Source organism: Pseudoduganella rivuli, assembly GCF_009674485.1.
In the GTDB taxonomy this organism is placed as follows: domain Bacteria; phylum Pseudomonadota; class Gammaproteobacteria; order Burkholderiales; family Burkholderiaceae_D; genus Rugamonas; species Rugamonas rivuli_B.
Window position 1 is genome coordinate 1 of sequence record NZ_WKJJ01000003.1, and the last position, 115,343, is coordinate 115,343.

Sequence of the window (115,343 nt, forward strand, 5' to 3'; positions counted from 1 at the left end):
TCAATTCAATCGACGTAAAATGAGTTTGAGCCGTTTGCATGATGATCCCCTTATTTGGATTGGTTAGCACCTCCAGTTTAGGAAATCGTTATGCCGACGGCTCTTTCTTTTACATCATAGGTTCTACGACTATGCCGCCTGGCGCAACGCCGCTGCCACCGTAGCTGCCACGTCATCGTGGTCGGTCGACATGGCCACGCCGATCCATTGCGCCAGTTCCTGCTCGACGAAGGCATTCTTTTCACGGATGCCGGCCACCGTGTCGGAGCCCAGCGGCAGGCGCACGGGCGGCTGTTTTGCGTCGGCCAGTTGCAGGATCGCCAGCGACAGCTTTTGCGGATCGCCCGGCTGCCGGTGGTTGACGCCGGCCATCAGGGTGCGCATCTCGCCCACGGTGGCCGCATAGTCGGCGATCGGTTGCGACGCGTCTTTCATCGACGACGCATCGAGGAAGTCGGTGCGGAAGAAGCCCGGTTCCACTGTGGTGGCATGGATGCCCAGCGGGGCCAGTTCCATGGCCAGCGATTCCGTCAATGCTTCCACGGCAAACTTGGTGGACGTATAAATGCCCCAGCCCGCGTACGATTTATAGCCGCCCACGGACGAGATATTGATGACGTGGCCCGCGCCGCGCGCACGCATGTGGGGCAGCACGGCGCGCGTCACGTTCAGCAGGCCGAAGACATTGGTGTCGTACTGGGCGCGGATTTCCGCATCGGTGGCTTCCTCGACGGAGGCCAGCAAGCCATAGCCGGCATTGTTGACCAGTACGTCGATGCGGCCGAAGCGTTCGACCGCGGCGCTGGCCGCCAGGACGGCGGGCGCTTCCTGCGTCACGTCCAGGCGCAGCGCCAGCAGGTTGGGATGGGCGCCCAGCGCCGCGGTGACGGTTTCCGGGTTACGGGCGGTGGCCACGACCTGGTCGCCGCGCGCCAGCGCGTCTTTGGCAATCAGCAGGCCGAAGCCACGGGATGCGCCGGTGATAAACCATACTTTGCTCATGTCAGTCTCCTTGGAGGCGGGGTGGGTGTGTCGATGGAGAGGAGTGTAGGCGGCGCCGACCTGCTACACTAGCCATCGTAAAGGCGATTGATTATCAACTTCTGGTTGTAAATTGGGTTGTAAATGGGCATGTAAATGGATAGATCCCGGGTTCTGACCCTGTTCATCGGCGTCGTGCGCGCCGGCAGCTTCAGCCAGGCGGCCATGGAGGCGGGCTTGTCGCCGCAGGCGGTCAGCAAGGCGGTGCGCCAGCTGGAAGACCACCTGGGTGTGCGCCTGTTCCACCGCACCACGCGCAGCCTGACCTTGACGGAAGAGGGCGAGCGCCTGTTCGAACTGGCCAACCCCGGCATGCGGCTGCTCGACGAAGCCATCGATACCGTGCAAAACAGCCGGCGCGACATGGATGGCGTGATCCGCATTGCCGCGCCGACGTCGTTCGGCCAGCACATCGTGGTGCCGCTGATCCGCGATTTCCAGCAGCGCTATCCAGGCGTGCGCTTTGACCTGGTGCTGGAAGACCAGTTCACCGACCTGGTGGAAGCGCGCATCGACGTCGGGTTCCGGGCCGGCAATCCGCCCGAGCGCAACCTGGTGTCGCGCCGCATCGGCGACCTGTACCTGGTGGTGTGCGCGGCGCCCCGCTATATAGAACTGTATGGCGCGCCGGATTCCATCGACGCGTTGCGCGAACACCGCTGTACGGGCTTCCGCCAGCCCAACACGGGCCGCATGGTGCCGTGGGAATTCCGCGTCGATGGCGCCACCGTGTACCGGGATATCCCGTCGGTGGCCAGTTTCAATACCGCCGAAGCGGAAGCGGCGGCCGTGCTGGCCGGGATGGCGATCGGGCAGCTGGGTTGGTACATGGCGGCCGACGATATCCGGCAGGGCCGGTTGCGGCATTTGCTGCCGGAAACCACGGCGTCGTATGGCGGTGTCTATATGTATTACCAGCAGCGCACGCAAATGCCGCAGCGGGTGCGCCAATTCATCGATTACGCGGTCGAACATGCGCCCGCCCAGTTTGCGGGAGGCCCATGGACCGGCTCCACCTGATCACCGTCTATATCGCGGTCGCGGAAGAACAGAGTTTCGCGGCCGGCGCGCGCCGGCTCGGCATGTCGCCGCCGGCCGTCACCCGCGCCGTGACCGCACTGGAAGAGCGGCTGGGCGTGCGCCTGCTGGAACGCACCACGCGCCACGTGCGCGTGACGGAAGCGGGGCGGCGCTACCTGGACGATGCGCGCCGCATCGTGGCCGAACTCGACGAAGCCGATGAAGCGGCGGCCGGCGCCGGCGCCGCCCCGCGCGGCCATTTATCGGTCACGGCGCCGATGCTGTTCGGCCGCCTGTACGTGACGCCGGGTATCGTCGATTATTTGCAGCGCTATCCGCAGATGGAAGTATCGGCGCTGTTTGTCGACCGCGTGGTGAACCTGGTGGAAGAGGGCATCGACGTGGCCGTGCGCATCGGCGACTTGCCGGATTCCACCATGCGGGCGGCGCCCGTGGGCCACGTGCGGCGCGTGCTGGTGGCGTCGCCCGCCTACCTGGCGCGGAACGGCGCGCCCTGTACGCCGCAGGACCTGGCGGCGCACACCATCGTCGGCGCCAACGGTTCCAACGTGGCGCCGGACTGGCGCTTCATGCAGGATGGCGCCGTGCGCACCATGCGCATGCGGCCACGCCTGCAAGTGAACAGCAATGACGCCGTGATCGACGCCGTCAAGCTGGGGCTCGGCATTGCGCGCCTGCTGTCGTACCAGGCCGCGGCCGCGCTGGCGGCGGGCGAGTTGCAACTGGTGCTGGACGACTATGCGACGGCGCCCGTACCGATCCACATCGTGCACCGTGACAGCCGGCAGGGCTCGGCGCGCATCCGTAGTTTCGTGGATTTGATGGTTGAACGGCTGCGGGCCGACGCTTTTCTCCAGGCCGAAAGCACTCTATTTCGTGTAACACCCGATTGAAAACAGTTGGTGCATGCGGTGCGCATGCTTCTGGTGCGTCGCACAATACCGGTGCTGTTTTTTTGTGCCGAATCCACTGTTTTTCTCATCCATGCCCCTTGTTGACGCTGGCACGCCAATTGCAAAGCAGTAGGCAGGGCAGGCAGCCGCCTGTCATTCGCTACGGGGACCCTACAGGATGGACAATATCAAACTCACCCGCCGTACCCTGCTGAAGGCCGGCGCCGCCACTGCAATCTCCGGACTGGCCACGCAAGGCGTCTGGGCAGCCGGTTCAGACAAGCCCGAAAAAGAAGAAGTTAAAGTGGGCTTCATTCCGCTGACCGATTGCGCCTCCGTCATCATGGCGTCGGTGTTGGGCTTTGACAAGAAATACGGCATCAAGATCGTGCTCAGCAAGGAAGCGTCGTGGCCCGGCGTGCGCGACAAACTGGTCAATGGCGAACTCGACGCGGCGCACGTGCTGTATGGCCTGGTGTATGGCGTGCACCTGGGCGCGGGCGGTCCGAAAAAAGACATGGCCGTGCTGATGAACCTGAACCATAACGGCCAGGCCATCACACTGTCGAAAAAGCTGGCGGACAAGGGCGCCGTCGATGGCCCGTCGCTGGCCAAATTGATGAAAGCCGACCCGCGCGAATATTCGTTTGCACAAACCTTCCCGACCGGCACCCACGCGATGTGGCTGTATTACTGGCTGGCCAGCCATGGCATCAATCCACTGCACGACGCCAAGGTCATCACGGTGCCGCCGCCGCAAATGGTGGCCAATATGCGTATCGGTAACATGGACGGTTTTTGCGTGGGCGAACCGTGGAACCACCGCGCGATCGTCGACGGCGTTGGCATCACGGCCACCACCACGCAGGACATCTGGCGCGACCACCCGGAAAAAGTGCTGGGCACCAGCGCCGAGTGGGTCAAGAAATATCCGAACACGGCGCGCGCGCTGACGGCGGCGGTGCTGGAAGCGGGCCGCTGGATCGATGCCTCGCTGTCGAACAAACTCAAAATGGCGGAAACCATCGCCGACAAGTCGTACGTCAACACCACGGTCGACGTCATCAACCAGCGCATCCTGGGCCGCTACCAGAATGGCCTGGGCAAGACGTGGGACGACCCGAATCCGATGCGCTTCTATAACGACGGCCAGGTCAATTTCCCCTTCCTGTCGGACGGCATGTGGTTCCTGACGCAGCAAAAGCGCTGGGGCTTGCTGAAGAGCGAACCGGATTACCTGGCCGTGGCCACGCAGATCAACCAGCTCGATGTGTACAAGGACGCGGCAGGCATGGCCAAGGTGGCGCTGCCGAAGTCCAACATGCGCACCATCAAGATGCTCGATGGCGCCACCTTCGACGGCAAGAACCCGAAAGCGTTCGCCGATTCGTTCAAGATCAAGGCTTAACCCAAGGAGAACATGATGAGTGCAGTGCTGGAAAGTATCGCTGTACCTGCGCAAGGCAGTGCGGCGGAGCCGGCCAAGGCCGCGCCGCTGGAACGTCCCCCGCGCAGCGAACGGATTGCCGCCAAGGGGGTGAACCTGGTGTCGGGCAGCGCGCGCCTGCGCGCCGCCGTGCTGAAGTTCCTGCCGCCGCTGGCGGGCCTGGCGCTGCTGGTGCTGGCGTGGCAAATCCTGGCGGCCAAGAACAGCAGCTTCCCCACGCCGCTGGCCACGTGGGACGAAGCCGTGCACCTGTTCTCGGATCCGTTCTACCGCAAGGGCCCGAACGACCAGGGCATCGGCTGGAACGTGCTGGCGTCGCTGCAGCGCGTGGCACTGGGCTTCGGCCTGGCGGCGGCGGTCGGCATTCCATTAGGCTTCGTCATCGGCCGCTTCAAGTTCATGTACGGCATGTTCGGCCCGATCATCAGCTTGCTGAAACCCGTGTCGCCGCTGGCATGGCTGCCGATCGGCCTGCTGGTATTCAAGGCCGCCAACCCCGCCGCGATCTGGTCGATCTTCATTTGCTCGATCTGGCCGATGATCATCAACACGGCCGTGGGCGTGCAGCGCGTACCGCAGGATTACATGAACGTGGCGCGCGTGCTGTCGCTGTCGGAATGGAAGATCTTCACCAAGATCCTGCTGCCATCCGTGCTGCCTTACATGCTGACGGGCGTGCGCCTGGCGATCGGCACCGCGTGGCTGGTGATCGTGGCGGCGGAAATGCTGACCGGTGGCGTGGGCATCGGCTTCTGGGTCTGGGACGAGTGGAACAACCTGAATGTGCCGCACATCCTGATTGCCATCGTGGTGATCGGCGTGGTGGGCTTGCTGCTGGAACTGGCGCTGGTATCGCTGGCCAAGGCATTCACGTATGAGGAGACTTCGGTATGAGCGCGAAATTCATCGACATCAGCCATGCGGACATGGTGTTCAATACCAAGGGCGGGCGTTTCCACGCGCTGTCCGACGTCAACCTGACGGTGGAGCAGGGCGAGTTCATCACGTTGATCGGACACTCGGGCTGCGGCAAGTCCACCTTGCTGAACCTGATCGCGGGCTTGACGACCGCCACCGGCGGCGCCCTGATATGCAATGGCCGGGAAATCGCGGGTCCGGCGCCGGAACGCGCCGTGGTGTTCCAGAACCATTCGTTGCTGCCATGGTTGACCTGCCATGAAAACATTTATCTGGCGGTGGAGCGGGTATTCGGCGCGAAAGAAGGCGTCGCGAAGCTGCAGGAGCGCACCACGGCGGCGCTGGAACTGGTGGGGTTGTCGCATGCGGCCAACAAGCGTCCGCACGAAATTTCCGGCGGCATGAAACAGCGCGTGGGGATTGCCCGGGCGCTGTCGATGGAGCCGAAAGTGCTGTTGATGGACGAGCCGTTCGGCGCGCTCGATGCGCTGACCCGTGCGCACTTGCAGGATGAATTGCTGCGCATCGTGGCGGCCACCGGCGCGACGGTGGTGATGGTGACGCACGACGTGGATGAAGCCGTGCTGCTGTCGGACCGCATCGTCATGATGACCAACGGCCCGGCCGCCACCATCGGCGACATCGTCCACGTGCGGCTGCCACGTCCGCGCGACCGGCTGGCGCTGGCGCAGGATGCGCTGTACATCGAGTACCGCACGCGGGTGCTGGAGTTTCTGTATCACCGGCAGGGGCGGCCGGCGAAGGCTGCTTGATGGTTGGTGGATTACGCGCGCCGCGCGTAATCCACCGCGTCATACGACCCGTAATTCATCCAGCGGCCAGCGCGGCCGCACGTTGAACGAGTAATCCTTCTTCGCCGCAGCCGGATTGATTTGCAGGCGCATGGCGCCGGCGAAGGCGATCATGGCGCCATTGTCGGTGCAAAATTCGAGTTCCGGATAAAACACCTGGAACCGCTTCTTCGCCGCCGCCGCGTTCAGCGAGGCGCGCAGTTGGGCATTGGCGCCCACGCCGCCGGCAATCACGAGGCGCTTCAGGCCCGTGTGTTTGAGCGCCGACACGCATTTGGCCGTCAGCACTTCAACGATCGCATCGACAAAGCCGCGCGCGATGTTGGCCTTGTCCTGCTCGCAGATATTGGCAATGCCCTGCGCCGGATGGTTCTTCACCACCGTCAGCACGGCGGTCTTCAGACCGGAGAAGCTGAAGTTGAAGTCCTTGGTGTGCATCATCGGGCGCGGCAGCTTGTACGCCAGCGGGTCGCCAAAATCGGCCAGGCGCGAAATCGCCGGGCCGCCCGGATAACCGAGGCCCAGCAACTTGGCGGATTTGTCGAACGCTTCGCCGGCCGCATCGTCCAGCGTTTCGCCCAGCAACGTGTACTGGCCCACGCCATCGACGCGCATCAACTGCGTGTGGCCGCCGGAGACCAGCAGCGCGATAAACGGGAATTCGGGCGGCTTCGACGCCAGCAGCGGCGACAGCAAATGGCCTTCCAGGTGGTGCACGCCGAGCACCGGCTTGTCCAGCGCCAGCCCCAGGCTGCACGCGATCGACGAGCCCACCAGCAGCGCGCCGGCCAGGCCGGGGCCTTGCGTGTAGGCGATGGCGTCGATGTCGTGCTTGGCGACGCCGGACGTGTCCAGCACCTGTTGCAGCAGCGGGATGGCGCGGCGGATATGGTCGCGCGACGCCAGTTCCGGCACCACGCCGCCATATTCCTCGTGCATGGCCACTTGCGAATACAGGGCATGCGACAGCAGGCCACGGTCCGTGTCATACAGGGCCAGGCCGGTTTCGTCACAGGAGGATTCAACGCCGAGAACGATCATGATGCAACTATAAAGTGAAAGAGCAATCTGCCATTGTAATGGAAACGGGCGGCCCCGCGCCGTTGCGCAGGGCCGCCCGCGTTGGTATGGCGCCGCGGATTAAGGGCGCGCCAGCAATTCCTTGTGGGCCGCGCGCAGCATGTCGGCCGTGGTATCCCAGTCGATGCAGCCGTCGGTGACCGAGCAGCCGTATTTCAGTTCCGACAGGTTTTGCGGGATCTTCTGGTTGCCGCCCACGATGTTCGATTCGATCATCACGCCGACCACCGACTGGTTGCCGTGGGTGATCTGGTTGACCACGTCGGCCATCACCAGCGGTTGCAGTTCCGGCTTCTTGTAGCTGTTCGCGTGCGAGCAGTCGACCACCACGTTGGCGGGCAATTTGGCTTTTTCCAGCGACTGGGCGGCAATCGCCACCGACACGGAATCGTAGTTCGGGCGGCCATCGCCACCGCGCAGCACCACGTGGCCATAGGCATTGCCGCGCGTGCGCACGATCGATACGTTGCCTTCGCCGTTAATGCCGAGGAAGGCGTGCGGATTGGCCGCCGACAGGATGGCGTTGATGGCGATGCTGATGTCGCCGTCGGTGCCATTCTTGAAGCCCACCGGCGTCGACAGGCCGGACGACATTTCGCGGTGCGTCTGCGATTCCGTGGTGCGTGCGCCGATCGCGGTCCACGCGATCAGGTCGCCCAGGTATTGCGGGGAAATCGGGTCCAGCGCTTCGGTGGCGGTGGGCAGGCCCAGTTCGCACACGTCCAGCAGGAACTGGCGGGCTTTTTCCATGCCGACGTCGACGCGGAACGAGTCGTCCATGAACGGATCGTTGATATAGCCTTTCCAGCCGGTGGTGGTGCGCGGCTTTTCGAAATACACGCGCATGACCAGCAGCATGGTGTCGGCCACTTCTTCCTGCAAGGCCTTCAGGCGGCGCGCATAGTCCAGGCCGGCGACCGGGTCATGGATCGAGCACGGGCCCACGACAACGAACAGGCGCTTGTCCTTGCGGTCGAGGATGTTGCGCAAGTCGGCGCGGCCTTTCATGACGGTTTCCGATGCGGCATCGGTCAACGGCAGCTTCGCGTGCAGTTCCGCCGGGGTCGGCATGGACGCGAAGTTGGTAACGTTAATGTTTTCGATATCTGGCGAAATCATAATTCTCTAAGACAACTCTTTGTTCTGTAGTGGGCAACGCCGGCATCGACGTCATAGGGGAACTGTCAAGTGTAGCCGAATTGACGCAGGTCTGCCCGATGCGCCTACTCTTGATGTAGTAAGCTTGCGGCCATGACGACACCACACCCGACCCCATACGCCGCGGCCCACATCATCAAAGAGATCGGCCGCGGAAAAAAAGGCGCGCGCAGCATGTCGCGCGATGATGCCCGCGAACTGTATGCCGCCATGCTCGATGGCCGCGTCAGCGACCTGGAACTGGGCGGCATTTTGCTGGCCATGCGGATCAAGGGCGAATCCGTCGATGAAATCGCCGGTTTCCTCGACGCGGCCGAAGCCTCGTTCGCGCCGCTGCATGCGCCGGCCGGCGGCTGTGCGCCGGTGATCATCCCCAGCTATAACGGCGCGCGCAAGATGGCCAACCTGACGGCGCTGCTGGCGCTGCTGCTGGCGCGCGAAGGCGTGCCGGTGCTGGTGCATGGCGTGCCGCACGATCCGGGCCGCGTGGCGACGGCCGAAGTGCTGGCCGAGCTGGGCATTGCTCCGGCGTGCAACCACGCGGAAGCCGAAGCGCTGCTGGCGGCGGGCAAACCCGCTTTCATCACCATCGATGCGCTGGCGCCGAAGCTGGCGCACATGCTGTCGCTGCGCCGGCGCCTGGGCGTGCGCAACTCCACCCATACGCTCGTGAAAATCATGCAGCCGTTCGCGGGACCGGCGCTGCGCCTGGTGTCGTATACGCACCCGGAATACCTGGAAATGCTGGGCGAATACTTCACGACGGCAGTCGACCCGGCGCGCGGCGACGCCTTCCTGATGCGCGGCACGGAAGGCGAGACGGTGGCCAATGCCAACAAGGGACAGAAGATCGACTGGTTCCACGGCCATCAACGCACGGTGCTGGTGGAAAAGGCGGTCGAGGCGGAAGAAAACATCGTGCTGCCGGAAGACAAAAGCGCGACTGCGACGGCCGCGTGGATCGCCTCCGTCCTGCGCGGCGACGTGCCCGTGCCGGCATCGATCGCCGAGCAAGTGGCCCAGTGCACCAAAGCCGCCCGCGCGCTGTAATCCTATCAATTCACCCCCGCGCATAGTACTTTTGGGGCCAGGCCCCGAAATGTCGATTAGATTTTTAGGTTCGGGTAAGTTCTGGCGGGGGCTTACAATGGCAGGTTTTACATTCCCGGGGCGGTTATGAAGCAGTTTGATGTGGCGGTAATCGGCGCGGGCGCGGCCGGCATGATGTGCGCGGCCGAGGCGGGCAAGCGCGGGCGGCGCGTGGTGCTGATCGACCATGCGGACAAGCTGGCCGAGAAAATCCGCATTTCCGGTGGCGGCCGTTGCAACTTTACTAACATTAATGCCGGCCCCGCGAACTTCCTGTCGCAAAACCCCCATTTCTGCAAAAGCGCGCTGTCCCGCTATACGCCGCAGGATTTCCTCGCGCTGGTGAAAAAACACCGCATCGCGCACCACGAAAAACACAAGGGCCAGCTGTTTTGCGACGTGTCGGCCGAAGACATCATCGGCATGCTGAAAGCCGAGTGCGCGGTCGGTAACGTGCACTGGCGCATGCCCGCCAAGGTCGACAGCATCGAGCCGGGCGAAGACGGCGGCTTCACCGTCTATACCGACACCGGCGTGGTGAACGTGCAAAGCGTGGTGATTGCCACCGGCGGCCTGTCGATCCCGAAAATCGGCGCCACGGATTTCGGCTACCGCATCGCCAAGCAGTTCGGCCTGAAGCTGGTGGAAACCCGTCCCGCACTGGTGCCGCTGACCTTCGACGCGCAGGAGTGGGCGCCATTCGTGCCGCTGGCCGGCATTTCGCTGGAAGTCGACGTGGAAACCGGTTCGCTGAAAGGCCGCAACCCGGACGGCGCCCGCTTCCGCGAAGACTTGCTGTTTACGCACCGAGGCCTGTCCGGCCCCGCCATCCTGCAAATCTCGTCGTTCTGGCAGCCGGGAACGCCTATCGTCATCAACCTGTTGCCGGAAATGGATGTGGCGCAGGAACTGACCGCGGCCAAGCAGTCGACCAAGAAACAGCTGGGTAATGTGCTGTCGCAGTGGCTGCCGGCGCGCCTGGCCGATGGCTTGCTGCTGGCGCACAGTTTCAACAGCGAAGCGCGCCTGGCCGACATGCCGGACGCGCAGTTGCGCAAGCTGGGCCAGTTGCTGAACCAGTGGACCATCACGCCCGACGGCTCCGAAGGCTACCGCAAGGCGGAAGTCACGCGGGGTGGCGTCGATACGCGGGAATTGTCGCAACAAACCATGATGGCCAATAAGGTCCCGGGCCTGTATTTCATCGGTGAAACAGTCGATGTGACAGGGTGGCTGGGAGGCTACAACTTCCAGTGGGCATGGGCATCGGGAGTGGCAGCCGGACAAGTGGTCTGATACAATCGCTATCCCGGTTTGACAACACGTGCACCGGGAACCGATGTTGGCAGGACGAAAAGATTGCTCAAATCAGACAGTTTCACCGTGAAACTGGCCTGCTGAGCCGGTTTGGCGTCCAAAGCTCTTCCCAATTGGGCCAAAAGCTGCTAATATCTTCTTCTTCCTAAATCTAACGGTTTGAATTTTTACATGACCACCATTCGCCTCAAAGAAAACGAGCCGTTCGAAGTCGCAATGCGTCGCTTCAAACGCACCATCGAAAAAACCGGCCTGCTGACCGAACTGCGCGCTCGCGAGTTCTACGAAAAGCCAACGGCTGAGCGCAAGCGCAAGCTGGCAGCTGCAGTGAAGCGCCACTACAAGCGCATCCGCAGCCAGCAACTGCCTAAGAAACTGTACTAATCTGCCATTCAGGATGGCCCGGCAGTACGGCACTGCGCCGCGGGCTCACCTGTGCAGTTGAATGCCCGCTCCGGTTTGTTCCGCAGCGGGTTTTCGTTTTTTGCGCCACTTTTTCCAGGATACCGACATGACTTTGAAAACACAGATCTCCGACGACATGAAAGCCGCGATGCGCGCCAAGGAAGCGGGCAAGCTGGGCACGATCCGCCTGCTGCTGGCGGAAATCAAGCGCAAGGAAGTCGATGAACAGATCGAATTGAACGATGCGCAGACCGTTGCCATCGTGGAAAAAATGATCAAGCAGCGCAAGGATTCGATCACGCAATTCGAAGCCGGCGGCCGTGCCGACCTGGCTGAGATCGAGAAGGCCGAACTGGCGGTGCTGGCGGCCTACATGCCGGCCGGCCTGTCCGATGAGGAAGTGGCGGCGGAAGTGGCTGCCGCCGTCGCGGCGTCCGGCGCCGCCGGTCCGCAAGACATGGGCAAGGTCATGGCCATCGTCAAGCCGAAACTGGCTGGCCGTGCCGACATGACCGTGGTGTCCGCGCTGGTGAAGAAGGCGCTGACGTCGGCGTAATGCGGGCAGGGGCGGATGTCCGCCCTATATCATGCGGCCATGCGCCGCCGCATTGCATGCAACATTGTTTTAGGCAGACCGATCGCCGTGATCCCACAATCCTTCATTTCCGATCTGCTCAACCGCGTCGATATCGTCGACGTGGTCGGCCGTTACGTCCAGTTGAAAAAGGGCGGCGCCAATTACATGGGGCTGTGCCCCTTTCACAGTGAAAAATCCCCCAGCTTCACGGTCAGCCCGACCAAGCAGTTCTATCACTGCTTCGGCTGCGGCGCGCACGGCACGTCGATCGGGTTCCTGATCGAATATTCCGGCATGGGCTTTGTCGATGCCGTCAAAGACCTGGCGCAAGGGGTGGGCATGGTGGTGCCGGAGCAGGATGACCGTATCCCGCCCGCGCAGCGCGCGCAGATGCAGGCGCAAAGCCTGGCATTGTCCGATGCCATGACCCAGGCCGCCGAATACTACAAGCTGCAGCTGCGCCAGGCGCCCGCCGCCATCGGTTACCTGAAGGGCCGGGGGCTGACGGGAGAGATTGCCGCCCGCTTTGCGCTCGGTTATGCGCCGGGCGGCTGGGATAACTTGCGCAGCGTGTTCCGCGATTACGATGCCCCGGCGCTGGTGGAAGCGGGCCTGGTGATCGACCGTGTCGATGAGGAAGGCCACCGCAACAAGCGCTACGACCGTTTCCGCGAGCGCGTGATGTTCCCGATCCGCAATACCAAAGGCCAAGTGATTGCCTTTGGCGGCCGGATCATGGAGCAGGGCGAGCCAAAGTACTTGAATTCTCCCGAGACGCCCTTATTTTCCAAGGGCCACGAGTTGTATGGCTTGTTCGAAGCCCGGCAGGCAATCCGCGACGCGGGTTACGTGCTGGTCACGGAAGGCTATATGGATGTGGTGGCGTTGGCCCAGATGGGTTTCCCGCAAGCAGTGGCGACCCTGGGTACGGCCTGCACCACCACCCACGTGCAAAAGCTGTTGCGTCAAACAGACAATGTGATCTTCAGTTTCGACGGCGACAAGGCCGGCCGCCGCGCCGCGCGGCGCGCGCTGGAAGCTTGCCTGCCGCATGTGTCGGACAACAAGACCATCAAATTCCTGTTCCTGCCAGCCGAGCACGATCCCGACAGCTATATCCGCGAATTCGGCGCGCCGGCGTTCGAGCAGCAAGTGCATGAAGCAATGCCGCTGTCGCAATTCCTGTTGCGGGAAGTGGCGGCGGACTACGATTTAAGCGAGCCGGAAGGCCGTGCGCGCGTGCAATTTGACGCCAAGCCGATGTTGCAGGCGATGTCGCCATCGGCCTTGCGGTTGCAAATCGTGCGCGGGCTGGCCAGCATGACGCAAAGCAGCCCCGGTGAAATCGAGGCGCTGTGCGAGTTGAGCAAGCCGGTGGCGGAAGTGCGCCGCGCGCCGCCAAGGTCGGCGCGGCCTGAACCGATGGGCCTGGAATTGCAGATCGTGCGGCATCTGGTGGCGCATCCGGCACTGGCGCTGGATATCGACGAGTCCGGCCTGGCGGCATTCGACAGCTTCGGGCCGGAGCAGGCGGAGCGGTTGCGCCAGCTGGTGGCGGCAGCGCAGGCGCTGGGGCCGCAAGGCAATTTTGCCTCGCTGGCCATGCACCTGAAGGAACAGGGCAGTGAATACGACGCGATCATTACGGAGATTTCGTCGGAAAGCGCGGAGTCGGATTTCGATGCGGTCAAGCTGTACGTGGCCAGTGCGATCCGGCAGATCAAGATGGATGCGCTGACGGCGGAGCTGACCCAGCTGGCATCGTCCGGCAGGTCGGCGGCGGAAATTGCCGACCGCTTCCGTGAAATCAGCGCCATGCAGGATCAGTTGCGGAAAGAGGCGGAGGTGTCGGGCCGCTAACGGATTTCATGTTATTTATAGCATGCCGCGTATAGGGGGAGCACGGGGCGTTCCCTCTGGAATTTGTAAAGTGGCGTGCTATAATAAAACGCTAAGTGTTGACTTTTCGCTTAGCTTTGTTTAGGCAAAATTTGGTTTGATTTCAGTAAGTTAGGCTCTTGATCGGCACAGCGGGATGGTAGCCGGCGGCCAGGGCCAGACTTCAGGCACGGACGGTGCGTCTATCGCACCAGGGTTCCGGTGCCTGCCAGGCTCTAGCCCCCATGCGCTGTCATACAGTAGAATTTCTGCCAAGCACGACCTAGGGTTGAGGTCCGTGTCGCGGAAGTTCCCTCTGTGCGTTGCACGGTTCGGAGCTGGAAGGTATAAGTAGTAGCATTGTTGCAAGAACTTTATCCTAACCCGTAAAGCAAGTCGTTGTGTAATCGAAAGCGCCTGTGCCAACAAAGAAACCTGAATCCCAAGCGGCTGACAAGCCCAGCAAAGTGACTGCCAAGGCCGCGAAGTCGGCCGACAAATCGGAAACGCGGACCAACGCGCCACCGGCAGTCAGCCAGACCACGGATGCCGCAGCCCTGGCTGCCATCGACACTTCCGGCTATGTCTTGCCGTCCGTGAAGGTGCCGGGGCGGCGGGGACGCAAGCCCAAGGAATTCACGCCGGAAAATGACGAAGTCGCCGCATTGAATGCGGTCGAGCGCGCCGAGCTGAAAGCCGTGGACAAAGCGAAGGCCAAGGATCGCAAGGCTAAGGAAAAGGCATTGCTGAAGGACGCATTCTCGTCCGATACGGAAGCGACCGAGGAAGAACTCGAGCGCCGCCGCCAGAAACTCAAGACCCTCATCAAGTTCGGCAAGGAACGCGGATTCCTGACCTACGCCGAAATCAATGACCACCTGCCAGAAAATATCGTCGATCCGGAAGCGATCGAGGGCATTATCGGCACCTTCAACGACATGGGCATTGCCGTCTACGAGCATGCGCCCGACGCCGAAACCCTGCTGCTGTCCGACAGCGTGGCCAATGTGGCCAGCGACGATGAAGCGGAAGCGGCTGCCGAAGCGGCCCTGTCGACCGTCGATTCCGACTTTGGCCGCACCACCGACCCGGTCCGCATGTACATGCGTGAAATGGGTTCGGTCGAGCTGCTGACGCGCGAAGGCGAAATTGAAATCGCCAAGCGGATCGAAGATGGCTTGAAAGACATGATCCAGGCGATTTCCGCCTGCCCGGTGACGATCGCGGAAATCATTGCCGCGTCCGACCGCATCCGCAACGATGAAATCAAGATCGATGAAATCGTCGACGGCCTGGTAGACGACAACGAAGACCAGCCGGCGCCCGCCGCGTCGTCCGATGAAGACGACGAGGACGACGAAGAGGAAGAAGAGGAAGAAGAAGAGGAAGAAGAAGCCAGCCCGGCCGCCGCTGCCGCTGGTTATTCGGCCGAGCAGCTGGAGCAGATGAAGAATGCTGCGCTGGAAAAATTCGACCTCATCTCGCAGCAATTCGACAAGATGCGCCGCGCTTTCGAGAAGGATGGCTACAACTCGAAATCCTATGTGAAAGCACAGGAAGCGATTTCCAATGAATTGCTGGCGATCCGCTTCACGGCGAAAGTCGTGGAAAAACTGTGCGACACGCTGCGTGGCCAGGTCGATGAAGTGCGCCACATCGAGAAGCAAATCCTCGACGTGGCCGTCAACAAGTGCGGCATGCCGCGCGCCCACTTCATCAAGGTCTTCCCGGGCAATGAAACCAATCTGGAATGGGTGGATGGCGAAGTGGCTGCCGGTCACGCGTACAGCGCGATCCTGGGCCGCAACATCCCGACCATCAAGGAATTGCAGCAGCGCTTGATCGACTTGCAGGCGCGCGTGGTCTTGCCGCTGCCTGACTTGCGTAACATCAACCGCCAGATGGCGGCCGGGGAAATGAAGGCGCGCAAGGCCAAGCGTGAAATGACGGAAGCGAACTTGCGCCTGGTGATTTCCATCGCGAAGAAATACACCAACCGCGGCCTGCAATTCCTGGACTTGATCCAGGAAGGCAATATCGGCTTGATGAAAGCGGTGGACAAGTTCGAATACCGCCGCGGTTACAAATTCTCGACCTATGCGACGTGGTGGATCCGCCAGGCCATCACCCGTTCCATCGCCGACCAGGCGCGCACCATCCGTATTCCGGTGCACATGATCGAGACCATCAACAAGATGAACCGCATCTCGCGCCAGATCTTGCAGGAAACCGGCGCCGAGCCGGATCCTGCAACGTTGGCGATCAAGATGGAAATGCCGGAAGATAAGATCCGCAAGATCATGAAGATCGCGAAAGAGCCGATCTCCATGGAAACGCCGATCGGTGACGACGACGATTCCCACCTGGGCGACTTCATCGAGGACAACAACACCCTGGCGCCTTCGGATGCGGCGTTGCACGCATCGATGCGCGGCGTGGTGAAGGATGTGCTGGACTCGCTGACGCCGCGCGAAGCCAAGGTGCTGCGCATGCGTTTCGGTATCGAAATGTCGACCGACCATACGCTGGAAGAGGTCGGTAAACAGTTCGACGTGACCCGCGAACGCATCCGCCAGATCGAAGCCAAGGCGCTGCGCAAGCTGCGCCACCCATCGCGTTCCGACAAGCTGAAGAGCTTCCTGGAAGGTAATTAAGTCTTGACGGGCAGCGGTGTTGCACCTATGCTCCTGTGTCCGTAAATCACGGACCGGGAGCGGTACGAGCCGCTGCCTGATGCAGTAACCCCTCTCCGGGCCCTTAGCTCATGCTTGGTTAGAGCAGAGGACTCATAATCCTTTGGTGCGCGGTTCGACTCCGCGAGGGCCTACCAAATTTGAAAAGCCCAGCCGTTTGGCTGGGCTTTTTGCTATTGAGTTCTCCACCGAAAACGGAACGAATTGACGCCATGCGGGTCATATGTTCCGGCGCCGGGCTTTTTCAGCGCGTGTTCGCATCGTACCGATTTCTGGCAATCTCTCCGATCCCTGCTATCTTGATGTAATTATCATTTTGCTAGTAACCTTGGCGAAGGACAGCTATGCTCCAGCAATTCTCCGCGCTGATGCTGCAGATGTACGAGATTGCCGAGCATTGTGTGTTTGGCGAGTATCACACGGCGTGTCTCGAGCTGATCCGCAAGGTGGTGACGTTCGATATTGGCGCCATTGGGTGCGGCACGATGCGTGAACATCGGAAGGCCTCCCGTCCAGTGCTCTCTGCGGACCCGGACGCGATTTCCAGTAGTTTTCATTTGGCATTGCCGCCGCCGGTAATCTGCAGTGAAACGCAACTTCAGCAATTTTTCGACCGTGACCGATTGCTCAGCTATGTGGAGCGTAACAAGCTGCGTCAATTGTTGTTGATCGGTTCAGCCGGGCAATTATGCCGGCCGGCCCATTGGCTGTTGTTGGCACGGCGGGGCCATCAGGCATTTTCCGCAGCGGCAGCCCACTATCTCACGGCCGTATGGCCGCACCTGCTTCGTTGCAACCTGATCCATCTGCGCCGCTATCTGGCGGCCCAGTCAACCATGCGGGCGAAGGCCGGCTTTGCCATCATCAATGCCAGTGGCGACGTGGAGCTGTTCGACGCCGAATTTGAGCGTATGGTGAACAAGGAATGGTACGGTTGCAATCCGTCCACGTTGCCGGCGGCGGCGCTGGCCCGCTTGCGTACCCGTGGCCAATACGAAGGACGGCGCACGCGCTGGTTTGTGGAGCCGGCGCCAGCGAACGCATCCCTGTGCAGTGTTATCGAGCGCTTGCCGGTCGATACGCTGACGCCTGCCGAGGTCGTCGCCGCCCAACACTATGCGCAAGGGCGTACCCATGGTGAAGTTGCCGCCTTGCTTGGCGTCAGCAGCAATACTGTCCGTACCCATCTCGCGCATGTGTTTGCCAAGCTCGGCATCCACCGGAAAACCGAGCTGCTGGCGCACCTGCGCGAACAGCCCGGCAATACCGCCGGCAGCGGTTATCCCAGCGGCACCGGCGTGATGTTTACCGCGATCAGTTCGACCGGTCCATAGTCGCCGTCGAAGTCGGTGACCTGGATCGGCAGGTTGAACGCGAAGGCTGCGCCCGCCACCGCCTGATCCACCCCGGCCGGCGCAATGTCGAACCCGGTGCCGCCCAGCAGTTGCCCGTTGACCGTCTGGCCGGCGAAGTTGGAGACTTCCACTCGGTTGAATCCGTTAGCCGTGCTGACCTTGATGGCCGGGTCGTCGCCACCGGTGCCATCGCCGGTCGCGCCTTCATTCAAGCCAGTCAGCACGATGCCGCCGTTGTACAGCATGCCGGACACCTGGCTGCCGTTGATTGTTGCGGTATGGAAGGCGCCATCATAAATTACCGTGCCGCCAACGCTTACCAAGGTTATGGTGTCGAGGGTATCGCCGGGGTCGTTGACGAGGACTTTGTCATTGTCTGCGTCGAACACCTGGATGTAAGCGGTCGCGGTGGTGCCGCTGGGCGTGTTTTGCGTCAGCAGGAACGAATAGCCGTTCACGGTCTGGTGTACGCCCGCGGTGAAATCACTGCCGAGCGGCGAACCGGACAGTGCCGCGCCGGTTTCGAAATCGATCCGCAGGGTTTCCCCCAGCGTGCCTGCCGAGTTCATGCTCTGGTTGTCCACCCCGGCGCCATTGGTGCTGACGTTGACAGTATGCGAAGTGGGCACGCCATGGCTGGTGTCGCCGCCGGAGAACAACAGGTCGAGCGTCGATCCGCCGACATTGTCGATCAGGTTGAAGGTGGGGTTGCCCGACCTGACCGGTGCTGCCCCGAGGAAGCTGACGCCGCTGCCGTCATCGATGGCGCGGTCGAAGTCGATGGTGTACTGGTCGGTGCCATTGTTGAGCGTGGCGGTAAAGACCGTTGCGCCGGACACGGTTTTCGCGCTCAGCACTGTGCTGCCATAGCCCGACAGGATGATGTTTTCGCCACCTGATTTCAGCAGGGTGGCGCCATCGCTGGCATACAGGAAGTTGTCTGCGGCCACGATATCGACGAATTTGCTGCTGGCGCTAATGTCGGCGCCCACGCTGGCCGCGGCGTGCATCGCTGCCGAGCCGACCGCCGTGCCCGAATTGACCAGCGAGATCGACGCCGGTGTGAAGGCTGTCGGCCCGTCATCGTCGAACCGTACGTTGCCGCCAAGGTCCAGTTTGGCGGTGGAGGTGGTGAAATCGCTGTCGCCGTCGGTTATGCGCGCGGTGGCGTTCAGGCTCACCAGCCCGTTGGCAAGGATCGCTTCCTGCGCCGCGAAATTCGATCCCACGCCGGGAAGTGCGTGGTCGACACGGCTGTACTGCTGCAACGTCACGGTGCCGGCAGCGCTGGCCGTCAGGTCGAACACGGTGTTGGCAGCGCTGACATCGGCCAACACCGAGGTGGTCGATGCCACCACTTTGCCGGCTGCGGTCAAATGCAGATACAGGGTAGCGCCACCGCTCTTCAAGCCCGAGTTTTCGCCCTGTGCGGTGAGGGCCAGTGCGTAGCTCCAGGTAATCGCGCCCGGGCCGTCGCTATCGTAGCTGCTGGAGTTGATCTTGAACGCGGCGGCGAATGCCTGTGCGTCGCTGTCGGTGGCGGCGCCGATAGTTTGCGCGTCCTGGGTGTTGAGGATGGTGCTATCGAGCGCAATGCCGGCGCTGATGCTGGGGCCCGCGTCTTCGAATTTCATGACCGAGCCGATTTCGGCCGTGTCGGCGGCCGTGTGCAGCAGGGTGAAGCCACCGACGTCGAAGCTGGCGCCGTTGGTGCCGGTGCCGGTGCCGGTGTTGGAAACCAGCAGCCGGGTGTGGTCGCTGGTCGTGTGGTAGTCGATGGTGTAACCGGCCTGCACGCCGGTGACGGTGGCGACGCCGCCGCTGAAGGTGATGGAAAGGCCGGCCGTGTTGACACTGCCGTTGGAGTTCTCAATGATGGTGCCGGTGCTGTCGCGTACCAGCACACTGTCGATCACAACAGGGACGTTGTCGTGCAGATGGTCGATGTAATCGGCGCCAGTGTGCACGGTGGTGGTGTATGCGCTCAACTGGACGGTCGCCAGCTTGCCTTTTTCCAGTTGAACGATATCGAAGGACGCTGCGGTGGCGTCGAGCATACCGCTGAACTGGATGTTGCTTTCCAGTACAGCTTCACCGTGATCCAGGTTGGGTATCGTCAGTGCCGGGTTGGCGCCGGTGACGAAGGTAAAGTACATGCCTTCGGCCGGGTCGATCATCTGGTTGTTTGAACCGATCGTGGTCGAGCCGCCGCCCTGGCTGGTGTTGACGGTGTCGCCGGTGGTGATGCTGGCGCCGGTCGACTGGTTGGCCGGATTGGCACCGGTAATGACGATCGCGGCGCTGGCGTTGCCCATCGTCAGGAACAGATTCTGTCCGGAGGGGGCATTGGCCAGCGAAAATTCGACCTGCTTGTCAACCGTCGCAAACACCTTGTTGAGCAGGTTTAGCGATTCGTCGGGATTGGTGGTGGGGTCCTTGATGGCGGCATATTGCACCATCCAGATCTTCGCGCCGGCGATCGGCGTGCCGGTCTCTTCCATATACGCGGCAAATACCGTGGTGCCGTTGGCCTTGCCGTAGACGATATTATTGTTGACTGGATCAGTCCATAAGGTAATGGCGACATTGCCGGCGGTGGTAAACAGGCCGCTTGGGTCGCCGTTGAGGGCATCGCCGGCGCTGTCGGTAAAGCTCAGGCCGATGGCATTCGATACGGTAAAGTTGAAGGCATTGGTACCGCTGTTGCTGCCGTTATAGCCACTGAGCGCGGCGTTGATCGGTGTCCCCGTCACGCCGCTGGCGGTCAGCCGCGACGAGAACGCCAGTGGGAGTGAAGAGGCGGAAATATCGTTATCGTTGGCATCGCCGGCAGCCGAGGGGGTAGCTGCGAGGTTCTGCAATCCGATGGATTCGTCGAGTGTGACGCCGATGCCATATGTGACATTGAGGATAGACATATTGGAAGGCTCCTTTGCTGGCTTATTGGTATGGAAGTGCTTGCTCGGCGTGGGCTGCGTGCTGCGCGCCTCTGACACCATAGACTTGGCGCGGAAGCGGCGAATCACCCATTTGCGTGAATGGGCCGCCGCAACTTTTCAGGCAGCAAGCATTTCATGTCGCAACGGCAAATCGGGAGGCCGTCCCCGCAAACTCGCCGTGCGCGCCCGAACCTTCAGCAACCCTTCACCTTCCCTTCATCGAGTCTTCATGCAGCAAACCTAGACTGAACCCTGTTCCCTCAACAACCCTGAAAGGCGTACATGAAACAGGTTCGGACTTTGGTCGTTTGCACGGCAGTGGCAGCGGCGGCTGCCGTGGCGGGCGTAGCGTTGCCGCGCACTGCAGCGGCAGACCCCGTGGTGGAAGAAGTGCAGGCGGCCGATGCCGCGTACTGGAAAGCCTATAACAGCTGCGATTACGCTGCGCTCGATGCGCTGACGGCGGAAGACGTCGAGTTCTATCATGACCGTGGCGGCATCACGCGGGGCCGTGCCGACCTGACCGGCTCGGTGCGCGACAACATCTGTTCAGGCAGGGATGCCACCGTCCGGCGCGACGCGGCGAAAGATGAGACCCAGACCTTCCTGCTGCGCCGTGGCAATGAAGTATATGGCGCGCTGGTCAGCGGCCAGCACCATTTCTTCCGCGTCATGAAAGCCAATGGCGCTGCGGTGCCGACCGATAATGCGCGCTTTTCCGCCCTGTGGGTGCGCCAGGAAAAAGGCTGGAAATTGTCGCGCGTGATGAGCTATGACCACCAGCCGGCAGTGAAAGCGGGGGAGCGCAAGGCGGTCCAGTTGAGCGCGGCGGAACTGGATGGCTATGTGGGCCGCTATGCGGCCAAGATCCAGCCGGTGCTGGTGTTCCAGCGCGCGGGTGGCAATTTGTCGGTCGACGTTGGCGGCAATGCCGTGACCTTGTATCCGATGTCGGCTACCACGTTCTTCATGAAGGAACGCGATATCGTGGTCGAGTTCCAGCCTGCCGCGAACGGCAAATCGCCCGGCTTCCTGGTGGTGGAAAATGGTGCGCCCGTCGATGAGGGCGTACGGCAATAAGTTTCCGAAGTCAGCACCGCTGTGTGCGCCAAAGAACATACGCCGGCGCACTGTACCACTACACTGGCCTCATCGCTACCGACCTTTGGAGGCCATCATGCGACTCCCTGGAGGCATACAGCCGCGCCGCGGCCGCCACCTTGCCAGTGTGCTGGTTATCTTGTTGCTGCTGGCCTTGCTATTGATGTTTGTCCCGTGGTGACGGGGCACCATCTCCAATACCGTTCCGGCACGATCATCCCCGCCGGAACCGGGCGGCGTTCGTAATCGAAGTGGTATTCCCGGTCCGGCAACTGGATCGGCGGTTGCGGTACGTCCGTGTACGGCATTTGGCTCAGCAAGTGATCTGATGCCGCCCTTGCCGGTTACCCGGTTACCCGGTTACCGGGCGAATATGACGCGGCCATGACTGCCATGGGCCAAGCCATTGATAATATTGATGTATTGATATCGTTATGGCAGCGAATTTGCGCAGCGGCCGGCATTTGGCGGTATCATTACCGATTGCTCAAATGCTGGAGGCTCCATGAAGCTGGCGCTGGTTGCTGTTTATTTGTTGTCTGTTTTCCATATTCACTTCCGTGGCAGGGTGCGTTTGCCGTTCATGCGCCAGTTGTTCGACCATTCGTCGTTCATGGCGCCGATTAACTGGTTCATGCACACATTTTCCCGCGTGCCGTCCAAACCCTACCTGCCGCTGGACCAGTTCAAGGAACTGGAACCGCTGGCCGCCAACTGGCAAGTGATCCGCGCCGAAGCGGAAGCACTGCGGAACATGCAAAAGATCAAGGCAGCGGAACAGAATGACGACGCCGGCTTCAATTCCTTCTTCAAGAACGGCTGGAAGCGTTTTTACCTGAAATGGTATGACGCCAGCCACCCGTCGGCCGAACAGCTGTGCCCGCAAACCTATGCGCTGTTGAAAAACATCCCGTCCGTGAAGGCCGCGATGTTTGCGGAACTGCCGCCGGGCGGCAAGTTGAATCCGCACCGCGACCCGTTTGCCGGTTCGCTGCGCTACCACCTGGGTTTGGCGACGCCGAACGATGACCGCTGCTTTATCGACGTCGATGGCGAGCGCCACAGCTGGCGCGACGGCCAGGGCGTGATGTTCGATGAAACGTATATCCACTGGGCCATCAATGGCAGTGACAGCGACCGCATCATCCTGTTCTGCGACGTGGAACGCCCGATGCGTTTCGGCTGGGCACAAGCCATCAACCGTTTCCTGGGCCGCACCATGATGACGGCGGCCAGCTCGCCCAATGAAACCGGCGACCAGACCGGCCTGGTGTCGAAGCTGTTCAAGATTTCGTTTTACATGGGACAGTACCGCCGCCGCTTCAAGGCGTGGAACAAGACGGTCTACAAGATCACCAAGTTCGGCCTGATCATCGCCCTGGCGGCCGCGATCATCTTCCTGTGACGTTATCCCCGGCCGGCAATCGCTGGCCGGCTTCCTCCGGCGTCAGCATCCACACGTTGACGATCAAGCCGTCCCGGTCTTCCTCATAATTCACCACGATGTTCCTGCCGCGCAGGCTGGCGGGCGTTTCAATCAGGTTGTCCTGGTTGAAGATGCGCGCGCTGGGCGCCAGGCGGCGCGGCTTGCCATCGATGACGATATCGGGATGGTAGGCCGGTGTCATCGTGCCCCGTTTCGCGTTGGCGGGGAAAGGCCGCTCCGCATGGGCGGGCAGGGCCGTCAGCAGGGCCGTGAACAGGGCTGCGGCGGCAAGAAGAGTGGGAGAGCGCATCGTTCCAGCTTACCGAAGTGCGCCACCGCCTGCAATCAATTCGCGGCCGTCATGAACATCGCCGCAACAGCGGTCGCCATGGCCGCCGTACACAGCCACCCCAGCGCCTTCAGCCAGCCCGGCAAGACCTGTTCGCCCATGACGGACGGTTGCCCGCCCAGGTGCATCATGACCGCCATCACCGGCACGGCAATGACGCCATTGATGACGGCGCTCCAGTACAGCGCCTGGATCGGATCGAAGTGCGTAAAGCCCAGCGCCACGCCCGCCAATGTGGACGCGGCGATGATGCCGTAAAACTTGCGGGCCGCCGATGGCGCCAGTTCCAGGCTGTTACGCCACTGAAAAGTCCCTGCCACCGCGTACGCTGCCGAACCGGCCAGTACGGGGATGGCCAGCAGCCCCGTGCCGACGATCCCCAATGTAAACAGGATGAACGCGAATTCCCCCGCGACCGGGCGCAGCGCGGATGCCGCCTGCGCGGACGTGGCGATGTCGCGTACCCCGTGCGCATGCAGGGTGATGGCCGTGGTCAGCATGATGCAGAACGCCACCAGGTTGGAAAAGCCCATACCGATCAGTGTATCGAGCTTGATGCGGCGGTATTCCTCATCGGCCTGTTCCGGCGCCCGCTTCAGCGCTTCCGCCTGCGGGTCGGCGCGCAATTCCTCCACTTCCTGCGACGATTGCCAGAAGAACATGTAGGGGCTGATCGTCGTGCCCAATACCGCCACCACGGTGGTCAGCCACGCGGGCGTCCAGCGCAGGTGCGGCAGCACGGTTTCGCGCAGCACTTCCAGCCATGGCACGCGCACCACCAGCAAGGTCGCCACATATGCCAGCAGCGCCAGGGTCAGCCACTTCAGGATGCGCACATAGCGCTGGTACGGGATCACGATTTGCAGCAGCAGCGACAGCACGCCGAAGCCCGCCGCGTACAACGGCGCCGGGCCGCCCGCCAGCAATTGCACGGCCTGGCCCATGGCCGCGATGTCGGCCGCGATATTGATGGTGTTGGCCACCACCAGCAGCGACACGATCCCGTACAGCAGCGGCGCGGGGCAATGGCGGCGGATGTTCGACGCCAGGCCCCGCCCCGTGACGCGGCCGATGCGGGCGCTGGTCATCTGGATACCGACCATCAGCGGATACGTCAGCAGCACCGTCCATAGCATGCCGAAGCCGAATTGCGCGCCGGCTTGCGAGTACGTCGCGATGCCGCTGGGATCATCGTCGGCAGCGCCGGCGACGAGGCCGGGACCCAGTTTGCTGGTCCAGGAACCATGGTGGCGTGGTGTCGTATCCATGCCAACCATGCTAAGGGCGGCACGGCTGACCCGTCCGTTAAGGGCCGAACATTGTTGTGTCCACGCCCTTGCTTTGTACGGGGCGGTGGCCCATGATGTAAGCCTGTAGTTGCCGTTCTGCATACTCATCCAAACAACAGGAGATGCTATGAAGTGGTTCTACAACTTGCGGATCGCAAGGAAGCTCAATATCACGTTCGGGATCGTGCAAGTGCTGACCCTGTTCCTGGGTGTCAATGCACTGATGGCCATGGGGCGCATGCACGCCGCTTCCGACGACCTGGCGACGGACTGGATGCCCAGCGTCCAGGGAGCGATGGCAATCCGCATCGATGTCGGCGAATTCAGGCGCTGGGAACTGTCGCACATGGTTTCCACCGATGAGGCGGGCCATGCGAAGTACGAAAAGCGCTTGGCCGACACGCTGGCTCTGCTGGAAACCCACCGCGCAGCCTATACCAAGCTGATTTCCAACCCCGAAGAGCAGGCGCTGATTGACAGTTTCGGCAAGGCCTGGCAAGACTTCATGGGCGACCATAACAAGTTGCTGGTGTTGTCGCAGCAGGGCGACAAGGACGGGGCGCGCAAGCTGGCTGCCAGTTCGTCGGCCGACAAGCTCGCTGGCGTGATCACGACGCTGGACAGCCTCGTCAAACTGAACGCGGATGGCGGCGATGCCGCCAACAAGGAAGCCGGCGCTGTCTACAACCGTTCGCTGTGGAGCATCGGGGCGCTGGTGGCGGCGAATATGGTCATCGGGATCATCATGCAATTATGGCTGGCCCGTATCGTCTCGAGGCCGCTGCAGGATGCCGTGTCCGTGGCGCGCAAGGTGGCTGCGGGCGATTTGACGGTGTCGATTGACGTCAAGAGCAAGTGCGAAACCGGGGACTTGATGCAGGCGCTGAAAGACATGCTGGCCAGCCTGCAATCGCTGGTGGCGCAAGTGCGCACCGGCACGGACACTATCGCCACCGCGTCCACGCAAATCGCGTCGGGCAACCAGGACCTGTCGGCCCGTACCGAACAGCAGGCCGGCTCGCTCGAAGAAACCGCCTCGTCGATGGAACAGCTGACGTCCACTGTCAAGCAAAACGCGGACAATGCGCGCCAGGCCAACCAGCTCGCGCAATCGGCGTCCGGCATCGCCGTCAAAGGGGGCGACGTGGTCAGCCAGGTGGTGGGCACGATGGCGTCGATCAACGAATCGTCGCGCAAGATTGTCGACATCATCGCCGTCATTGACGGCATCGCGTTCCAGACCAATATCCTGGCGCTGAACGCCGCGGTGGAAGCGGCCCGCGCCGGTGAGCAGGGACGCGGTTTTGCCGTGGTGGCGTCCGAAGTGCGGTCGCTGGCGCAGCGTTCGGCGGCCGCCGCGAAAGACATCAAGACCTTGATCGGCGATTCGGTCGACAAGGTCGAAGCCGGGTCGAAGCTGGTGGACGAGGCGGGCGCCACGATGAATGAAATCGTCGCCAGCATCACGCGGGTGACGGACATCATGTCGGAAATCACCGCGGCCAGCCAGGAGCAAAGCGGCGGCATTGCCCAGGTCAATGACGCCATTACGGACATGGATCAGTCGACGCAGCAAAACGCGGCGCTGGTGGAGCAGGCCGCCGCCGCCGCGGAAGCCATGATGGAACAGGCGGCGCATTTGAGCCAGGTGGTCAGCGCATTCAAGCTCGATGCCGGGGCCATGGCGCTGGGGGCGGCGCGGACGCCGGCGCCGAAAGTCGCTCAACCGGCTGCGCGGGCGGTGGCGTTGGCCAAGCCGGCACTACAACCAACATCGCAAGCCGCGCCACAGCCAGCTCGCAAGCGGGCGAATGCGCCCGTGGCCGACGAGTGGGAAGAATTCTAGCGATGCGGCAAACTCGGTAGGGCGGTTTCCGCCTTGGCGGAAGCCGCCATGCGTGCGTTACCATGGCACTTGCATGGCGGCTTGGCTGCGCCAAACCGCCCTACGGGTTAGTTGTCCGTGGCCCTATCCGGATGCCTGGCCTGCCAAGCCGCCAGGTCTTCCCGGTATTTGTACAGCGCTTCGGTATATAACTCTTCCACGCAATAGGTGCAGCCGCTGTGGCAGCAATCGCCCGGTTGCGGTGGTTCCGGCGGTTCAGGGCGGGGATCGGCGTCCACTGGCGCCGAAGTCGTTTGAGTCGTCATGCTGCTTCTGCCTTATTCATTGCCAGCAACGCCTGGTTGCGGCCTCGTTGTTTTGCCCGGTACAGCGCTTCATCCGCCAGTTGCACCAGCATGTCCGGGCTGTTGGTATCGTCCGGCGCCAGCACGGCCACGCCGATGCTGATGGTAACGACACCGAACGGCGACGCGTCGTGCGGCAGCGCCAGGCGCTGCAATTCCGCGCAAATGGCGGCCGCCGTGCCATACGCATCGGCCGCGTTGGTGCTGGCCGACAGCAGCGCAAATTCTTCGCCGCCATAGCGCGCCACCAGGTCGGTGGTGCGGCGTCCGTGCGACGTGATCAGTTCCGCCACCCGGCGCAGGCAGGCGTCACCCGCCTGGTGGCCATACAGGTCGTTGTACTTCTTGAAGTGGTCGACGTCCAGCATCGTCAGCGCCAGGGTCTGGCCGGTACGCGCGGCGCGCCGCCATTCGGTGGCTAGCGCGGCATCGAAGCCGCGCCGGTTGCGCACGGCCGTCAAGCCGTCGGTGGTACTGAGCGCTTCCAGTTTGCGGTTCGATTCTTCCAGCTGCGCCGTGCGCGCCGCCACCAGTTGTTCCAGCATCGCCTGCTGGCGGGTCAGGCGGCGGATGCGCCAGCGGTGCGCACAGGCCAGCGCGCCCAGCACCAGCATGGCGGCGCCCAGGCGGAACCACCAGCGCTGCCAGAACGGCGGCGTGATCGTGATCGACAGCGTGGCCGGTTCCGTGCTCCACACGCCCCGGTGGTTGGCGGCGCGCACGCGGAACGTATAGGTGCCGGGATTGAGGTTGGTGTAGCTGGCGCTGCGGTGCGCCGCATCCGTGACAACCCAGTCCGGATCGAATCCCACCAGCTGGTAGGCATAGCGGTTTTGCAGCGGTTCCGTGTAATGCAGCGCGGCGAATTCAATGGAAAACACGGATGCCTGCGACGACAGCGTCAGCGCGCGCGGCGCCGTCAGCGGGCCTTCCAGCCGGATGCCTTCATCGCGCGCACTGTCGCCCAGCGAACGGTTGAACACGGTCACGTCCGTGATCGCCACTTGCGGCGCCACCGACGTGCTGCGCACGGCGTCCGGATTCACGGCCGTCATGCCATGCACGCCGCCGAAATACAGCGTGCCGTCCGGCGCGCTGGCGACGGAGTTGATGGTGTAGCCATCGGTCAGGCCGTCGGAGGGCGTGTACAGCATGGCCTTGCCGCTGGCGGGATCGAGGCGGTACAAGCCGGCGATGGTGCTGGCCCAGATATGGCCCGCGCGGTCGCTGCGCAGCGCCAGGACTTTGGCGCCGTTGACCGCCTGCGCCCATGAGCGGATCGTGATGTTGCCGCCGCTGGCGACCAGCTGGTTCAAGCCTTTCGCCGTGCCGACCCACAGCGCACCCTGCGCATCTTCGTGCAGGCTGGAGACATTGTCGTCCAGCAGCGAGGCGGCGTCGCCTGCCACGTGGCGGAAATGCCGGAAGCGGCCGGTGGCGGGATCGAGCATGTCGAGGCCGCCGCCATTCCACTCGGAACCTGCCCACACCCGGCCGCTGCGGTCTTCCAGTACGGCCGATGTGCCATTGACGGCGCGGCTGTGCGGATCTGCCGGGTCATTGAAGTACAGGCGGTGCTGGCCGCTGCGCGTGTCGTAGCGCACCAGGCTGTTGCCGGTGCCCAGCCACAGTACGCCGTGCTTGCCGGGCGTGATGGCATTGATGTAATCGCTGGCGGTATTGCCGAAGCGGATCACTTGCACGCCAGCCTTGCCGAGGCGGTTCAAGCCGGTCGGCGTGCCCACCCACAGCGGTCCGTCGCCATCTTCCTGGTACAGGCTGTAGACGATGCTGTTGCTGAGCTTGCCGGCTTTGCCCGGCTCGCCCTGCCACCGTTGCAGTATCGCGCCGGTGGCCGGGTCATACAGGCTGAGGCCGAGATTGCCGCCCAGCCAAACCTTGCCGCCCGGCGCGGCGGCCAGGCTGACCAGCGCGTTGGATGCGGCCTGGTCGCGGTTGTCGAGGCGGTGCGGCACGTGGCGGCGGAAGCCCGCCGTGTTCAGGTTGGCCAGGCTGACGCCATCCGTGAACGACGCCACCCACAGCATGCCGCCGCGGTCTTGCATCATGGCGCGCAAGTTATTGCCGGGCAGCGAATGCGGGTCGCCGGGCTGGTACTGGTACTGGTCGAAGCGTTGCGCGCCTTCATTCCAGCGTAGCAGCCCGGCCGACAGAGTGGTGGCCCACAGCACACCGTCGCGGTCGATATAAAAGCTGGTGACCCGGCTGGCGGGCGATGCGGCCAGCTGGCGCTGTTCCCATGGCTGGCGCGTATCCCACACCACCACGCCGGCCTCGGTGCCGATCCACAGGCGGTGCCGGCTGTCGAATTGCAGTGCGCGCACGATGTTGAGGCGGGTATCCGGCTTGTCGGCGCGGTCCAGCCGGTAATGGCGGAAGCTGCCGGCGCCGGGCGCCAGGTAATCGAGGCCGCCGGGCCAGGTGCCGGCCCAGACGCCGCCCGCGCTGTCAACGGCCAGCGCATTCAAGTCATTGCTGGCCAGGCTGCCCGCGTCTTGCGGGTTGTGCTCATGGGTGGCGGTGAATTTGCCGGTGGCCGGATCGAAGTGTTGCAAGCCGCCCCACGTGCCGACCCACATGCCGCCTTTGCCGTCCGCGACGATATTCTTGACGATGCCCTTGTTCGGCGGTCCGTCTTCCGGCAGGAAGGGGGTGAAGTCGTTGCTTTCCGGGGTGTAACGGGCCAGGCCGTTCGACGTGCCGGCCCACAGCCGGCCCTGGGCATCCTGGAACAGCGCCGCCACACGGTCGTGCGGCAACGTGCCCGGCTTTTCCTGCTGGTGCGCGAATTTGACGGCCTGGTAGCCGTTATAGCGGTACAACCCGTTGCTGTGCGTGCCGATCCAGATGAAACCTTGCTTGTCTTGCAAGAGTGCCAGCATCGACGGTTCATCATTGCCCAGCGGACCCAGCTTGCGGAAGCGCAGCGATGGCGCATCGGCGGTCGAACTGCCGGCCGTGGTGGCCGGGGCTGACGCAATGGCGTTCGTCAGCGGCAGGGTCAGGGACAGGGCGAACAGCAGGGCGCAGCGCCGCAGCAGCGGTGAAAAATATAAGTTTGCCATCCCTGTTATTATACGTTGAGCAATACTTTCTCTGGAAAAAATGCTGTTCTCGTGTACAGTTGCCGGAATTTAGGGTATCGTGTAGGCCGCTGAATTTGTGTCCTTCCGCGCGGGCGCTCCCGCTGAGAGCCTGCATTTAAGTAGCCCACCTCCCGCCATTTCCCGGCCCCCGGCGATGCCTGCCCAGGGAACGGTGAGTCCAGGATGATAGTATCCCGCACGGAAACATTGTGAATAATTTTATGTCCGAACTCCAGAATACTTCCGCCGTACCTGCACCTGTTACCGCACCGGCGCCAGAAACTGCGCCACTGCCGGACAATACCCAGCCGGGTGACACCCTGGCCGCTGTGGCTGTCGAGGCGCAGCCTGATAACGCTGCGCCCGCTGCCGCGCCGCCGGCTGCGCCGCCGCCCGCTCCCGTGGCGGAAGCCCCGGTTGCCGTTGCTGCGCCAGCGGAGACTGTCGCGGCTGTGGCCGTAGCGTCTGCCGCCGCTGCGCCGGTCGTTGCGGCGCCTGCCGCTCCCGCCGACGTTCCCGCCGCCGCGCCGGCGCAAGTGCGCTTTTCCGACTTCGGCCTGTCGTCCGATATCCAGCGCGCGCTGACGGCGCAGGGTTACGTGCATCCGACGCCGATCCAGGCGCAAGCGATCCCGGTCGTGCTGAAAGGCCGCGACGTGATGGGCGCCGCGCAGACCGGTACCGGCAAGACCGCCGGCTTCTCGCTGCCGATCATCCAACTGCTGCTGGCCCACGCGAACAGCAGCATGTCGCCTGCGCGCCACCCGGTGCGCGCGCTGATTCTGACACCGACCCGCGAACTGGCGGTACAGGTGGCGGAAAACGTGCAGGCCTACAGCCAGTTCACGCCGCTGCGCGCATGCGTGGTGTTTGGCGGCATGGACATGAAACCGCAAACGGAAACGCTGCGCCGCGGCGTGGAAATCGTGATTGCCACGCCGGGCCGCTTGCTGGATCACGTCGAGCAAAAGAACATCAGCCTGGCGCAAGTGCAGATGCTGGTGATGGACGAAGCGGACCGTATGCTGGACATGGGCTTCCTGCCCGACCTGCAGCGCATCATCAACCTGTTGCCGAAACAGCGCCAGAACCTGATGTTCTCGGCCACGTTCTCGCCGGAGATCAAGAAGCTGGCCAACAGCTTCCTGACCGACCCGGTCACGATCGAAGTCGCGCGCAGCAATGCCACGGCCGACCGCGTGACGCAGGTGGTCTACAAGGTGCAGGAAGATTACAAGCGCGACCTGGTTGCGCACCTGCTGCGCCAGCGTGAATTGAAACAGGTGATCGTGTTCTCGAACACCAAGATCGGCGCGTCGCGCCTGGCGCGCAGCCTGGAGCAGGAAGGCATGAAAGCGTCCGCCATCCACGGCGACAAGACGCAGCAGGAACGCATGGCCGCGCTGGAAGCCTTCAAGAAAGGCGAGATCGACATCCTGGTGGCCACCGACGTGGCGGCGCGCGGCCTCGACATTTCCGATTTGCCGTGCGTGATCAACTACGACTTGCCGTACAACGCGGAAGACTACGTGCACCGTATCGGCCGTACCGGCCGCGCCGGCGCATCGGGCGATGCGATCTCGATTTATTCGGACAAGGACGAGCGCCTGCTGGTTGACATTGAAAAGCTGATCAAGCAAACCATTCCGCGTGGTGACCTGGCCGGCTTTGCGCCTCCGTCGTCCCGCGTGGGCCGCGATGACCGTCACGGCGAGCGCCGTGCCACCAGCGCCGGCGCCGGCGCCGGTCCGCGCCGCGAATTCGAAGCGCGCGGCGAGCGTGGTGAACAGCGCTCGGCCGACCGCCGCCCATCCGGTCCGGTGCGCCGCGAAAAAGTCGATCCGTGGTTCCTCAAGCCCTACGAGCCAAGCAAGAGCAGCACACCGGCGCAGTCCGCGCAGCCGCTGGCGCCGACCAAGCCGAAGCGCCAGCTGGCGGCATTGCTGGGTGGTTTGCGCAAGATTTAATGAATGGCGCCTGACACCATTGGCTAAGAAAAAAACGCGTCGCAGAGTGATCTGGGCGCGTTTTTTTATGGCCGATTACTGCACCTGCCGCACGCTGACGTCGTGCATGAAGAACGCCAGCTTGCGCGTATCTTGCGGCGCCGGCTGGTGTGGCGCTTCATGCACCAGCTCCACCAGCAATTGCGTGCCGGGCGCCTTGTCGTCCGGCAGCGCCAGCGCGTCATACCGGTCCAGCGCGATCCAGCCCATATCCTTGCCATCCAGCTTGACGCGGGTGCGGCGGTTGCCATCGAGGTAACGGCCATTGATGGCCAGCCAGCGTTTGCCAGGCAACGCAGGGACCGGGATGCGCAATTGCGATACCGCGCCATCCGACCACACGCCATCCCAGCCGCCGGCGCCTGCTTCCGGCTTGCTCCATCCTGCCGCCAGCACATCCGGTTGCAGCTGGAACTGGCTGAGTCCAAGGTACAGCTGGTTAGGATCGCCATCGCGGCATTGCACCGGGCCATCGATATAGCGCCATGGGTTCAATGATTCCTTGATGCGGTTGCCTGGCGCCAGTTCACGGCCCGGGCCGCACAATGCGCTATCGATGCCGCGCCGTCCCCGGTGATACAAGGTCAGTGCGGGCTGGCCATCGCGCCGGTAAACATAGATGGCGGCCGGATCGGTGGCGCCGTCCACATGGTGCAGCCGTTCGATAAAGATTTCCGGATCGGGGTGGTACCACTGCGGCGCATGGCGCAGCACCCATTGCGCCAGCGGACTGAATTCCTTGTAACTGTATTGCATGGCGTGCGCCATGCCGCCGGCCTGGAGCGCCAGCAGCAGCGCACAGGCAGGCAGCGGCCAGCGTGGCACGGCGTGCAATCGCCACAGCAAGGCGAAGGCCAGCGGCATCGCTGCCCAGAAACCATAACGCATCATGCCGGCCGCGCCGGAATTCCAGTTCGTGACCGACAGCGCCGGCACGGCCAGCGCGAACGTCAGCGCGGCGCTCAGCGCCGTCATGGCCAGCGGGCGGCGGGAAGAGGGCGGTCCGGCCATGTCGCGCGCGGCCCACCACAGCAAGCCACCCGCCAGCGCGGGAATGGCCACCAGCAAGCCCTGGTTCAAGTCCAGGAAAAACGAATGCAGCCGCTGCGCGCCGATCAGGCCAGGGTTTGAAAAATTCTGCGCGATGATGCTGGGCACGCCGAACCAGGCCAGGTTGAACAGCGGCGGCATGGCCAGCAGTGTCACGCCCAGCGCCAGGCCCGCCAGTTGCCGTGGGCCGAACAATTGCCGCAGTATGCGCAGGACGCCAGGCCGGCCGCCGGTGCATGGCATGGCGCACCATTGCAGCAGCGGCGCACAGGCAAAGAAAAACACGATGCTGGGGTTTTGCTGGGACGCCAGCCCCGCCAGCAGGCAGGCGCGCAGCGGCGCGCCGCGCGCATACAGGCACATGGCCGACAGCAGCGCGGCCGCGCTGAAGCATTCCGGGCTGCTCCAGTTCCAATACAGGATGCCGCCGCAGGCAAGGAACAGCGCCAGCCCGAACAGCGCCTTGCGCGCGCCGCCCAGCAGCTGGTGCAGGCACAGGCCCAGCACGAAGATTGACGCCAGGTTGACCGCCTGGAAGCATTTGAAGGGATCCAGGCCCGCCAGCCGCAAGACGCGGAACGGGACGCTGGCCAGCGCCGCATAGGTAAAGAAATGCACGCCATAGACATTGCCATCGGCGGCGTGGGCGAACGTGGAGTAGGCGTTGGCTTGGCCGGCGCGCATGGCGTCGCCCAGTTGGCGGTAGCTGGCGGCAAAGCCGGGCGCCAGTGCGGCGCCCAGTTCCAGGTCGCTGTGGCGTAAGTCCGGCGTGTGGTGCGTGCCCAGCGCGACGGTTTGCAGCGTGTACTCGACCGCGTCGCCGGAATGGTTGGGCGGTACCGCGGCAAATACCGCGGCCAGCGCCAGCAGCAGGGCCAGCGCAAAGTTGCGCAAGGAGGACGGCGCCGCCGTCATTGCAGGCTCACCTGCTCCAGGTAGAACGCGAGTTGACGCCCATCCTGCGGACCGGGACTGTGCGGCGCTTCATGATGCAATTCAATCTGCAGGCCGCTGGTTGTCGCGGCCTTGGGAATGGGCGCCGATTCGCCGGCCTGCAAGTCAAATTTGCCCATGTCGACCCCGTTGATCACGACACGGGTGCGGCGGTTGCCGGTGAAATAGCGGCCACGGAAAGCAATCCGCGCATGCATGCCGGGCTGCCCATAGGCCACCGTCAGGCGCGAGACGTCCCCGTCGCTCCACCTGCCGCCCGGTTTGCCCGGCGATTGTTCCAGCACGCTCCAGCCGCTGCCCGCAGAAACAAACGGTCCGGCGGAAAACCGGTCCGGCGAGAACGTGGCGGGGGTGATGCAGCGCACCGGGCCGTCCAGGTATATCCAGTCGCCGCGGCGCCGCGTCACGCCGCTGCCGCTCAGCGTTTCACTGGCGCCGCACAGCTTGCGCGCCGCGTCGGGAACGGCGCGGTGGTACAGCGCTTTCCAGATGTCGTTACCGTCGCGCAGCACGTAGACTTGCATGCTGCCGGGGAGGAAGTCGTCACGGCCGGACACGCGTTCGGCGAAAATTTCGGGTTCCGGGTTGTACAGCTTCGGCATCCGCTGCAACACGAATTTCGCTGTCGGACTCAATTCCACCGCGCTGTACGTGGTGCCCGCCGACATGGCGGCAGCTTGCAATGCGAAGACGCCGGCCAGCAGCACGTACGGCCAGCGCGCCGCGCCGCGCAGGCGCCACAGCAGCAGGAACACGAAGGGCATGGCGCTCCAGTAGGCGTAGCGCATGACGCCGGCCGCGCCGGAATTCCAGTTATGCACCGTCAGCGCAGGAATCGCGTAAGCAATGGCCAGCGCGATGCACAGCAACAGCGCCAGCGCGCGGCGGCGGCGTTCCTGCAGCGGCACGCCGCGCCAGCCCGACAACAGCAGCATGGCGGCGACTGCGGGAATCGCCATGATCATGCCCTGGTTGAAATCGAAAAACAGCGAATGCAGGCGGCCCACGCTCATCATGTCTCTGGCCGTGCTGATGGTGGCGATGATGCTGGGTTTGCCGAAGACGTGCAGGTTGAACAGCACCGGTATCGCCGCCAGCGCGCCGCCCAGCAGCAGGCCGGCCAGCGGGCGGGGGCGCAGCGTGTCCAGCACACCCTGGCGCAGGCTCACGCCCGGTTGCAAACACCAGGCCAGCACTGGCAGCGCGCCCAGCGTGATGATGATGCTGGGGTTTTGCATGGCCGCCAGGCCCACCAGGGCGCCGCCGCGCAACGGGGCGCCGCTGCAATACCACGCCAGGCCCGCCAGCAGGGCGGCCGCGCTGACGAATTCCGGGCCGCTCCAGCTCCAGTACAGCCAGCCGCCGCACAGCATGAACAACACCACGCCGGCGCCCGCGCGCAGCGCCGCGCGGCGGTCATCGCGTGCCACGGCAGCCGCGCCGGCCGGCGCGCCGGCGAACAGGTGCAGCAGCGCCAGCGCCAGCACCGGCAGCATGGCGAGGTTGGCAGCCTGGTAGCACAGCAGCGGCGTGATGCCGGTCCACTGGAACAGCTTGAACGGTACCGCTGCCAGCAAGGAGTAGGCGGGGAAGTGGATCGCATGGATTTTGCCGTCCAGGCCGGGGTAAAAGCCGGGCACCATCGGCGTGTTGACGGGGTCGCGCCGGTAAGCGTCGAGCTTGTCCAACTGTCCGTGCAAGTCCGCCGGCAGCAAGCCCCGCATGGCGGCGATATCGTCGGCGCGCACGTCGGTGCCGCCATGCGATGCGGCCGATACCGTCATTTGCAGGTATTCCGCGAAGTCGCCCGTCAAGGCCGCCCGCTGGTCCGCCAGCAGGGCCAGGATGGCCAGCAGCACGGCCAGCATCAGGCAGCGCGCGCCGGACAGCGCGGGTACTTGCAGGCGAATGGACGGGGACAGGGAGCTCAAAGGGATTTCCGTTCGTGTTGAGTCGTTTCAGGCGCTGTGCAGGGGCGCGGCTTACTGCACCCCGGCCTGCAGCAGGAACAGCGCAAGCTTGCGGCCATCTTTCGGGCCCGGGCTGCGCGGCGATTCATGGCGCAATTCCACTTGCAGCGTGCTGGTGGTGGCGGCGTTGGGGATGCCGACCGGCGTACCCGCCTGCAAGTCATGCCATCCCGTGTCCGTGCCATTGATGATGACGCGGGTGCGCTTGTTGCCGTCAAAATAGCCGCCCCGGATCACCAGTTGCGTATAGGCGCCTGGCTGCGCATAGGCGATCTGCAGTTGCGAAACGTCGCCCTGGCTCCACATGCCGGCCGGCTTGCCGGGAGGCTGTTCCAGCACGCTCCAGCCCTGGCCCTGGATGACCGTGGTGGCGCTGGTGAAACGGTCGGGCGTGACGTTGACCGGCGCCACGCAGCGGATCGGCCCATTCAGGTAAATCCACACGCCCTTGCTGCGCCGGCCCTGCTTGCCGCCCGAGGTGGACTGGCCTTTGCCGCACAGCGCTGTCGCGACGTCCGGCAGGCTGGCGTGATACATGGCTTTCATGACGATGCCATTGACACGGTAGGCATACGCCCGCGCCGCATCGACGTTGTAATCTTCCCTGCCGCTGGCGCGTTCCGCAAAGATTTCAGGCTCCGGGTTGTACAGCGACGGCGCATGGCGCATGACGAACGATGCGATGGGGCCGAATTCGGTTTCGCTGTAACCGGACGCCGCCTGCATGGCGGCCGCCTGCACCAGCAGTACCCCCGCCAGCAGTGCGCGCGGCCAGCGCGCGGCCTGGCGCAGGCGCCACAGCAGCAGGAACAGGAAGGGCATGGCGCACCAGAACGCGTAGCGCATGACCCCTGCCGCGCCGGAATTCCAGTTCTGCACCATCATCGCCGGCACCGAGTACGCGACGGCCAGCGCGCAGCACAGCAGCAGCGCCAGCGCGCGGCGGTTGCGCTGCGCACGCTCCATGCCGCGCCAGCCCCACAACAGCAGCATGGCCGCCACGGCCGGGATGGCGATGATCATGCCCTGGTTGAGGTCAAGGAACAGCGAATGCAGGCGTCCGGGCCCGATCAATTCCTTGCTGGTGCCGATTTTCGCAATGATGCTGGTGACGCCAAACGTGTGCTGGTTATACGCCAGCGGCACGGCAAACAGGACGCCGCCCAGCAGCAGGCCCGCCAGCGGGCGCGGGCGCAGCGCGGCTTTGATGCCGTCGCGTAGCGGCATCCCGGGCTGCAAACACCAGGCCAGTGCAGGCAGCGCGCCCAGGGTCAGGACGATGCTAGGGTTTTGCAGCGACGCCAGCCCGACCATCAGGCCGGCGCGGACCGGCGCGCCGCTGCAATACCAGGCAAAGCCGGCCAGCAGTGCCGCAGCGCTCATGCATTCGGGGCTGCTCCAGTTCCAGTACAGCAGGCCGCCGCTCAGCATGTACAGCGCCACGCCGGCCAGTGCGCGCGGGGCGCTGTCGAACAGCCGCATCAGCGCCAGCCCCAGCACGAACACCAGCGCCAGGTTGACGACCTGGTAGCACTTGACGGGATTGATGCGGGTCAGCTGGAATAATTTGTAAGGGGCTGCCGCCAGCACGGAATACGCGGAAAAGTGGATCGCGTACACCTTGCCGTCCAGGCCACGGTAAAAGCCCGGCAATGGCACGGTCACGGCGGAATCGTTCAAGCCCTTTTCCAGCGCGTCGAGATGCACCTTCATATGGGGTTCCATCAAGCCGCGCACCTGGGCGATATCGGTCTTGCGGATATCGACACTGCCGTGCGACGCCATGGCGGCGGTCATCAGCAGGTATTCGGCGGAGTCGCCCATCAGCCGGCCTTTGCGGACGGCCATCAACGCCAGCAGCGCGATGGCCAGCACCAGCACCAGCACCAGCATGCGCCAGCCGGAACGTTGTTGAACCAGCGAACGTGGCGCGACGGCCGGAGGCAACGTAGTCAATCCCGGTCCCCGTTCAACGCGCCAGCAGGAACGCGCCGGCGCCCACCAGCGCGATGCCGGCCAGCTTGGCGGCCGACATCGGTTCCTGCAGCGCCGCATAGCCGGTCAGGGTCACCAGCGCCAGCGTGATGGCGGTCATGACGGGATAGGCCAGGCTGATTTGCAGCCGTTGCAGCGCGATCGAATAGCAGATGAAGCCCAGGCCATAGCTGGCGCAGGCGCTGCCCAGCCAGGCCAGGCGGGCAAAGTTCCAGTCCGTGCCGGCCTGGCCGGACAGTTTGATCAGGTAGGTGGACAGGGCGCTGGCCAGCGCGGCGCCGGCGCACCACAGGAAACCGATGACAGAAGGGCTCATGTTCATTTTTAATAAGTTGCGGCCACCAGCAACAATGCCGACAAGCCGATGGTGGCCAGGCTGACCGGGTCTTTGCTGACGTACAGCACCGGATCTTCGTTGACCTGGCCCCGGAAGGCCAACGTCCACAGGCGCCCCAGCCAGAATACCAGCAGCGGCACGATGCCCAGCAACAGTGGCGGCGTGTGGTAGCGCGCCAGCACGTCGTTCGAATTGAAGTACAGCATGAAGATCACCACCGACAAAAAGCCGGCGTTAATGCCCATCATGGCGATCGGCGCCTTGTCTTCGATGGTGTAGCCACGGCCGCTGGTTTTTTCCTTGCCGCGCCGCTTCAGGTTATACAGTTCGCTGTAGCGCTTCAGCAGCGCCAGGCTGAGGAAAATAAAGAACGAGAACGCCAGCAGCCAGAACGACGGCGTGATGCCGGTGGCGGCGCTGCCGCCCAGTACGCGGATGGTGTACAGCAGCGACAGCGCCACGATGTCGACCATCATGATGCGCTTCAGGTAAAACGAATACGCCAGCGTGCTGGCAAAGTACACCAGCACCACGGCCAGCAATACCGGATCGTAGGCGACGCACAGCGCGATGGCGCCCAGCGCCAGCAGCGGACTGGCCGCCATGGCCAGCGGCAGCGGCAGTTTGCCGGATGCGATCGGGCGCTTGCGCTTCACCGGGTGCTGGCGGTCGTCCTGCGCATCGAGCGCATCGTTGAGCAGATAGGCGCTCGACGCGCACAGCGAAAACGCGATAAACGCCACCATCGATTGCACTGTCGTATCCAGGTTGAGCGCGTGCGCGCCCAGCATCGGCAGGAACACCAGCAGGTTTTTCAGCCACTGGCGCGGACGCATGGCCTTGAACAGCGCCATCAGCGGTCCGCTGCGCTGTGCACCCACGCGTTCGGTGCTACGGCCGTCGGCCAAGGTGAAGGGACGGCTGGTGACGGAATACGCGTGGCGCGCCGCATCCCAGACGGGAATGTCGACGTGCGAATTGCCGATGTAATCGTAACCGCGCGCACCGTAGCGCTCGACCAGCGCGCCGGCCTTGTTGCTCGACGTGAGGTTGATGGCGCCATCGGTGGCGTGCACTTCGTCGAACACTTGCAGGTGGGCGGCGATGCCTTCGGCCAGCGCGCGCTGGCTGCCGGTGGCCAGCACGATGCGGCGCCCGTCACTGTATTGCGCGGAAATATCGGCCAGCAATTCGCGGTCGTACGGCAGGTGGGCCGGATGCGGCTGCACCATGGCGGCAATGCGGGCCTTGAAGCCGGCCTTGCCCAGCAATAGCCAGAGCGGCAGGCGCCACGCTTGCCAGAAGTGCACGCGCAGGAACAGCAGCAGCGATTCCCACAGCATGTCGCTGTAGATCAGCGTGCCGTCCAGGTCGACCACCAGCGGCGGCTCGCCGGCGCGGCGGGCGCCGCGCTTTTGCTGCATTGATGGCTGCATCGGCTGCGGCATCGTCAGTTGAGTGTAGGTGTCGGACATAAGTCAGTTGTGTTGTTCAGGCCGCCTTGGGAAACAGCGTTTCCGTCAATACAGCCACATTTTGCGCCCAGGTTTGCCACGGCATGCCGGTGCTGGCGGCCACCTGGCCCGCTTCGTTCAGTTGCAGCCATTCTTGCACCGCCGCCGCCAGTTGCGCGCCATCCTTGCCGCTGAAGTACAGCGCATGGTCGCGCGCCACTTCGCGGAATACGGGAATGTCGCGCGCGATCAGCGGCAAGCCGTGGCGCGCCGCCTCGATCAGCGGCAAGCCAAAGCCTTCGCCTTCGCTTGGCACCAGCAGGCAGGCCGACGCGCCATAGACCTGGTCCAGGTATTCGTCGCTGATGCCGCGCAGCCAGTGCAGGCGCTTGCCCAGTTCGGGGTGGTTCGACAGCCGGCCGATGATGGACGGGATGGTGCGGCGTTGCCCGTCCGGCAAGCCTTTCCAGCCTTCGCCGCCAACGATCACCAGGCGCACGTCGGAACCGCCCGCCCACAGTTGCTCGAACGCATCGAGCGCCTGCAAATGGCCCTTGCGCGGCTCGATGGTGCCCACCATCAGGAACGATGGGGCGGAAGCCAGGTCGGCCAGCACGGCGCCGGCGTCGTCCGGCAAGCCTTTGGACGGTGTGGATGCGGCAATGTCGGCGCCATGGTGCACTACCGCCATCGGCGGCACGGTCGCTTGCGGCGCGGCCTGTTGCAGCCAGTTGCGCGTTTCATCGGCCACCGCATCGCTGATGCAGATCAGGCGGTCGGCATTGGCGCTGACGGCCGACAGCCACTGGCCGAATTCGCTGTCGGTGCGCGGCGGGAAGAATTCCGGGCGCAACACGGGCAGGATGTCATGGATCAGGAAATGCACGCGCACGCCCTGGGAACGCCAGCGTTCATACAGGCCGTTGCGGGCCGCTTCGATCACGGCGCGCGGGAAGAAGTCCGGGCTGTAGAACACGTCGCCGGCGGCAACCTTGACTTCTTCATCGATCACGCCGTGGCTGTCGGTGCCCAGCATCTGGTGGATGTAGCGGCGCGCATAGCGGTAATGCCAGTGGCCGCCTTCATCGGTCAGGTAGACCGGGAACACGTGGTAGGCCGTGGTCGGCGTGCGCAGCAGTTCGGACAGCTGGGCGCGCACCACGCGCTGGATGCCGGTCTTCAAATCGTCGCGCGCCACGGCCGACACGTCGACCAGCAATTGCGGCGCGACTTCGCCCGCTTCGAACTTGCCATGGTGGTTGCCGTGCACCGTCACGTCCATCAATTGCTGCGCGCTTTGCTCCCACGTCAGCCATGGCATGGCCGACGATGGCGGCGCCTTGCCCGCTCGGTGCAGTTCCAGCCATTGCACAATGGCGCCGGCCAGGTCTTGCGGTTCCTTTCCGTCGAAGTAATAGGCATGCTCGCCCGCCACTTCGCGGAACACGGGGATGCCGCGCGCGATGATCGGCAGCTTCTTTTGCGCCGCCTCGATCAGCGGCAAGCCAAAGCCTTCGCCTTCGGACGGGGCCAGCAGCGCGGCGCAAGATCCATAGAGCTTCACCAGCATTTCATCGGATACGCCCGGCAACCAGAACAGCTTGTTTTCCCGCTGCGGGTGGTTTTCCAGGCGCTTGACCAGTTGCTCGACCATCCAGCCATTCTTGCCGACGATGACGAGGTTGACATCGACGCCCTGTTGCCACAGCAATTCAAAGGCGGCCAGCGCCTGGCCCTGGCCTTTACGGGGCTCGAGCGTGCCAACCATCAGCAAGGTAGGGGCCGATTGCACGGCCTGCATCACGCGTTCCGCGTTGGGCGGCAAGCCGGTGGACGGCGCGCTGGCGTCGATGTCGGCGCCCAGGTGGAAGTAGCCCAGCTGCACCGGCGTGACGCGGCGGTTCGGGTGCGTGGCCAGCCATTCGGCCACTTCGTCGGAAACGGCGCGCGAAATCGACGCGATGCCGTCCACCACCGTGGTCATGCTCTTGATGTAATCGCCATAGTGCTTGTCGGTGCCGTACGTGAAGCAGTCGGGGCGCAGCAGCGGCAGCAAGTCATACACGACGAACCAGATCGCGACGCCGCGGCGGCGCATGTCCAGCAACAGCGCTTCGTTTTGCATGTTGGAGTTGGCCGCCAGGTCCAGCCCCAGGAACATGTCGCCCGCGCCCGTGTCGACCGGCGCATCTTCCAGCGTCTTGCCGTATTCGGCGGCTTGCGGCGCGAACTGGCCGCCCAGCATGCTGGACGTGAAGCGGCGCGCGTAGCGGTAGGGACGCATCAAGCCTTGGCTGTAGACGGGTTCCACGCGGTAGCCGGGCGGCGGGTTTTTCAGCAGCGCCAGCACGATGCTGCGCACCACGCGCTGGATGCCGGTCTTGAAGTCGGCCTGCACCAGCGCGGAGATATCGACCAGCAACTGGCGGCGGCCCTGGCCCGCCTGCGCGCGGTTGTGCGCGATGGCGGCGGCCAGGTCCAGCAGCGCCGCCTGCGACGGCGGGCGCGGCGCGTCGGGACGCGCCAGCGCCGTCACCATGCGGCCATAGCTGGCGGCCTGGCTGTGCTGCGCGAAGTGTTCGATGGCTTCCACGTACAGGCGGCCGACGTGGGCCGGGCTGTGCTCGGCGCGCACGAAGGCGCGCGCCGCCTGCGACAGTTGCGCGCGGCGCGCGCTGTCGCCATGCAGCGTTTCCAGCGCCTGCACCATATCGCTGGTGGTGAATTCGTCGGCCAGCTTGACCAGCACATGGTCCGGCAAGTCGGCCGACGCGCCGTGCGCATTGATGATGGTCGGCACGCCATGCAGCAGGCAGTCGAGCGCGGAAGCGGAACTTTCGCCCCGCGTTTTCGTGCGCAACTGCACCGACGTGTCGCTGGCCGCCAGCCAGTGCGCGTAATCGGTGGCCGAGGCAAAGCCCGTGATGCGGATACGCTGACCGAGGCCGCTGTCGGCGATGCGTTGCTGCAGCGCCAGGCCATACGGGCCGGGATCGTTGGCGCCCACGAAGACCAGGCGGCACTTCCTGTCCTGCGCCAGGCGGGAGGCCAGGAAGGCTTCCAGCAGGCGGTCGTTCAGCTTGATGCTGCCCAGCATGCCGAAGGTGCTGACGATGTATTCATCGTCGGCGATGCCCAGCGCCTGGCGGGCGGCGCGACGCGCTTGCACCGGATCGTTATCGGCGCCCTGGCCGCGCAGCAGCGGCAACGTACGCCAGCCGTCCGCGGCGCCCGGTCCGTACCATTTTTCCGCCAGCCGTTTGGAAAACTCGCTGTGCACGATGACGCCGGCCGCATGGTCCAGCACGTCCTTATTGCACGGGAATTCCCAGATCGATGGATTGCGGCCATGCTGGCTGTGGTAGTGCAGGCCGCTGTGGCCGTGCGACGCATACAGCGCATCCATGAAGGCGTTGGCCTGGTCGCCGTCGCGTTCCATGTTGTCGAGCACACCGGACAGATAAAAATCGTGCAGCACCACCACGCCGGGATGGCGTTTCAGCAAGCCGAACATGTGCTTGTGCATGTTCGAATTACCGAAATGGTAGACGATGCGGTCGAATTCGGCTGCATGGTCGTCGAACCATGCGGCGCTGCGGATGGGGAAGCGCTGCAACGCGGCGTCCGGCGTCGCACCAGGCGTCGCGATCAGTTCGATCTGGTAGTGCTGTTCGATTTCCGCCAGTACTTCCGCGCTGTAATCGGCAATGCCGGAGTGTTCCGGCGGCAGCGGGGAAATGTAGGCGAGGCGGGGGCGGGCGGCGGATGCCGCTGGCGCCGGTGCGGGAATATCCGCCAGCGCCGCAAGCAGCGCGGCGGCGCCCGTGTCATCCGGCGCGGCGGCCACCGCGTTGGCGCCCAGCGCCTTCAGCGGCGCCTGCACCGCATCGTCGCCTGCCAGTACCAGTTGCGCCGAGGCCAGCACGGCTTGCAACTGTTGTGCGTGGCGCAGCGTGCGTGCGCCGCTGTACAGCCACGCGGCGTTGAGTACACCGGGAATCGTATCGAGTTCCGCATCGGCATAGGCGCCATCCAGGCGCAGCGCTTGCACGACAACGTCCGCGCCGAGCGACGCGAAAAAGCCCTTGCGCACTTCGCGCGCGGTATGGCGTTGCCAGTTGCCGGTGGCGCCGCGCGGCGCGGTGTACGTCAGGATGCGCGCAGGCGGCAGCACTTGCGCCAGTTCCGCGCGCAGCGTATCGATGCTGTCCGTATGGCTGCCGTGCAGGGCGGCGATGGTAGTATGGCCCTCCTGTACACAGCGGGCGGCCAGGGCTTTGACCAGCGCCAGCGCCGGGGAAGAGGCGGGGGCCGCATCCAGCTGGCAGCCCTGTAAATCGATGACGATGCGCATGTTCAGTGTTTCGCTTGTTGTTCAAAGGCGCGCTGCAAGTCGGCCAGCACCGTGCGTGCCGACTGGGGCAGGGCGCGCAGCAATTCCGGCACGTCCGGCGCGGTTTGCGCATCCGGCGCGGTGGCGCTCTTGGCGGCAGCCAGCGTGGCGGCGACCTTCTGTTGCAGCCAGGGCGACCTGGCAATGATCGGCAACGTGGCGCGGCGCAGGCTTTCGCGCGACGTCAGCCATTTCAGGCCGCGCCGCAGCGCGCCCTTGGCCTTGCGTTTGACCAGGTTGGCGGGGCTGTTGTCGCCGCGCCGCATGATGAAGCGCATCGGCGCGGTGATGCGCCACGACGTGCTGGCATAGACGGCCAGCAGGCGCTGTTCCAGGTCCTTGCCCCACGCATCGGTGCTGTTCAGCGTCGCTTGCAGCGCTTCCGCGCGGGCTTCCAGCGCGTGCAGCTTGACCTGCGTTTGCAGCAATTCGTCGGTGACTTTCGCGCTGTGCGCCTGTTCGGATTCCAGCGCCTGGTGCAGCTTCGCGTTGTCTTGCTGCGACTGGTCCAGGTTGCCGGACAATTCGTTGGCATAGCCATCGAGCTGCTCGATGCGCTCCCAGCCTTCCTTGACTTGCCGCGACAGGTCCTTGCCCTTGGCCCACGCCTTATCGAGGTGGTGCGTGATGAATTCATCGAAGACGTTGGGCTGGATATCGAGCGCGGCCAGCAGTTCGCTGTGCTCGTCCGCCACGTAGTAGCGGTTCAAGCCGTCGAAGTAGGCGTAGCGGTAGCCGTGCGGCAGCACCAGGTGTTCCCACGTCTCGTGGTTGGTGGTGCGCTGGCCCGGCAGCGTGGCTTCGATCACCAGCACCCACGGGCGCCAGCGCTGGAAATCCATGCCTTTCAAGACTTCGCCCTCGAAGCCTTCCACGTCGATTTTCAGGAAGTGGATCTCGCCCTGCGCGTGTTCCGCGCAGATATCGGCCAGGGTGCGCATCGGCACCTTGACTTCCGTGACGTCATAGCCTTCGGCCCGGTGTTCCTTCGCCACGGCGGCGTCGGTCGAGGCCCAGCCATTCATCGACGGCACGTCGAACAGCGTGATTTCGCCTTGTTCGGCGCCGGCCGCGCAAGTCAGGTTGATGTCGCGCGGGCGCTGTTCGACGAACGGCTGGCGGTACGACGGCATCGGTTCGACATTGACGCCATGCCAGCCGGCGTCGTAAAACGCCTTGGTGACGGAATGCAGTTCCGGGTCGTTGGCGCCGACGTCGATGTAAAAGCCGTGCTGAATTTTGCCGAGCGCGCGCCACAGCAGCACGTCTTCGAAATTCTGGGAATAGGAAATGAAGGTCATGGCAATGTTTATGCTGGGGCGCGGCTGATTTCAATGGTGGGTTCGATCCACGCCGAACCTTCGAAATAGGGGCGGCGCATGTTCACGACCGTGAACACCAGCGCCAGGTCGCGCCATTCGTAATTATTGACCAGGTGGGTTTCCGTGCTGACGATGGCGGTCGCCACCGAATACGTGCCGGCGCCCAGGTTGGCGTTGAAGCGGAAGCGGTACACGTTCGCCTCGCCCGGCTGCACGTCCGACAGCGGCAATTGCTGCAAGTCGGTATTGGTGCCATACATCGGCTGGCCCAGGCGGTCCTTGATCATGTAGCCCAGCACCATGCGGGGAATGTGCGCCTTGGCCAGCACCGTCACCTGCAACGTCACGGTGGAACCCACGTCGATCACTTCGACCGGTTGTTCGTTTTCGTCGAGCAGCGCGATGTGCGACACCGTCGCTTCGCCGGTGCCGGACACCACCTGCACCTTGCCGTCATCGCGCGACAGCAATTGCAGGTTGCTGTTTTCGCGGTCGGCAATCAGCGCATTGTAGTAATCCATGATTTCTTCGGGCGGGCCTTCGCGCGACAGGCGGCCGCCATCGAGCAGGATGGCGCGGTCGCACACGGACTGGATGGCCTGCTTGTCGTGCGACACCAGCAGCAACGTGGTGCCGGCGCGGCGGTACTGGCGGATGCGCTCGAAGCTCTTGTGCTGGAAGTAGGTGTCGCCCACGGACAAGGCTTCGTCGACGATCAGGATATCCGGGCGGCGCGCGGTGGCGACGGAAAACGCCACGCGCATCTGCATGCCGGACGAATACACGCGCACCGGCTGGTCCATGTATTCGCCCACTTCCGCGAACGCTTCGATTTCCGGCATCAGCGCCGTGATTTCATCGACGCTCATGCCCAGCAACTGGCCCGCCATGTAGACATTCTGGCGGCCCGTGAAATCGGGATGGAAACCCATGCCCAGTTCCAGCAACGCCGCCACCTTGCCTTCCATGTAGACGGAGCCGGTGGTGGGTTGGGTGGTGCCGGTGATGAGCTTTAACAGCGTGCTCTTGCCGGCGCCGTTAATGCCGATCAGGCCCACGGCTTCACCCGGCGCGACATGGAAATTGATGTCTTGCAGGATCCACTTCAGCTTGTGCTGGGGCCCCTGGAACGGCAGCAGCCATTCGCGCAGGCGCGACGAGCGGGCCGGATATTGTTTATAGGCCTTGCCCAGGTTGGTGACAGTAATCGATCCCATCAGAGTTCATCCACCATTTCACCCGCACGGTGGCGGAACAGATACAAGCCCAGCGCGCACAGCAGCAGCGCCAGCACAAACGGCCCGGCCAGCGACGCCCAGTGCGGCGCCTGGCCCGTGACGAGGATATCCTGGCACGCCTTGATCGGGGCCGCCATCGGGTTGTAGGCCATGGCGTCGCGCAGGCCTTCCGGAATAATCGATGACGGGTAGACGATGGGCGTCAGCCAGAACCAGAATTGCAGGAAGATCGTGAAGAACTGGCCGACGTCGCGGAAGAACACGTTCAGCACGCCCAGCACCATTCCCAGGCCGATCGCCAGCAGCACCATCAGGCCGATCACGGGCGCCAGCAGCAGGAACACGGCGCCGGGGAACTGGCCGGATGCCAGCAGGAACACCGTGAACAGGCCGAAGATGATGCCGAAGTTGCTGAGCGCATTGAGCACCACGATGACGGGCAGGCAAATGCGGGGAAAGCTGATTTTCTTGAGCAGGTTGGCATGCTCGAGGAACATGTTTTGTCCCCGCGCGAGGATTTCCGAAAACAAGCCCCACGTCAGGATGCCGGCGCACAGGTAAATGCTGTAGCCATACTGGCTGGTATCGCCCGGCAGGCGGCTTTTCATCACTTGCGAAAAGATCAGCGTGTAAACCAGGATCATCGCCAGCGGGCTGAGGACGGTCCAGGCCGCGCCCAGCATGGTGTTGCGGTATTTGGCCTGGAATTCGCGCCGTACGCTGCCCATGACAAAGCCGCGGTACGACCACAGTGCCCGCATCATCATGCCCGAAATCATGCCGCCACCCGCGATACGGGCAGCAGGTGTGCTGTTGAAACTGTCATTTGAAATGCTGGTGCGGCGCGGTTCAGGCGGCGCAATCTGGAAAACTGGTAGGAGGCGGCATTATACCGTACTGCGGCGGGGGGACTTGCCACACATGTAACAAGTTGCTGCAAGGGAAATTATTGAAACGTATGCTTGGTGGCTTGGCGAACCGTCATCCACCAAGCGCCGGACTAGCTCTGCACCAGCTTCTGCAACGCTTCCGGATTCTTGATCACCAGCCGGTGCGGCTCTTTCTGCACAATCCCCTGCTGCACGAGGGTTAACAGCGCCCGCGTCACGGTCTCGCGGCTGGTATTGATCATGTTGGCAATATCCTGGTGCGTCGGCAGGTTTTCCACCACGGTGCCGTCCGGATTCTTTTTCTGCATCAACACCAGGTACGTGTAAATCCGTTTGGCCGTATTGTTAATACTGAGCAATGCCCGGAATTCCGAGTCGCGCTGGATTTTTTGCGCCAAGTGTTGCAGCATCTGGCGCGCCACGGACGGGCAGTGCGAAAACAGGTGCATGGCCGTGGGAGCGGGCAGGAAGGCGACCAGCACGTCCGTCAACGCCACCACCGAGGCGGAACGGGTGGTGTTATTAATCAGTGCAATTTCGCCAAAAAAGTCGCCGGGCGCCAGCATGCGCAAACCAATGGCGCGGCCGTCTTCCGTCACGTCGATGACTTGCAACTGGCCGGCCAGCAGGAACATCAATCCGTCGCCGCTGCCGCCCTTGTGCAGGACGACTTCGCGTTTTGCATATTGGCGGATGCGGATATCAGCCTTGACCTTGACAATTTCCTCATCGGTCAACTCGGCCAGCAATGGAATTTTGCGCAGGTGAATCTGAATGCTGCGCTCTTCCGGCGCTGGCGCGGCGCTGTCGGGCGCCGCCGCGTCAGAACTTTCACTGGAAATAGAGCTGGATGACTTCATTGGTTCGAATTTGGATGGCTGTACCGTAATGGTACCTTAGATGGCGCCGGACACGCCGGGCACAAGATGCTGGCGGTCAAGGTCCCTGCCACTGCCAGCTCAACTGCAATTGCCGGTTATTGTACTGAAAGATCGGGATATTTTCCTTGTTGATGACCTGGCGTGCTTCCAGCACCACATTCTGGCTGCGCGTGACCGGGTAAATAAACGTGGTGCGGAACACGTGCGTGGTCTGGTCGCGCACTTGGGCAATGACGCCCGGTGCATAGGGCAGGCTGCTTTTCCATGCCTGCATGGTATAGCCGAGGTCGGCTGTGATGCCGCTGCCGTAGCGGTGCCGCCACTGCAGGCTGGATGACCAGCCGCGGCGGTCGCCGCCAGGGCGGGCCGAGGCCGCCTTGTCTTCCTGCACGCCCAGGCTGGCGTTGATGGACGTCGTGCCGCTGCGCCGGCTCAGCATGCCGCGCAATTCTCCCGTGGTGGAATCGAAATTTTGCAGCGTGACATAGCTGGCATGCGTCAGGCCGCCCAGCACGTGGAATTGCAGGCTGTAAGGCAGGGGCATGGGCGGGCCAACCCGTGCCTGCAACTGATACTGGCGCTGGTAAAACTGGCCGCCCAGGGTAACGAAGCCGGCCAGCGCGGAGCCGCGCACGCTCCAGTCGCCAAAGCGCCACGGGGTTTCCGCACCGGCAAACAGCGCGCCGCTGTCGTATTTAGTCAGCGTATCGTTGTGCCGGCCCTGGAATTGCACAAAGCCGATGGCGCCATTGGGCCCGATGTCGCGCAGGTATTCGCCCGACAGCATGGTGTACTGGTCATGCTGCGGACGGAACTCGGGCGACAAGCCCAGGTCCGCCACGCCGAGGTCGCGGGTGGAGCCCTGGTTGACGTTTTGATCAATGCCGCGCGACACCGTGATGCTGTATTGGCTCAGTGGCAGCGCGCCGACGCAGCCGGCGCTACGGGTGTTGGCAATCAGCTGGACAATGCCCGGCGGCGGGTCGAAACGCAGTTCGATGACGTTAAACAAACGTTCCGCTTCGTCCTGGTTGCCCAGGCTGCATTGCAACAGCGCCAGCTCCAGCCAGGCGCCGGCGTGCGATGGCGCCATATCGATCACGCGTTGCAACGTGGCATTGGCGTCATTCTTGCGGCCTTCCGCGATGGATTGCAGCGCCTTGTCGTACAGGATATCGGCTTCGCTGGGCGGGGCGGCTTGCTGCTCGGCATGCGCCGGCGCGCACGACAGGGCGACCAGCATGGCGGCAAGGGCCGCCAGCACGGCAGCGCATACACGGTCGCGGTGGCGGCTCACGCTGCGGCCTCCGGGGAGGCAACGAGGGAATTCAGGGTATACAAAGTAGTCAATTTTTCCTTGCCCCGCAGCCGGCGCTCACCCAGCGGCAGGAAATCGTGGCGGCGGGCATGCGTGACCGTGCCTTCGCCGATGATAATGTCATACGGGTAGTCGCGGGCCGCCTGTTCCAGCCGCGACGCGGTGTTAACGCTGTCGCCGACGGCAGTATAAATGCTGCGGAATCCGGTGCCGAAGTCGCCGGCAAACGCGGGGCCGCTGTCGATGCCGATCCGGACCCGGAGCGGAGGGAAGCCCAGCGCTTCGCGTGTGCGGCTGAATTCCCGGACCCGCTGCACGATGGCCGCCGCGGCATCCAGCGCCAGGTCGGCGTGGGCGGTATTGGGCAGCGGCGCGCCCCAGAACGCCACCAGGCCATCGCCCGTGTATTTATCCAGCGTGCCGCCGGCGGCAATCACGGGGCCGGTCAGGCATTCCAGGAAATCGCGCGTGAGTTTGGCGGCATCGGCCACCGGCAGCGCCTCCACTTGCGTGGTATAGCCTTCCATGTCGGCAATCAGCGTGGTGACTTCCAGCTGGCGCGGCGCAAGGGGATCCTCGATGTCGCTGCGCAGCAATTGCTCGACCACGGCCGGGGCGACGTACTGGCGCAAGGTGTCGAGCAGGTGGCGCGACTTGCGCTGGGTGAGTTGCCAGTGGTACGGCACTGCGACGGCCAGCAAAAACAAATTCGTCGCCACCGGGCCCGTGGTGGAAAAGCGGCCGTCGTGCGGTGCGATGACATACGCCAGCAGCAGCCAGGTTCCCGTCAGCGCGGCCAGCATGCCGACGCCCAGCACCGCAGGCAGGCGCGGCAGCGCCCATCCCGCCAGCGCCACGCACAGCAGCGCATATAAACTGCCGATCCAGCGGCCCGGCCATGGCGCCGGCGCGACGCCATCGCGGATGTCCAGCAGGGTCGACAGGATGGCGGCCTGGACACCCAGGCCCGGCCGGTTGGCGGCAAACGGCGTGGTGACGCGGTCGCCCAGCCCCAGCGACGAAGAACCGACCAAGACCAGCCGTCCCGCCGCGCTCTCGGGCACGATGCGTTCGGCCAGGATATCGGCGGCGGACACCACGGTATAGGCATTCCAGTCGCGCTGGTAGCCGACCCTGAGAAGCCCGTCGGGCGCATTGGGCAGGCCGCCACCGCAGCACGTGACTAGCGCCTGGCCCAGCGCCGGATAGACTTTGCCCTGATAGGCCGTCAACAGGGGCACGCGGCGCAGCGCGCCATCCGGATCGGGGATAAATCCGATATTGCCGACGTGCGGCAAGTCGCTCCAGGCGGGCTGGTTGGCGACATAGCCGGTGGCAAACGCCACTTGCCGGCTGGTGTCGGCGCCGGACAGGGCGCCGGCCAACTGGCCCTCGCGCAACAGCCACGGGCGCCCGACGCTGTAATCAAATGCCTGCGCCATTACCAGCGGGCCGTGGCGGGCCAGCATGGCCAGCCGCGTGTCGCCCTCCGTATCGGCCGGGTTGGGCAAAACAATATCGAGCGCGACGCCGCGCGCGCTGTAGGTGGTCAGCAGGGTTTCCACCAGGTCGGCCAGCCTGGCGCGGGGCCAGGGCCACGGGCCCAGTTCCGCCATGCTGGCTTCATCGACGTCCACCACCAGGATGCGCGGCTCCGGCGCATCGCTGCGGTGCCATTGTATATAGCGGTCGCGCAGCCACTCGTCGGCAAACAGTGACGTTCCCGGTGCGGCCAGCCACTGCGTCCACAGCGCCAGGCCCAGCGCTGCCAGCGCGATAACGCCCCGGACAGCGGCGGGCGGCAAGGCAGGAAAGCGGTTTGCCAGGAATGCGATCGCTTGCTTCAAGGTGGGTGTTAAATAAAAGAAATGCAAATGATCTGACAGTATAGCCGGTTGCCTGATGGCAGGCACCCTTTGCTACAAAGTGTAACGACCCCGGCGGGCTTAAATGTTTTCGGAGAGAATGTGATAGCTATCACGGAGTTTGTCTGTCATTTTCAGGACAATTGCCGGAAAAGGGGAACACCATGTCACGTCACATTTTCGCCGCCGCAGCCATCTCGCTGGCGGCGCTTGCCATGAACACTGCCTATGCTGCGGAAGCGGGCAGGATCATTTATGTCGCCGGTTCGGCCCAGGTGGCCGACCGCGCCGCCGTGCTGAACGCACCCGTGCAGGAAGGCGACATGCTGGTCACCGGCAAAGACGGCTTTGTCTATATCCAGACGGCTGACAACGGCCTGTTCATTTTGCGTCCGTCGACCAAGGCCCGCATCGCCACCTACTATATAGATAAGAAAAATCCCGCTAATACCCGCATCAAGCTGGAATTGCTGAGCGGCGTGGCCCGCAGCCAGTCGGGTGAAGCCGTGAAAATGGCGCGCCAGAATTTCCGTTTCAATACGCCCGTGGCCGCCATCGGTGTGCGCGGCACGGACTTCGTGGTGGCGGCCGACCAGGAAAGTACCCGTGTGACGGTGTTGTCCGGCGGCATTACGCTGAGCGGCTTCGATGGCGCATGCCGTCCCGACGGCGCGGGTCCGTGTGAAGGTTCCGCCGCGCGCGAACTGTTTGCCAACCAGAAGGGCGTGCTGTTGCAATACCGCCGTGGCCAGGCTGCACCGCAACTGGTGCCGGAAGCGAATGGCGTGACGCCGGACAGCATTGCACCGCCGCGCCCGGACGAGCCGGCCAAGCAGGGCGGTTCCGCATCGAACCTGCCGCCGCAGCCTAGCCTGGATGCACGCAAGACGGCTGACTTGCAGCAAAAGGTGGCTGACCAGAATAATCCCGGCAGCAAGAATGAACCCACGCAGCCGCCTGATCCGATTGTGACGGTGCCGCCGGTGACCGAGGTGGGCACGAAGCCAACGGACCCGGTGACGCCGGTGGAACCGCCTAAACCAGTGCAACCTGAGCGCCAGATCGTGTGGGGGCGCTGGCAAACGCTGGCTGACAGCACGGCGCCGTCCGTGGATTTTGTGGCGCAGCTGGGCAAAAATTCGCAGCTGGTCAGAAAAACCGAAGATTACGTGCTGTTCTATACGGAAGGCCGGGAAGCCCAGGTGCCTGAGCGGGGAGCAGTATCGTTCACGCTGGCGCAGGGTGAAGCCACGATCCGTTATGACAATACGGCGATCGCGCCGGTGGTCTCCAAACTGGAAAACGGTCAGCTGAGTTTTAATTTTGATAACCGTACCTTTGCGACCAGTTTCGACGTGGTCAATTCCAGCGAACGCCTGTCGCTGCAATCGACTGGCCTGGTGGCGTCCAATGGCCGCTTCGCCAGCGATAACTCGGTGTATTTCAAACCCAATGCCGTCTATGTGGATGGCTTCCTCAGCCAGGACAAGGGATTGAACGCGGCGTACGTGTTCGAGAGCCGGCTGTCGCCGCAGCGGACCATCAATGGCATCACTTACTGGAACAACCCCGTAACGCCTAAGTAAATCCGCTTACCGCGGCCAACCGGCCGCACTTCCCAAGCCGGATCCCAGCCGTGTGCCGCTGCGATCCGGCTTGTTGTATTCTGGCGCCGTTGTCGTGCTCATCAGGATGACGTGAATTTGCAACAGTGGGCGCTGTGCGTATTTACATTTGCTTACCAAAATGTTTCGGGTGGTCTTGCAGGGCTGTCTGATCGCTCCAGGTGCTTGAAAAATTAGTGCTTCGACCATTAAAAAGCGCCGGTTTTCGCAGTATCTGCGGGCTATAGCCGCCTTCCGGGTGGAATCCTTGCAATGACCGCAATCTTCCAAGATAATGACCCGCCGTTTTAATTATCAATGAAATATTTGCTATTTTTCTGAGGATGTTGAGGTGAATTGTGATGACCGTCACATTCTCAACCTCTTCCCTTTGAGATTATTCGGTACGTTGATTGCAGAAGCCACCGCGTGTGCTGCAAGGAACATTAATCAATCTTCCCTTTACGGAGTTATAAATGGGTATTTACGCTCAAGATCTGCAAAAGCTGTACGTTGCATACTTCAACCGTCCTGCTGACCCAGCTGGTTTGCAGTATTGGGAAAAACAGCTGGAAGCCAAAGCTATCACCCTGGACGTGGTGGCCAAGAACTTCAGCCAAGACACTGAATACAAAGCAGCATACGCTGGCAAGACCGCTGTTCAGATCATCGAAACCATCTACAACAACCTGTTCGGCCACGGCGCCGACACCGCAGGTCTGCTGTACTGGGCCGACCTGCTGAACACCGGCAAACTGACGATCGACGTGATCGTTCGTAACATCTCCGAAGGCGCCCTGACCACCGACAAAGTAGCCTTCGAATCGAAAGTTGCTGCAGCCGGTTCGTTCACCGCTGCTGTTCTGCTGACCCCAGGTGCTACCGCTGCTTACAGCGGCGCCACTGCCAACGCAGTTGCCAAGGCTTACCTGACCACCGTTGTTGACGCGACCTCGCTGGCAAACGCCACCACCGCTTCCGCTCTGGCATCGGCAATGCAGAACGTGATCACCGTGGTTAACCCAGTTGACGGCGCTGCTCAGCAAGCTCAGAAACTGGCTGACGCTGCTGCGACCGAAGCTGCTGCTAAAGTTGCCGCTGCTGCAACCGCTGCCGCTGCAGTGACCACCGCAGAAAAAGCTAAAGCTGACGCTGAAACCGCTGCTGCCAAGACCGACGCAACCGCGCTGTCCGACGCTGCTACCGTTGCTGCTGACGCTTCGACCGCTGCTGCTGCTGCCAAGGCTGACGCTGCTACCGCCGTGACCGCTGCTCAAGCTGAAAAAGACGCAGCCCTGAAAGCTGGCGACCAAGCTGCTTACACCGCTGCTTCCGCTAAGCTGGCAACCGCTCAAGCGACCCTGGAATTCACCACCGCTAGCGCCGCTCTGAAAGCAACCGCTGCTGCTGACGCTAAAGCTGCTGCTGACGCTGCTGTTGCCGCTGACAAAGCTGCTGTGGATGCAGGCACCGCCCTGACCAAAGCTGTGACCGACGCTGGCACCGCTGCAACCGCTGCAACCGCTGCTGCTGCCGCTGCTAAAGCTGCTGCTGACGCATTCGTTGCTGCTGCCGCTAAGACCGTAACCGCAACCGATGACGTGGCTGCTGCTGCTGCCGTGACCGTTGCTGCTGCTGCTGTGACCAAAGCTGCTGACGCACAAGGCGTGGTATCGGTGATCAACAACACCGCTGCGTACACCACCGCTGCTGCCACCACCGCCGCTGCTGCTACCGCTGCTACCACCGCTCACGACTCCGCTGCTGCCAAGATCGCTGCCGTGACCTCGATTGCAACCGCTAACGACGCTATCACCGCTGCTAAAGCTGAAGTTACCGCTGCAACCACGTACAAAGCTGCTGCTGACGCTGGCCTGGTCATCGCTACTGCCTACGACGCTGCTGCTAAAGCAACCTCCACGACCACCGACGACAAAGCTGCTGCTGACGCGCTGACCGCTGCTACCGCTGCTGCTACCGCTGCTGCGACTGCACTGGCCACCGCTACCGCCGATCAGAAAGCTGCTGAAGCTCTGCCAGCCAACTTCGCTGCTAAGACCTTCACCCTGACCACCGGTGTTGACCTGGGTACCAACTTCACCGGCGGTGCTGGCGAAGACACCTTCTACGCTACCGCAGAGAAGACCTTCAATGCGCTGGATACGCTGGACGGCGGCGCTGGCAACGACACCCTGATCGTTGCTGACAATGCCAACGCTGTTACCACCGTCGGCACCAAAGTGACCAACATTGAAACGGCAACCCTGTCGTCCTCGGCTGGTGTGACTGCTACGACCACCGGCTGGACTGGCCTGACGAACCTGAGCGTTGTTGGTACCGGTGCGGAAACTATCACTGCTGCCACCACCACCACCGTTACCGCTTCGAACAGCAGCACCAACACCATCGACATCATCGGTGCTGGCGGCGTTGTTACTGCTGCGACTGGCGCTGGCGCGATCAACATTGGTCAAACTGCTGTTGCCAACGCGATTACTTCCGCTGTAATCTCCGGCGGTTCCACCGTTAAGGTGCAAGACCGTTCGGGCTCCTCGGCTGCTACCGGCTCGACCCTGAAGTCCGTGTCGATCGACGGCAACACTGGCACCGCAACCCTGACGGGTAACGCCATCAACAGCGTTTCCATCGCTAATACCGGTACCGCGAGCACCGACATCGTTGCTGCTGCTGGTACCCGTACCGACACCATCACGCTGAACACCGTTGGCGCAGGCACCGTAACGGACGCTACCGCAACCACCCTGAACGTGGTCGTGGCTGGTTCCGCTGCTACCACCGGCGTGACCGTTTCCGGCGCTGCTGCAACGTCCGTAAGCGTAGCAAACAACAGCACCAAGGCGACCACGATCGCTGCTCTGACGACTGGCGCTGCTAAAGCTGTTGCCCTGTCGGGTTCCTCTGCTATCACCATCTCCGCTGACACCCTGGACGCAGCTGTTGTTATCACCAGCACCAACTCCAAGGCTGTAACGCTGACCCAGGCCCTGACCGCTGGCCAGCAGTACGTTGGCACCAACTCGGCTGGTACCGACACCATCTCGATCGCTACCGGCACGACCGTTGCCGACACGACCGGCGCTGGTGACGACTCCGTGACCGTTGGTGGCGCGTTCGGTACCGGTGGTTCCGTTGACGCAGGCGCAGGTACCGACACCCTGGTACTGACCGAAACCCTGGCCGCTAACGACAGCCTGTCCCTGAACGGCACCTTCGCTGGCAAGATCAGCAACTTCGAGCGTCTGAGCCTGACTTCGGTAACCGCTTCGAAAACTGTTGACCTGAACAACCTGGACGGCATCAACCACGTGACCACCACCGCTGCAACCGCACTGGTACTGGACAACATGGCTGCCAACGGCACCGTCGTTCTGACCGCCGGCACCAACGTGGTAACGGTTAACGAAATCAGCGCTACGACCAACACCAATGACGTGCTGAACGTCACCGTGACGCAGACCGCCGACACCGCTTTCGGTACCGTGACCGCTTCCAACGTAGAGACGCTGAACATCACCTCGACCGACAGCAACTCGACCGTTGCAGGTACGGTTGACCATACGTTGACCGTGGTTGATACCGCTGCTAAGGCGATCGTTGTAACCGGCAATGCACACCTGACCCTGACTCAGGCAAGCACCGCCCTGACCTCGATCAATGCTTCGGGCATGACCGTGACGTCGGCAACCTCGGCAGCCGACACCGCTGGCCTGAACTTCGCTAGTGGCGATCTGGGTCAAGCTGCAACGGCAACCGGCTCGGCTGGCGTTGACACGCTGGACTTCTCGGCTATCACGACCTCCAAGTCGGTCACCATCAATGGCGGCCTGGGTGGTACGGCTGGCAACGCCGGCGATACGCTGATCGGCGGTGCAGGCGATGACACCATCACCTTCACGGGTCTGGGCAACGCAACGCTGACCGGCAATGCTGGTGTGGATATCATCACCGGCGCAACCGGTGCTGATACGATCTGGGGCGGCGCAGGCGCTGACAAGCTGACCGGTGGTGGCGGCAACGACACCTTCAAGTTCACCGCAGTGTCGGATTCCGCTCCTGGCGCGTTCGATACCATCGCTGACTTCGTGGCGAAAACCTCGTCGGCTAACGGCGATGTGATCCAGCTGAGCAACTCGATGTTCGGTGGCACCGCTACGACCGTGAACGTGTACGTCGCTAACAGCGGTTCGCTGGCACTGGCTGCTCTGGGTTCCGCAGCTCACACGACCAACATCGTCAACGTGGCGCTGGACTCCTCGACCGGCACGCTGTACATCGACGGTCAAGGCGTTTCGGCTGACCACATCCCAGACGGTACCGCCGACATGGCAATCGTTCTGACCGGTGTAACCACCATCACCTCCAGCGCATTCACCCTGGTGTAATGTGACCTGAAGATAGAGGCGCAAGCCTCTAGCCTGAAAAACCGGACGGTTCGCCGTCCGGTTTTTTTTATGGGTATATGATTTTTTTGATAACTTCTTGGCTACAATAGCCAACTTATGTTTGGTAGCTAATGGAGGAATGATGGGCTGGACCAGTGGATATGTTTCGGACGTTGAATACACCGCAGGCTTTTATGCTGAGCAAAGTCCGGTGTTGTTGAATTTTGTTGCGGTGTTGAATGGCTATGAGCCATTGCCGCTTGACCGCCCCTTTACTTATTTCGAACTGGGTTTCGGGCGTGGAGTGACTGTCAATCTGCTGGCGGCCAGCAATCCGAACGGCAAGTTCTATGCGGCGGACTTCAATCCTGCCCATGTGGCTGGCGCCACAGCCTTGGCCGACCAAGCGGAGCTGGGCAATGTGATTTTGCTGGAGAATAGTTTCGAAGAGCTGGCGGAAGGGGCAGTTGAGTTGCCACAGTTCGACTTCATCACGTTGCACGGCATCTATACCTGGGTGACGGATGAAAACCAGGGGCACATTGTCGACTTCATCAGTCGTTACCTGAAGCCGGGCGGCATTGTTTACATCAGCTATAACGCGTTGCCGGGATGGGCGGCAACGCAGCCCTTGCAGCGCTTGCTGGTGGAGTATGGCGATGCATTCCCGAATCGTAGTGATATTCAAGTGGGCAATGCGGCGGAGTTCATACAAAAACTCGTCGATGCCAAAGTCAATTATTTCGTCAATGCCGGTGAGGCACTTCAGGCGCGCTTGGGCGGTCTGAAAAAGCACAATCGCAATTATCTGGTGCACGAATACATGCACAAACACTGGCAGCCGATGTATCACGCTGACGTGGCGCGTGACTTGGCCGATGCGAAGCTGGAGTTCATTGGCTCGGCAGACCTGGTATTTGCGTATCCGAAGCTCTATCTGACGGAGGAAAAAGCAGCGCTGATAGCAACGTTCCCTGACCCGGCAATGCAGGAAACACTGAAGGATTACAGTCTCAACACCAGTTTCCGCAAAGACGTATTTGTGCGTGGTGCGCGGCAATTGAGTTCGCTTCGCCGCCAGGAATTGTTGCGCAAGTTTGGCTTGGCGTTAACTGTTTCGCGCGACGCGGTGCAGCTGAAAATGAAGATTGCGTTTGGTGAGGTCAATGCCAAACCGGAACTTGCTGTCCCTATCTGTGATGCGCTGGCGCGTGGTCCGCAAACATTGGGGCAATTGGCGGCATTACCGGCTTTGGCAGGCAGTAATCTGGAAGACGTGGCGCAATTGGCGGCCCTGTTTGTCGCATCGCGTCAGGCGGTCTTGTATGACGCTACCTATGTGTCTCAACCGCAAGAGGCAGCCAGAAGAATGAATGTCGCCATCGCCTCGGGTGTTCAGTATGGCGATGAGATTCACTCGCTGTGCTCCGGTTTGGCCGGCAGCGCAATCACTGCACCATACGTCGCGCGTCTGATCTATTGGTTGATGGCGGCTAAAGGCGTGAAGGTGGATCCTGCGGCGTTGGCCGAGGCAGGCTGGCAGGTCATGCGGGCACAGGGTCGTCACATGATGAAAGACGGCGCGTTATTGCAGGACGACGCTGGCAATCTTGCTGAGCTGCAATCTCATATTGAGCGGATTCTTCAAGAGGAGTTGCCCATCTGGCGCAACCTGAACATGCTGTAATGAATTCGGCAGGGACTCCACGGGAGTCCCTGTTACTTCTGGATACAACTCTCCCACCTCCCTACGTGCAATAAAATGTGACGCACATCACATTTCTCGGCCGTTTTCAGCGATAATGTCACGTCTCTGATTTTTTAATGGGTGCGCTTGCGCGCCCAATCCGTCGCAGTCCGACCTGCGTCATCCGCTGGGCATAGCCGCTTAACATGAAAAAACTACTCAATCCTAAAAACGAAATCGAACAGGTCATGCTGCGGTTTAAGAGCACGTTCTACACAGTGGGATTCTTCAGCGCGATCATCAATATGCTGATGCTGGCGCCATCGCTGTACATGCTGCAAGTGTACGACCGCGTGCTGCAAAGCCAGAATGAAATCACGCTGCTGATGCTGACCCTGGTGATCGTGGGGGCCTATGTGTTCATGGGCGCGCTGGAATTGGTCCGCAGTTTCGTGCTGGTGCGTGTGGGCGCCAAGTTCGACATGGAACTGAACCGCCGCGTGTACACGGCCGCGTTCGAGCAAAACTTGAAAATGGCCGGTGGTAATGCCGGCCAGGCGCTGAACGATTTGACCAACCTGCGCCAATTCCTGACCGGTAACGCGTTGTTCGCGCTGTTCGATGCGCCATGGTTCCCGTTCTACCTGATCGTGATCTTCATGTTCGAGGCGACGCTGGGCTGGTTTGCATTGATTTGTACGGCAATTCTCGTGGTGCTGGCCATTGTCAACGACAAGGTGTCGCGCAAGCCGCTGGGTGAAGCCAATTCCATGGCGATCCAGTCCGGCAACCTGGCCACCAACAACTTGCGCAATGCGGAAGTCATCGAATCGATGGGCATGCTGCCCAACCTGATGAAACGCTGGTTCGTCTTGCATGGCAAATTCCTGCACCTGCAGGCCGAAGCCAGTGAAAAAGCCGGCCTGGTGGGCGCATTGACCAAGTTCGTGCAAGTGTCGGTGCAATCGCTGGTGCTGGGCCTGGGCGCCTTGCTGGTGCTGGAACATAAGATTACGCCGGGGATGATGATTGCCGCGTCGATTTTGCTGGGCAAGGCCATGGGCCCGGTGCAGCAACTGATCGGCGTGTGGAAGAGCTTTGCCAGCACCCGCAGCTCGTATGAACGGCTGACCGTTCTGCTGGAAGCCAATCCGGCCCGTGAACAGGGCATGGCCCTGCCAAAACCAGTCGGCAAGTTGTCGGTTGAAGGCATTATTGCCGCGCCGCCGGGCGCCAAGGCTGCGCTGTTGAAGAATGTGACGTTCGCTATCAATCCCGGTGACGTGCTGGGCATTATCGGCCCAAGCGGTTCCGGCAAGTCGACCCTGGCGCGCCTGCTGGTGGGTGTGTGGCCGGCACAAAGCGGCAAGGTGCGCCTGGATGGCGCGGACATTTACCACTGGAACAAGGCTGAACTGGGCCCGTCGATCGGTTACCTGCCGCAAGACATCGAACTGTTTGCCGGCACCGTCGCGGAAAACATTGCCCGCTTTGGCGATGTGGATCCTGAAAAGGTCGTGCGCGCCGCACAGCGTGCCGGTGTGCATGACATGATCCTGCGCATGCCGGATGGCTATGACCATAAACTGGGTGATGGCGGCGCCGGCCTGTCTGGCGGCCAGCGCCAGCGTCTGGGCCTGGCCCGCGCCATGTATGACGATCCATCGCTGATCGTGCTGGATGAACCGAACTCGAACCTGGACGATGTCGGCGAACAGGCTCTGGTGCGCGCCGTGGCGGACTTGCGCCAGCAGGGCAAGACCATTGTGCTGATCACGCACCGTACGTCGGCCATCTCCGCCACCACCAAGCTGCTGTTGATGCGTGACGGCATGGCGGAAATGTTTGGTCCGACCGACCAGGTGCTGCAAGCGCTGCAACAGCAAAACCAGCAAGCGCAACAGCAAATGGCGGCGCAGCAGCAAGCCGCGCAACAACAGGCGCAACAACTGGCAATGCAGCAGGCTCAAGCGCAACAAGCCCAGGCACAGCAAGCCCAGGCACAACAGGCTCAGGCTCAACAGGCCCAGGTACAGGCCCAGGCACAGGCCCAGGCGGCACAGGCCCAGGCGGCAGCCGCCAAGGCTGTAGCCGAGCAGCAAGCCGTGGAATCCGCGGCGCAGGGTGGCAAAGCCACCACGGAACAGGAGTAAGCAATGAAATTGATTGATACCAAGGCACTGGCCACTGACGTGGTGGCGCGCGACGTGACGCCGGCAACCGTGCATACGGACGCCAGTGCATACAGCCGTCTTGGCTGGATGATCGTATTGTTTGGCGTGATTGGTTTCCTGCTGTGGGCCTCGTTTGCGCCCCTGGATAAAGGTGTGCCGATGTCGGGTGACGTCGCCAAGGAAGGCAACCGCAAGGCCGTGCAGCATTTGTCCGGCGGCGTGGTGCAAGACATCCTGGTCAAGGAAGGCGATTTCGTCAAAAAAGGGCAAGTACTGGTGCGCATGAATAATGTGCAGGTGAACGCGCAATCGGAAATCACCAAAGTGCAGCTGTTCACCAACCGCGCGGCGGAAGCGCGCCTGATCGCGGAACGCGACGGCAAGAGCGCGCCGGTGTTCCCGGAAGATTTGAAGCAGTTCAAGGACGACCCGCGCGTGACCGAAAACATCGCGCTGCAAAATCAGCTGTTCACGTCGCGCCAGTCTTCATTAAAAAGCGAACTGGGCGCCATCGATGAAAATATTTCGGGCCTGAAGCTGCAACTGGACGGCCTGTTGGCATCGCGCGACAGCAAGAAAGAGCAGCTGGTCATCCTGAAAGAGCAGGTGGACAACCTGCGCGACCTGTCGCGTGACGGCTTCGTGGCGCGCGCCCGTTTGCTGGACGTGGAACGCACCTACGTGCAAACCAAGGGCGCACTGGCGGAAGACATGGGCAACATTGGCCGCACCCAGCGCCAGATTTCCGAACTGACCTTGCGCCGCGCCCAGCGCGTGCAGGACTACCAGAAGGAAGTCCGCAGCCAGCTGTCCGAAGTGCAGAAGGAAGCGGAAGCCCTGTCCAACCGGTTCGTGGCGGAAGAATATAACCTCAAGAATGCCGACGTGACAGCGCCGGTGGACGGTACCGTGATCGGCATGAACGTGTTCACCAAAGGTGGCGTGGTGCAGCCCGGCTTCAAGATGATGGACATTGTGCCGGTGGACGATGCGCTGGTGGTGGAAGGCCGCCTGCCGGTCAACCTGATCGACAAGGTCCATGCCGGCATGCCGGTGGAGCTGATCTTCGCCGCGTTTAACAGCAACACCTCGCCGCATATTCCGGGCAAGGTGACCAAGGTGTCGCCCGACCGCCTGATGGACGAGCGCAGTGGTCAGCCTTACTATACCGTGGTGGCCAGCGTATCGCCGGAAGGCTTGAAGACCATGCATCGCCACAAGATGGAAGTGCGCCCTGGTATGCCAGTGGAACTGTTTGTGAAGACGGGCGAACGCACGATGATGAATTACCTGCTGAAGCCAATTTTCGACCGCGCCAAAACTTCGATGTCGGAGGAATAATATAGTGAGCTTTCTGCGATCCAAACGCGGCCTGATGGCCACGGCGCTGGGCGCCGCTTTCCTGTTGCCTGGCGCCGGCGCATCGGCCATGGGCCTGATCCAGGCGTACGAAGCGGCTTTGAAAAACGATCCTGCTTACCGCGCCGCGTTCTACAGCACGGAAAGCGGCAAGGAAAACAAGATCATTGCCCGCGCCGGCCTGTTGCCCAGCCTGTCCGCCAGCGTCAGCGGCGGCAGGAACCACAGTGACATCATCCAGGGCTCGCAGCCGATGCGGCAGGAAGACTACAACAGCAAGTCGCGTGTCGTGCAATTGCGCCAGACCGTGGTGAACTTCGATGCGCTGGCCCGCTACAAGCAAGGCGTGCTGCAGGAGCAGGCGGCGGAGTCGTCGCTGCTGAGCGAAACGCAGCAGGTGGCGTTGCGCGTCGTGGGCGCCTATGTCGAAGTGCTGTTCCGCCAGGACCAGCTGGCCGTGGCGAAGAGCGAACGGGATACCTATGTCGAACGCATGAAGGTCAATGACCGCATGTATGCGAAAGGCGAGGGTACCCGTACCGATATGCTGGAAACCCGCGCCCGCCTGGATGTGTCGGAAGCGGCGGTGCTGGAAGCGCAGGACCAATTGAACTCGGCCCGCACCACGCTGGAAGGGATCGTTGGCGGCCCGGTGGGAGAACTGGACCGGCTGGCGCCCCAGTTCCGCAGCCGCCCGATGGAAACGCAAAGCTTTGAAGAGTGGAAGCGCATCGCGCTGGATAACAACCACGAAATCCGCACGCGCCGCCTCACGGTCGACATCAACCAGCAGGAAGTCAACAAGCAGCGCGCCGGCCATTATCCGCGCCTGGACGTGACGGCGTCGTATTCCAAGAGCTTGTCGGAGTCCGTGAATACGATTAATACGGATTACACCACGCGCTCCGTGGGTTTCCAGCTGAATATTCCGCTGTATTCCGGCGGTGCAGTCAATGCCGCAACGCGCCAGGCGGTGGCGGGGCGCGAAAAAGCCAGGGCGGAACTGCAGTCGGAAGTCGACCGCGCCATGGTGGAATTGCGCAAGGACTATGACCAGCTGGCCAGCGCCGTGCCCCGCATCGACGCGCTGTCCAAGGCAGTCGATTCCGGCAAGCTGCTGGTGACCGCGACCGAGCAGAGTATCAAGGGCGGCGTGCGTATCAACCTGGATTTGCTCGATGCCCAGCGCCAGCTCAGCGTCACGGAGCGTGACCTGGCCCAGGCGCGCTATGCGTACATCCTGGCTTACCTGAAGCTGCGCGCCGCAGCCGGCCAACTGGCGGTGTCCGACATCCGCGAAATGGCGGCGTATTTCCGTTAATGATGGACGATGAAGAAGAAGTCACGGTCGACGGCGTCACCTACAAGGTGGCGTCGCTGAGCGAGGAAGCGCGGACGCAGGTGAATAACTTGAAGTTTGTCGAAGCGGAGATTGCCGCAATGCAGTCGAAGGTGGCGGTGTTTACCACCGCCAAAATCGCCTACGAAAACGCGTTGCGGCAGGCGTTACCGCGCGCGACGCATTAAGCTTTGAGTCTGACCATGCCAGTAGCTGTCTTCTGTAGCGTGAATTTGCGGGCGAAGCGCGCGTAATCCACCACGCCCGGGACAAAACGCATGAGGTGTTACTAGATCGGTTGTGCTTCAAGCACAGGCGTCATACGCGGTAAATATCGAACGCAAGGCCGCATCCAGCCCGACTTCAGGCGACCAGGATAAATCGGTTTTCGCTGCAGCGATGTTGGGGATGCGCCGGCGCGGATCTTCATAGCCGGAACCATATACGTCGGTACCCGGCAGTGCCTGGAAGTGCACTTTGGCCGCCGATTCACGCAACGCGGGATATTCAGCAGCGATCGCCACCATCCGGTTCGCCAGTTCGGCGACCGACACGTCGTTGTGCGGATTGCCGATGTTGTAGATCTTGCCATCAGCCAGCCCGGATGTATCGGCGAGGATGCGCATCAGCGCCTCGACCCCGTCAGTAATGCACGTAAAACTGCGGTGCTGCGCGCCGCCATCGACTAGCGTGATTGGCTGGCCATGAAGGATGGCGTACAAGAACTTGGTCACAACGCGGCTTGAACCCTCATGCGCCGCGGCGAGCGAGTCTTGTCCCTGGCCGATCCAGTTGAATGGGCGGAACAGGGTAAACCGCAGGCCATGCTGTTGGCCATAGGCGCAGATCACACGGTCCATCAGTTGTTTCGAACAGGCGTAGATCCAGCGTGATTTTGTTACCGGGCCATACACCAGCTGCGTCGTTTCCGGATTGAATTCCTCATCCGTGCTCATGCCGTACACTTCCGACGTGGAAGGGAAGACCAGGCGCTTGCCATGCTTGACGGTGGCACGGACAATCGGCAAATTCGCTTCGAAATCCAGTTCAAAGACCGACAGCGGGTCCGAGATATAGGTGGCGGGCGTTGCAATCGCCACCAGCGGCAGGATGATATCGCACAGCTGGATGTGCGCGTCGATCCACGCCTGCTCGAGCCGGATGTCGCCCTTGAAAAAATGAAAGCGTGGATGGCTTAACTGTTCGCTCAGCCGATCCTGTGCAATGTCCATCGCATGAACTTCCCACGTGGTGGTGTCCAGTATGCGGCGCGATAAGTGATGGCCAATGAAACCATTGGCCCCAAGAATAAGAATTTTTTTTGTCATGGAAGTACTTTTTGCAGAGCGTCGCAGACACGCAGGACATCGGCGGTGATCATCTGGGGATGCAGGGGCAGAGTGAGGATGCGGCGCGCAATATTTTCCGCGATGGGGAAGTCGCCGGGGGCGTACCCCAGGCGCCGGTAGGCAGTATACAGGTGAACCGCCGGATAATGCACGCCGGCGCCGATACCCAATGCGCGCAGGGCGCGTATCACTGCCGCGCGATCGGTATTATCCGGCAACAACACCTGGAACATATGCCAGTTCGAGCCGGTGAAGTCGGCCTGCGGCAAGACCAGGCCGCGATCCTGCGGCAGGCCCGCAAAATAGTCTTGGGCCAGCATGCGCCGCAGTTGCGTAATCTCGGCCACGCGTGCCAGTTGTCCCAGGCCGATCACGGCGGCAACGTCCGACATGTTCGCCTTGAAGCCCATTTCATCGATATCCAGGGTGCCATCGTCAAACCGCTGGACGCCGAGCAGGCGCAAACGCTCGCATCGCGCAGGGTCCATATCCGGCGGCAGCACCAGGGCGCCGCCTTCCCCGGTGGTGATGTTTTTGTTGGCATGGAAGCTGAACGCAACGAAGTCTCCCGTTGCGCCAACCGGCTGGCCACACGACTGCGCGCCGAACGACTGCGCGGCATCTTCGATCACGCGCAAGCCGTGACGGTGCGCCAAGCCATACAGTGCGTCCCGATCCACGGGGAGCCCGGCCAGGTCGACCGGCATGATGGCACGCACCTCCGGTGTGACCGCGTCCGCCGCCAGGCGCAGGTCGAGATTGCGCGTGACCGGGTCCACATCGACAAAGCGGGGCCGCGCACCGGCCTGCACAATCACATTGGCGGTCGCCACCCAGGTCAGCGGCGTGGTGATCACAACGTCGCCCTGGCCGACGTCAGCCAGTTGCAGCGCCAGTGCCAATGCGGCGGTCCCCGAGTTCATCACGCGCACCGTGCGGCCGCCGCAATAGGTGGCCAGCGCTGCCTCGAATGCGCGCACTTGCGGGCCGCCGGTCAGCCAGCCAGAGCGCAACACGGCAACGACCTGCTCGATCGTTGCCTCGTCTATCGACGGACGTGCAAAAGGCAAAAAATCAGTCACAGCCCAACCTCGCACGTACCCATTGACGCGACGCCAGCGGACGCTGCAGCGTATCGGCCAGCGCGATGGCGCGCCGTACCAAGGCCAGGTTGGTCGCTGGCTGGCGGCGCTCGCGGTCCAGCCATAGATTGTCTTCAAGGCCCGTGCGAATACCGTCGGCAAACAGCAAACCGAGCGTGTTCGCCGTCAGCTGGGTATGTCCGAGTCCGGCAACGGCAACCACCGCCTGTTCGGGAATATGCTGCCGAAGCGCCGCAAACTGCATGGGATTGGCCTGCGCTCCTGCAATGTTCCCTAGAAGCATGTTGACATAGCAGGGCGCGTGCACGAGTTTCTCTTTGATCAGCACGTGCAAAAAATTGGCCATGCCGAGGTCAAATACTTCCAGCTCTGGACGGATGCCCCGTTCCAGCATGCGCGCCGCAAGGGCCCGGATGGTTTCCGGCGCATTGATGCTGGCTTGTCCGGTGAAGTTTAGTGAGCTCAGCGTCAAGCTGGCCATGTCCGGCTTCATGTCGCCATCCAAGTCCAGTACCCGCGAGCGCGACGCAAAGCCGGGATCGTTTCGGCCACTGGTCGTGATGCAAACGAGCACCTCTCGCCCGCCGGGCAACTGGCGTATGCTCTCGATCAGGCGCCCGAAGGGTTCGGGGTCGCTGGTCGGGACCCCATTCACATCACGTGCATGCAAGTGCAGCATGTGCACGCCCAGTTCCAGCGCGGGCGCAATATCGTCAATGATTTCCTGGTGCGACAGCGGGACGCTGGCGCTCATGGCGCGGGTCGGCACCATGCCGGTGAGCGCGAGATTGATTAAATACGGGGAGTTCGTGTCAGTCATGGTTGGGCGCCAACTGTTTGCGGACGGTTGCGGGCACGCCGGCCACCATCACTGCGGCGGGCACGTCGGCCAGCACCACTGCGCCGCCCGCGATGACTGCATGATCGCCGATGCACAGGCGCTCAAGCACCGTGGCGCCCAGGCCCACCGTCACCCCGCGACCGTATACCGACAGGCCGCCCAGGTTGGCGCCCGGCTGAATCCGCGAAAAGGCCCCGATCCGGTTATCGTGGCCTAGCGTGACGCCGCGGTTGACAAAAACATGTTCATCCAGGATCGTGCCCGGCGCGATGACGCTGTTGGCGCCAACGAAAACGCCTTCGGCCAGCTTCGCCAGCGGCGAGACATAAGCTGTGCGGTGGACCAGCGTGCAAAAACGCAGCCCCCAGCGCTGGCGCACCAGTTCAGCCAAGTGGCGCCGGCGCGGTGTCGTTGGCCCCAGCAGGTAGGACTCGCCCTCACCCGGTGTAAAGGCATCGAGCGTCGTCACCTGCGGTGCGTCCCACACTTCGGCCACGCGCGCCAGCCGCTCCTGCAGCGGCACGCTGCGTGGTTCGATGGACTCCGGTTCGTGCACGACGATGGTCGATACGCTCCAGCCCACCGAATAGGCGGCATCAAGCAAGTCCGACAGAATGTTACTTGTTCCAAAAATAACCAGTTTAGTAGACAAAGCAATAATCCATAAAATCAAGTCGGCTTTCCGGCGTGCCCGCGGTGCGGCCCTCCGGCAAAGCTGCGTGGTTTAATCAGGGCGGGAATGGAATCGGTGCACCGCCAACTCCATAGCCTGGCGCAAATGGGGGGCGGCGCGCGCAAGGTCGATATCCTGGTCGAAGCGCTGGGCAAGACGCCTGCCCAGCATGTTGCGCTGCGGGGCGTCCGTGACCAGGGCCACACACAATGCAAAATATTCGTCCAGGCTGTCCACGGCGTCCGCACCGACCTTGTCGCCGCCATCCGTATTGGAAAAGGTTACCACAGGCAGCCCGGCGTCCATCGCCTCGGCCACTGCCAGGCCGCCGCCCATTCCTGGTGGATTAATATAGACATCGCAATCATTCCAGTGGGGCGTCATGTCCGTCACGTGCGGCGTGGCCTGGATCCGCTCTGGTGGCAGTGACGCCAGGACTGGCGGGAGAATGCCCTTGCCGCCCAGCAGGTGCCAGTGCACCTGCGGGTAGTCAAGCAGCAACTGCACCATCCGCATCGCCCACTCGCCGCCGATGCGGGAAGTCAGCACATTGCCAACAGTTAAAATGCGGATGCGACTGCCGACGCCGGCGCCGGCGCCGGCCCGTCCCGCCCGCCGTGCCGGATCGCCATAGCGGCGGAACGGGTAGTAAAAGGCTAATTGTGGAGGCTGCGAACCACCCCACGTTGATGCGTACTGTCCGTGCAAGTGCGCCTGTGCCGTCAACCACACGTCGCTCCACACCATGGGGGCAATCGAACTGGTTGCCATGCCGAGCAGTGGCCAGCGCCGCCTGGCAAGCGCCACCACGGGCGAATAAAGTCCCACGAACACCAGCCCGTCCGGATTGAACTCATCCAGCTTTGCCAGCACGTCATGGCAGCGCCGGCGCACCGAATAGGCGGGATTGCAGCTGTGAACCTGGGTCGTGGCCGGCATGGTGCGCAGCCAGCCGACGAGCTCGGTCTCGACCAGTGTCGGCGTCACGCCATTCCCCAGCAAATGTTCGCTGTCCGGCGCCTGGGCGTCATTCGCGCTGAACAGGTGGGTTTCGTAACCGAGCGCCGTCAGCACCTCCACCATGTCGAGGGCCATGCGGGTTGGCGGATGGCCGGGATCAAGCAACTGTGCGGCAAGCACGGCCACGCGCCGAATCGGGCGCGCCGGGTCCTTCGGCGCAGGCTCGGGTTGCGGCGCAGGCGGCTGCGCACTCACCGCAGCGTCAATATGGCTGGCGAGGCGCGGCAAGCCGAGGGTTCCAAGGCGCGCGGTGAAGTCGGTTCGGTTTACAGCGTGCAACAGGCTGCGCTGCCAGGCAGCATTGAAAAATACCGCCATGCGGTCGGCATCTTGCGGTTGCATCACCGCCAGGGTGGCGGCGGCCTCGCAAAGCCACTGCGGGTCGCCGGTCAACACATCCAGCACCATCGCCTTGTAGAACTGGGGCAGGCCGGGTTGCCGGACCGCTTCAGCCAGCCGCTGCACCACGTCGTCCCGTGCCTGCGCGGTCCATTCGGCGCCGACCGCGCGACGCAAGGCGATCCAGCAATGGCTGGCGTAGGGGTTGGCGATGACACGGTCCAGCGCATCGTTGATGTTCAGGTCCATGTGCCCTCAATCGATTCCAAAAAGGTCGCGCGTGTAGACCTTGGCGGCCACATCGTCCAGTATCCGCGAATTTCGGTTGGCAATAATCAGTTCAGAGGCGTGCTTGAACGCCGCCACGTCATTGACGACGGTACAGTCCAGGTACGCAGGCTGACTGAGCAGCGGCTCATGCACGAGGACCGCGACACCTGCCGCACGTAGCCGTTGCATTACACCGAGCACAGCCGAAGCGCGGAAATTGCTTGCCCCCGCTTTCATGGTGAGGCCGAATACGCCGACGGTGTTGGGTTTGCCGCGCAAAATATCCTCGGCGATGAAGTCCATGCGCGTCTCATTGGATTTGACGATGGCGCCGATCAGATTCTGCGGTACATCACGGTAATTCGCCAGCAACTGTCGCGTGTCTTTGGGCAGGCAATACCCGCCGTATCCGAATGAAGGATTATTGTAGTGCGCGCCGATGCGCGTATCGAGTCCGACGCCCTCGATAATCTGACGGGAATCGAGGCCATGGCTCGCCGCAAAGGTATCGAGTTCATTGAAATAGGACACCCGCAATGCCAGGTAGGCATTGGCAAATAGCTTGATGGCTTCCGCCTCGCAGGAGTCGGTGAAGAGCACCGGGATATCCTTCTGCACCGCGCCTTCCGCCAAGAGCGCAGCGAACATTTCGGCACGCCGGGAACGCTCGCCCACCACGATGCGCGATGGATGCAAGGTGTCGTGGAGCGCACGCCCCTCGCGTAAGAACTCGGGTGAAAAAATAAGATTCTCCACCCCGAAAATTTGCCGGATTTTCGCGGTATAGCCGACCGGAACAGTCGACTTGATCACGATGGTGGCGCCAGGATTGATCGCAATCACATCTCCAATCACCGCTTCGACCGAGCGTGTATCAAAGACCTTTGTGATGGCATCGTAATCGGTCGGAGTGGCAATGACGACGTAGTCCGCATCCCGATAGGCATCCGCCGCGTCCAGCGTGGCGCGGATATTCAATTGCCGGGTGCGCAGGTAGTCCTGCAACTCCAGGTCCTGGATGGGGGACTGCCGGCGGTTCAGCAATTCGACCTTGTCAGGTGACAGATCGAGCACGACGACTTCATGGTGCTGTGCCAGGAGCACCCCGTTTGCGAGGCCCACGTATCCGGCGCCGGCGATTGCTATTTTCATAATGCCTGCAATGGTGTTTCAGATGGAACGCATTTTTTCCGGGTGGGAGTCAGAACCTGGTGTGCGGTGAGGACCATGCCAGTCAGGTTGTTGCGTTGGTTACTGACGAAGTAAAGAAAGCCCGGGTTTTTGAGCCGGGCTTTTTCTTTCAAACGACTGCTTATGCCGCTGCGTGCGAGGCGTCGTCAGCGGCTGATACATTCGCCTGTTCAGCGCAATGCGGGCATGACTTCTCATACACATACAGCGGCGACAACTGTTCGCGCGGCGTCACCACGGCGCGGCAATTGAAGCATTGCACGGTTTCCGTCGGTTCCAGTTTCGGGTTCAGCGCGGTGCGGTAATCGAAGACGAAGCAATCCCCCGTGTAATGGGCGCCGCCCACTTCCTCGAAATACTTGAGGATGCCGCCTTCCAGCTGATACACATTGTCGTAGCCAATGTTCTGCATGTGGATCGCGGCTTTTTCGCAGCGGATGCCGCCGGTGCAGAACGTCACCACGGTCTTGCCTTCGAAGTCGGCCTTGTGTTCTTCGATCACGGCCGGGAATTCCGTGAATTTCCTGATGCGGTAATCGACCGTGTTGTCGAACGTGCCGACATCCACTTCGAAATCGTTACGGGTATCGACCATCACCACCGGCTTGCCGTTGTCATCATGGCCCTGGTCCAGCCAGCGCTTGAGGGTCTTCGCTTCCACGTGCGGGGCGCGGCCTTCTTCCGGCTTGATCAGCGGCATGCGCATGGTGATGATTTCCGACTTGATCTTGACCAGCATGCGCTTGTGCGATTGTTCCGCCGACAAGCTTTCCTTCACTTCGATATCCGTGAAGCGGGCGTCCTGGCGCAGCCAGGCGAGGTATTCGTCGATGTTGGCGCGGGTGCCGGACAGGAACATGTTGATGCCTTCCGGCGTCAGCAGGATGGTTCCCTTCAAGCCCAGGCGGGCGCAGATTTCCTGGTAGCGGGGACGCTGCTCTTCCAGGTCGTTGAAAGTAATGAATTTGTAGGCGGCAATATTGACAAATTGCGCACCCTGGGTGTCGTTACTGGATGCTACGGTAGACATGGCTGATAATCGGGGAAATGCGGAATAATTGAGCATTATAGATCAGCATGCCCGGACAGTATAATGGTCGTTTCCCCGCCGTCCCGGAACCGTCCGCCGATGAAGTCGCTCAATCTGCCCTACAACCCCCGCATCGACCAGTTGCGCTGGCTGGCTGCCACGCTGGTATTCCTGTTTCACTATTACCTGGAATACCGTGGCCAGGGCGGAACGCCGCTGGCGTCGAACTGGTTCGGGCTGGTGACGGAAGGGCATACCGGCGTCGGGCTGTTCTTTGCGCTGTCCGGTTTCCTGTTCATGCAGATCGCGTTGCACCAGCAACACCTGCACTACCGCGACTTCATGCGCAACCGATGCCTGCGCATCCTGCCCCTGTTTTTGACGATCTTTATGCTGGCCACGGCGATTGGCCGCGACAAGTTTGCGCCGCAGGATGTGCTGTACGTGCTGTCGACCAACCTGGGGCTGGCGCCCACGTCGTATACGCCGGTGACGGGCGCGGCATGGAGCATTTCCGTTGAATTCACGTTTTACCTGGTATTCCCTTTCCTGGCCCGCTTTACGCTGGAGCAGGGACCCCGCTATCTGCTGAAGTTGCTGGCATTGATGGTGTTCTTCAAGCTGGCCGCCTTCACCGTCAATGAAAAAAGCACGCTGATGTATTTCAGCACGCTGGTGGGGCGCTTCGACCAGTTCTTGATCGGGATGCTGGCCGCACTGCTGGTGGCGCGCCATGGCGCCGCCTTGCGCCGCTATGGCAACGTGCTGTTGCCGGTGGCGCTGGCGGTGGTGGTCTTCGATAGCGCGCTGCAAAGCAAATTCGCAAAATTTGACCCGGCCACCCATGCCACGTTCTGGATCTGGTGGTCGATGCTGGAAGCGGCCGGATGGAGCCTGCTGATCGTGGCCTGGACCACGTTCGGCAAGGAATTGCCCAAGCCGCTGGCGCGCGTACTGGACCATGGCGGCAAGATCAGTTTTTCGTTTTACCTGCTGCACATGGCGATGATCCATTTGCTGGCAGTGAATTTCGGCCTGCCCGCCATCACGGGCGACAAGCTGCGTGACGCGCTGCTCTGGCTGCCGCTGGTGTATGGCGCCACGTGGGCGGTGTCGGCGCTGAGCTACAACGTGATCGAAGAACCGTTCCTGCGCCTGCGCCGCAGTTACGGCGACGCGAAGCCGGTCCAGGCCGCCGCACGCATGGCGGCGCGTTAAAATAACAGGATATTTTGTCTAGGATTGTGAGCAGTAAATGAACATGGCAGTCAGCGAGCAGGAACACGGCACGGACGTGGTGGTGGCGCCTCCAGGCCCCGATTTCGTCCATCTGCGGGTGCACACGGAATACTCGATTGTCGATGGCCTGGTGCGGATCGACGACGTCGTCAAGGCCGCCGCCAAGGACAAGCAGGGCGCGCTGGCGGTGACCGACCTGGCCAACCTGTTTTGCATGGTGCGCTTCTACAAGGCGGCGCGCGGCAAGGGCGTCAAGCCGGTGGTGGGCGTCGATGCGTGGATCACCAACGATGAAAACCGCGACAAGCCGTTCCGCATCATGCTTTACGCGAAAAACCGCATGGGCTATTTGCAGCTGTGCGAATTGCTGTCGGAAGCGTGGCTGAACAACACGTACAAGGGCCGCGCGGAAATCCGTACCGAGTGGCTGCGCGACTTGCCCAACAAGGAATACCCGCTGCTGCCGGGCGAAGACCCGCGCAATGCGCTGATCGCGCTGTCCGGTGCGCAGTTCGGCGACATCGGCCAGGCCATTGACAACGGCAACATCGAACTGGCCGAGCGCCAGGCGCAAAAATGGGCGGATATTTTCCCAGGCCATTTCTATGTCGAGATCCAGCGCGCGGGCCAGCCGAACCAGGAAGTGCAGGTGCGCCAGTCCGTGGCGCTGGCGTCCCGCCTGGGCTTGCCGGTGGTGGCCACGCACCCGGTGCAGTTCATGTCGAAAGACGAATACATCGCGCACGAAGCCCGTATCTGTATCGCCGAAGGCGAAATGATCGCCAACGCCAAGCGCGTGAAACGCTTCAATGAACAGATGCGTTTCCTGACGCAGGCGGAAATGCGCGAACTGTTCCACGATTTGCCGGGCGCGTTGCAAAACACGGTGGAAATCGCCAAGCGCTGCAACCTGACGCTGACCCTGGGCAAGCCGCAGTTGCCGAACTTCCCGACGCCGGGCATGACCATCGATGAATTCCTCGTCGCGGAAACGCAGAAGGGCCTGGAAGAGCGCCTGCTGCAATTGTTCCCCGACCCGGAAAAACGCGAAAAGGAACGCCCGCGCTACGAAGCGCGCCTGAAGTTCGAGAACGAAACCATCATCAAGATGAAGTTCCCCGGCTACTTCCTGATCGTTGCGGAATTTATCCAGTGGGGCAAGAACAATGGCGTGCCGATCGGCCCGGGCCGGGGTTCCGGCGCGGGTTCGCTGGTCGCGTATGCGCTGAAGATTACCGACCTGGATCCGCTGAAATACAACCTGCTGTTCGAGCGTTTCCTGAACCCGGAACGCGTTTCGATGCCCGACTTCGACATTGACTTTTGTCAGGAAAAGCGCGAACTGGTGATCCAGCACGTGAAGGACCTGTACGGCCGCGAAGCGGTGTCGCAGATCGCCACGTTCGGTACCATGGCGGCCAAGGGCGCGATCCGCGACGTGGGCCGCGTGATGGACTTCGGCTACATGTTCTGCGACGGCGTGTCGAAACTGATTCCATTCAAGCCGGGCAAGCCGGTCTCGATTGCCGATGCGATCGAAGAAGAACCGATGCTCAAGGAGCGCCAGGAAAACGAAGAGGAAGTGCGCCAGTTGCTGGACCTGGCGCAGCAGGTCGAAGGCATCACCCGTAACATCGGCATGCACGCCGGCGGCGTGCTGATCGCCCCCGGCAAGCTGACCGACTTCTGCCCGCTGTACACGCAGTCCGGCGATACCGGCGTCGTGTCGCAGTTCGACAAGGACGACGTGGAGGCTGTCGGCCTGGTGAAGTTCGACTTTTTGGGTTTAACTACCCTGACGATCCTGGACCGCGCCGTCACGTACATCAAGGACCTCGATCCCGCCATGGCCGATTTCGACCTGGCCAAGCTGCCGCTGACGGACCGCGCATCGTATGACTTGCTGACCAAGGCGAAAACCGTCGCCGTGTTCCAGCTGGAGTCGCGCGGCATGCAGGGCATGCTGAAAGATGCGCGTCCCGACCGCTTCGAGGACATTATCGCGCTGGTGGCGCTGTACCGTCCGGGTCCGATGGACCTGATCCCGGACTTCTGCAAGCGTAAGCACGGCGAGAAATTCGAATACCCGGATCCCCGCACTGAATCCATTTTGTCGGAAACCTACGGCATCATGGTGTATCAGGAGCAGGTGATGCAGATGGCGCAGATCGTCGGCGGCTACTCGCTGGGCGGCGCGGACATGCTGCGCCGGGCGATGGGTAAGAAGAAAGCGGAAGAGATGGCGGAACACCGCGAAATCTTCCGCGCGGGCGCCGCCAAGGATGGCTTGTCGACCGAGAAGGCCGACGAGATCTTCGACTTGATGGAAAAGTTCGCGGGCTACGGTTTTAATAAATCGCACGCCGCCGCGTATGCGCTGCTGTCGTACCACACCGCGTATTTGAAGGCGCACCATCCGGCCGCGTTCATGGCAGCCAACATGTCGCTGGCCATGGACGATACGGAAAAGGTGAAAATCCTGGTCGAGGATTCGATCGAGATTTGCGGCCTGACCATCCTGCCGCCGGACGTCAACCAGTCGTCGTACCGCTTCCGTCCGGACGGCCCGCCGCCATCCGTCACGGGCAAGAAAGTCACGCAGATCCGCTACGGCCTGGGCGGCGTCAAGGGCGCCGGACAGAATGCGATCGAAGCGATCATCGCGGCGCGCGAATCGGGCGGGCCGTTTGTCAGCCTGTTCGACTTCTGCAAGCGGGTCGATAAAAAGCAGATCAACCGCCGCACCATTGAAGCGCTGATCAAGAGCGGCGCGTTTGACTGCCTGAATGTCGACCGCGCGATCCTGTTAGCCTCCGTTAGCTTCGCCATGGAATGCGCGGAACAGGAAGCCAAGGCCGCGAACCAGGTCAGCCTGTTTGGCGGCGACGATTCCGACCTGGTGGCGCCACCGGAATACGTGAAAGCCACGCCGTTCACGGACCGGCAAAAGCTGGCCGAGGAAAAGACCGCGCTGGGCTTTTATCTGTCCGGCCACATGTTCGATTCGTACGCGCCGGAAGCGCGCCGCTTTGCCCGCACCAGGCTGGCGGACCTGGAACCGTCGCGCGAGCCGCGCATGCTGTGCGGCGTGATTACCGGCATCCGGCCGCAAATGACGCAGCGTGGCAAGCTGTACATCATCACCCTGGACGACAAGAGCGCGGTGGTGGAAGTCACGGTGTACAGCGAAGTGTTCGATGAGAACAAGCGCATGTTCAAGGATGACGAATTCCTGGCCGTGGTCGGTAAAGTGTCGGAAGACCGATTCTCCGGCGGCCTGCGTATTTCCGCGGAAAAGGTGTACGACATCATCACGGCGCGCAGCCAGTTCGGTCACCAGTTCGCCTGCTCGCTGCCGACCACGGTGACGTCGGCCAAAGTGCGTGAAGTGCTGGAGCCGTACCGTGACGCCAATGGTTTGCCAATGGCCATGCGCGTGCAACCGCAAGGGGTCGATTGCGTGCTGCAACTGGGTGATGACTGGCGGGTGGCGCCGTCCGACGCGCTGAAGCTGTCATTGGAACAAGTGCTGGGCGCGCGGGAAGTCGCGGTCGAGTATTAACGGCGGAGTATTAATCTTCTGCGATTGACTTTGACATGACTCAAGGAAATACTGAGGGGACTTTGATACTCCTCAGTGATTCCCGCCATGGCTACTGTCACCCAAGTCACCAGCATTACCTCGTCCGGCCTGACTTACATCGATGCGCTGCTCAGTAATTCCCCCAACTGGAATTACCTGACGCCGGCCAGCAACACGATTTATTACACGTTTTCCGTCGCCGGCAATAACGAAAGTGGCAATAGCGACATCCTCAGCGCACCGCTGGCATTCAGCACGTCCCAGCAATCGGCCACCCGGACGGCGATGGCGTACATCGCGCAACTGACGGGCATCACGTTCACGGAAACCACCAACACGTCGCTGGCGCAGGTGCATTTTGCCAACGCCAATATCGATGGCGCCCAGGTGGCGGGCCTGTGCAGTTCCAGTTACAACTATTCGTATAACCAGAACAATGTGGTGACGGCATACGAAGCCAGCGCGTATATCTACATGGATAACGTGGAGTGGGGCAACGAGAACGCGAACCTGGCGGCAGGCGGGCAGGGCTATGAAACATTGCTGCATGAACTGGGTCACATGCTGGGCCTGAAGCACCCGTTTGACGACAGCCCGAATTTGCCGACCGCGGTCGACACCACCGCGTACACGCTGATGTCGTACACCCAGGTGGGCAGCCACAAATCCGTGTTCCAGGAATATGACATTGCCGCCCTGAAGTGGCTGTATGGCGGCGACGGCCTGGCCGGCACGCTGGGTGTCAATTCCACCTCGGGCGCCCGCTGGCTGGCCGGCACCAGCGTAGTCGACACCCTGACGGGCACCTCCGCCAACGACACGCTGGAAGGCGATGGCGGCAACGATATCCTGAACGGCGGCGCCGGCACCGATACCGCGTATTACAACGGCGCGCGTAGCGCTTACACGATGACGCAGGTGAATTCCACCACGTGGACGGTGGCGGGTGCGGAAGGCACGGATACGCTGACCAACATGGAAATGCTGCGGTTCACGGACGGCACGATTTCCCTGTCCAGCCTGACGGCTGACACGACGCCGCCCACGGCGCCGACCCTGACGGTGGGCGCCGGCACGTCGAACGCCCGTCCCGTGTTTTCCGGCACGACGGAAGCGGGCGCCAAGGTCGAAGTGTTTGACGGCAGCACCAGCCTCGGCACGGCCACCGCCAACAGCAGCGGCGCGTGGACATTGACGCCGTCGTCGCTGACCGACGGCACCCACACGATTACCGCCAAAGCCACCGATGCGGCAGGCAATACGTCGGCGGCGTCCACCGCGAAATCCGTGACGGTCGATACCACGCCGCCCGTGGTGCCGACCTTGACGGTGGGGACGGGCGTTTCCAGCAGCCGCCCCGTGTTTTCCGGCGTGACGGAAGCGTCCGCCAAGGTTGAAGTGTTCGATGGCAGCACCAGCCTGGGCACGGCCACCGCCAACAGCAGCGGCGCCTGGAGTCTGACGCCATCGGACCTGGCGGGCGGCACCCATAGCATTACCGCCAAGGCGACCGATGCGGCAGGCAATACGTCGGCCGCGTCCACGGCGAAATCGGTGTCGGTCGTGCTCGCCGACACGACACCGCCGGACGCGCCCACCCTGAACGTAAGTACCGGCAGCGCCACCAACCGCCCGCTGTTTTCCGGCATTGCCGAAGCGGGGGCGAAAGTCGAAGTGTTCGATGGCGCCGGCAGCCTGGGCACGGCCACGGCCGGCGCCAACGGTGCGTGGAGTTTCACGCCCGACGTGCTGAGCAACGGCAGCCACAGCGTCACGGCCAGGGCCAGCGATGCTGCCGGCAATACATCAGCCGCTTCCGCCGCCAGGTCGGTGACGATTGCCAGCACGCTGAACCTGTCCGGTTCCACGGGCGGCGATACGCTGACTGCCACCAGCGGCAACAATTACATCGATGCCGGCGCTGGCGCCGATACCGTGGCGTTCAGCGGCAACCGCGCGAATTTCACCGTCAAAGCCACCAGCGCCGGTTTCTCGGTGACGGACACGGTGGGCACGGGCGGTATCGACCAGCTGGTCAACGTGGAACGCCTGAAGTTTGGCGACAAGATGGTCGGGCTCGATATCGACGGCGTTGGCGGCCAGGCGTACCGCGTTTATCAGGCCGCGTTTGACCGCACGCCGGACCTGGCGGGCCTGGGCTACTGGATCAGCCAGATGGACAAGGGCGTCAGCCAGCGCGACGTGGCGGCCAGCTTTGTCGCCAGCAAGGAATTTGCCGACCTGTATGGCAGCAACCCCACCAACCTGGCGTATATCACCAAGCTGTACAACAACGTGCTGCACCGCGCGCCCGAGCAGGCCGGGCTGGATTACTGGGTGGGGGTCATGAACAGCGGCGGCGCCACGCGCAGCGAAGTGCTGGCGTTTTTCAGTGAAGGCACTGAAAACAAGGAACTGGTAATCAAAACCATAGCCAATGGGTTTGATTACACACCGTGGGTGGGCTGATCTGTAAATCTGTAGGGCGGATTGGTTTCATCAAGCCGCCATGCGTGCGTCATGGGTATGGCGTGCGCTGGAGGCGGCGCCAGCATGGCGGCTTTCGCCCCGGCGAAAACCGCCCTACGTTTACATATCCTTCAGTCCGGTAATGGCGTAGCCTTTATCGCCGATTTGCTGCATCGGCCGTTCAATATGGTACTGGGGGAGCGCGGTAACGCCATCGTCGACTTCCAGGGCCTTGGTGGCGGGCTGCCAGTCTGTATTGATCGCTTCCTGGGGAATTGGTTTTCCTTCCGGCACGGCCAGATAGGACAGAATGCCATCGTGTTCGGCTCGTTGGTAGATATCAAGACGCATCGCGTTTCCTCCTGTGGGATTAAACTTGGCTTGCACAGGGATTCTACCGCGCCTCGGGGCCGGATGGCGTTTATGTCATCGTTTCTATGCCGCCGCCAGCACCGCCGTATTGGCGGCTTCCACAGGCACTGGCGCCACGGCAACATTTGCCAGGCGCGGGCGCGTCATGCCGTCCAGCACCATCGCCACCACGTCGCCCAGCAAGTCATGGCGGCGGCGCGCTTCGGCCCGCTTTTTCGACGGGATGCTGTCCAGGTCCGGCGGCAGCAACGGCATGCAGCGCAGCGCATAGTCGCCATCGCCGCGCTGGACGGCGCCCATTTCTTGCCAGAACGCATCGTAATCGGCGTGGACCCGGCCTTTGCGCAACTGTTTGCGCACGGGACGATTATCATTGCTAACCATCAGCATCTGGCAGCAGCCATAGGCAAAGCCCAATTGATGCACCAGGCGCACCAGCAGGTTTTTCGGCCGCAAGCCGTGTAAATCGCGGGTAGCGGCGCGGGCCAGTTCCAGTCCGGTACCGCATTGCGGACCTTGCAGGCAACCGATGCCGATGCTGGCGTGCGCACCATCGAGCAGGAAAGAAAACCCGATGGATTGCACCAAAGCGTTGTTACAGCGCAACTGCAAGACCAGTTCGCCTTCCCGCTCCATCGGCACGATCGCGTGCAGCACGACCGTGTACTGCGCGCCGGACTTGCCGGTAAACGCCGCCAGTTCAACCCCGCCGCGGATGGCCTGCGCCGTCAGCGGCGCCAGACCGTGCTGCAGCACGAAGCGGTAATGGCTGGCCAGCGCGTCCAGTCGCGCGCTGCGGTTGAGACGGGCGCTAAGATAGGGACGATAGATTTTGTGGAGCAGGCGCGGCTGCAATGTTGCAATGGCAGCCAGCGCCGGATGGGAGTTGAGCACGTCGAGCCAGCCCTGTGTCAGGCGCGGCGATACCAGCGCGCGCGCATGCAGTTTCACTGCGGCGCACGCACGCGAAGCAAAGGATTTCCGTTCCAGGCCGGCACGGAGAGTAATCTGGTGCATGATGAAAAGTTTCCGGTAGTTTGACTGGGGCCTGGCGGGGATTTGGCTAGGAAACAATGCGTTACAATCAGCAATATTATGGATAGCAATTGCGTATCAGCACAATTCGCGGAACGGCTTACGTGAAACACCTATGATTCCAACCTTGTCGCGTACGCACCTGTACTGGTTTCCCGCGCTCTACCTGTTACTGGACTGGGCAACCTATATCGATCCCCTGTATGGCCTGAACATCACGCCGTGGAACCCGGATACCGCGCTGGGACTGGTGTACTGGCTGCATTTCGGGCGCCGCGCGGCGCTGCCGTGGTTCATCGCCCTGCTGGCGGGGGAAGTGCTGGTGCGGGGGGCGGCGGCTGGCCCGCTGTTTACCGTGCTGGGGGCGGGCGTGCTGACATTGGGGTATGGCGTGCTGGGCGAAGGTTTGCGGCGCAATTTCAGCACCCGCGTCATGATCGACAGCCGCAGCCGCCTGACCTTGTGGCTGTCCGTGGTGGCGGCCGGCATTTTGCTCAACAGCGTGGCCTATATCTGCGTGTTGTCGATGTCGGGACAAATCCCGGCCGGGCAGTGGGCGCTGGCCGTGTGGCGCTTTGCCATCGGCGATGCGGAAGGGGTGATGGTGTCGATGCCGTTGCTGTGGATGCTGGCCAGCGAACAGGGCCGCGAGCGCTTGCGGGAAGCCGTGTGGCGCTGGGAAAGCGCGGGATATGTGGCGCTGGCCTGCGTGGTGCTGTGGGCCGTGTTCGGCTATATCGCCAGTTCCGAATTCAAGCATTTCTATTTTGTGTTCCTGCCCGTGATCTGGGCTGCCACGCGCCAGGGCGTCTATGGTGCGGCCGCCATCGTATTTGCCGTGCAGTTGGCGATCGTGACCTTGGTCAAGTGGAACAATGCCGTCGACATGGAAGTGTCGGAATTGCAGATGCTGGACGCCATGCTGGCGCTGGTGGGCTTTTTCATCGGCATTGCCGTCGATGAGCGCAAACAGGTCGCCGATGAGTTGAAACATACATTGCGGCTGGCCGCCGCCGGCGAAATGGCGGCCGCGCTGGCGCATGAATTGAACCAGCCGATCACGGCGCTGGGCGCCTACGGCAAGGCGTGCGAACATTTGCTGGACCGGGGTGAAACCGGCGAGTTGCTGAAAAGCGCGATCCAGCGCATGCTGGCCGAATCGCACCGGGCCACGGAAGTCGTGCGCCGCCTGCGTGATTTTTTCCGCACCGGCGCGTTGCGGCTGGAACCGGTGCGGGCCGGCGCGCTGATGTCTTGCGTGCCACAGCAATTTCAGGCGCAATGCCGTGAACAGGGCGTGGAACTGGCTGTCGCGCCGGCGCCGGACACGCTGGTGCTGGCCGACCGCATCCAGCTGGAACTGGTGTTGCGCAACCTGGTGGCCAATGCGCTCGATTCCGTCGCCGCGCAGCCCCCCGGGGAGCGCCGCATTGCCGTGTCGGCACAGCAGATGGCCGACGGCCGCTTGCGCATTACCGTGGAAGACAGTGGTGCCGGCGTGTCGGCCGCGTTGGCGTCCAGGCTGTTCGAACCGTTCGTCTCGTCCAAGTCCAGCGGCCTGGGCCTGGGACTGGTATTAAGCCGCGCCATTGTCGAGGCGCACGGCGGAGAATTGTGGGCGGAAGTTGCCGATTACGGCATATTCCGATTTATACTGCCAGCCCTTGAGGCAGAATGATATTCGCCTGGGGAACAGGGAGAAAAGCGTGGCAATGGCATTAACTGTTTTTATCGTTGACGATGACCCGTCGGTGCGCGACGCGCTGGGGTTGCTGCTTGGCGTGCGCGGCTACCGCACCGCCGTTTTTTCCAGCGGTGAAGCACTGCTGCAGGCATGGCAACCGGAATGGGCGGGCTGCCTGCTGATCGATATCCGCATGGGCGGCATGGATGGCCTGGAAGTGCAGAAGCGTCTGGCCGACATTGGCAACCGGATTCCCGTCGTGATCGTCACGGGGCATGGCGACGTGTCCAGCGCGCGCGCCGCGTTCAAGGCCAACGCCATCGATTTCCTGGAAAAACCGTTCGACGATGTCAAGCTGGTGGCTGCCATTGAAGAAGCGTTTTCGTGCGAACGGCGTCAGCGCGAAGAATTGCAGCAGCGCGAAGATGGCCGCAACCTGCTGAAAGAATTGACGCCGCGTGAGCGTGAAGTGATGCGGCTGGTGGTGCTGGGACGCCACAACCGGGAAATCGCCCCGGAACTGGGCATCAGCGTGCGGACCGTGGAAGTGCACAAGGCGCGCCTGATGAGCAAACTGGGCGTCGGCAACGTGGCCGACCTGGTGCGCATCGCCATGCTGGGCGAATAATCAGCTCGCCGCTATCCTCGCGGCAGAGGCCGCCGGGATAGCCGGGGTACCTGGCGCGGCCGGCGCCGCCGGGCTGGATGGCTGGTTCAGGCCGACCAGCGCTTGTGTGGTTTTGTCCTGGGCCCGCCGCAGTACCGTGCTGCGGTTCTTGTCTTCCGAGCTGCGCTCGTTTTCCTTGTGCCACAGGTGGTACACTTCGGTGGCGAAGGCGCCTTCCTTGCGCATCACCCCCGCATTGAACAACCGCACCACCAGGTCGGAATCTTCGTGGCCCCAGCCTTGGAAACTTTCGTCGAAACCATTCACCCGCAACAGGTCGGCGCGCCACACGCCCAGGTTGCAGCTCTTGATGCGGCGCCAGCTGAAGCGCCGGCTGCCGCGCCCGACATCGGGCAAGGTCAGCACGGTTTGCAGGAATTTATTCAAGTCGCCCGTCAGGCGCAGTTTCAGCTTGTCGCCAAATGACAGCCGGCCCAGGTCGATGCGTTCGGCCAGCGTGCGCAAGGTATAGCCGGGGGACAGCAGGATGCGGCTGCCGGTGACCAGGTGGCCTGCGCTGGCCAGCTTGCGGTGGCGGCTGACGAAATCCGGGCGGGGGACGCAATCGCCATCGAGGAAGATCACGTAATCGCCGCTGGAGGCCATGATGCCGAGATTGCGGGCGCGCGCGGCGCGGAAGCCTTCATCCGGTTGCCACACGTGTTTCAACGGCACGGGCGCACGCGCCATCATGGCTTCGATGCACTGGCGCGTGTTGTTCGTGGAGCCGTCATCAGCGATAATGATTTCGAAATTGCTATCGTCCTGGCAAAAGCAAGCATCGAGCACGGCCGCCAACGCATCGGGCCGGTTATATGTGGTGATAATGATCGAAATTTTTGATGCTTGTTGCATGACTTCGCTACTGCCGGATTGATCTTGCAAGCATAGGCTCACAAAACATTAATGAATAATACTTTTACAGAAAAACACATTCTAAAAGGCAACGTTAACAGTCCCGTATCCTTCCTTACCCTCGGTTTTGTCTTCCTGTTACCAGCCCTGGTCTTAACCACCAAGTTCGGCGTCGGATTGACCAGTTTCGGATTTTTACTCGCAGGTATTTTCTGCTGGCGAAAAGCATCGCTGGTCCGCCATCTTACTGAGATTCGCTGGGTTTTGACAGCACTGCTGCTGAGCCTGGGCTTCGCTTTGCTGGGAATGTGGTTACATCCCGAGATGCACTTGCGGTCGCTGGAAAAGCCGTTTCGCATGCTGTCGTGCGTGACGGTGCTCGTGACGGTGCTGGCGGTGCGCCCCAGCCGCAAGGCGCTATGGTATGGGCTGATTGCAGGCACTGTCGCGGGCGCGGTGTTTATTTGCTACCAGCGCTGGGGCCTGAAGATCGAACGTCCGGGTGGCCTTATCAATTCTATCACGTTCGGTGATATCGAACTTTGTATGGGCATGATGTGCCTGGCCGGGGTGTTGGATTTCAAAGGCCGCCAGGTGCTGTGGCCCGCGCTGGGCGCGGTGGCCGGCCTGGTGGGTTCGGTGGCGACCGGCACCCGGGGCGGCTGGATCGCCGTGCTGTTTGCCGCGCTGCTGTTCCTCAAATATGGCCATTTCCTGCGCACCCGCATGGCGCAGGGGGTGGCGATGCTGGTGTTTGGTTTGTTGGTGGGTACTTACTTTATTGACCAGACTGGCGCGCGCGACCGCTTCAACCAGGGTGTCAGCGAAGTGAAAACGTATTTTGACGGCGGCTCGGCATTCACCAATGTGGGCGTGCGGCTGGAATTGTGGAAAGGGGCGCTGATGCTGATCGAGCGCCACCCGTGGCGTATCGCCGGCACCCGCGAAGTGGAAGCGGAAATGAAAGAACTGGTGCAGGCGGGCCGCTTGCAGCCGTTTGTGCTGAAGGCGGAACATTTTCATAACGACATGCTGCAGCAACTGGTGTTCGGCGGGATTCCCGGCCTGCTGGTGTGGCTGGCCACGATGATCGCGCCATTCATGTTTTTCCTCCGCATATTGCATACCCATGAATCGGCCAGTCCTTCCGTCATCGCGCCTGCGCTGGCGGGGCTGCTGCTGGTGATCGGCTATTTCAGTTTTGGCCTGACGGAAGTGATTTACTGGTCGGTGATGTCTTGTATGTTCTATGCACAAATGCTGTTCCTGTTGATGGGCCTGTGCCTGAATGCCCGCGATGAAGCGCAGGTGGCGGCATGAAGACGCCCCGCACGCTGGTGATTTCACCGAACTGGATCGGCGACGCCGTGATGGCGCAGCCCTTGCTGCAATTGCTGAAAGCCGCCCATCCCGAACGCCCGATCGATGTGCTGGCGCCACCGCCGGTGGCGCCCGTGTGGCGCCAGATGGCCGAAGTCGATGACGTGATGGTGACGCCGTTTCGCCATGGCGCGCTGCAATTGAAAGAGCGCTGGCGCTATGCGCGCGAATTGCGCCAGCGCGGCTACGCCGACGCCTATGTGCTGCCCAACACGCTGAAGTTTGCGCTGATCCCATGGCTGGCCGGGATCGCGCGCCGGGTCGGCTACAAGGGCGAGAGCCGCTATGGCCTGATCAATGTGATGCACCACGACGACGTACCGCCGCGCCCCATGGTGCCGTTCTATGCGGCGCTGGCGCTGCCGGCCGTGGCGCCGTTGCCGGCTGCGCAGCGCGCCGCCGTGCCGCGGCCGAAACTGGTGGCGAGCACCGAACAGATTGCCGCGGCCTGCGCCAAGGCGGGACTGGATCCGGCGCGGCCGCTGGTGGCGTTTGCGCCGGGCGCGGAATTCGGCACCGCCAAGCGCTGGCCGCCGGGCCATTTCGGCCAGCTGGCGCGCGAAGTGCTGGCAGCCATGCCGGACGCGCAGGTGGCGTTGCTGGGATCGCCGAAAGACCGGGAAACCTGTGACGAGGTGGTGCAGGCGGCGGGTGAATTGACTGGTGAATCCAATGGCGTCTTCAACCTGGCGGGCGCCACGTCGCTGGGCGAAGCGGTGGCGCTGATTGCCCATGCGGGCGCCGTGGTCAGCAACGACTCCGGCCTGCTGCACATCGCGTCGGCGCTGAACCGGCCCGTGATTGCGATTTACGGACCGACCGATCCCGGCCACGCGCCGCCGTTTTCCGACATGGCCGCCTCGATTTCGCTGCGGCTGGCATGCGCGCCATGCAAGCAGCGCGAGTGCCCGCTGGGGCACCAGGACTGCATGCAAAAGATCGCGCCGGCGCAAGTGTGGCAAACCTTGCAGCCGATGCTGGCGGCGAAGGTTTGAAATGTCGGCAGGGGATGACGAAATGCGGTATAAGTCAGCAACCTCCCCTGAACCGACTATGCTGAAACGGCTTCCCGTCACTTTCTGGGCCACCGTGTTCGTGGCCATCGTCTGCCTGTCGCTGGTGGTGATCGACGGCTGGCGCAGCCTGAACGCCCGTGCCGAAGTGCTGGCGTCGGCCGAGCGCGCGACGGCAAACCTGGCGCGCTCGATGGCGCAGCATGCGGACGACACCATCAAGGCCGCCGACATTGCGCTGGCCGACATCGTCGAGCGGATTGAAACGGATGGCACCGCGCCGCAGGCGCTGGAGCGCATGCATGCGCTGATGGAGGAGCAGGTGCGCCAGGTGGCGCAGTTGCAGGGCTTGTTCGTGTATGACGCGACGGGCCGCTGGGTGGTCAATTCGCGTCCCACGATGAACCGCAGCCTGAACAATGCGGACCGCGAATACTTCGTCTATCACCTTAATAACACGGACCGGGGGCCGCACATCGGCATCCCCGTCGTCAGCCGTTCGACCGGCAAATGGATCTTGCCGGTGTCGCGCCGGCTGAACCACAAGGATGGCAGCTTTGCCGGCGTGGCGCTGGCCACCATTGACTTGGAGTATTTCCGCGAATTTTATGAGAGCCTCGACGTCGGCCGGCAGGGAGCGGTGGGCCTGATCCTCAATTCCGGCGTACTGGTGCTGCGCGTCCCCTATGACGACAAGCGGATCGGCACATCGATCGTCAACAGCCCGCTGTACCATGCCTATGTCCGCTCCGGCGATAGTGGCACCGGCTATTTTACGTCGATGCAGGATAGCGAACTGCGGCTGAACAGCTACCGCGCACTGGCGCGCTATCCCTTGTTCGTCTCGGCGGCGCTGTCGCGCGAAGAATTGCTGGATGGGTGGTGGCGCGACACCTTGCTGCATGCCTTCGGCGTGCTGGTGCTGGCCGGATTGCTGGCGCTGTTCGGGCGCCGCCTGATCCGCCAGATTGAATTGCGCCTGCAGGCGGAAAAGGAATTGACGCAGGCACGCGATGCGCTGGCCAGCCTGAATGAAACGCTGGAAAAGCTGGCGCTGCAGGATGGCTTGACGGGCCTGGCCAACCGCCGCCAGTTCGATGTCACCTTGGGCAATGAATTCAACCGCGCCATCCGTGCCGGGACGTCGCTGGCCTTCATCATGATCGACGTCGATTGCTTCAAGCAGTACAACGATATGTACGGCCACGCGGCGGGCGACGATTGCCTGCGCGCCGTCAGCAAGACCATCCGCATGGTGACGCCGAAACGCCCCGGCGACCTGGCGGCGCGCTACGGCGGCGAAGAGATCGGCATCCTGTTGCCGAACACGGACCTGGCGGGCGCCATGGCCGTGGCGGAGCGGGTGCGCCGCACCGTGGCCGACTTGCTGTACCCCCATGGCGGCAGCCCGCACGGCATGGTGACCATCAGCGCCGGCGTGGCCGCGCTGGCGCCCGAGCGTGGCGGCGACACGCCCGCCATGCTGATGGAAATGGCGGACAAGGCGCTGTATGTGGCCAAGTCGATGGGCCGCAACCGCGTGTGCAGCGCGGACAATTGCGGCGATGCGCAGCCGCAGGCGCGGACGGATTACCACATTTAGCATGGCGGCAGCCCTGTAAAACCCCCCAGCGACGCCCGCCCCGTAGGGCGGTTTCCGCCATGGCGGAAGCCGCCATGCCCGCATCGCGGCAGCGTCAACAAAAACCGCCGCCGCAAGCACCGCGATTCACCCGCCAGTAATCAACCCCAGCGCGGCAGCCTTCAGCGTCGCCGCCGCCCGGCTGCCAACCTCCAGCTTGCGGAACAGGTTTTCCATATGCGTGCGCACCGTCGACGGACTCAATCCCAGCACGCGCGCTGCTTCCTTGTTGCTCATGCCGCGTGCAATCACGGCCAGCACTTCCGTTTCTCGGGGACTGAGCAGCCCATTGCCGCGCGATGGCGCCGGGATGGGCGCCGCCTGTCCCAGCATGGCCGCCACCACCTGTCCATCGAGCCGCCCGGCTTGCACGTCATCGCGCAACCGCGTAGCCGCCGCATCGGCGTCGAGCGCCGCCCGCCATGGCCGCGCCGCCCGCAGCGCCAGCCAGCAGGACGCGGCGGGCACGATGCGTGCCGCCAGCGACGTGGCGCCGGCCGCGCCACGGTAATACCCCGACCCGTCCAGCCGCTCGCCCACGTGCGAAGCCAGTTCCGCTTCTTCTGCCAGCCCGGGAATGGAACTCAGCGAGCGCATCGTGCGGTAGGGGTACAGGCGCACCTGTTCCCATTGCGCCGACGTCAGCGCGCCGCCCGCATTCCATACCCGCTGCGGTATCGCGACCCGGCCCAGGCCCTGCAGCAGCGCGGCGCGCGCCACGGGGCCGGGTTCGATATCCAGTGCCTGTGCCGCCATCGCGACGCTGCCCGCCATGGCCCGCGAATGCCCGGCCAGCCATGGCAGTTTCAAGTCGCACAAATCCGCCACCAGCGCCAGCGGTACGGCGCGCGCCGCATCGGGCAGGCGCTCCGCTTCCGTCATACCGGGATCGCGCGGGCCCGCTTTCCAGCCGCGCGCCAGCAATGACAGCAATGCGGGATCGTGTGCGCCCGCCGCATGGGTGCGCAACATGGCGATGCCCGATTCGGCGCCATATTCGCGCGACAGGATTTCCATATCGCTGGCCAGCACCGCCACCCGCGTCACCAGCGGGATCGCATCGCCCCCGCCGAGGCGCGAATAGCCGCCGCCATCCCACCGTTCAAACACGTTGCCGAGCGCCTGCGCCACTTCCGGCGCCAGTCCCAGCATGGTGGCGACCAGCGACGCCACTTCGCAATGGATGCCGCTGGCTTGCCGGCCCACCTGCTGCGCTTCCGGCAGCGGCAGCCGTAATCCCATCTGGTCCGGCCGCAGCGCCAGCATCGCGCGCCGCCCCTGCACATCGTCTTCCATCAGTGCCGCGATGTCGTCGGCATTGGCGGTGCAGCCGACCCAGCGCAGCAGCGCCGTCTGCACGCAGGCGCCGACGTCCGCGCCGGCTTCCCGCGCCAGCCAGGCGGCGCACGCCGCGGCCTGTTCGGAATGGTCCAGCGGCTGGCCCATGCTGAGGTCGCCCATGCGGGCCAGTAAGGTCAGCGCGGTGGACAGGGGAACGGTCAGCGTATCGATGGTATCGGTCATGGGGATCGGTCATTCATCCGATGGCGGGGCTGGGGGACGCGCTCCTATAGTAACGCATCGGTTGCAAACTTTTTTCCCAAGGAGATCATCATGTCCGGTATTACCCTGTTTGGCGCTTTCCACACTGTCCTCGGCCTCGGCGCTCTGGTTGCCGGCGCGCGTGCGCTGCTGCGCGATGGCGCGATCCGCGTCGATTCTGGCAGCGGCAAGCTGTATGTGGCGCTGACCCTGGTCACCAGCGTCAGTGCGCTGGCGATCTTCCACCACGGCGGCTTCGGCGTGGCCCATGTGCTGGCATTGATCACGCTGGCCACCATGGCGTTCGCCGCACTGGCGCAGCGCTTTGGCAAGGCGACGGCAGCCATGCTGGCCTGGAGCGCCACGTACCTGTTCCACTGGGTGCCGGCGGTGACGGAAACCCTGACCCGGGTGCCGGCATTCGGCCACCTGACGCCGGAATCGCCGACGGTGCAGAATGCGAATGCCACGTTGCTGGTGCTGTTCGTGGCCGGCGCCACGTGGCAATTCCTGCGCCGTGCACGCCTGGCGGCGGCACGCTGAGTGGCAGGAATGGCACCGGGATCACATCAGGATGACGTCGTACTGTTCCTGATGATACGAATTCTCCACCTGCAGTGAAATCTTCTTCCCGATGAAGTCCCCCAGCATCGCCAGGTGCTGGGATTCTTCTTCCAGGAACAGATCCACCACTTCCTGCGACGCGAGGATGCGGAACTCGCGGGGGTTGAACTGCTTGGCTTCGCGCAGCAGTTCGCGCAGGATTTCATAGCAAATGGTGCGCGAGGTTTTCACCTGGCCCTTGCCGCTGCAAGCGGGGCAGGGTTCGCACAGGATGTGGGCCAGCGATTCGCGGGTGCGCTTGCGTGTCATTTCCACCAGGCCCAGCGCCGAGAAGCCGGACACCGACACCTTGGTGCGGTCGCGCGACAGGGTCTTCTTCAACTCGGCCAGCACCGCGTTGCGGTGCTCGGTGTTTTCCATGTCGATGAAGTCGAGGATGATGATGCCGCCCAGGTTGCGCAAGCGCAGCTGGCGCGCGATCGCATGCGCCGCTTCCAGGTTGGTTTTAAAAATCGTATCGGCGAAATTGCGCCCGCCGACAAAGCCGCCCGTGTTGACGTCGATGGTGGTCATCGCTTCGGTCTGGTCGACGATCAGGTAGCCGCCGGATTTCAAGTCCACGCGGCGGCCCAGCGCGCGCAGGATTTCCTCTTCCACGCCATACAAATCGAACAGCGGGCGCTCGCCCGTGTAATGGTGCAGGCGCGGCAGCACGCTCGGCGTATAGGTCTTGCCGAACTCCGTCAGGTTGATGAAGTTTTCGCGCGAGTCGACCTGGATGCTGGCCGTCTCGTCATGCACGAAGTCGCGCAGCACGCGCTGGGCCAGGCTCAAATCCTGGTGCAGCAGGCTGGTGGCGGGCAGCGTGCGGGCGCCGTGCGTGATGGCGGCCCACGTCTTGCGCAGGTATTCGATGTCGGCGGCCAGGTCGGCGTCGCTGGAATCCTCCGCCTGCGTGCGCACGATGTAGCCGCCTTTTTCTTCCGGCGGCAGCAGGCTTTGCAGGCGCGTGCGCAATTGCTCGCGCTCCGCTTCCTTTTCAATCTTTTGCGAAATGCCGATATGGTTATCCTGCGGCAGGTACACCAGCATGCGGCCCGCGATCGAGATTTGCGTCGACAGGCGGGCGCCCTTGGTACCAATTGGATCTTTAATGACTTGTACTGTCAGTACCTGGCCATCGAACAGGATTTTTTCAATCGGGGTGGGAGCGGCATTCTGGCCGTCGTGCGGACGGGCTTCCCAGATGTCCGCCACGTGCAGGAATGCGGCCCGTTCCAGGCCGATGTCGATGAAGGCGGACTGCATGCCGGGCAGGACGCGCACCACCTTGCCGGAATAGACGTTGCCTGCCAGGCCGCGCGTCAGGGTGCGCTCGATATGCAATTCCTGCACGGCCCCCTGCACGATCAGCGCGACCCGCGTCTCCTGCGGGGTGATGTTGATCAGAATATCTTCGTTCATGTTATGTAGACCGCCTTTTTCTTGAAGGACGATCATACACACATTGCAAGCGTGTTACCAAACGGCACACACATATGGCGTTACGAAATTAAGGCAGGGGCAGTCCCGCCTGGCGCAGCAAGCGCGCGGTTTCGTAGATGGGCAAGCCCATGATGCCGGAATGGCTGCCTTCGATATGCTCGATGAACACCGAAGCCAGCCCCTGGATGCCATAGCCGCCCGCCTTGTCGTAGGGTTCGCCCGTGGCGCAATAAGCCTGGATCGACGCCGGCGTCAGTTCGCCAAAGCGTACTTCCGACACTTGCGTGATTTGCGCTTCGAACTTGTTGTGGCGCACGGCAATGGCCGTCATGACCTGGTGCGTGCGGCCCGACAGCTTTTCCAGCATGGCGACCGCTTCCGCCGTGTTGGCCGGCTTGCCCAGGATGGCGCCGTCGATGGTGACGGTGGTGTCGGCCGCCAGCACGGGGCGCGGCACCAGGTGGCGGCGTTGCAGCATGTTCCACGCGCACTCGGCTTTTTCCAGCGCCACGCGGCCCACGTACTCATACGCGCTTTCGCCCGGATTGACATCTTCGGTCACGTCGGCGCCACGGGGGCCGTCATTGCGCAGCAACAGCAATTCAAAGTCCACGCCGATTTGCCGCAGCAATTCGCGGCGGCGCGGGCTTTTCGAGGCCAGATAGATTTTCTTGTCGACCGGTTTCATGGTTTTCTTATTAGACGCGGTGATAAGGATGGTTTTGCGTAATGGTCCACGCCCGGTACAACTGTTCCGCCAGCATCACGCGCACCATCCCGTGCGGCAGCGTCAAGCTGGAAATGCGGATCATGCCTTCGGCGCGCGCTTTCAGGGCCGGATCGAGCCCGTCCGCGCCGCCGATCAGGAAGGCCGTGTCACGGCCATCCTGTTGCCACGTTTCCAGCATCTGCGACAAGCCGACGCTGGTGACATCCTTGCCCCGCTCGTCGAGCGCGATGATGCGCACCGATTTCGGCAGCGCCGCTTCGATACGCTCGCGTTCCAGCGCCATGGCGGTGGCCGCCGTTTTGCTGCCGGAACGCTCGACCGGCTTGACTTCCTTCAGCACGATGCGCAATTCCGGGGGCATGCGCTTCACGTACTCGGCAAAGCCGCTTTCGATCCAGGCCGGCATTTTGTGGCCGACCGCGGCAATGATCAACTGCATACGGCGTTACTCGGCCGCGGCCTTGCGGATACGCTTGATGACGGTCTTGGCCGGCGCTTCGGCGGCAGCCTTGGCCTTGGCGGCGGACTTGGCTTTTTCTTCGCGGTTGGCCTTGGTCGATGCGGTCAAGGTCTTGGTGGCCGACACTTTGACCTTCTTGCCTTCCGGGACCACCATGCCTTCCGGGATCACCGGTTCCACGGCTTTTTTCACGGCAGTCTTGCGCGCTGCGGGTTTCTTCGCGGCCACGACGCCGTCGGCTGCCTTGACCTTCGATACGCCAGGCTTGCGGGCCGCGACTTTCTTTTCAATCACTGGTTCAGCGGCTTTTTCCTTCTTGCCGGCGGCCAGGTGGCTGCTGGTTTTCTTCGGTGCGGCATCCAGCGCTTCCTGCGTCGACTTGCGCTTGGCGGCCCCCAGTTTCACGGGCTTGTCGCCCCAGATTTCTTCCAGGCGGTAGTAAGCGCGGATCGGCGCCTGCATGATGTGGACGATCATGTCGCCCAAATCGACCAGCACCCATTCGCCGGTCTCTTCGCCTTCCATGCCAACCACGTCGCCGCCGGCGTCTTTCACCTTGTCGCGCACCGACGCAGCCAGGGCCTTGGTCTGGCGGTTCGAGGTACCGGAGACGATGGCAATGCGGTCAAACAGGCTGGTCAGGTGGGTGGTGTCGAACAGGGCGATGTCCTGGCCTTTCACATCTTCCAGGGCGCTGACGACGAGGGTTTGCAGTTTTTTGATATCCATTATTATTTGTAAAGATTATGTTGTTCAATATAGTCTAGCACCACCGGGGAGATAAGCGAGGATGGCTGCTCCCCCCGTTGTAATGCGGCACGAATGCCGGTGGACGACATGTCCACGGCCAGATCGGGCGCCAGGCAAATGCTTCCTGCCGGCGTGGTGCGTACCCGTTCCGGGGTGGCCATGCGGCCCTGTAATTCATCCTGTACTGCCGGCGGCAACTGGTCCAGTGCAAAGCCGGGACGGGCTGCCGCGCAAATGTGCGCCAGTTCAAACAGCGCGTGCCAGTCGCGCCACGTGTCCAGCTTTTGCAACTGGTCGGCGCCCATCAGGAACGCCAGCGATACCGCATTGCCGAGCTGCGCACGCAAGTTGCGCAAGGTATCGACGGTGAACGTCGGCGTGCCCCGTTCGAGTTCCTGGCGGTCGATAACCACCGGATAGTGCTGGCCTGTAAAAGCCAGTTGCGCCATGTCGGCCCGCTGGTTGGCGGTGGCGCCCAGCGACGCTTTTTGCCACGGTAACGCCGGCAGCACGCGCAGTTCGTCAGCGCCCAGCAATTGCATCCAGTGCGTTGCCAGCGCAACGTGGCCCAGGTGAACCGGATCGAATGTGCCGCCCAGCAGGGCAACGCAGCGCACCGCTATGCCAGCCAGTCGCGGTGCGGCAGGAAGTCCGTGTACAGCGCGGCTTCCGGGGTGCCTGGCTCGGGATGCCAGTCGTAGCGCCATTTGACGATGGGTGGCATCGACATCAGGATCGCTTCCGTGCGGCCGCCGGACTGCAGGCCGAACAGGGTGCCACGGTCGAAGACAAGGTTGAATTCGACATAGCGGCCACGGCGGTAAGCCTGGAAGTCGCGTTCGCGTTCACCGTATGGGGTGTCCTTGCGGCGTTCCAGGATCGGCAGGTAAGCGGCCAGGAAAGCGTCGCCCACGCTGCGCACCATGGCAAAACTTTGCTCGAAACCCGCTGCGTTGAAGTCATCGAAGAAGATGCCGCCCACGCCGCGCGCTTCCTTGCGGTGCTTCAGGTAAAAGTACTCGTCGCACCAGCGCTTGAAGCGCGGGTGCAGTTCCGTGCCATACGGATCCAGCGCCGCGCGGCACGTGGCGTGGAAATGCTTCGCATCGTCGACGTTGCCGTAATACGGCGTCAGGTCCATGCCGCCGCCGAACCACCAGACCGGCGTACCGTCGCCCGTCGTGGTGGAAAAGAAGCGCACGTTCATGTGCACGGTTGGCGCGTAGGGATTACGGGGATGCAGCACCAGCGAAACACCCATGGCTTCCCATGGCCGGCCGCCCAGTTCCGGCCGCGCCGCCGCTGCCGATGGCGGCAGGGCCGCGCCCGTCACGTGCGAAAAATTGCAGCCACCCCGTTCCAGCACATTGCCTTCTTCCACCAGCCGCGAAATACCGCCGCCACCTTCCGGACGCTGCCATTCGTCGCGCAGGAACGCCTTGCCGTCCAGCGCTTCCAGCGCTTCGACGATGCGTTGCTGCAGGCCGATCAGGTATTGCTTGACGTCGGTTGGGGATGGGGTAGCGGTCATGCGCGGCGGGGTGAAAACGGGTAAGGGACGGATTGTAGCACGGGGCACAATGACAGAGGCGGATCATGTCGGCATAGCCGGCATGATCCGCCCCTGATTGTCCCCAGCGTCGGGATTAGTGCTTCAGTCCGCGCCAGCCGATGTCGCGGCGGTATTGCACGCCGTCGAAGTGGATTTTCTCGACCGCGTCATACGCGACTTTCTGCGCCATCTTGACATTGTCGCCCAGGCCCACCACGCACAGCACGCGGCCGCCATTGGTCAGCAGTTTGCCGTCCGCTTCCGTGGTGCCGGCGTGGAACGTCACGGATTCCGGCGTTTCCGCAGGAATGCCGGCAATCACGTCGCCTTTTTTCGGATCGTCCGGGTAGCCGGCGGCAGCCAGCACCACGCCCACGGCCGTACGGCGGTCCCATTCCAGTTCCACCGCGTCCAGCGTGCCGTTGACGGCGTGTTCCATCACGGACACCAGGTCGGTTTTCAGGCGCGACATGATCGGCTGGGTTTCCGGGTCGCCCATGCGGCAGTTGAATTCCAGCGTTTTGGGATTGCCGGCCGCATCGATCATCAGGCCCGCATACAGGAAGCCCGTGAATGGAATGCCATCCTTGTGCATGCCCGCGATGGTCGGGTTGATGATTTCACGCATCACGCGCGCATGCATGGCCGGCGTCACGATCGGGGCAGGGGAGTAAGCGCCCATGCCGCCCGTGTTCGGACCCTGGTCATTGTCCTGCAGGCGCTTGTGGTCTTGCGAGGTTGCCAGCGGCAGGATGTTCTTGCCGTCGCACATGACGATGAACGACGCTTCCTCGCCGGCCAGGAATTCTTCGATGACGATGCGCGCGCCGGCGTCGCCGAAACGGTTATCGCTCAGCATGTGGTCGACCGCCTGGTGTGCTTCTTCCAGCGACATTGCCACCACCACGCCTTTGCCGGCCGCCAGGCCGTCGGCCTTGATGACGATCGGCGCGCCCTTGGCGTCGATGTAGGCATGGGCTTGCGCCACGTCGGAGAAGGTTTCGTATTCCGCGGTCGGGATGCCGTGGCGCTTCATGAAGGCCTTGGCAAAATCCTTGGACGATTCCAGTTGCGCCGCTTCGCGCGTCGGGCCGAATACTTTCAGGCCGCGCGCGCGGAACAGGTTGACGATACCGCCAGCCAGCGGGGTTTCAGGACCCACCACCGTCAGCGCAATGTGCTCGCGCTCGACGAATGCCGCCAGGGTGTTCAGGTCGGTGATGTTGATGTTTTGCAGGCGCGCATCGCGTGCAGTGCCGCCGTTGCCGGGGGCAACGTAGACCATCTGCACGCGTTCCGATTGCGCCAATTTCCAAGCCAGCGCGTGTTCGCGGCCGCCGGAGCCGACTACCAAAATTTTCATAAGGACTCGTGACAATTAAAGAAATCCGGTAGGCGGCTGACTGGCCGCCGCAGTGCGACGTTACAACCGCAGGTCAGTCTTCGATGACCGCGTTGGTATAGACTTCCTGCACGTCGTCCAGGTTTTCCAGCGCGTCCAGGATCTTTTGCATCTTGATCGCGTCTTCACCCGTAAATGTGGTTTCCGTGGCCGGCTTCATGATGATTTCGGCCACTTCGGCCTTGAAGCCCGCCGCTTCCAGCGCGTCTTTGACAGCCGCGAAATCGTTCGGGCCGCAAATGACTTCGAAACCGCCTTCTTCGTCGGCGATCACGTCTTCCGCGCCCGCTTCCAGCGCTGCTTCCATCAGCTTGTCTTCATTCACGCCGGGCGCGAACAGGAACTGGCCGCAGTGCTTGAACATGAACGACACGGAACCTTCCGTGCCCATGTTGCCGCCGTATTTGTTGAAGGCGTGGCGGACTTCCGCCACCGTGCGCACGCGGTTGTCCGTCATGCAGTCCACGATGATGGCGGCGCCGCCGATACCGTAGCCTTCGTAGCGTACTTCTTCGTAATTGGCGCCGTCTTCGCCGCCGGTGCCGCGCAGGATGGCGCGGTTCACGTTGTCTTTCGGCATATTCGCGTCAGCGGCTTTGTCGATGGCCAGGCGCAGGCGCGGATTGGCGCTGACGTCGCCACCGCCCATGCGGGCCGCAACGGTGATTTCCTTGATCAGGCGCGTCCAGATTTTGCCGCGTTTCGCGTCCGATGCTGCCTTTTTATGCTTGATATTGGCCCATTTGCTATGTCCAGCCATGTTCAATCTTCCTTCGACGGTATGCCAGTGAGGCCGGTATTTTAGCATAAGGACATGCCGGTTTTACCGCCTGCCGCAGGGGGCGGCGATGGGGGAATGTGTCGCGGATGTGTTGTATGGCTTCCAAAGTCATGCGAAAAACATGGAATTTGTTATCTAGTTGAAATGTGAATTAGTTAATATCTTCCGATCGTACTTTTTTTGATAGGCGGGCACAAAAATGGATAGAAGGCAATTTATCAAGTTCGGCGGATTTATCACGGCATCGGCAGTCACCGGCGGCCTGGCTGGTTGCGGCAGTGGCAGTGGCAGTGATTATGTTCCGCCCGCCAATCCGCCTGTAACGGGTAAAGACTGGAAATTCCCGCAAAGCGTCGCGTCGGGCGATCCCCGCGCCGACAGCATCTTGCTGTGGACGCGCGTGGTGCCGGCGGCGCTGGATCCGGTCGCGACGGTCCCGGTCACCAACAGCAATGTGGTGATCCAGCTGCGCGTGACGTCGGACGCCAATACGCCGGGCAGTAATGCCGCACTGGCCGGCGCCATGGCGACGGATATCACCATTGCCGCGCAAGCGCAATTCGACAACACGATCCGCCACAAGCTGTCGGGCTTGCAGCCGAACACCACGTATTACTATCAGTTCGTCGCTGGCGATGTCCGTACCAATATCGGCCGCTTCAAGACCGCGCCGGCTGCCGGCACTGCCGTCAATCAGTTGCGCTTTGCCTACCTGACGTGCCAGGACTGGAGCATCAACCACTGGGGGGCGCTGGCGCACATCGCCGCCAACGAAGACCTGGACTTCATCGTCCACCTGGGCGATTACATTTACGAGACCGTGGGCGAAGCGTTCCAGGCCGGCGCCGTGGAATCGCGCCACGATGCGCTGAAGCTGCCGGACGGCGTGTTCAAGAATGGCGCGTCGGGCGCGAAATACGCGTCGACCCTGGCCGATTACCGCTACCTGTACAAGAAATACCGCACCGATGCGCGCCTGCAAGCGGTGCACGAGCGCTATGCCTTCATCGCGATCTGGGACGACCACGAATTCACCGACGATGCGTGGCAGGATGCACAGACCTATGACGGTGACAACGCGGCCGACGGCAGCAACGTCAAGGCCACGCAGCGCCGCCGCAATGCGAACCAGGCCTGGTTTGAATTCATGCCGGCCGACGTGTCGTTCGATTCGGCCAACGCGTCGTTCCAGAACATCAAGATTTACCGCGATTTCCAGTTCGGCAGCCTGATGTCGCTGGTCATGACGGATCAGCGCCTGTACCGCGCCGACCATGTGATTCCGGAATCGTCGCCGAACCCGGCCGATGGCAAGGCGATCGGTTCGATCGGTTCGCGCTACCTGGTGCCGCAAGACTTGTTCAACGCAGTCGAAGCGCAAAAAATGGCGGCCGCCAGCAAGGCCGGCGCCGATCCGTTGACCCCGGTGTCGATGCTGGGCAATACGCAGCGCGACTGGTGGAAAGACAAGATGAAGTCGGCCACCACCACGTGGAAGCTGTGGGGCAATGAAGTGTCGCTGCTGCGCATGGGCATGTCCGGCGTGGACGCCGTGGCGACCTTGCTGGCGCTGAACGCCATCGGCACGCTGGCCACCACCATCGGCACCACGGCCGCATCGACCGGCGGCAATGTGCCGCTGGCCGCCGCCATCGTGTCGGGCGCGACGTCGGGCGCTTCGCCAGCCGTGGCGCAGGCGGCGGCGCAAGCGATTGCCGGGGCCGGCCTGAGCCAGACCGTGCAGGGCGCCGCCGCGGTGGCGGCCGGCCTGTCCGTGCAACAAGCCACGATTGCTGTCGGCACCTATGGCGCCGCGCAATCGGCACTGACGGCCAATGCCGCCGCCGGCGCCGCTGCCGCGGCGCAGGCCGCCGCCGTGGCCGGTGCGCAAATCATTGCGTTTGGCTGGATCAAGCCGGACATCCTGGCCAAGAAAGCCGAATCGCCGTTCGTGGCGGCATCCGGCAAGCTGGCCGCGCTGGCGCCGTATTTCCGCCGCTTCCTCGTCAACTGCGACCAGTGGGACGGCTATAACAGCGAGCGCAAGGCGCTGATGTCGCACCTGAAATCGAACAACATCGGCAACGTGGTGGCGCTGACGGGCGACATCCATTCGTTCTTCGCCGGTACCGTGAACGACGATTACGATGCCGCCAACGGCGGCACGCCGGTGATGGTGGACCTGGTGTCGGCCGGCATCAGCTCGGATTCGTTCTTTGTCTACCTGCGCGACGCGGCGGCCAGCCTGGGCGACCTGGCGACCCTAGTGTCATACCCGCTGGCGCTGCCGGTGCCGAACCTGGGCACGGTCAGCATCGACGTCAACCTGCTGGACTACACCCTGGGCAAGGCCGCGCCGACCGCGGACAGCCTGCTGGAGCAAATCAAGGTGCGCCTGCGCGGCGTGCTGGCTTCCAAAGGCGTGCCGGAAGCGCAGCTCGATGCGACCGTGGCGGCCCTGCAGGCGGGGCTGAAAACCAATGCCGCGTTCACGGGCCAACTGGTGCCGCTGGCGCAGCAACTGGCGGCGCTGAACAGCAACCCGTGGCTCAAGTATGTGAATAGCGATGCGCAGGGGTACACGGTGGTGACCCTGACGCCGGGCAGCGTGGCGGCCCAGTTCAAGCAGGTCAACAAGCTGGTGGGCGGCAATGCGCCGTCGGCCACCATTGCCAACGTGACTTACGCCACTGTGCTGGCGGGTTCGCCAGCGGTGATCATCGGCTGATGCCAGGGTGGGGCCAACCCACCCGCATCCGATACATCGTTGCCTGAAAATGCGTAGGGCGGTTTCCGCAACGCGGAAGCCGCCATGCCGGCGTGACGGTGGGGTTTAACTGTAGTAGGTATAGTCGAAGCCCTGGCCAATCACTTTTGCCAGGGCATTCACATTCTCATCGCTGGCGGCAAACGACAGCAGCACGTCCGCCCGCGCCGTCCCCTGTTTCAATACGCCCAGCCAGTAATCGTATCCAGCCTGATCGTAAGGGCGGTGCAGCACGTTGTGGTACAGCTGCGTGAGGTAGTTCTCCGACGTGGGATTGGCTCCGCCATACAGCTTGGCGAATTCATCGCTGCGCAAGAAACTCTCAGCAATATTGCTCATGGAAACGCCGTGGTCGGACTGGCCGATCCAGTAGCCGACGCCGGCCGTGTCGGGCTTGCGGTCGAACGCGGCCTGGTAAAGGCGGTAGACCTGGCCGGCCACGCCATCCTTGCCCGTGTCGAGGGCAAGCACGGCGTCTGTGAAGCGCAGCCGTTCGACACCGGCCAGCGTATCGGCGCCGGACGCGCCGCTGACGGTCCAGCCGTTCGCGCCATTGCTGACGGTATAGGCACTGGCGAGGCCGTCATACAGGGCGGCATCGACGCCATCGCCACCCGTGATCGTGTCATTGCCCGCGCCGCCGTCCAGCACGTCATTGCCGGCGCCGCCATCGAGCACGTCATCGCCCGCGCCGCCGGCCAGTGTATCGTTGCCGGCGCCACCGTCGAGGCGGTTGGCCAGCGCATTGCCCGTGATGGCGTCATTGCCCGCTCCGCCCAGCGCATTTTCGATTTGCGTGCCGAAGTTCACGGTGTACTGGCCCGCCGCGGTGATGGTGGCGGCCTTCGCACCCGCATGGCTCCAGTAACCCGGTTCCAGGTACAAGGTCAGGTCCTGCTGCAGGCCCGCGCCATCGATGGTGTCGTTGCCACTGCCATCCCAGATCATTTGCGATTCGCCTGCGGTCAGCACATAGCGGCTGTCGCCCGCATGGGCTTGCGGCGACACGCCCCACAGGTATTGCAGCGCGGCGATGTCGAGCGGGCTGAAGCTCAGGTTGTAGATGGGCTTGATGCCCGAGTAGCTCATCAGGGTAACCGCCGCGTAGTCTTCCGCATCCGGCAGATAAGGACCCTGTTCCGTGCCGCCACCCGCATCCGGATGGCTGAACGGGTGTTTCAAGCCCAGCGAATGGCCCAGTTCGTGCATCAGGATGCTGTACAGGTAGCCACCGTCGTCCCGGCCGGGGAATTTCACGTCGGGGTCATTGGCGAGCAGCAGCGGCGAGTTTTCGCTGAACTGAAGATACGACGCGTAGCCGCCACTGTTTTCCTGAGTGTTATTGCCCATCAAGATATTCAGCCCGTCATCCACGTTCGACGTTTCCGCGAACTGCACGTCAATCACCGAGCTGATGTAGTCCAGCGCCTTGCGCGTATAGTTGCGCTGCGCGGTGGTAAATGGTGCGAATCCCAGCTTGTCATGGTCGGATGAAAAATCCGATGCGTATTCGGCGAAGCTGTAACTGACCGTGTCGCCTGGCTCCTTGAATGCTGGCACATAGGTGGAGTAGGACCACAACAGCGCATCGATCCAGTAGGGCAGCTTTTGCACGCCGGGCGCCCATTCCCAGTGTTCCACTGATTCGGAAGTCTTGTACCAATCGACATGGATCATGCCGCTGTCATTGCCCCCTTCCTCGCCGACATAATCGTTTCGTGAACGGATGATGTAGCGATCGTCGCCCGGTCCACCCCACAGCGCGTTGGCGTTGCCGCCGCCGCTGTCCAGCGTGTCGTTGCCATCCTCGCCTTCAAGCACATCGTAGCCGGCGCCGCCGGTCAGCATGTCGTCGCCACCACCGCCCAGGAGCAGGTTGTTGCCGGCGGTATCGGTCAGGGTATCGTTGCCGCCGTTGCCCGTCAGGTAATCGCTGCCCGGTCCCCCGTCGAGCGTATTGTCCTGGTCGCTGCCCACCAGGAAATCCTGGCCAACGCCGCCTTTGACGGCATGGTTGTCGCCCGCATACAGGTAGGCGCCCCCATCCGGCCAGGTCATTGCCAGTTGCGACAGTAATACCGGCGAGCCGTCAGCCGAGTTCAGGGTCAGACGGCCGTCGCCATAGGCATCCAGTGCTACGCTGTTGCCGATTGTTAATATTTTCCAGCCACCGAGGTGGATGTTACTAATGGCGATGGTATCGCCCGGCGTAAACACGGCGGATTTGGTTTCTCCCGCCGCCCATTGAATGATGGCCATATGCTGATTGCTAAATGAATAATTCTGGCAGGCTAACTGCCCTGTAGTGCTTTGTCAATGAACCAATTTCTATAATGCAATCTTGGTGTGTCCAGCAATAAAACCGGTTTGGCCTTACAATCTTTCATATGGATAACAGTGCAACACCCCCATTGCCCCGCAGCGCCTATCTCGGCGGCCTGGCAATCGCCATCGGCGGGGCCATCCTGTTTTCCACCAAGGCCGTCGTCGCCAAGCTGATGTACCGGTACCAGCTCGATGCGGTCACCGTGATCGCGTTCCGCATGCTGTTTTCGCTGCCCGTGTTTGCCGCTATCGCGGTGTGGAAGATGCGCACGGACGCCCCCCTGTCGAAAGCCGACCGCTGGCGCATTGCCGCGATGGGACTGGTCGGTTATTACCTGTCCAGCTTCCTGGATTTCCTCGGGCTGCAATATATTTCCGTCGGCCTGGAACGGCTGATCCTGTTCCTGACGCCCACTTTTGTCCTGCTGATTTCAACGCTGTTCCTCAAGCATCACATCAGCCGCCGCCAGTGGCTGGCGCTGGCAATTTCCTACGCGGGCATCGTGCTGGTGTTCCTCCATGACCTGAAAGGCGGTGGCGCCGATGTTGCGCTGGGTTCCACGCTGGTGCTGGGCTCGGCCATGGCCTATGCTGCATATTTGCTGCTGTCCGGGGAAATGGTGCAGCGGCTGGGATCGCTGCGGTTGGTGTCGTATGCGATGTGCGTGTCCAGCGTGGCGTGTATTGGCCAGTTTTTTATCCTGCGCCCCGCGCAGTTGCTGGTGCAGCCGCTGCCCGTCTATGGACTGTCGCTGGTGAACGGCATTTTTTGCACCGTGATGCCGGTGTTTATGACGATGATGGCAGTGCAGCGCATCGGTGCGGGCACGGCGTCGCAGGCCGGCATGATCGGCCCGGTTTCCACCCTGTTTCTCGGTGCGCTGGTGCTCAGCGAACCGGTTACCAACTGGCAGTTGGCCGGTACCGGATTGGTGCTGGCTGGGATTTACCTGCTGTCGCAAAAAAAGTAGTTCTGATCAACCTCAATACGGACCCACGACATGATTCCCCGCATTGCCCTGATTGCCCACGACAAGAAAAAAGACGACATGGTTGCGCTGGCGCGCGAATACAAGGATTTCCTGCTGGGCTGCAAACTGTGCGCCACCGGCACCACGGGCGGCCGCCTGATCGACGAAGTGGGGCTGACGGTGGAGCGCAAGCTGTCCGGTCCGATGGGCGGCGACCTGCAAATCGGTTCGCTGCTGGTGGAAGGCGAAATCGACGCCGTGATTTTCCTGCGCGACCCGATGACGCCGCAGCCGCACGAGCCGGACATCAATGCCCTTGTGCGTTCTTGCGACGTGCATAATGTTGCCTGCGCAACCAACTTGTCGACGGCCCACCTTGTGCTGTCTCAATTGCAGGCTGGTGCCGCAAATTAGCAGTCTGTCGCACGGATGTAGCCCAGCGCCTTGCGCGCTGGCAATGTAGCGCCCTTAAACAATAACGGGGAGAGACATGAAAACCATCCTGGGCGGCGCCGCCGCCACCATCGCCATCGCTATTTCCAGCGCAGCCTGCGCCGCACCGGCGGCTCCGGTCCAGCAGGGCTTGCCCGGTTACTGGGTCGGCACCTATGAAGTGGGCGCCGACATCAACTTCCTGCGCCCGCATTTCACGGCGGCTGGCAAAGCCACCGTGGACTTGCCCTCCTTTGAAAAGAAGGGCCTGCCGCTGGATGGCGTGCAGCAGGAGCAGGGCAAAGTGCGCTTCGCGCTGCCCGGTCCGGACGGCGTGCTGCAATTTGACGGCAGCGTGCGGGGCGATTTATTGGCCGGTAAAGTCACGTTGAATGGCAAGGAGGGGAAGTTTGCCTTCCGCCGCACCCTGTCCGACGACCCGCAGCGGCACCAGCCGTTGCTGGGCGCGTACCAGTTCCCTGACAAACACATTGTCGTGCTGTCGGAATGGGGCGATTTTCCGCAAATGTTTTACAGCGACATGCGCAGCGGACGCTACGCATCGATGTTTGCCGACAGCGACAGCACGTATTACGCGGGCGCGGGCAACCTGAATCCGGCCGTGCGCGAAACCACGATGCGCTTCGAGAAAGACAAGTCCGGCAACGTCGCCCGCATGGTATGGCAACAGGATGGCAAGCGGCAAACCGCGCGCCGCCTGCAATTCCGCTCCGAGGAAGTGACCTTCAGGAACGGCGACGTCACGCTGTCCGGCACGCTGGTGCTGCCGGAAGGGAAGGGGCCGTTCCCCGCCGTGGTGTTGACGCAAATGTCGAGCCCGGCGCCACGCGGCGCCTATGCGCTGCAGGCGTATTACTTTGCCGCGCACGGCATGGCGGCGCTGATGTATGACAAGCGGGGCGTGGGCAAGTCCACCGGCGAATTCAACAAGGCCACGATGGAACAGTTGGCCGACGACGCCGTGGCCGGTATCGAACTGCTGGGCAAGCGGGCCGACATCAATGCCCAGGCCATCGGCACCTGGGGCCACAGCCAGGGCGGCTGGCTGGCGCCGCTGGCGGCGAGCCGTTCGCAAAAGGTCGCGTTCGTGATTGCCCAGGCAGCGTCCGGTGTGCCGCCTGCCGAGCAAGAGGTTTACCGTATTGAAAATGTGCTGCGCGCGTCCGGTTTCAGCGACGACGAAGTCAGGGCGGGCGCCGCGTACCAGGAAAAACTGATGCGCTGGGTGACCAGTGGCGGCGCCAACCGTGCCGAATTGCTGGCGGCGGCCCGTGCCGGCGACAACGCGCGCTGGGCAAGCCATGTGGAAATCGTGCCGGATACGCTGCGCGACAAGCCCCGCGCGGAATCGACGGCCTTTTACAGCTACGATCCGCTGCCGGACCTGAAAAACCTGAAAGCCCCGGTGGTGTACATCCTGGGCGAAAAAGATGCCTTCGTGCCGGTGCATAAAAGCGCCGCGCTGTTCAAGGAGACGCTGGACAAGGCGGGACACAAGGACCACCAGGTCTGGATGCTGCCCCGCGCCGCCCACGGCTTGTGGGAAACCGATATCGACGGGGGCAATGCGTACATCAATTCCACGCACTGGGCCCGGGAACATTACCCGCGCATGACGCAATGGCTGCGCGAGCGCGGATTCATCAAATAGAAAGGAAGCACGATGGTCAAGGCGATACGCATGTCCCGCACGGGCGGGCCGGAAGTGATGGAATACGTGGATGTGGAACTGGGGCCGCCGGGCCCCGGCGAGGCAACGGTTCGCCATAAGGCCATCGGCCTGAATTTTATTGATGTGTATTTCCGCACCGGGTTGTATCCGCAGCCGCTGCCGGCCGGCCTGGGCATGGAAGGCGCCGGGATCGTGGAAGCGGTGGGCGAGGGCGTGACGGAAGTCAAGGTGGGCGACCGGGTCGCCTATGCGGGCCGCCCGAACGGCGCCTATGCGCAAGCGCGCAACATGCCTGCGTCGCTATTGCTGGTGTTGCCGGACAAGATCGATTTCGAGACCGCCGCCGCCATGATGTTGCAGGGCTTGACGGTGCAATACCTGTTCCACCGCACGGTGCCGTTGAAAGCGGGAGACACCATCCTGTTCCATGCGGCGGCGGGCGGCGTCGGCCTGATCGCGTGCCAGTGGGCGAAAGTCATGGGCCTGAACCTGATCGGCACCGTCGGCTCGGAAGAAAAGGCGGCGCTGGCGATTGAAAACGGCGCCAAACACGTGATCAACTACAACCAGGAAAACTTCGTCGAGCGGGTCAAGGACATCACGGGTGGCGAAGGCGTGGCCGTGGTCTATGACTCGATCGGCAAGGATACGTTTACCGGTTCGCTGGACTGCCTGCGCCCGCTGGGCACCATGGTCAGCTTCGGCAATGCCTCTGGCCCGGTGCCGCCGTTCAGCCTGAATGAATTGCAGTCGCGCGGCTCGCTGTTCATCACCCGTCCGACCCTGATGACGCACACGGCCAAGCGGGAAAACCTGGAAGCCATGGCGAAATCGCTGTTTGGCATGGTGGCCAGCGGCGAAGTCCAGGTCCCCGTCAAGCAACGTTATAATCTGGCCGACGTGGCGAAAGCCCACATCGACCTGGAAGCGCGCAGGACCACCGGGTCGACCATCCTGATTCCTTGAGAGGCCCTATGAGCGACACCACCCAGCAGCAGCCGGACGATGACGGCAACCCGAAATTCGGCCGCTTATTGATAGTGCTGGTGCTGGCGGTGTTGCTGGTGGTGGCGATTACGTTTGCCAGCGAGGCGTATTACAGCTAAAAACAAAACGGGCCGTTGGCCCGCTTTGTTTTCACATGCCGGCATGCAGCTTACTCGACCTGCACCTCGACCTGCTTGACCTTCCCATTTTCTCCCGGGAATCCGGCAAACGCGCTCTGCACCAGCGTCGGCATGATCGCCGGCGTCGACTGACGGCGGCTGGTGTTTTGCACCGTCACGTCAAACAGCTTCTGGCCGTCGATGGTATTGATCGACACGCGCAACTGGCGCTCATAGTGGTGGCGGATGGTTTCCTGGACTTCCAGCGGGCCATACCAGAACGGGTCGTAATAGGGGCCGAAGCCGCCCCAGCGGTACGGGCCCCAGTATGGACGGTAAAAGCCGCGGCCCACGTAGCGGGGACCCCAGTAATGCGACGGACCCATCCAGAACGGATCGGTCGCCTGCAATACTTTCACGGGGCGGTCGATGGTGCTGAAGTGAACGCCCACTTTCAGCTTGGGATTCGCATTGTCGGGCACTTGCGTAAAGCCCAGCTTGGCCAGCTCCGCACTGACCATGTTTTGGTACGTCTTCAGTTCCAGCGTGTTTTCCGCCACTGGCGGGTTTTCAAACACATAGGATTTGTCCGGCACGCCCGCGGCTGGCCATTGCTGGAAAGTGGTAACGTCGCTGCGGATGGTCGAGGCGCATCCGGTCAGCAGCAAGCTGGCTGCCGCAGCCAGTATCGCGAATGTTTTCATGATCGAGCTCCCGATGGATATTTCAGTGTATGGCGGCACGCATTGTTGCGTACGATTATTACAGTTTGTTACGGCCACGAGAAGAGCAGCAAAATTTGCCGGCGAATCAGTCGCCAACATGATTGCCGGTCCGGGCAATGTAAGTGGTGTTACACGCTGGCGCGCGTCGTAAAGGGCCGGTGTTGGTAAAATAGCCTTTTCCATCCATGTCCGGTCGAAATACCTATGCGTACAGACAGCCCACAGACGATCTTTCGTAAAGATTACACTCCTCCCAGCTACCTGGTACACACGGTAGAACTGGGTTTCGATCTGGACCCGGCCCGCACCATCGTGGCCAACCGCGTCACCCTCAGCCGTAACCCCGCGGGCAAGAGCCGTGACATCGTGTTTCACGGTGAAGACATCGAACTGGTGGCCTTGCGCATGAACGGCAAGACCTTGCGGCCCGGCCAGTACCTGCTGGGCGCCAACACGCTGACGATCCCGAAGGCGCCGCAGGAAGTGGTGCTGGAAATCGAAACATTGTGCGCGCCGGTCGAGAACACGACGCTGTCCGGCCTGTACGTGTCGAACGGCAGTTTTTACACGCAATGCGAAGCGGAAGGTTTCCGCCGCATCACGTATTTCCCGGACCGCCCGGACGTGATGGCGAAATACACGGTGATGCTGCGCGCCGACAAGCAGCGCTATCCGGTGCTGCTGTCGAACGGCAATTTACTGGAGCAGGGCGAGCTCGCCGATGGCCGCCATTACGCCAAGTGGGAAGACCCGTTCAAGAAACCGTCGTACCTGTTCGCGCTGGTGGCGGCCAAGCTGGTGTGCCAGGAAGAGACGTACACGCTGAAATCCGGCCGCGAAGTGCTGTTGCAGGTGTGGGTGGAAGAGGGCAACCTCGACAAGACCGACTATGCGATGCAATCGCTGAAAAACAGTATCCGCTGGGACGAGGAACGCTTCGGCCTGGAACTGGACCTGGACCGCTTCATGATCGTCGCCGTGGGCGACTTCAACATGGGCGCGATGGAAAACAAGGGATTAAACATCTTTAATACCAAGTTCGTGCTGGCCAACCCCCGCACGGCCACTGACATCGATTACGCCGGCATTGAAGCCGTGGTCGGCCATGAATACTTCCACAACTGGACCGGCAACCGCGTCACGTGCCGCGACTGGTTCCAGCTGTCGCTGAAGGAAGGCTTGACGGTCTTCCGCGACCAGGAATTCTCGGCCGACATGATCGGCACGGCCAGCGGCCGCGCCGTCACCCGCATCGACCAGGTGCGCACCCTGCGCCAGGCGCAATTCCCGGAAGACGCGGGCCCGATGGCGCACCCGGTGCGCCCCGACTCGTTTGTCGAGATCAACAATTTCTACACGGTGACCGTGTATGAAAAAGGCGCCGAAGTGGTGCGCATGTACCAGACCCTGCTGGGCCGCGAAGGTTTCCGAAAAGGCATGGACCTGTACTTCGAACGCCATGACGGCCAAGCCGTGCAGTGCGACGATTTCCGCGCCGCGATGGCCGATGCGAACGGCATCGACCTGGCGCAATTCGAGCGCTGGTACAGCCAGGCGGGAACGCCGATCGTCACCGCGACCACGAAGTACGATGCGGCCGACCAGACCTATGAAATCACGTTGCGCCAGCGCTGCCCGGACACGCCGGGCCAGACGGACAAGCTGCCATTCCATATCCCGGTGGCGATCGGCCTGCTGGATGCGGCCGGCAACGACATCGCGCTGGCAGTCGACGGCAAGGTGGTGGGCGCCACCACGGCCGTGCTGGACTTCACGGAAGCGGAACAGACCTTCCGCTTCACCAACGTGAAGGAAAAGCCGGTGCCATCGATCCTGCGCGATTTTTCCGCGCCGGTGGTGCTGGAATACGCGTACACGGACGACGAATTGCTGCACCTGTTCCGCCACGACAGCGACGCCGTCAACCGCTGGGAAGCGGGCCAGCGCCTGGCCATGGAGCGCTTGCTGAAACTGGCCAGGGCCGCGGCGGAAGGCGCGCAACTGACCTTGGACGACACCTTCATCGCGGCGCAGCGCGCGCTGCTGGTCGATGCCTCGCTGGACCCTGCGTTCCGCGAACAGGCGTTGATCCTGCCATCGGAAACCATCATCGCGGAAAACATGGACGTGGTCGATCCGCAAGCGATCCACGCGGCGCGCCAGTTCATGCGCCGCACCTTGGCGCGCGAACTGGCGCCGGAATTGCTGGCGCAATATGAAGCCAACCTGACGCCGGGCCCGTACAGCCCCGACGCCCTGTCGGCCGGCAAGCGCGGCCTGAAAAACCTGGCGCTGGCATACCTGATGATCGACCCGGGACCGGCGGAGCTGAAACTGGCGCAACAGCAGTTCGATGAAGCGACCAACATGACGGACCGCTCGGCCGCGCTGGTCTCGCTGATCCACAGCGGCGCCGACGCGTCGGCTTATCTGCAGCGGTTCCACGATGATTTCGCCGGCGAAGCGCTGGTGATCGACAAGTGGTTCGCGATGCAGGCCGCCAGCCCGCACACCACCATCGAAACGGTGCGCCAGTTGATGAAGCATCCTGCCTTTACCCTCAAGAACCCGAACCGCGCGCGCAGCCTGCTGTTCAGCTACTGCAACGCGAATCCCGCGCAATTCCATGCGCATGACGGCAGCGGCTATGCGCTGTGGGCGGAAAACGTCATCCAGCTCAACGCCATCAACCCGCAAGTGGCGGCGCGCCTGGCGCGCAGCCTGGACCGCTGGCGCCGCTACGTGCCGGACTTGCAGGAGCAAATGCGCCGCGCGCTGGAAAAAGTCGCCGCCAGCCCGGGCCTGTCGAACGACGTCAATGAAGTGGTCAGCAAGGCGCTGGCCAACTGAACGTCGATTGAACAACAACCACTACACCAACTTGTAATTAACCAACGCTAGGGAACCAATGAAACGCATCAGCCTGACCCAATACCTGGTCGAAGAACAACGCCTGCATAACTCGATCCCGGCCGAACTGCGCCTGCTGATCGAAGTGGTGGCCCGCTCCTGCAAAACCATCAGCCACAGTGTGGGCAAAGGCGCCCTGGGCGACGTGCTGGGCGCGCTGGAGACGGAAAACGTCCAGGGCGAGGTGCAAAAGAAGCTGGACGTGATTTCCAATGAAATCCTGCTGGAAGCAAATGAGTGGGGCGGCCACCTGGCGGCCATGGCGTCCGAAGAAATGGAAACCATCCACCGCATCCCGAACCGTTACCCGATGGGCGAATACCTGCTGGTGTTCGATCCGCTGGACGGTTCGTCGAACATCGACGTCAATGTGTCGATCGGCACCATCTTCTCCGTGCTGAAAGCGCCGGAAGGCATGAAGGACCCAAGCGAACAGGACTTCCTGCAGCCGGGCAGCAAGCAAGTGGCTGCCGGCTATGCCGTGTACGGCCCGCAAACCCAGCTGGTGCTCACCACCGGCAACGGCGTCAATTGCTTCACCCTGGACCGCGAGATGGGTTCGTGGGTGCTGACCCAGCGCGGTATGCAAATCCCGGCCGCCACCAAGGAATTCGCCATCAACATGTCGAACTCGCGCCACTGGCATCCACCCGTGAAGCGCTACATCGACGAACTGCTGGCCGGCGACACGGGCCCGCGCGGCAAGAACTTCAACATGCGCTGGATCGCGTCGATGGTGGCCGACGTGCACCGCATCCTGAACCGCGGCGGCGTGTTCATGTACCCGGCCGACTCGCGCGACCCGTCGCAGCCGGGCAAGCTGCGCCTGATGTATGAAGCGAACCCGATGGCGCTGATCGTCGAGCAGGCAGGCGGCGCCGCCACCGACGGCAAACAGCGCATCCTGGACATCCAGCCGACCAAATTGCACCAGCGCGTACCGGTCTTCCTGGGTTCCCGCGATGAAGTGGCGGTGGTGACGGGGTACCACGGCGCGTGATTTGACGGAATTTTTCGGAATTAATGCATAAATAAAAAATCACTCTTGCGCATTCCGAAAATTGTTTGTTAGAATGCGAGCCTCTTACGCAGCGGACCTCAGCGATGAACCGCAAACAGCGTAGACAGGTTTCGCCGGTGTAGCTCAGTTGGTAGAGCAGCGCATTCGTAATGCGAAGGTCGTAGGTTCGACTCCTATCTCCGGCACCACAATTCGGCAGTAAAGAAAAAGGGTTACAAGCTTTGGCTTGTAACCCTTTTTTTTGCGTCCGCGCAATTACTATCAACTTGCAATGAAGTGTCGGAAATATTAACATTATCTATAAGGCAATATTTGTTTCTTCTTTATTTTCAATGACTTAAGTGTCTGGCACGGTCTATGCTATTGGTTAAATCGCAATATTATAATTTTTTCCACTAGACAACTAAGGGACCCTGACCATGAAACTCCGCAAACTCTTACCTGCAACCCTGCTGATGGTGCTGGCCGGCGCCGCCAACGCAACCGCGTTCGTGAACGGCGGTTTTGAGGATGGCAACACCAACGGCTGGACCACCGGCGGCGGCTTCCGCGGTTTCGTGCCGAACTCGTCGATCTCGCCTGCAGATTTCCTGCCAGGCGGCAGCCGCTACGACGCCCTGTCGAACCGCTCGGCCATTACCACGGTCGGTACGGTCGACGCGAACGTTGGCGCGGCATTGGGCACGACGGTTTATTCGGGCAATTACTCGTACCGCACCGAAGACTTGATCAGCGGCGGCTATGCGTCGGTGATCAGCCAGAAAGTGCTGAACTATACCGATGCGAATATTTTCTTTGCCTGGAAAGCCGTGCTGCAAAATGGTGGCCACGCGGACGACGATTCGGCTGAAGTGTTCATTTCGCTGCATGACGATACGACCAATACCCAGCTGATCAACCGCACCTACAACGCCGGCGCCGGCGGTGGCGGTGTGGATTCCCGCTTCAGCTCGCTGAACGACATCTTCTATACCCCGGATTGGCAAATCGAACAGTTGGCCATCGACGCGCTGCTGGCCGGCCATGACTTCACGCTGTCGCTGCTGGTGGCCGACTGCGATCCGACCGGCCACTTCGGCTATGCCTACATCGACGGCTTTGGCGCCGTGGTGCCGCCAGGCCGTGTGCCTGAGCCGGCAACCGCCGCATTGATGTTGATGGGCATGGGTGGCATGCTGGCAGCGCGCCGCCGCAACAAGAAAGCTTAAGGCGCGGTCAGCCAGATCTCGAAGCAGGTATCGCCCTGGGCATCGGCGGCCAGCCGGTGGCTGTAGCCGTGCCGGTTCAAGACTTCACGCACGAACAGCAGGCCGATGCCCTGGCCGCCTTTCTTGGTACTGAAAAAAGGGGTGAACAGCTGGCTGGCTGGCACCCCCGACAGGCGGCGGCCGCTGTCGGTAATCGACAGGCGTACGCCGCCTTCCTCCGCTTGCAGCGACAGCGCGATCGTACCGCCGCTGACAGCCTGCTCCCGCATGGTGGTTTCCACCGCTTCCATCGCATTCTTGACCACGTTCAGCAGCGCCTGTTCCATCAACTGGCTGTCCAGCTGCAATGGCGGCACGGCGTCGCGCCGTCCCCATGCCAGCGTAATGCCCCGGCTGCGGCATGGTTCCCGGTACAGGGCGACGATGCCGTCGACCAATGCACCCATGTCGGCCGGCCGCAATTCCGGCGCCGGCATTTTCACCACGCGTGTAAAACGCTCGATGAATTCGCCCAGCTGCACATTGCGGCGCTTCACGGCCACGATGGCGGTGCCAAAGTCGTCCGCATCGCTGTCGGCCAACTGGTCGCGGTAATACAGCAGCGAATCGAGCACGGAAGCCGTGGCGGCCACCGTATTGTTGACTTCATGGCCCAGCACCCGGATCAGCTTGTCGTAGGTCGCATGTTCGGAATCGGCCAGTTCCGCCGTCAATTCATCGACCAGCAGGAATTGGCGCTGGAATCCCCGGTCATGGAAATGGCCCCGCTGGCCCCGGTAGCGGCGGCCGTCGCTGTCGCTGAGCAGGGCGCCGCTGTCGGGCGCCAGCCGGTCCAGCTGTTCCAGCAGGCTGGCGCAGCGCGGTGCGGCCGATGCGGGCAGGCCGCCATCGAGCCAGTGGCGCAGCGGCTTGCCGACCGGATCCGCCACCCCCAGCAGCGCGGACGCGGCGGCATTGAGCACGCTGATGCGGCCATCGAAATCAAACACGATGACGGCGCTGGGCGTCGCTTCCAGCAGGCGGTCCAATAAACCGTGCTGTTCGCCCAGCTTCAGGCGCTCTTCGTACAGGCGCGTCAGCATGGCGTTGAACAATTGCACCAGTTGTTCCAGTTCCGGCTGGCTGCGCGCACCCGGCGCGCGCAGCCGCGCCGCGTATTCCCCGTCGTGCAGCAAGCCGTGGAACAGCCGGGTGTAACCCAGCGGTTCCAGCGCGCGCGCCAGCAAGCGGTAGCCATAGACCGTGCTGGCCAACAGCGCGGCCTCCATCAGCAGGAACAGCCAGGGGCGCTCGCGCGCAAACGTTGCGGCGGCGGCAAACAGCGCCGCGTGCAGCAGCGCGAGGTACAGGCCGAATTGCAGTTTCAGGCGCGGGGTCAGCCGGGGCGGTGTGCCACCCCATGGACCATCAGGCGGGCCGTGGTGCGGGCTGCCAGGGCGGCTCACGCGCCATCCCGCGATTCGCCATCCATGCCATGCCGTTCCAGGCGCCGGTACAGCGCATTGCGGCTCAGGCCCAGCGCCTTGGCCATGCGCGAGATGTTGCCCTGGTATTGCTGCTGCGCCTGCGCGATCATGTGGCGCTCCACCTGTTCCAAGGTCATGCCGTCGACGCCCAGGCGCGCCGCGCCCGCGCTGTCATGCTGTTCCGCGGCGCTGAAGTCCGCCTGCGCCAGCACGGTCTTGCCGGACAACAGCATGGTGCGTTCCAGCGTTTGCCGCAATTGCCGGATATTGCCCGGCCACGGCTGCTGCGTCAGCCAGTCCAGCGCGCTTGGCGCCAGCGCGATGTCGCCCAGCGCATAGCTGGCGGCAATGGTGGCCGCCATATGGCGCGCCAGCAGGGGGATGTCGCTGCGCCGTTCGCGCAGCGGCGGCAGGCGCAAGGTGATCAGGTTCAGGCGGTAAAACAAGTCTTCGCGGAATTCGCCGGCCGCTACCAGTTCCGCCAGTTCGCGGTTGGTGGCGGACACCACGCGGATATCGGCTTGCGCGCTGCGGCTGGCGCCCACCGGCAGGTAACTCTGGTCTTGCAGCACGCGCAGCAGCTTGACCTGGTCGGCGCGGTTCAATTCGCCGATTTCATCCATGAACAGCGTGCTGCCATGGGCGGCGGCCACGTGGCCCTGGCGGTCCGCGCGGGCATCCGTGAAGGCGCCTTTGACGTGGCCAAACATTTCGCTTTCAAACAGCGACGGCGTGATGGCGCCCATGTTGATCTTGACGGCGGGGCGCGCGGCGCGGGGGCTGTTGCGGTGGATGGCGTCGGCAATCAATTCCTTGCCGCAGCCGCTTTCACCGAGGATCAGCACGGGGGCGCGCGTTGCCGCCACCTGGCCGACGGTGGCCAGCACTTTCAGCAGCGCGGGATGCTCGCCCACGATACCGCTGAAATCGTAGCGCTGGTCCAGCTCGCGGCGTGTTTCCCGGTTGGCCGTGGCGGTATCCGGCGGCGCGGCGGACAAGGTGGCGTGCATCAGTTGCACCAATTGGCCGTTGTCCCAAGGCTTGGTAAAGAAATTCGCGGCGCCGGCCTGCATGCCTTTGACGGCCAGCGCAATCGAACCCCATGCCGTCATCAGCAGCACGGGCAAGCCGGGCCGCAGTGCGCGGATTTGCGACAGCAGCTGCAAGCCTTCGTCGCCGCTGGTTTGCAGCGAAAAATTCATATCCTGCAGCACCAGGTCGAATACTTCCCGTTCCAGCAAGGCCAGCGCGGCGCGGGGCTCGTCGCAACTGCGGGTGTCGAATCCGGATTGTTTCAACAGCAGGTTCAGCGACGCCAGCACGGCGGCGTCGTCATCGACAATGAGAATACGGG

At 62.5% G+C, this 115,343-nt stretch carries 85 protein-coding genes, 2 tRNA genes and 1 pseudogene (1 of these 88 running past the window's edge); 43 read left to right on the top strand and 45 right to left on the bottom strand.

Annotated elements, in window-relative coordinates; all coding sequences use genetic code 11:
• Positions 1–129 precede the first annotated feature (129 nt).
• On the bottom strand, positions 130–1,002 hold the full coding sequence (locus tag GJ700_RS05010; protein WP_154371582.1) for an oxidoreductase: 873 nt from the start codon (positions 1,000–1,002) through the stop codon (positions 130–132).
• Between the two features lie 135 nt (positions 1,003–1,137).
• Between GJ700_RS05010 and GJ700_RS05015 the strand changes: the two genes are divergently transcribed.
• From GJ700_RS05015 to GJ700_RS05035, 5 genes are all read left to right on the top strand, one after another.
• Positions 1,138–2,061 carry a LysR family transcriptional regulator gene (locus tag GJ700_RS05015; RefSeq protein ID WP_154371583.1) on the top strand — a complete coding sequence of 308 codons (924 nt, stop codon included), beginning with the start codon at positions 1,138–1,140 and terminating at the stop codon, positions 2,059–2,061.
• A complete protein-coding gene (locus GJ700_RS05020) occupies positions 2,043–2,975 on the top strand; it encodes a LysR family transcriptional regulator (RefSeq protein WP_154371584.1) in 933 nt (310 codons plus the stop codon). Before GJ700_RS05015 ends, GJ700_RS05020 begins: the two co-directional genes overlap by 19 nt.
• Before the next feature lie 178 nt (positions 2,976–3,153).
• Entirely contained in the window at positions 3,154–4,383 is a 1,230-nt protein-coding gene (locus tag GJ700_RS05025) for a CmpA/NrtA family ABC transporter substrate-binding protein (protein WP_154371585.1), read from the top strand.
• A gap of 15 nt (positions 4,384–4,398) precedes the next feature.
• On the top strand, positions 4,399–5,316 hold the full coding sequence (gene ntrB / locus GJ700_RS05030; protein ID WP_154371956.1) for a nitrate ABC transporter permease: 918 nt from the start codon (positions 4,399–4,401) through the stop codon (positions 5,314–5,316).
• Complete coding sequence (locus GJ700_RS05035) at positions 5,313–6,113, top strand: ABC transporter ATP-binding protein (protein WP_154371586.1); 801 nt, start codon at positions 5,313–5,315, stop codon at positions 6,111–6,113. Before ntrB ends, GJ700_RS05035 begins: the two co-directional genes overlap by 4 nt.
• A gap of 39 nt (positions 6,114–6,152) precedes the next feature.
• Here GJ700_RS05035 and tsaD read toward each other — a convergent pair whose 3' ends face one another.
• Positions 6,153–7,193: a tRNA (adenosine(37)-N6)-threonylcarbamoyltransferase complex transferase subunit TsaD gene (tsaD, locus tag GJ700_RS05040; protein WP_154371587.1), complete on the bottom strand. Its 1,041-nt coding sequence runs from the start codon at positions 7,191–7,193 to the stop codon at positions 6,153–6,155.
• A gap of 99 nt (positions 7,194–7,292) precedes the next feature.
• On the bottom strand, positions 7,293–8,351 hold the full coding sequence (locus tag GJ700_RS05045) for a 3-deoxy-7-phosphoheptulonate synthase (RefSeq protein WP_154371588.1): 1,059 nt from the start codon (positions 8,349–8,351) through the stop codon (positions 7,293–7,295).
• Between the two features lie 132 nt (positions 8,352–8,483).
• Here GJ700_RS05045 and ybiB point away from each other — a divergent pair, with 132 nt between their 5' ends.
• The 8 genes from ybiB to GJ700_RS05085 all read left to right on the top strand — a co-directional run bounded on the left by ybiB (position 8,484) and on the right by GJ700_RS05085 (position 17,683).
• Positions 8,484–9,440 carry a DNA-binding protein YbiB gene (gene ybiB, locus GJ700_RS05050; protein WP_154371589.1) on the top strand — a complete coding sequence of 319 codons (957 nt, stop codon included), beginning with the start codon at positions 8,484–8,486 and terminating at the stop codon, positions 9,438–9,440.
• Positions 9,441–9,566: 126 nt separating this feature from the next.
• Positions 9,567–10,775: a BaiN/RdsA family NAD(P)/FAD-dependent oxidoreductase gene (locus tag GJ700_RS05055; RefSeq protein ID WP_154371590.1), complete on the top strand. Its 1,209-nt coding sequence runs from the start codon at positions 9,567–9,569 to the stop codon at positions 10,773–10,775.
• A gap of 192 nt (positions 10,776–10,967) precedes the next feature.
• Positions 10,968–11,180, top strand: coding sequence for a 30S ribosomal protein S21 (gene rpsU / locus GJ700_RS05060; protein ID WP_005665410.1), 213 nt, complete (start codon positions 10,968–10,970; stop codon positions 11,178–11,180).
• Between the two features lie 127 nt (positions 11,181–11,307).
• Complete coding sequence (locus tag GJ700_RS05065; protein ID WP_154371591.1) at positions 11,308–11,757, top strand: GatB/YqeY domain-containing protein; 450 nt, start codon at positions 11,308–11,310, stop codon at positions 11,755–11,757.
• A gap of 87 nt (positions 11,758–11,844) precedes the next feature.
• On the top strand, positions 11,845–13,638 hold the full coding sequence (gene dnaG / locus GJ700_RS05070) for a DNA primase (protein ID WP_371867836.1): 1,794 nt from the start codon (positions 11,845–11,847) through the stop codon (positions 13,636–13,638).
• Positions 13,639–14,123: 485 nt separating this feature from the next.
• On the top strand, positions 14,124–16,310 hold the full coding sequence (rpoD, locus tag GJ700_RS05075) for an RNA polymerase sigma factor RpoD (protein WP_371867837.1): 2,187 nt from the start codon (positions 14,124–14,126) through the stop codon (positions 16,308–16,310).
• Positions 16,311–16,407: 97 nt separating this feature from the next.
• A tRNA-Ile gene (locus GJ700_RS05080) sits at positions 16,408–16,486 on the top strand.
• Between the two features lie 207 nt (positions 16,487–16,693).
• The gene (locus GJ700_RS05085) at positions 16,694–17,683 is read left to right on the top strand and encodes a helix-turn-helix transcriptional regulator (protein WP_154371592.1); all 990 of its coding nucleotides are present in this window, start codon (positions 16,694–16,696) and stop codon (positions 17,681–17,683) included.
• Here the strand turns inward: GJ700_RS05085 and GJ700_RS05090 are convergent.
• Complete coding sequence (locus tag GJ700_RS05090) at positions 17,629–20,622, bottom strand: beta strand repeat-containing protein (protein WP_154371593.1); 2,994 nt, start codon at positions 20,620–20,622, stop codon at positions 17,629–17,631. The two genes, GJ700_RS05085 and GJ700_RS05090, sit on opposite strands and share 55 nt — an antisense overlap.
• A 303-nt stretch (positions 20,623–20,925) precedes the next feature.
• On the opposite strand from GJ700_RS05090, the gene GJ700_RS05095 reads away from it, so the two are divergent.
• Positions 20,926–21,723, top strand: coding sequence for a nuclear transport factor 2 family protein (locus tag GJ700_RS05095; protein ID WP_154371594.1), 798 nt, complete (start codon positions 20,926–20,928; stop codon positions 21,721–21,723).
• 218 nt (positions 21,724–21,941) lie between these two features.
• On the opposite strand, the pseudogene GJ700_RS35245 reads toward GJ700_RS05095, so the two are convergent.
• Positions 21,942–22,067, bottom strand: a pseudogene (locus GJ700_RS35245) (polyphosphate kinase 2); the annotation flags it as partial.
• Positions 22,068–22,249: 182 nt separating this feature from the next.
• Here GJ700_RS35245 and lpxO point away from each other — a divergent pair.
• On the top strand, positions 22,250–23,149 hold the full coding sequence (gene lpxO / locus GJ700_RS05100) for a lipid A hydroxylase LpxO (protein ID WP_154371595.1): 900 nt from the start codon (positions 22,250–22,252) through the stop codon (positions 23,147–23,149).
• Here lpxO and GJ700_RS05105 read toward each other — a convergent pair.
• Together GJ700_RS05105 and GJ700_RS05110 are read right to left on the bottom strand one after the other, a co-directional pair.
• On the bottom strand, positions 23,136–23,480 hold the full coding sequence (locus GJ700_RS05105; RefSeq protein ID WP_154371596.1) for a hypothetical protein: 345 nt from the start codon (positions 23,478–23,480) through the stop codon (positions 23,136–23,138). The genes lpxO and GJ700_RS05105 overlap by 14 nt on opposite strands.
• A 35-nt stretch (positions 23,481–23,515) precedes the next feature.
• On the bottom strand, positions 23,516–24,787 hold the full coding sequence (locus GJ700_RS05110; protein ID WP_229506814.1) for an NRAMP family divalent metal transporter: 1,272 nt from the start codon (positions 24,785–24,787) through the stop codon (positions 23,516–23,518).
• A 148-nt stretch (positions 24,788–24,935) separates the two neighbouring features.
• On the opposite strand from GJ700_RS05110, the gene GJ700_RS05115 reads away from it, so the two are divergent.
• Positions 24,936–26,654: a methyl-accepting chemotaxis protein gene (locus tag GJ700_RS05115; RefSeq protein ID WP_154371598.1), complete on the top strand. Its 1,719-nt coding sequence runs from the start codon at positions 24,936–24,938 to the stop codon at positions 26,652–26,654.
• Positions 26,655–26,761: 107 nt separating this feature from the next.
• On the opposite strand, the gene GJ700_RS05120 is transcribed toward GJ700_RS05115, so the two are convergent.
• The gene (locus tag GJ700_RS05120) at positions 26,762–26,959 is read right to left on the bottom strand and encodes an oxidoreductase-like domain-containing protein (protein ID WP_154371599.1); all 198 of its coding nucleotides are present in this window, start codon (positions 26,957–26,959) and stop codon (positions 26,762–26,764) included.
• The gene (locus GJ700_RS05125; RefSeq protein WP_154371600.1) at positions 26,956–30,084 is read right to left on the bottom strand and encodes a diguanylate cyclase domain-containing protein; all 3,129 of its coding nucleotides are present in this window, start codon (positions 30,082–30,084) and stop codon (positions 26,956–26,958) included. Before GJ700_RS05125 ends, GJ700_RS05120 begins: the two co-directional genes overlap by 4 nt.
• Before the next feature lie 557 nt (positions 30,085–30,641).
• On the opposite strand from GJ700_RS05125, the gene GJ700_RS05130 reads away from it, so the two are divergent.
• Positions 30,642–32,072 carry a DEAD/DEAH box helicase gene (locus GJ700_RS05130; RefSeq protein ID WP_371867858.1) on the top strand — a complete coding sequence of 477 codons (1,431 nt, stop codon included), beginning with the start codon at positions 30,642–30,644 and terminating at the stop codon, positions 32,070–32,072.
• 75 nt (positions 32,073–32,147) lie between these two features.
• Here GJ700_RS05130 and GJ700_RS05135 read toward each other — a convergent pair whose 3' ends face one another.
• The 12 genes from GJ700_RS05135 to GJ700_RS05190 all read right to left on the bottom strand — a co-directional run bounded on the left by GJ700_RS05135 (position 32,148) and on the right by GJ700_RS05190 (position 51,760).
• Positions 32,148–34,076 (bottom strand): hypothetical protein, encoded by a 1,929-nt coding sequence (locus GJ700_RS05135; RefSeq protein WP_154371602.1) that lies wholly within the window; start codon positions 34,074–34,076, stop codon positions 32,148–32,150.
• A complete protein-coding gene (locus GJ700_RS05140; RefSeq protein ID WP_154371603.1) occupies positions 34,073–36,046 on the bottom strand; it encodes a hypothetical protein in 1,974 nt (657 codons plus the stop codon). The genes GJ700_RS05135 and GJ700_RS05140 overlap by 4 nt, the downstream gene beginning before the upstream one ends.
• A gap of 51 nt (positions 36,047–36,097) precedes the next feature.
• Positions 36,098–38,041, bottom strand: a complete 1,944-nt coding sequence (locus GJ700_RS05145) for a hypothetical protein (RefSeq protein WP_154371604.1) — start codon at positions 38,039–38,041, stop codon at positions 36,098–36,100.
• Between the two features lie 13 nt (positions 38,042–38,054).
• A complete protein-coding gene (locus GJ700_RS05150) occupies positions 38,055–38,396 on the bottom strand; it encodes a DMT family transporter (RefSeq protein WP_195763790.1) in 342 nt (113 codons plus the stop codon).
• Between the two features lie 8 nt (positions 38,397–38,404).
• On the bottom strand, positions 38,405–39,892 hold the full coding sequence (locus tag GJ700_RS05155) for a UbiA family prenyltransferase (RefSeq protein WP_154371606.1): 1,488 nt from the start codon (positions 39,890–39,892) through the stop codon (positions 38,405–38,407).
• A gap of 16 nt (positions 39,893–39,908) precedes the next feature.
• Positions 39,909–44,225, bottom strand: coding sequence for a glycosyltransferase (locus GJ700_RS05160; RefSeq protein ID WP_154371607.1), 4,317 nt, complete (start codon positions 44,223–44,225; stop codon positions 39,909–39,911).
• A gap of 2 nt (positions 44,226–44,227) precedes the next feature.
• Entirely contained in the window at positions 44,228–45,565 is a 1,338-nt protein-coding gene (locus tag GJ700_RS05165; protein WP_154371608.1) for an FkbM family methyltransferase, read from the bottom strand.
• Positions 45,566–45,573: 8 nt separating this feature from the next.
• Entirely contained in the window at positions 45,574–46,803 is a 1,230-nt protein-coding gene (locus GJ700_RS05170) for an ABC transporter ATP-binding protein (protein WP_154371609.1), read from the bottom strand.
• Positions 46,803–47,603, bottom strand: a complete 801-nt coding sequence (locus GJ700_RS05175; protein ID WP_154371610.1) for an ABC transporter permease — start codon at positions 47,601–47,603, stop codon at positions 46,803–46,805. The genes GJ700_RS05170 and GJ700_RS05175 overlap by 1 nt, the downstream gene beginning before the upstream one ends.
• 221 nt (positions 47,604–47,824) lie before the next feature.
• The gene (locus GJ700_RS05180) at positions 47,825–48,574 is read right to left on the bottom strand and encodes a Crp/Fnr family transcriptional regulator (RefSeq protein WP_154371611.1); all 750 of its coding nucleotides are present in this window, start codon (positions 48,572–48,574) and stop codon (positions 47,825–47,827) included.
• 76 nt (positions 48,575–48,650) lie between these two features.
• Positions 48,651–49,892: a tetratricopeptide repeat protein gene (locus tag GJ700_RS05185; protein ID WP_371867838.1), complete on the bottom strand. Its 1,242-nt coding sequence runs from the start codon at positions 49,890–49,892 to the stop codon at positions 48,651–48,653.
• The gene (locus tag GJ700_RS05190; RefSeq protein ID WP_154371612.1) at positions 49,889–51,760 is read right to left on the bottom strand and encodes a CHASE2 domain-containing protein; all 1,872 of its coding nucleotides are present in this window, start codon (positions 51,758–51,760) and stop codon (positions 49,889–49,891) included. Before GJ700_RS05190 ends, GJ700_RS05185 begins: the two co-directional genes overlap by 4 nt.
• Positions 51,761–51,942: 182 nt before the next feature.
• Here GJ700_RS05190 and GJ700_RS05195 point away from each other — a divergent pair, with 182 nt between their 5' ends.
• A complete protein-coding gene (locus tag GJ700_RS05195; RefSeq protein WP_229506815.1) occupies positions 51,943–53,364 on the top strand; it encodes a FecR family protein in 1,422 nt (473 codons plus the stop codon).
• A gap of 142 nt (positions 53,365–53,506) precedes the next feature.
• Here GJ700_RS05195 and GJ700_RS05200 read toward each other — a convergent pair whose 3' ends face one another.
• Positions 53,507–53,755, bottom strand: a complete 249-nt coding sequence (locus GJ700_RS05200) for a hypothetical protein (RefSeq protein ID WP_154371613.1) — start codon at positions 53,753–53,755, stop codon at positions 53,507–53,509.
• Between the two features lie 103 nt (positions 53,756–53,858).
• Here GJ700_RS05200 and GJ700_RS05205 point away from each other — a divergent pair, with 103 nt between their 5' ends.
• The 6 genes from GJ700_RS05205 (at position 53,859) to GJ700_RS05230 (ending at position 64,532) form a co-directional block, all read left to right on the top strand.
• Positions 53,859–57,785, top strand: a complete 3,927-nt coding sequence (locus tag GJ700_RS05205; RefSeq protein WP_154371614.1) for a DUF4214 domain-containing protein — start codon at positions 53,859–53,861, stop codon at positions 57,783–57,785.
• A gap of 139 nt (positions 57,786–57,924) precedes the next feature.
• Complete coding sequence (locus tag GJ700_RS05210) at positions 57,925–59,472, top strand: class I SAM-dependent methyltransferase (RefSeq protein ID WP_154371615.1); 1,548 nt, start codon at positions 57,925–57,927, stop codon at positions 59,470–59,472.
• 206 nt (positions 59,473–59,678) lie between these two features.
• Positions 59,679–61,625 (top strand): type I secretion system permease/ATPase, encoded by a 1,947-nt coding sequence (locus GJ700_RS05215; RefSeq protein ID WP_154371616.1) that lies wholly within the window; start codon positions 59,679–59,681, stop codon positions 61,623–61,625.
• A 3-nt stretch (positions 61,626–61,628) separates the two neighbouring features.
• Positions 61,629–62,987, top strand: a complete 1,359-nt coding sequence (locus tag GJ700_RS05220) for an HlyD family type I secretion periplasmic adaptor subunit (protein ID WP_154371617.1) — start codon at positions 61,629–61,631, stop codon at positions 62,985–62,987.
• A gap of 4 nt (positions 62,988–62,991) precedes the next feature.
• A complete protein-coding gene (locus GJ700_RS05225) occupies positions 62,992–64,326 on the top strand; it encodes a TolC family outer membrane protein (protein WP_371867839.1) in 1,335 nt (444 codons plus the stop codon).
• On the top strand, positions 64,326–64,532 hold the full coding sequence (locus GJ700_RS05230; protein WP_229506816.1) for a DUF6447 family protein: 207 nt from the start codon (positions 64,326–64,328) through the stop codon (positions 64,530–64,532). Before GJ700_RS05225 ends, GJ700_RS05230 begins: the two co-directional genes overlap by 1 nt.
• Positions 64,533–64,649: 117 nt before the next feature.
• Here the strand turns inward: GJ700_RS05230 and GJ700_RS05235 are convergent, their stop codons facing one another.
• The 7 genes from GJ700_RS05235 to GJ700_RS05265 form a co-directional block, all read right to left on the bottom strand.
• Complete coding sequence (locus GJ700_RS05235) at positions 64,650–65,672, bottom strand: bifunctional UDP-4-keto-pentose/UDP-xylose synthase (RefSeq protein WP_154371618.1); 1,023 nt, start codon at positions 65,670–65,672, stop codon at positions 64,650–64,652.
• On the bottom strand, positions 65,669–66,763 hold the full coding sequence (locus GJ700_RS05240; RefSeq protein WP_154371619.1) for a DegT/DnrJ/EryC1/StrS family aminotransferase: 1,095 nt from the start codon (positions 66,761–66,763) through the stop codon (positions 65,669–65,671). The genes GJ700_RS05235 and GJ700_RS05240 overlap by 4 nt, the downstream gene beginning before the upstream one ends.
• 4 nt (positions 66,764–66,767) lie before the next feature.
• On the bottom strand, positions 66,768–67,616 hold the full coding sequence (locus GJ700_RS05245) for a beta-keto acid cleavage family enzyme (protein ID WP_154371620.1): 849 nt from the start codon (positions 67,614–67,616) through the stop codon (positions 66,768–66,770).
• Positions 67,609–68,289, bottom strand: a complete 681-nt coding sequence (locus tag GJ700_RS05250) for an LbetaH domain-containing protein (protein WP_195763791.1) — start codon at positions 68,287–68,289, stop codon at positions 67,609–67,611. The genes GJ700_RS05245 and GJ700_RS05250 overlap by 8 nt, the downstream gene beginning before the upstream one ends.
• Positions 68,290–68,361: 72 nt before the next feature.
• Positions 68,362–69,918, bottom strand: coding sequence for a glycosyltransferase (locus GJ700_RS05255; RefSeq protein ID WP_154371622.1), 1,557 nt, complete (start codon positions 69,916–69,918; stop codon positions 68,362–68,364).
• Positions 69,919–69,924: 6 nt separating this feature from the next.
• On the bottom strand, positions 69,925–71,091 hold the full coding sequence (locus GJ700_RS05260; protein ID WP_154371623.1) for a nucleotide sugar dehydrogenase: 1,167 nt from the start codon (positions 71,089–71,091) through the stop codon (positions 69,925–69,927).
• 160 nt (positions 71,092–71,251) lie between these two features.
• Complete coding sequence (locus tag GJ700_RS05265) at positions 71,252–72,160, bottom strand: sulfurtransferase (RefSeq protein WP_154371624.1); 909 nt, start codon at positions 72,158–72,160, stop codon at positions 71,252–71,254.
• A 99-nt stretch (positions 72,161–72,259) separates the two neighbouring features.
• On the opposite strand from GJ700_RS05265, the gene GJ700_RS05270 reads away from it, so the two are divergent.
• The 3 genes from GJ700_RS05270 (at position 72,260) to GJ700_RS05280 (ending at position 79,451) form a co-directional block, all read left to right on the top strand.
• Complete coding sequence (locus GJ700_RS05270) at positions 72,260–73,378, top strand: acyltransferase family protein (RefSeq protein WP_195763792.1); 1,119 nt, start codon at positions 72,260–72,262, stop codon at positions 73,376–73,378.
• A gap of 37 nt (positions 73,379–73,415) precedes the next feature.
• Complete coding sequence (dnaE, locus tag GJ700_RS05275) at positions 73,416–76,961, top strand: DNA polymerase III subunit alpha (protein WP_154371626.1); 3,546 nt, start codon at positions 73,416–73,418, stop codon at positions 76,959–76,961.
• 87 nt (positions 76,962–77,048) lie between these two features.
• On the top strand, positions 77,049–79,451 hold the full coding sequence (locus tag GJ700_RS05280) for an Ig-like domain-containing protein (RefSeq protein ID WP_154371627.1): 2,403 nt from the start codon (positions 77,049–77,051) through the stop codon (positions 79,449–79,451).
• Between the two features lie 120 nt (positions 79,452–79,571).
• Here GJ700_RS05280 and GJ700_RS05285 read toward each other — a convergent pair whose 3' ends face one another.
• Positions 79,572–79,802 carry a DUF6139 family protein gene (locus tag GJ700_RS05285; RefSeq protein WP_154371628.1) on the bottom strand — a complete coding sequence of 77 codons (231 nt, stop codon included), beginning with the start codon at positions 79,800–79,802 and terminating at the stop codon, positions 79,572–79,574.
• Positions 79,803–79,886: 84 nt separating this feature from the next.
• Positions 79,887–80,840 (bottom strand): VirK/YbjX family protein, encoded by a 954-nt coding sequence (locus GJ700_RS05290; RefSeq protein WP_154371629.1) that lies wholly within the window; start codon positions 80,838–80,840, stop codon positions 79,887–79,889.
• Between the two features lie 133 nt (positions 80,841–80,973).
• On the opposite strand from GJ700_RS05290, the gene GJ700_RS05295 reads away from it, so the two are divergent.
• A complete protein-coding gene (locus GJ700_RS05295) occupies positions 80,974–82,536 on the top strand; it encodes a sensor histidine kinase (RefSeq protein WP_154371630.1) in 1,563 nt (520 codons plus the stop codon).
• A gap of 34 nt (positions 82,537–82,570) precedes the next feature.
• The gene (locus GJ700_RS05300; RefSeq protein ID WP_154371631.1) at positions 82,571–83,170 is read left to right on the top strand and encodes a response regulator transcription factor; all 600 of its coding nucleotides are present in this window, start codon (positions 82,571–82,573) and stop codon (positions 83,168–83,170) included.
• Here the strand turns inward: GJ700_RS05300 and GJ700_RS05305 are convergent, their stop codons facing one another.
• A complete protein-coding gene (locus GJ700_RS05305) occupies positions 83,171–84,064 on the bottom strand; it encodes a glycosyltransferase family 2 protein (RefSeq protein WP_154371632.1) in 894 nt (297 codons plus the stop codon). It lies immediately after the preceding gene.
• A gap of 264 nt (positions 84,065–84,328) precedes the next feature.
• On the opposite strand from GJ700_RS05305, the gene GJ700_RS05310 reads away from it, so the two are divergent.
• The 3 genes from GJ700_RS05310 to GJ700_RS05320 are packed head-to-tail and all read left to right on the top strand — an operon-like array spanning position 84,329 to position 88,060.
• Positions 84,329–85,384 carry an O-antigen ligase family protein gene (locus GJ700_RS05310; RefSeq protein WP_195763793.1) on the top strand — a complete coding sequence of 352 codons (1,056 nt, stop codon included), beginning with the start codon at positions 84,329–84,331 and terminating at the stop codon, positions 85,382–85,384.
• A complete protein-coding gene (waaF, locus tag GJ700_RS05315; protein ID WP_154371634.1) occupies positions 85,381–86,439 on the top strand; it encodes a lipopolysaccharide heptosyltransferase II in 1,059 nt (352 codons plus the stop codon). Before GJ700_RS05310 ends, waaF begins: the two co-directional genes overlap by 4 nt.
• Before the next feature lie 58 nt (positions 86,440–86,497).
• A complete protein-coding gene (locus GJ700_RS05320; RefSeq protein ID WP_154371635.1) occupies positions 86,498–88,060 on the top strand; it encodes a sensor domain-containing diguanylate cyclase in 1,563 nt (520 codons plus the stop codon).
• Positions 88,061–88,186: 126 nt separating this feature from the next.
• Here the strand turns inward: GJ700_RS05320 and GJ700_RS05325 are convergent, their stop codons facing one another.
• Entirely contained in the window at positions 88,187–89,623 is a 1,437-nt protein-coding gene (locus GJ700_RS05325) for an HD domain-containing phosphohydrolase (RefSeq protein WP_154371636.1), read from the bottom strand.
• A 90-nt stretch (positions 89,624–89,713) separates the two neighbouring features.
• On the opposite strand from GJ700_RS05325, the gene GJ700_RS05330 reads away from it, so the two are divergent.
• On the top strand, positions 89,714–90,184 hold the full coding sequence (locus GJ700_RS05330) for a hypothetical protein (protein ID WP_154371637.1): 471 nt from the start codon (positions 89,714–89,716) through the stop codon (positions 90,182–90,184).
• Between the two features lie 21 nt (positions 90,185–90,205).
• On the opposite strand, the gene rng is transcribed toward GJ700_RS05330, so the two are convergent.
• From rng to GJ700_RS05370, 8 genes are all read right to left on the bottom strand, one after another.
• A complete protein-coding gene (gene rng, locus GJ700_RS05335; RefSeq protein ID WP_154371638.1) occupies positions 90,206–91,669 on the bottom strand; it encodes a ribonuclease G in 1,464 nt (487 codons plus the stop codon).
• Between the two features lie 88 nt (positions 91,670–91,757).
• Complete coding sequence (locus GJ700_RS05340) at positions 91,758–92,378, bottom strand: Maf family protein (RefSeq protein WP_154371639.1); 621 nt, start codon at positions 92,376–92,378, stop codon at positions 91,758–91,760.
• A 10-nt stretch (positions 92,379–92,388) separates the two neighbouring features.
• On the bottom strand, positions 92,389–92,859 hold the full coding sequence (gene rlmH, locus GJ700_RS05345) for a 23S rRNA (pseudouridine(1915)-N(3))-methyltransferase RlmH (RefSeq protein WP_154371640.1): 471 nt from the start codon (positions 92,857–92,859) through the stop codon (positions 92,389–92,391).
• Positions 92,860–92,865: 6 nt separating this feature from the next.
• Positions 92,866–93,609: a ribosome silencing factor gene (rsfS, locus tag GJ700_RS05350; protein WP_154371641.1), complete on the bottom strand. Its 744-nt coding sequence runs from the start codon at positions 93,607–93,609 to the stop codon at positions 92,866–92,868.
• A gap of 2 nt (positions 93,610–93,611) precedes the next feature.
• On the bottom strand, positions 93,612–94,253 hold the full coding sequence (locus GJ700_RS05355; protein WP_371867859.1) for a nicotinate-nucleotide adenylyltransferase: 642 nt from the start codon (positions 94,251–94,253) through the stop codon (positions 93,612–93,614).
• A complete protein-coding gene (gene hemF, locus GJ700_RS05360; protein WP_154371643.1) occupies positions 94,250–95,161 on the bottom strand; it encodes an oxygen-dependent coproporphyrinogen oxidase in 912 nt (303 codons plus the stop codon). The genes GJ700_RS05355 and hemF overlap by 4 nt, the downstream gene beginning before the upstream one ends.
• Positions 95,162–95,276: 115 nt before the next feature.
• Complete coding sequence (gene purD, locus GJ700_RS05365) at positions 95,277–96,545, bottom strand: phosphoribosylamine--glycine ligase (RefSeq protein WP_154371644.1); 1,269 nt, start codon at positions 96,543–96,545, stop codon at positions 95,277–95,279.
• A 73-nt stretch (positions 96,546–96,618) separates the two neighbouring features.
• Positions 96,619–97,344, bottom strand: coding sequence for a YebC/PmpR family DNA-binding transcriptional regulator (locus GJ700_RS05370; protein WP_154371645.1), 726 nt, complete (start codon positions 97,342–97,344; stop codon positions 96,619–96,621).
• A 220-nt stretch (positions 97,345–97,564) separates the two neighbouring features.
• Between GJ700_RS05370 and GJ700_RS05375 the strand changes: the two genes are divergently transcribed.
• Positions 97,565–100,093, top strand: a complete 2,529-nt coding sequence (locus GJ700_RS05375; protein WP_154371646.1) for an alkaline phosphatase D family protein — start codon at positions 97,565–97,567, stop codon at positions 100,091–100,093.
• A 105-nt stretch (positions 100,094–100,198) separates the two neighbouring features.
• Here GJ700_RS05375 and GJ700_RS05380 read toward each other — a convergent pair whose 3' ends face one another.
• Positions 100,199–102,391 carry a DUF4214 domain-containing protein gene (locus GJ700_RS05380; protein WP_154371647.1) on the bottom strand — a complete coding sequence of 731 codons (2,193 nt, stop codon included), beginning with the start codon at positions 102,389–102,391 and terminating at the stop codon, positions 100,199–100,201.
• Between the two features lie 128 nt (positions 102,392–102,519).
• Here GJ700_RS05380 and GJ700_RS05385 point away from each other — a divergent pair, with 128 nt between their 5' ends.
• From GJ700_RS05385 to GJ700_RS35855, 5 genes are all read left to right on the top strand, one after another.
• On the top strand, positions 102,520–103,428 hold the full coding sequence (locus tag GJ700_RS05385; RefSeq protein WP_154371648.1) for a DMT family transporter: 909 nt from the start codon (positions 102,520–102,522) through the stop codon (positions 103,426–103,428).
• A gap of 30 nt (positions 103,429–103,458) precedes the next feature.
• Entirely contained in the window at positions 103,459–103,842 is a 384-nt protein-coding gene (locus GJ700_RS05390) for a methylglyoxal synthase (protein ID WP_154371649.1), read from the top strand.
• Between the two features lie 76 nt (positions 103,843–103,918).
• Positions 103,919–105,532, top strand: a complete 1,614-nt coding sequence (locus GJ700_RS05395; protein ID WP_154371650.1) for an alpha/beta hydrolase family protein — start codon at positions 103,919–103,921, stop codon at positions 105,530–105,532.
• Positions 105,533–105,544: 12 nt separating this feature from the next.
• Positions 105,545–106,519, top strand: a complete 975-nt coding sequence (locus tag GJ700_RS05400) for a quinone oxidoreductase family protein (RefSeq protein WP_154371651.1) — start codon at positions 105,545–105,547, stop codon at positions 106,517–106,519.
• A gap of 8 nt (positions 106,520–106,527) precedes the next feature.
• On the top strand, positions 106,528–106,659 hold the full coding sequence (locus GJ700_RS35855; RefSeq protein ID WP_260117354.1) for a hypothetical protein: 132 nt from the start codon (positions 106,528–106,530) through the stop codon (positions 106,657–106,659).
• A gap of 50 nt (positions 106,660–106,709) precedes the next feature.
• Here the strand turns inward: GJ700_RS35855 and GJ700_RS05405 are convergent, their stop codons facing one another.
• Positions 106,710–107,363: a DUF4136 domain-containing protein gene (locus tag GJ700_RS05405; protein WP_154371652.1), complete on the bottom strand. Its 654-nt coding sequence runs from the start codon at positions 107,361–107,363 to the stop codon at positions 106,710–106,712.
• Positions 107,364–107,588: 225 nt separating this feature from the next.
• On the opposite strand from GJ700_RS05405, the gene pepN reads away from it, so the two are divergent.
• The 4 genes from pepN to GJ700_RS05430 all read left to right on the top strand — a co-directional run bounded on the left by pepN (position 107,589) and on the right by GJ700_RS05430 (position 112,523).
• Positions 107,589–110,234: an aminopeptidase N gene (gene pepN / locus GJ700_RS05415; protein WP_154371653.1), complete on the top strand. Its 2,646-nt coding sequence runs from the start codon at positions 107,589–107,591 to the stop codon at positions 110,232–110,234.
• A 58-nt stretch (positions 110,235–110,292) separates the two neighbouring features.
• Positions 110,293–111,294, top strand: a complete 1,002-nt coding sequence (locus GJ700_RS05420; protein WP_154371654.1) for a class 1 fructose-bisphosphatase — start codon at positions 110,293–110,295, stop codon at positions 111,292–111,294.
• A 133-nt stretch (positions 111,295–111,427) separates the two neighbouring features.
• Positions 111,428–111,503 (top strand) — tRNA-Thr (locus GJ700_RS05425).
• A gap of 231 nt (positions 111,504–111,734) precedes the next feature.
• Positions 111,735–112,523 (top strand): PEP-CTERM sorting domain-containing protein, encoded by a 789-nt coding sequence (locus GJ700_RS05430; protein ID WP_154371655.1) that lies wholly within the window; start codon positions 111,735–111,737, stop codon positions 112,521–112,523.
• On the opposite strand, the gene GJ700_RS05435 is transcribed toward GJ700_RS05430, so the two are convergent.
• Together GJ700_RS05435 and GJ700_RS05440 are read right to left on the bottom strand one after the other, a co-directional pair.
• Positions 112,520–113,968: a sensor histidine kinase gene (locus GJ700_RS05435; RefSeq protein ID WP_371867840.1), complete on the bottom strand. Its 1,449-nt coding sequence runs from the start codon at positions 113,966–113,968 to the stop codon at positions 112,520–112,522. The genes GJ700_RS05430 and GJ700_RS05435 overlap by 4 nt on opposite strands.
• Positions 113,965–115,343 carry the 3' portion of a sigma-54-dependent transcriptional regulator gene (locus GJ700_RS05440; protein WP_154371656.1) on the bottom strand. 19 nt of this gene lie beyond the right edge of the window, so 1,379 of the gene's 1,398 nt are visible here — the last part of the coding sequence; its start codon lies off the right edge, out of view — the gene reads right to left on this strand; the stop codon is at positions 113,965–113,967. The genes GJ700_RS05435 and GJ700_RS05440 overlap by 4 nt, the downstream gene beginning before the upstream one ends.

Coding starts and splice junctions, on each gene's coding strand:
- GJ700_RS05385 (WP_154371648.1), top strand. CDS start 102,520: ATGGATAACAGTGCAACACCCCCATTGCCCCGCAGCGCCTATCTCGGC.
- GJ700_RS05165 (WP_154371608.1), bottom strand. CDS start 45,565: ATGACCTTCATTTCCTATTCCCAGAATTTCGAAGACGTGCTGCTGTGG.
- hemF (WP_154371643.1), bottom strand. CDS start 95,161: ATGACCGCTACCCCATCCCCAACCGACGTCAAGCAATACCTGATCGGC.
- GJ700_RS05255 (WP_154371622.1), bottom strand. CDS start 69,918: ATGGACCTGAACATCAACGATGCGCTGGACCGTGTCATCGCCAACCCC.
- rng (WP_154371638.1), bottom strand. CDS start 91,669: ATGAACGAAGATATTCTGATCAACATCACCCCGCAGGAGACGCGGGTC.
- GJ700_RS05370 (WP_154371645.1), bottom strand. CDS start 97,344: ATGGCTGGACATAGCAAATGGGCCAATATCAAGCATAAAAAGGCAGCA.
- GJ700_RS05380 (WP_154371647.1), bottom strand. CDS start 102,391: ATGGCCATCATTCAATGGGCGGCGGGAGAAACCAAATCCGCCGTGTTT.
- GJ700_RS05115 (WP_154371598.1), top strand. CDS start 24,936: ATGAAGTGGTTCTACAACTTGCGGATCGCAAGGAAGCTCAATATCACG.
- ybiB (WP_154371589.1), top strand. CDS start 8,484: ATGACGACACCACACCCGACCCCATACGCCGCGGCCCACATCATCAAA.
- purD (WP_154371644.1), bottom strand. CDS start 96,545: ATGAAAATTTTGGTAGTCGGCTCCGGCGGCCGCGAACACGCGCTGGCT.
- GJ700_RS05260 (WP_154371623.1), bottom strand. CDS start 71,091: ATGAAAATAGCAATCGCCGGCGCCGGATACGTGGGCCTCGCAAACGGG.
- GJ700_RS05330 (WP_154371637.1), top strand. CDS start 89,714: ATGTCCGGTATTACCCTGTTTGGCGCTTTCCACACTGTCCTCGGCCTC.
- GJ700_RS05325 (WP_154371636.1), bottom strand. CDS start 89,623: ATGACCGATACCATCGATACGCTGACCGTTCCCCTGTCCACCGCGCTG.
- GJ700_RS05170 (WP_154371609.1), bottom strand. CDS start 46,803: ATGGGATCGATTACTGTCACCAACCTGGGCAAGGCCTATAAACAATAT.
- GJ700_RS05150 (WP_195763790.1), bottom strand. CDS start 38,396: ATGAGCCCTTCTGTCATCGGTTTCCTGTGGTGCGCCGGCGCCGCGCTG.
- pepN (WP_154371653.1), top strand. CDS start 107,589: ATGCGTACAGACAGCCCACAGACGATCTTTCGTAAAGATTACACTCCT.
- GJ700_RS05245 (WP_154371620.1), bottom strand. CDS start 67,616: ATGACTGACACGAACTCCCCGTATTTAATCAATCTCGCGCTCACCGGC.
- GJ700_RS05015 (WP_154371583.1), top strand. CDS start 1,138: ATGGATAGATCCCGGGTTCTGACCCTGTTCATCGGCGTCGTGCGCGCC.
- GJ700_RS05010 (WP_154371582.1), bottom strand. CDS start 1,002: ATGAGCAAAGTATGGTTTATCACCGGCGCATCCCGTGGCTTCGGCCTG.
- GJ700_RS05430 (WP_154371655.1), top strand. CDS start 111,735: ATGAAACTCCGCAAACTCTTACCTGCAACCCTGCTGATGGTGCTGGCC.
- GJ700_RS05320 (WP_154371635.1), top strand. CDS start 86,498: ATGCTGAAACGGCTTCCCGTCACTTTCTGGGCCACCGTGTTCGTGGCC.
- GJ700_RS05395 (WP_154371650.1), top strand. CDS start 103,919: ATGAAAACCATCCTGGGCGGCGCCGCCGCCACCATCGCCATCGCTATT.
- GJ700_RS05210 (WP_154371615.1), top strand. CDS start 57,925: ATGATGGGCTGGACCAGTGGATATGTTTCGGACGTTGAATACACCGCA.
- GJ700_RS05155 (WP_154371606.1), bottom strand. CDS start 39,892: ATGTCCGACACCTACACTCAACTGACGATGCCGCAGCCGATGCAGCCA.
- GJ700_RS05125 (WP_154371600.1), bottom strand. CDS start 30,084: ATGGCAAACTTATATTTTTCACCGCTGCTGCGGCGCTGCGCCCTGCTG.
- GJ700_RS05135 (WP_154371602.1), bottom strand. CDS start 34,076: ATGACGGCGGCGCCGTCCTCCTTGCGCAACTTTGCGCTGGCCCTGCTG.
- GJ700_RS05020 (WP_154371584.1), top strand. CDS start 2,043: ATGGACCGGCTCCACCTGATCACCGTCTATATCGCGGTCGCGGAAGAA.
- GJ700_RS05035 (WP_154371586.1), top strand. CDS start 5,313: ATGAGCGCGAAATTCATCGACATCAGCCATGCGGACATGGTGTTCAAT.
- GJ700_RS05205 (WP_154371614.1), top strand. CDS start 53,859: ATGGGTATTTACGCTCAAGATCTGCAAAAGCTGTACGTTGCATACTTC.
- GJ700_RS05300 (WP_154371631.1), top strand. CDS start 82,571: ATGGCATTAACTGTTTTTATCGTTGACGATGACCCGTCGGTGCGCGAC.
- waaF (WP_154371634.1), top strand. CDS start 85,381: ATGAAGACGCCCCGCACGCTGGTGATTTCACCGAACTGGATCGGCGAC.
- GJ700_RS05120 (WP_154371599.1), bottom strand. CDS start 26,959: ATGACGACTCAAACGACTTCGGCGCCAGTGGACGCCGATCCCCGCCCT.
- GJ700_RS05305 (WP_154371632.1), bottom strand. CDS start 84,064: ATGCAACAAGCATCAAAAATTTCGATCATTATCACCACATATAACCGG.
- rlmH (WP_154371640.1), bottom strand. CDS start 92,859: ATGCAGTTGATCATTGCCGCGGTCGGCCACAAAATGCCGGCCTGGATC.
- GJ700_RS05420 (WP_154371654.1), top strand. CDS start 110,293: ATGAAACGCATCAGCCTGACCCAATACCTGGTCGAAGAACAACGCCTG.
- GJ700_RS05110 (WP_229506814.1), bottom strand. CDS start 24,787: ATGGATACGACACCACGCCACCATGGTTCCTGGACCAGCAAACTGGGT.
- GJ700_RS05180 (WP_154371611.1), bottom strand. CDS start 48,574: ATGAAGTCATCCAGCTCTATTTCCAGTGAAAGTTCTGACGCGGCGGCG.
- GJ700_RS05290 (WP_154371629.1), bottom strand. CDS start 80,840: ATGCACCAGATTACTCTCCGTGCCGGCCTGGAACGGAAATCCTTTGCT.
- GJ700_RS05265 (WP_154371624.1), bottom strand. CDS start 72,160: ATGTCTACCGTAGCATCCAGTAACGACACCCAGGGTGCGCAATTTGTC.
- GJ700_RS05235 (WP_154371618.1), bottom strand. CDS start 65,672: ATGACAAAAAAAATTCTTATTCTTGGGGCCAATGGTTTCATTGGCCAT.
- GJ700_RS05175 (WP_154371610.1), bottom strand. CDS start 47,603: ATGATTTCGGGCATGATGATGCGGGCACTGTGGTCGTACCGCGGCTTT.
- GJ700_RS05215 (WP_154371616.1), top strand. CDS start 59,679: ATGAAAAAACTACTCAATCCTAAAAACGAAATCGAACAGGTCATGCTG.
- GJ700_RS05195 (WP_229506815.1), top strand. CDS start 51,943: ATGTCACGTCACATTTTCGCCGCCGCAGCCATCTCGCTGGCGGCGCTT.
- lpxO (WP_154371595.1), top strand. CDS start 22,250: ATGAAGCTGGCGCTGGTTGCTGTTTATTTGTTGTCTGTTTTCCATATT.
- GJ700_RS05025 (WP_154371585.1), top strand. CDS start 3,154: ATGGACAATATCAAACTCACCCGCCGTACCCTGCTGAAGGCCGGCGCC.
- GJ700_RS05285 (WP_154371628.1), bottom strand. CDS start 79,802: ATGCGTCTTGATATCTACCAACGAGCCGAACACGATGGCATTCTGTCC.
- GJ700_RS05390 (WP_154371649.1), top strand. CDS start 103,459: ATGATTCCCCGCATTGCCCTGATTGCCCACGACAAGAAAAAAGACGAC.
- tsaD (WP_154371587.1), bottom strand. CDS start 7,193: ATGATCGTTCTCGGCGTTGAATCCTCCTGTGACGAAACCGGCCTGGCC.
- GJ700_RS05045 (WP_154371588.1), bottom strand. CDS start 8,351: ATGATTTCGCCAGATATCGAAAACATTAACGTTACCAACTTCGCGTCC.
- GJ700_RS05405 (WP_154371652.1), bottom strand. CDS start 107,363: ATGAAAACATTCGCGATACTGGCTGCGGCAGCCAGCTTGCTGCTGACC.
- GJ700_RS05270 (WP_195763792.1), top strand. CDS start 72,260: ATGAAGTCGCTCAATCTGCCCTACAACCCCCGCATCGACCAGTTGCGC.
- GJ700_RS05280 (WP_154371627.1), top strand. CDS start 77,049: ATGGCTACTGTCACCCAAGTCACCAGCATTACCTCGTCCGGCCTGACT.
- GJ700_RS05055 (WP_154371590.1), top strand. CDS start 9,567: ATGAAGCAGTTTGATGTGGCGGTAATCGGCGCGGGCGCGGCCGGCATG.
- GJ700_RS05105 (WP_154371596.1), bottom strand. CDS start 23,480: ATGCGCTCTCCCACTCTTCTTGCCGCCGCAGCCCTGTTCACGGCCCTG.
- GJ700_RS05095 (WP_154371594.1), top strand. CDS start 20,926: ATGAAACAGGTTCGGACTTTGGTCGTTTGCACGGCAGTGGCAGCGGCG.
- GJ700_RS05160 (WP_154371607.1), bottom strand. CDS start 44,225: ATGCGCATCGTCATCGATTTACAGGGCTGCCAGCTGGATGCGGCCCCC.
- GJ700_RS05065 (WP_154371591.1), top strand. CDS start 11,308: ATGACTTTGAAAACACAGATCTCCGACGACATGAAAGCCGCGATGCGC.
- rsfS (WP_154371641.1), bottom strand. CDS start 93,609: ATGGATATCAAAAAACTGCAAACCCTCGTCGTCAGCGCCCTGGAAGAT.
- ntrB (WP_154371956.1), top strand. CDS start 4,399: ATGAGTGCAGTGCTGGAAAGTATCGCTGTACCTGCGCAAGGCAGTGCG.
- dnaE (WP_154371626.1), top strand. CDS start 73,416: ATGAACATGGCAGTCAGCGAGCAGGAACACGGCACGGACGTGGTGGTG.
- rpsU (WP_005665410.1), top strand. CDS start 10,968: ATGACCACCATTCGCCTCAAAGAAAACGAGCCGTTCGAAGTCGCAATG.
- GJ700_RS05085 (WP_154371592.1), top strand. CDS start 16,694: ATGCTCCAGCAATTCTCCGCGCTGATGCTGCAGATGTACGAGATTGCC.
- GJ700_RS05220 (WP_154371617.1), top strand. CDS start 61,629: ATGAAATTGATTGATACCAAGGCACTGGCCACTGACGTGGTGGCGCGC.
- GJ700_RS05230 (WP_229506816.1), top strand. CDS start 64,326: ATGATGGACGATGAAGAAGAAGTCACGGTCGACGGCGTCACCTACAAG.
- GJ700_RS05295 (WP_154371630.1), top strand. CDS start 80,974: ATGATTCCAACCTTGTCGCGTACGCACCTGTACTGGTTTCCCGCGCTC.
- GJ700_RS35855 (WP_260117354.1), top strand. CDS start 106,528: ATGAGCGACACCACCCAGCAGCAGCCGGACGATGACGGCAACCCGAAA.
- GJ700_RS05340 (WP_154371639.1), bottom strand. CDS start 92,378: ATGAAACCGGTCGACAAGAAAATCTATCTGGCCTCGAAAAGCCCGCGC.
- GJ700_RS05090 (WP_154371593.1), bottom strand. CDS start 20,622: ATGTCTATCCTCAATGTCACATATGGCATCGGCGTCACACTCGACGAA.
- GJ700_RS05400 (WP_154371651.1), top strand. CDS start 105,545: ATGGTCAAGGCGATACGCATGTCCCGCACGGGCGGGCCGGAAGTGATG.
- GJ700_RS05375 (WP_154371646.1), top strand. CDS start 97,565: ATGGATAGAAGGCAATTTATCAAGTTCGGCGGATTTATCACGGCATCG.